Origin of the sequence: Ulvibacter antarcticus (assembly GCF_003688405.1) — a bacterium.
Taxonomy (GTDB): domain Bacteria; phylum Bacteroidota; class Bacteroidia; order Flavobacteriales; family Flavobacteriaceae; genus Ulvibacter; species Ulvibacter antarcticus.
Genome location: NZ_REFC01000013.1, coordinates 576,714 through 672,990 on the forward strand (window position 1 = coordinate 576,714; position 96,277 = coordinate 672,990).

The window sequence follows — 96,277 nt, forward strand, 5'->3', positions numbered from 1 at the left end:
CATCCTTTCTCCATACCTTCTTGCAATCTCATCAATATTATCTAAACGAGCTTTTAGGCTGCTTTTAATGGCTTCGGAAGCTTCGTCTTGCACTTCTTTGGGGAGTCTGTTAAATGCTTCTTCTATCACTTCATCGGTAATTTGATTCTGAAGTAAAACTGCTTCTTCAACCCAAACAGAAGGATCATACTCGTTTAAAAGTGCTCTATCGAGATTATTTCCTTCTCCATTGAACCATTTTACATCTTTAATTTCAGGTCCATAAGACTGCCAGAATCGAACATCGGGGAGAATTAGTTTAATTATGGGAATTGCTATTCCGTCGAATTTAGAAAAGGCCGCATCACGATCCCTTGGGATAGGAATAAATCGGATATCGTCGTCACTTACTTTATATTCTGCCCAGCGCCACTGGTCTGCGTGTCTGTCCCAATCACCAATAAGCATATCGAAAATACGTGCGCGAATCCATGCTCTTTGGTCAATTGAATATTTCTCATCTTCGTTTAGTTTTTCCAGAACATCTGTGGTACTTTCAAATTGTTCTATTTTTCCATCTACTTCCGGATTGGCTCTGTTATAACCCTCGTAATCTTTTTGTTCATCATTCGGGCGTTCTTCAATAAAGTAAAGTTGGTCACCATAATCTTCACCTAAAAGTCCGAAGCCGGGTTGCTTAGGAAGATAATAAAGGCTTGTGTTTGCATGATTAATTCCTGCTGATTTTGCGAGCGGATTGATCACCAATTGCATATAAGGGTGTGTGGTACTAAAGAAATCATACACCGCTTCTTCTGCAAATGTTCCTTTATATTCATCTTCTGTATACGCAATACCTTTAACCTTATATCGAAGAAATTTTAATGCATTTTTCTCGAGTCCACGCATAGCATATTCTTTCCCCTCACCATCTACCAATCGGGCAGAAAAAGATTGGTGACCACCGCCTGGTTTTTCAATTGTTAAGCCTGAATAAAGGGTGTCTAGAATTGCAATATCTGCTGTTACTGGTTGCCCGAAATAAGATCGATATCTCTTTCCCCAAATAAAATTGTAAAAGCCAGATTTGTTTATTTTTTTATCATCTGAAGTAATTGGAAGTGTTTTAGTTTTTTCTTTAAAGGTTGGAATAGGGTATTCTTCTTTTTCCTTCGGAAATTTATCATGCACTTGATAGGCATGTTCAGTTTCCGAAGTGATAAAACGAACCTTCGAAGATCCGTCCTTATAATAATCTAAAATAGCGAACCCTTCTGCTCCGTAAGTAAAATTCCCTTCAAAAGGTAAAGAGCCACCAATGGTTGTTATTTTCGCTCGATCAATTTTAGTTCCAGTTCTGGCACCTAAAGAACCACTAATAATTTGATGCATTCCTTTACCAGTTAAATATTGCAGGCTTTCTTCATGACCGGAAACAAAAGTCACCCGATCCGATTCTAATGCAAGAGCACTAACCATATCTCTTAGATAATCGTAGCGTAAATTATTTAAATTTTCGGTGCTGAAACTAGCAAGATCTTCTAATTCATAATAAATAGAGCCAATAATTGGCAATGGAGTAATACTTTCCATAAAAGTGTTTCGACCAGCTCGTTTTCCATTGCTGAAAATTGGGTGATGCATAACAATCATCAAATTTTTACCTCTGGAATCTTTGATATAACCTTCCAATTCTTCTAAAAATCGTCTTTTTGTATTGATGTCCGGGCATTTCTTGTTAATATATTCGATACCATCCCAATTGGAGCTAAACCATTCAGAATCTAGCAAGATCATATCTAATTCGTCATTGACAACAATATATTCGAGCGGACAAACATTGTTGGGTTCCACTTCCATATTCTTAATCTTATTGTCCTTGAGATAATCCTCGACCCATTCAATTTCTTTAGTGTTTCTGCTGCTCCATTCGTTTTCACCAGGCGTAAAGTATGTTTTACCTTTAAAATCTTTAGCCAATTCAATATGGTTTTTCAGCAAAGTTTTATTAAGCTCTTTATGGTCCTTATTTGCCATATAATCTCCTACGATCAATAAGGTACTTTGAGAGCTAGCCTTGTCCAGATGTGATTTAAGAAGCTTTTCTATTGAAGGATTGGAACCACCCTTAGCATTTCCTAAGCCTCCAGCTATATAGAAGCTGTGAATTGGTTTTTCATCATCAAATGTAACTTCATCTACTTCAGATTGAGGTTTGTAGGTAGCACAGGAAGCAATCGCGAAAGCGAGAATCGAAGTAAATAATTTGGTTGTGAAGTTGTGTTTAGTAATTTTTATCATATAATTGAATCTACGTCTTTATTGAAGGTCTAATATCATTTAAATTTACAGAAGCGTTTTAACTTCTATGTAGTCTTTGGCAATATTTTAAGTGTTTTTAAAGTAAAAAGTAATTATAGGTCGAGTTTTAATTCATACAGATTCCCACCATAAGCCCCATTTCTTTCATCTGCGATATATAGTGTATTGGAATCTTTAAATCCGATGCTTTCTTTTTGAGAAGTATGTTCAAGTTTGATCTTTTTAATCTTTCCATTTAGGAAATCCTCATCTTTGTAGTCGTCAATTATAAAAACCTTGTTGTACGTAAGAAGTGCTATTCTTCCTGATGAAAAATCGATAGTGGCTGCTGTAACTTCACAGTCTTTTCTATCATTGCAAGTTTTGAAGGTGCCTATTAATTTTGCTTCGAAATTTCCTGATTGGGCAGGCACACGATACACTTTCGATACGCCATCAAAATTATTGCTTCTGTTACGCGTAAAAAGGTAGAAGTTTTCATTCAAATAAAAGAAGGCTTCAATGTCATAATTGCGATCTTTTTTCTTGATTTTGAAAGAATTCTGATCCTCTAAAGTAAAATTGGTAATAGCAACTTCACTCTTTGTTTCGGTTATTTCTGAAACATTTCTAAGAGTGTAAATAGCCAGGTTTTTCCTGCTGTTGTGATTGTTACCAAAATCACCAATATAAAGATTACCATCCCTATCCTTCGCCAGATCCTCCCAATCATGATTTACAACATTAGTTAGGGTAATAACTTTATCAAAAGACTCTTTCTTTGGATTAAACCCGTAAACCGCCGGCTCGCTACCCGAATCCCCAAGTACCCATATTAATGGACTTCCTTCTATTGTTTCTAAACCACTAACCTCTTTCATCGAATTTGGAAAAGAGGCAACAATGGAAAGTTTTCCGAAGTCTTGACAACTAGCAGTAGAAAATGATATGAGAAGTAAAATAATGATATTTTTCATAAGGTATTTTAAACGTAATCTCCATCCAATTTGTCAAATCGGATTTTAGTTAGAGTGATTCTGGTCGGCAGCTATTCGAAACACAATTAAGCTTCAGGATAAGTATCACTGGACTTCATAGTCCAAGCGTCTAACATCCAGCTTACTTTTTCAATATTTCCGATATATGCTCCTATAAGATCTATGGTACCTTCATCATCTGCTTCTGTTGCTTTATCTATAACGAGTCGCATTTGCTTTAAAAGCTTACCATGATCTTCCAACAGAATTTTAACCATATCAAGATCTTTCGTATTCGAAGAAGATTCTTTCAAATTAGACATTTTTAAATAGTCGGTAAAATTACTGGTGGGCTGATAGCGGAGTGTTAAGATACGCTCTGCGATTTCATCAATTTTTAGCTTGGCATCATCATACATTTCCTCAAATTTGATATGTAAATCGAAGAAATGCTTCCCAACCACATTCCAATGAAAATTTCTAAGTTTTTGATAGTACAAATGATAATCTGAAAGCAGAATATCAAGTTCTTTAACCGTTTTTAAGGTTTCTTCTTTGTTTAAATTAAGATAATTCAAATTAATAAATTTTTATGTTAGACAATGATAAAATTAACAGTTAGCACAGAGCTTGACAATTAAATACAGTTGTTTAGTTTTTAATTAACTTAGAATTACCATTATTTAAGAAATCAGAGCAGTGGAAATTTCTTTTAGACCATTGACCTTCTAAGCTTTTGCCATAATTATTGTATCTTTGCAAATTCTTATTTTGATCCCTTATCTCATGATAAATAACCTATCAATTGCTATTGAAGCTGCCATAAAAGCTGGACATGCAATTTTAAAAGTTTACTCGACCGATTTTAACGTTGAAATTAAAGGTGACGACTCTCCATTAACCTTAGCCGATAAGAATGCAAATGATATTATTAACGAATATCTCGTCACTACTCAAATACCGATCATTAGCGAAGAAAATAAACAATTAGACTATTCCAAACGCAAGAATTGGGAGCGTTGTTGGATTGTAGACCCATTAGATGGAACTAAGGAGTTTATTAAGAGAAATGGAGAATTTACAGTCAATATTGCGCTAGTTGAAAATGGAATTCCAACGTTAGGAGTGATTTATGTACCCGTTTCGAAGACTATTTATTTTACTGCTTCGGATGCTTCAGCTGCTTATAAAATGATGCTGTCTGATGATGAGATTAATGTAGCTTCTATAATTTCTAAAGCTTCGGAAATACACCCGGCTTCAGAAAATGCTTCGGTTATAAAAATTGTGGGGAGTAGATCCCATTTAAATGAAGACACCGAAAATTTCATTTCAGAAATAAAAAAAGAAAATGATGTAGAGATCGTATCGAAAGGTAGTTCTCTAAAATTTTGCCTTGTGGCAGAAGGTGAGGCACATTTGTATCCAAGATATGCGCCTACTATGGAGTGGGATACAGCTGCAGGGCAGGCTATTTGCCAAGCAGCAGGAGTAAAGGTTATCGACAATAACACCAAGAGGCCTTTGCTTTACAACAAAGAAAATTTATTAAATCCTTATTTTTTGGTTTCCAAATAGTATGTCAATATACAAGCAGGAATCGCATATAAGAAGTATTTTAAAGGGGGTTTCCTGGCGCGTCATTGCTACTACTGATACTATTTTAATTGTCGTTTTAGTGACTTGTTTAGCTGGACAATGCAGTCTTGAAAATGCTCTTAAAATTGGTGCAGCCGAATTTTTGATTAAATTGTTTGTGTATTATCTGCACGAAAGAATTTGGCAAAATTTTAAAAAAGGGGTAGAAATATCAAGCAAACATACGCTTTACAAGACAATAAGTTGGAGAGCAATAGCAACAACTGCAACTTTTCTAATTTCGGGTGCAATACTGAATAGTTTTGATGAAATAGCAATTTTTATCGCTGTACTCGAGTTAATTACTAAATTTGCACTTTATTATTTTCACGAACGATTATGGCTGCGATTGCCTTTAGGAAAAGTTCGAAATTATTTTTTAAAACTCAAGAACTGAAATGGGTATGCAGAAAAATGTAATACCACATAATTATAATGTATCCAGAACGGATAGATCTATGTTAAATCAGCATGGGTCATTCTTACTATGGTTCACCGGCTTGTCTGGATCCGGTAAATCAACCATTGCCAATGCTGTTGAAAAGGCATTGTTCGAAAAAGGGATTCATACGTATTCTTTAGATGGAGATAATGTGCGTAAAGGTTTAAATAATAATTTGACTTTTTCGCCTGAAGATCGGAAGGAAAACATTAGACGTATTGCTGAAGTGGCAAATTTAATGTTAGATGCGGGTCTTGTAGTTTTAGCAGCTTTTGTATCTCCTTATGCAAAGGACAGAGCTAATATTAAAGAGATCGTTGGAGGAGACAACTTCGTGGAGATTTTTGTCAATACTCCAATTGAAGAATGTGAACGACGTGATGTTAAAGGACTTTATGCAAAAGCAAAGGCAGGTGAGATACTTAATTTTACAGGGATTAACGCGCCTTATGAAGCACCCGTAAACCCTGATATTGAAATCGATACAACGACAACCACAGTTGAAGAGGCGGTTGCGACAATTATAAAACAATTAGAGACTAAAATAGTAGGATAAATGAGTAAGTACTATTTAAATTATTTGGATGAGTTAGAGTCTGAAGCCATTTTTATCCTTCGGGAAGTTTGGGCACAATTTGAGAACCCGGTAATTCTTTTTTCAGGAGGGAAGGACTCTATTTTGGTGACTCACCTGGCGAAAAAGGCATTTTATCCATCAAAAATTCCATTTCCTTTAATGCATGTTGATACCGGACATAATTTTCCGGAAACCATTCAATTTAGGGATGATCTCATCAACGAATTTGGTGCACAGTTAATTGTTGGTTCAGTACAAGAGTCGATTGATGAAGGAAGAGTTTCCGAAGAGAAAGGAAAGAACGCAACAAGAAATGCGTTGCAGATTACTACCTTATTAGATGCCATTGAGTCGAACAAGGTGGATTGTGCCATTGGAGGTGGTAGGAGAGATGAAGAAAAGGCGAGAGCTAAGGAACGTTTCTTTTCACACCGTGATGATTTTGGACAATGGGACCCAAAAAACCAGCGCCCGGAATTATGGAATATCCTAAACGGTAAATATTTTGAAGGGGAGCATTTTAGAGCCTTTCCTATTAGTAATTGGACCGAAATGGACGTATGGAATTATATCATGCGGGAAAATATTCAAATTCCGTCGCTTTATTTTGCACATCAGCGCGATGTTGTTTGGAGAAGTAATTCCTGGATTCCGGTATCTGAATATTTAAAATTGGAGGATGGAGAGAAAATTGAATCTAAGAAAATTCGTTTCCGAACCCTAGGAGATATCACAATTACAGGCGGTATGGAATCGGATGCAGATACGCTTGAGAAAATTGTGGCTGAGGTTTCGACAATGAAACAAACAGAACGTGGTAACCGAACTGATGATAAGAGAAGCGAATCTGCAATGGAAGATCGTAAGCGTCAGGGGTATTTTTAATTGTATTGAGACATGGAAACGATGAAAATAGATAACAATCAGCTACTTCGATTTACTACAGCAGGAAGTGTCGATGATGGAAAAAGCACTTTAATAGGTCGTTTATTATACGATAGTAAAGCCATTTTTGAGGATCAGTTGGAGGCAGTCGAAATTACTAGTAAAAGAAAAGGGCATGAAGGCGTAGATCTGGCCTTGTTCACAGATGGATTAAAAGATGAGAGAGAGCAGGGAATTACAATTGATGTTGCTTATCGCTACTTTACAACTCCAAAGAGGAAATTTATAATTGCAGATACACCCGGACATATCCAATATACCAGAAATATGGTGACTGGTGCTTCTACTGCAAATGCAGCTTTGATTTTGATAGATGCGCGTCATGGAGTTATTGAGCAAACCAAGAGACACGCATTTATCGCGTCTCTTTTACAAATACCGCATATTATTGTTTGTATCAATAAAATGGATCTTGTTGATTATTCGGAAGAAATTTATGACAATATAATACAGCAATTCGAAGAATTTTCGTCAAAGTTGTATGTAAAAGACATACGTTTTTTACCTATTAGCGCGCTTGATGGAGATAATGTTGTAAATCGATCCGAAAATATGGAATGGTTTCAAGGAGCTCCATTGCTCAACACTTTAGAAAATATGCATATTAGTAGTGATATTAATAAAATAGACGCTCGATTTCCAGTGCAAACCGTTTTGCGTCCACAAAGTAAGGAATTTGTCGATTATCGTGGCTACGCCGGGAGAGTTGCAAGTGGGATTTTTAGACCGGGTGACGATGTTGTTGTATTACCGTCTGGTTTTACATCTAAGATTAAAACTATAGATACATTCGAAGCATCTCTAATGGAAGCATATGCTCCTATGTCTGTTTCTATAACATTGGAAGACGATATTGATGTGAGTCGGGGAGATATGATTGTAAAAGCTAACAACAAACCTACAGCTACTCAAGAATTTGACGCCATGATTTGTTGGTTACATAAAGATAGTGCGCGTCCAAGGGCAAAATATACCATTGTTCATACTTCAAATGAGCAAAAAGCAATGATAAAAGAAGTGGTTTATAAAATAGACATTAACACTTATGGAAGGGAAGAGGACGATAAATCTCTTAATATGAACGATATATCACGTATTAAGTTAAGAACAACTCGTCCAATGATGATAGACGAATATCGTGATAATCGTATAACAGGAAGTTTTATTTTAATAGATGATGCAACGCACGAAACAGTTGCTGCCGGAATGATCGTTTAATCTTTTAAAAAGAAACTTGATTGCCATCTATTTTGTAATCAGAATGCAATAGAGTATAATTTGAATGCTCATTTTTATAACCATTAGTGCCCAATGAAAAAAATCCTTATTGTTTTTGGAACTCGCCCGGAAGCTATTAAAATGGCTCCTTTAGTGAAAGAATTTCAGAAATTTGATGCTGTATTTGAGACGAGAGTCTGTGTTACTGCTCAGCATAGGGAAATGTTGGATCAGGTGTTGGACTTTTTCGAGATCACTCCCGATTACGATTTGGATCTAATGAAACCTAATCAGAATTTATACGGACTTACCGGAGATATTATCATAGCAATGAAAGCTGTTATGGAAGATTTTAATCCGGACTATGTTTTTGTCCATGGTGATACTACCACGACTATGTCCACAAGTTTAGCGGCGTATTATAATCAGAGTAAGTTATGCCATGTGGAAGCCGGTCTTCGAACTCACAATAAATGGTCGCCTTTTCCTGAAGAAATGAATCGACAAATCACAGGAAGGTTAGCGGATTATCACTTTGCACCTACGGCAACTTCAAAAGAAAACCTATTAAAAGAGAATTGCTCTGAAGCTTCCATTCTGATTACTGGAAACACTGTGATTGACGCATTGTTTCAGAGTTTGGATAAAGTGACAAGCAGACCAAGTTCATTTATTCAGAATTTTTCCGAAGCATTAGGAGAAAGAGAAATGATATTAGTTACCGGGCATAGAAGGGAAAACCACGGCGCCGGATTTATTCGAATATGTGAAGCGCTAAAGACAATTGCGCAACAACAACCGCACGTAACTATAGTTTATCCTGTACATCTAAATCCGAAGGTACTGAAACCTGTGAATGCTATACTAGGAAAAATTGATAACATCAAGTTGATTGAACCATTGGCTTATCAGGATTTTATTTGGATGATGCATCGATCTAAACTGATTATAACAGATAGTGGAGGTGTTCAGGAAGAGGCTCCTAGTCTTGGGAAACCGGTATTGGTGATGAGAGATACAACCGAACGCCCTGAAGCTGTGGATGCGGGTACGGTTATTCTAGTTGGTACTGATGTCCAAAAAATTGTTGATGAAACGATGCGACTCTTAACAGATTCCGAGCAGTATGATAGAATGAGTGCATTGCACAATCCGTACGGTGATGGAAATGCGTGTAAAAGAATTGTAGAATTTATTGAGAAAACTAAAGGGAAATGATGGAAATGTTATCTTGATTGGATTTTACTATTTTGCTTAACCAAGGATTATTAATAATTTGAAGTCAGTATTTGTTGGTTGTATAAAATTAACCAGTCTTCTGGAGAGAAAGCTACCTTAATACACACTTCGTTGGTCTAAAAAGTAATGAAAATGGAGATTTTATAAAATCGGAATAAACCGCTCATAGAGGTAAATAGAGGCAAAACACATGATTGAGCAGTTGCTGGTGGACTGAATGTTTATTTTGTCGCAAGTATAAGAAAATTCAATCAATATAAGTTCTTTTGAATAAAAAGACGAAATTTGCCGCCTGAAGATACTATAGAGATAAAAATTATGAAAACCAAAATATTTGCACACCCTACTGCAGTGATTGATAAAGGATGCACTATCGGTGAAAACGTAAAGATCTGGCATTTTTCACACATTATGCCCGATTGTATCATAGGCGATCGTTGTAATATTGGACAGAATGTCGTAGTATCACCTTTGGTTGTACTTGGGGTGAATGTAAAGGTGCAGAACAATGTTTCGATATACACCGGAGTGATTTGTGAAGACGACGTGTTTTTAGGACCCTCCATGGTTTTTACCAATGTAATAAATCCTAGAAGTGCCGTTAATAGAAAAAACGAGTACACCAGAACCCTTGTTAAAAAAGGAGCTTCAATTGGTGCAAATGCCACAATCATTTGTGGTAATGAAATTGGAAAATATGCCCTTATTGGTGCAGGTGCAGTGATAACTAAACCAGTGCCCGATTATGCGTTACTCGTTGGAAATCCGGCGAAACAGATTGGTTGGGTAAGCGAATATGGTCATAGGTTGCAGTTCGATGATAATGGCTTCGGAAAATGTAGCGAAACCAACGAAAAATATCAATTAAAGAATAATAAAGTAACTAAAGTAACCGAATAGATTCTTTGAAATTACTTTCAGAATAAAATAAACAAACCCTAATGAAAAATTTTGCACTTATTGGAGCCGCCGGATATATTGCTCCCCGCCATATGAAGGCCATTAAAGAAACCGGAAGTAATTTGATCGCTGCCCTCGATACATTCGATAGTGTTGGTGTAATTGACAGCTATTTTCCAAATGCCGACTTTTTTGTAGAGTTCGAGCGTTTCGATCGACATATTTCAAAGCTGCAGTTTGAAAATAAGGTCCAACTGGACTATGTAAGTATATGTACCCCAAATTATTTACACGATTCCCACATTCGATTTGCGTTACGACAAGGAGCCGATGCTATTTGTGAAAAACCGCTGGTGCTTAATCCATGGAACATTGATTCTTTAAAGCAAATTGAGAAGGAAACAGGAAACCGAATCTGGAATATTCTTCAGCTACGGGTACACCCTAGTATTATAGCGCTGAAAGATAAAATAGCCAATGGACCTAAGGATAAGATCTACGATGTTGATCTAACATATTTAACCTCCAGAGGGCATTGGTATTATACTTCTTGGAAAGGAGATAACACTAAGTCGGGAGGGATTGCAACCAATATCGGGGTGCATTTTTACGACATGTTATCTTGGATCTTTGGAGATGTGAAAGAAAATGTAATACACCTGCATACGCACGATAGAGCTTCCGGTTATTTAGAGCTTGAAAGAGCAAGGGTTCGTTGGTTTCTGTCAATAAATGATGAGGTATTGCCAAAAGAAATTGTTGGAAAGGGACAGCGAACATATCGTTCTATTACTATTGAAGGTGAAGAGCTTGAATTTAGTGAAGGTTTTGGAGACCTCCATACAACAAGTTACGAGGAAATCTTAAAAGGTAATGGTTATGGTATTGAAGATGCCAGACAAGCAATTGAAATAGTTCACAACATTCGAAATTCAGAACCTATTGGATTGAAAGGAGATTATCATCCATTTGCAAAAAAAGCACTTTCTGCCCATCCTTTTCAAAAGAAAAATTAAATGAAGATAGTTACAATTATTGGCGCTAGACCACAATTTATTAAGTCAGCTGCAGTAAGCCAGGCTATCATTGACTTTAATACTGAAAATTTAGGAGAAACGGTAGAAGAGATCATTGTACATACAGGGCAGCATTATGACTCGAATATGAGTGATGTGTTTTTCGATCAAATGAATATTCCAAAACCTAAATATCATTTGGATATCAACGGACTTTCACATGGCGCCATGACCGGACAAATGCTGGAAGAGATTGAAAAAGTATTACAAACTGAAACCCCGGATTGGGTTCTAATTTATGGGGACACAAATTCTACATTGGCAGGGGCTTTGGCAGCTTCAAAACTCCATATAAAGGTGGCTCATGTTGAAGCAGGACTGCGTTCTTTTAATATGAACATGCCCGAAGAAGTAAATAGAATCTTAACAGACAGAGTAAGCACTATTCTTTTTTGTCCAACTGATTCGGCCATCGAAAATTTAGAAAAAGAAGGTTATAAAAATCTGGACATTACCATTGTTAAAAACGGGGATGTAATGTTGGATGCCAGTATGTTGTTCTCAGCTTTTGCGAAGGCTCCTTCGGAAAAATTGCCGAATTCTTTTTTATTGGCAACCATCCACAGAGCAGAGAATACTGATGATCCTAATAGATTGAAGGGCATATTTAAAGCGCTGAATACTATTTCCGAAGAAAAACCGATCGTGTTACCCTTACACCCAAGGACTAAAAAATATATTGAAAAATACAATATTCAATTGTCCCCCAATTTGTTTTGTATAGATCCGGTGGGATATCTGGAAATGTTATTTCTACTTCAAAATTGTGACATGGTATTAACAGATAGTGGTGGATTACAAAAAGAAGCGTTCTTTTTTGAAAAATTCTGTCTAACACTTCGTGATGAAACCGAATGGGTGGAACTTATCGAAAATGGTTTTAATGTATTAGTTGGTGCTGATTATAACACCATTGTAGACGCATACAATGAGAAGAGTAGATCGACCCCGAATTTTTCTATGGATCTATATGGCAATGGGGCAGCTTCCAGGATTATAATTGAGAATTTATTGAAATTCACCATTTAAGTAGTTTTGATACAACGGCTAAAAGGACTTTTAAATAGATATGGAGTTGGTGGAATTAAAAAGTCGCTGCATCTTGCTATATCACAAAGTTTCGTTGCGGTTCTATTTATACTTATAGATTATGTTTTTTCTAAACAGCTATCTATTTATGAATTTGGTGCATGGAAAGAAATATTCTTCCTATTCAATTTGGGGATACCCCTAGTAGCATTTGGTCTTCCAGAAGGTTATAAGTACTTTATTGCAAAAGATTCAAGATTCGAATATTTTTTCAACAATGTACTCACGATTCTGTTAATAATATCAGTTGGTATTTTCATGATAATTGGACTAACCAATATTATGCATTTTTCAGGTCTAATTAATTTGAAACAATATTATCTATATTCATTATTATTTCCACTTCCTTTAGTGGGCTTTTTATTGAATAAAACCTTACGTTACACATACATTAACCTAGACCAAGCCGAAAAACTGACTAAGCTGTCTGCTTATGGGGCAATTGGAAGTGTTATTGTAATATTGATAGGCGCCTATTTTGTAAGTCAAAGCAAGAGCCTAGTTATTCTAGTTGCGATTTTGATTTATTTTTCAATCTTTTTTATACCATCGATTTTCTACCTAATTGCATTGCCTGGTATAAAATTGAAATTTGGAATGAACAAAATAGCTGCTAGACAGATGTTAGTTTATGGCTTCCCTCTTTATTTAGCTACATTTGCCGGGATACTAAGTAACTATCTTGACAAATTAATTGTGAATGTTACCAGTGATGAAGCGACATTTGCAATTTTCGCTGTAGGTGCTTTTGAAATACCGATATTCGCTATGCTAAGTGCTGCTTTTTCTCAACAGATTTTTCCTAAAATGGTGCGTTACGTTGAAGACGGTCAAGAAGACAAGGCGAAGGATATTTGGATTGACACAACAAGGAAGGTTTCATTAATTACCTATCCGATAATTCTAGTTGTGATGTTTTTTGCCGAAGAAATTATTTTTCTTATTTATAACAAAAATTATGCGGCATCAGTTATATTATTTAAAACATATTTATTAGTCGCACTATTCAGAAATAATAGTTATGGGATACTGCTTACGGCGAAAGGTGAAACTAAAATAATTACCAAAGTATCATTGCTCATTTTAACTCTAAATTTAATTGTTTCACTTACACTTTATTATTTCTTTGACTTAATTGGAATCGTTTTTGGAACGTTAATCTCAACATTTTGTATGTGGTTCTTTTACTTATATAGAGAAAGTCTATTTAAAGCTTACTTTAAAGCTGTTATATTGAACAAAGCATTGTTAGTATTTACAATATTAATTATAATTCTATATTTTCTATGATTCGGTTTTTAAAGATCTTTAGTTTCATCCCTTTTATAAAAAGATTAGTTTATAGAAAATATTATGCAACAGGTCTTGGAACGTACATAGTTAATTCGTTTTACAAAGTGATCTTGAGAATTAATGCTCCTGCAGATTTTTTGTGTCATTTTACTTCCAGAGTTAATTCCCCTAAAAAAATAAAATTTATAGGAAGCGATTTAAGTTCACAATATTTAAGTATGGCTACGTCCGGTGGCTGCTATTACCAAGCATTGAATGGAATTGTGATAGGTGAAGGTACGATCTGGTCATATAATTGTTGTTTTGTTAGTGCTAATCACTCATTCTTGAACCTTACTAAACACACAGAAACAGAACCTATTAGAATTGGTGAAAGAGTGTGGTTGGGTGCAAATTGTGTTGTGTTACCTTCTGTGTCAATAGGTGATTATTCAATAATTGGCGCTTCATCATTAGTTAGTAAGGATATCCCTGAATATACAATAGCTGTTGGAAATCCGGCAAGAGTTATTGCCAAACGATGCAAAATTTGTCTGTCTAAAATAAAACTTGAAGAAAACTGTCCTAACTGTTCATAATGAAAAACGTACTAATAATATCATATTCTTATCCGCCCTCTAATGCGCCGGCAGCGCAAAGACCTTTTTCGCTTGCAAAATTTCTAGATAAATCTAAATATAACGTTACGGTAATTACTTGTAGAAATGCCGATAGCTCCATAGGGTTTGACCTCTCTTTTAATGAAAATATAGAAGATGTTTCACTTATTAAAATTAATAGCCTAGTAGGATCAAACATTGGAAGTTATCGTAGCGCTGGTATGGTCTCAACAGCAAGTAAGACTAGTATAAAGGCAAAATTAAAGAAAAAATTATTTACTACTTTTTCTACCATGATTTTACCCGATAAAGCTATTTTCTGGTATCCCAAAGTAATCTCTTATTTAAAGAAGAATAACACCTATATAGATAAAACTGATATCTTATTCACTACTTCTCCTTTATTTACTAATCATTTAATAGGAAATTATATTAAAAAGCGAAACTCAAACATAAAATGGTTAGCAGATTTCAGGGATTTTCATTATGTTGAAAACTGGTCTCGGAAAAGTTCTCTAAAATCTATGTATCATAAGAGATTAGAACAAAAAGTGATCCGTCGTGCCAATATAATTACATTTATATCGGCAGCAATGCAAGAAGTGTATGAAAAATATTACCTGAAAGAGAAACACAAAATGCATTATGTTTATAATGGTTTTGATATGGATGATTTTAAAGGACTTAGTATTGATACGCTCCAAAATTCTAGATTGACAATTTTTTATGCGGGCAGCTTTTATAAGGGAGTTCGGTCCCCTTTTCCTTTATTATCAATTCTAGATAGCTGTTTTGAGAAGAAATATCTCACGCCTAATGAGATTGTGATTAAGATAGCTGGTAATTTTGAGCAGGATTTGCTTGAGGAAGCAAAAAACTACAAATCATTTTCGTGTATTGAATTCCTGGGAAGAATTCCAAGAAGTGAAGTTTTAAACCATCTCACAAAATCAGACCTTTTGTGGTTAATTGTAGGCAATGAAATTACGCATTATACAGGAGTGCCTATAAAATTTTATGAATACCTCGCTTCGAGAAGACCTATCATTAACTTTGCACCCCAAAACTCTGAGCCTACAAAAATTATTAAGGAGTTTGAGTTAGGGGTTAGTTTTGATTCTGAAAATACTAGTTCAGAAAAAGATCATAATCTTTTTAATACGTTGATTGAAAAGTACAGAAGTGGAAAAATGAATGCGCCTTTGGATGCAAAATTAATAGAAGTTTTTACTCGCGATAAGCAGGCTAAAATATTTGAAGAATTATTTGAAGAATGAAAAAGATATTTTTTACAATTTTTATTTTCCTCTCCTTTATTACGCAAACCATTGCAGAACCGGGTACGAATGCAATTTTATCAAGACTAACTTTTTCAGATACTTTTGACGATAAGGCGGATAGAATGGAATTGCAGATAGCACGTTTTGAAAAAATCGTTGCCGCATTCAACCAAGGTTCTTTACAAAAACCATTATCGATAAATTCCTTGAAAAAAATTAATAGAGAACAGCAAGCTGAGAGGATTGCTTCATTAGTTTCTGAATGAAAAAGACCTTTATCTTAATATTTATTTTTCTTAGTTTTATTACACAAACTATAGCAGAACCAGGGACGCATCCTATTTTTTCTCGTCTCACGGTATCCGATTTCTTTGGGGCTTTGGCATTACTTTTTGGAATACAAACTTTACTAAAAGGTTTTATGCTTTCCGGGGTGTTTACAAAGACCTTTCAAATGGGTTTTATATTAGTAATGTGTTTCTTCCTTCCAATTATGTTCTCTTTGGATATACAAGCTTCAATAATTGAATGTTTTATCGTTTTGTTCTTGTTATTACTATCAATCATTATATTTCAGAATTATAAAGATAATCTACTCACACATCTATTTCCATTAATATTTTACACCGTTAGTGCAGCAGCTATACTGGGGTTTTACGATCTATTTGCAAGTATATCGGGGCTTCCCAGATTGTTTCCAGGGAGAACAGATGGAGAAGCACTTTCGGGTTTTAGAAATGCAGGACAGGCAGGAGCCTATTTTTTAGTTATGCTCACCATTCTGGTCCCCTTAAAGTACTCTTCTCTTAATGATTTATTATCTTCAAAAAACAAGAAGTTATTAAATATATCCTTAATACTATCTCTAATATTTATTTTTTTAACCGGAAAAATAGCTGCTTATATTGGGCTGGTTTTTGGAGTTATTTTCTTTCTTTTTTACAGAAGAAATGCAAAAGCTATTATTTCGGTATTCGTAGGCGTCTTAGCACTTTCAATATTGTGGGGTAATATGGAAACTCTTATGCCCGATACCTATAACCGAATAAACTCAAAATATAAATCACGCGTTGTTCAAAACTTAAATACTGAAAGTGATAATGACAATGATTTTATACAGCGTAATTTTGGATTAGCACTCGAAGCTTTTGAAGACAGGCCACTTATTGGAACAGGAATCGGGGCTTTTTACGGAAGCTACTCAAGACATGAAGTACACAGCACGTATCTAAAAATGCTGGGAGAAACCGGTGTTATAGGCACTATAGGTTATATACTTTTCATACTTGCCTTTTTAAGTCTATTTAGGATACGAAAACTTAAACAAACAAATCCTTATGCAGATTACATGGCAACAATGCTTCCTTTTTTATTAGGATGTTTTATTAGTTGGTCCTATACCTATCACCTTCGGAAAAGAGAATTTTGGATATTGCTTAGTTTAGTGGTCATTTGCAATTATGCAGCGCGACAATACAGTTTGAATCAACAAAAAGGTATCGGTGATGAGCTATCAGAAAATTTACAATAATGCCCCGTTGTTTGTTCAACAGACTTTAATTTCCATATTTAATTATCTGGCATACAAAAAACGTTATGGCGCGAAGTATGAAGAAAAACGGAAGGAATATCTGGCGAACAGAGGAGTCTCACTTCCGGAGTTGAAGAAAATTCAACAACAAAAATTTGACACCTTTATCGCACTCACTTTTGCAAATTCACCTTATTATAAAAAGGAATATGCAGATCGATTTAAGGGTATTAAACTGCCGCAGCTAACCACCATGCCCATTTTAGAGAAAAATACACTCAAAGAAAGGGTTACGGAGTTTTATTCTACCTCCGTCGCAGAGGGTGTTCTTTCTAAGACAGGAGGGACTACAGGGAAATCTCTTGAAGTTATTTTCACTAAGGACGACATGAACGATCGTTTTGCAATGCTGGATGATTTTAGAGCCAGATTTGGGTATAAATTAGGCAAGAAAACGGCATGGTTATCGGGTAAATCAATTTTGACCCCAAAAGATGTTAAGAACAATCGTTTTTGGAAAACCGATAATCTTTATAAAGTACGTTATTACTCCACGTTTCACATTAAAGATGATTTTTTAGGCCACTATTTAGACAACCTGATGCAATATAAACCTGAATATATTTCCGGTTTCCCAACTGCAGTTATGGCTATTGCTTCTTACGGCCTGCAACATGGTATTGACTACCCTTCATCTATTAAAGCTATTTTCACCACTTCGGAAACCTTAACACCTACAATGCGTGCTGCAATTCAGGAATTTTTTAAAGCGCCTGTATATAATCAGTATTCCGCTTCAGAAGGAGCTCCATTTATTTTTGAATGTAAAAACCATAAGCTACACATGGAATTGCAATCGGGTATTTTTGAAGTATTAGATGGAAATGATCAACCCACTCAAGAAGGCAGGTTAGTAGTTACTTCCTTTACATCTAATGGGACACCTTTAGTTAGATACGATATTGGCGATGCGATTAAATTGAGTTCAGAGACTTGTACCTGTGGTAATAACAATCCGTTAGTGGAGGAAATTTTGGGTCGGACAGATGATTTTATTTATTCTCCGGAAAACGGAAAAATTCACCTTACCAATGTCGCCAACTCTATTAAGGACGTAAAAGGGATAGGAAAAATGCAAATTATTCAGAATCATGTAAACGAAATACTGTTTTTAGTGGTTGACGACGGAGGATTTGATGCTGCTTCCAGAAAAAAAATGGAAAGTAATTGGCGCGAACGGGTAGGAGATAAGATGAAGATTGAAATAAAAATAGTGCCGGAAATTAAATCAGAAAAAAGCGGAAAATTTAGAATAATAAAGAACACTATATATCATTTAGTCCCATAAATTAAACGAGTGATTTAGTTTCGGCAGTTTGCATTGATAGGTACAAATCGCTGCAATCGATATTATTTTAGAACGTTAAATACAGTTTTGAAGCAATTAATGTCTTACAAAAATTCACTACTGCCAAATAATTGTATTTTTGCAGCTGTAAACACAAACCTATGCTAAATTGGAAACCCCAAAATAAAAAAGCCGCGATATGCTTTACGATTGATGATATTCATCCAGCAAAAAGCACAGATGCTTATGAAGCTGGTGGCGATTTAGATAAGGGCGTATTGGGCTTGGTCATGGAGTTGTTAGAGAGGCATCCAAAGTTAAAAGTTACTTTGTTTACGACAGCAAGCTGGAGAGAGATTTCACCGGTTCCTACGCGTAAGGTTTTAGCTTCTATCCCTTCTATTAGAGACAAGTATTTTTTGGCAAAACGATGGCCGAAAGATAAGATGAATCTTGAGAACCATTCGGATTTCGTCAATTTTTTAAATACAATGGAACGTGCCGAAATTGCCTACCACGGGTTGTATCATGTACATAAAGGTTTGAAAATTCCTGTAGAGTTTCAAAATCAGACGAAAGAGGAATTCCAATTTATTGTTGCCGAGATGGTTCGTATTTTCGAACATGCCGGAGTAAATGCCGTTAAGGGAATTTGCCCTCCGGGATGGAATGCCCCACCTCAATTCTTAGAAGTACTAAAAGAACATAATTTCGATTTTGTTGCATCGGCACGCGACATTTTTACACCCATCACAGTAGATGCTGTAAATAAAATGAGTGGTATTTTGGATGTTCCACTTTTATATCCATGCAAGGTGGCAGATATAGGAATTACACATATCCCTTCAAATTTTCAGGCAAACTCTAAGATTGAACGAGCGAGAGCCATTCTTGATAATGGAGGATTACTCTCCATAAAAGCCCATATAATTAAAAATGCCATGGGCCACATTGCCCTAGACGGTGTGGATGAAATTTACATGAATTACCTCGACACTCTTTTAACTATTTTGGAGAACGAGTATGGAGATGATATCTGGTGGACTTCAATGGGTGAAATATCTAATCACATAAAACAAAACAACTAATGGAACACATTGAGTATAATCCAAAGGGATATAAGCAGAAGTATATCGCTCATCTTAACGAGTGTTTCGGGGCCTGGGGTGGTGACAAAGAGTATAATTGGGTATTCGAACAACAACGAGGACCTTTCGTTAGCGATCTGATGGTAATACATCATGATGAGTTAGGAGTTTTAGCGGGATCCGGTGTCACTTATAGAAGTTTAAAAAACAAGTCAACAGGTCAACAGATCAATACAGGAATAATGACAGGCTCCTGGACGCTGCCTGCAGCTAGGAGAAGAGGTTGCTTCAGTAAGATTATTCAGGAATCCAGAATGCTTTGTAAGTCACATGAGGTTCCGCATCTTACCGCATTTGTAACAGAAACTAATGCTAGCGCAGGTAGATTAGCCTCAGCAGGATCATTATTAGTACCTAGTTATCACTTATTTTCTCCTTCGGAAGTGTATAAAGGAGATTTCCCCAAAGCTAAATTATGCACCGCTTCCGAAGCAATTAAAAAACAAATCTTTAAAGCCTTTACTGAAACTGAAGTCGATGCCTTAAAATTCGAATATTCTTACGAAACTTTTGTTGGTCAGTACGTTGATAGAATTAAAGAGAATACGATCCTTAAAATAGGGGAGAACTTCGCCATTTTAGAAGCCGGAACCAATGAGATGAAAGTTCTATTAATGACTTATAAAAATCTGGACGAAGCTAAAATCGTACTACAGTGTTTAACGAATTACTGCATTGAAAACCTGAATAAAAAATCCTTTTTGTATAGCACACAGGAGGCATTTTATGAAATGTCGTTGGCATTGGGGTTTGAGTCACTACCAGGATATTTTACAGTATTGGATGCTTCGGAAGCTAAGGTGAATAACGCTGAAGTATATGAGAACTTGCATATACAAATGGGAGACAAAATGTAATATGAAATATAAATTAATACGTATTACTACGGTTCCTATTTCATTAGAAAAACTAATTGAGGGGCAACTCAATTTTATGCAGGATTATTTTGAGGTTACTGCGATAGCTTCGGAAAAAGAGGCATTAGAAAAATTAGGTAAACAGTTGAAGGTTCGAACGCACTTTGTGGATATGACGCGTAAGATCACTCCCTTCAAAGATCTTAAATCTGTGTATAACCTCTATAAATTCTTTAAAAAAGAAAGACCCAAAATTGTGCATACGCATACCCCGAAGGCAGGAGTTGCAGGAATGTTGGCAGCAAGATTAGCAGGGGTTCCAATCAGGTTGCATACCGTCGCGGGGCTACCCTTGTTAGAAACCATTGGTTTAAAAAGAAAAATTCTGGAGTTGGTGGAAATACTCACGTTTGCCTGTGCAACTAAGGTATATCCTAATTCTAAACGAATTGCTGAAATTTTAGTTGAAAATAAGTATGTTTCAGCAAAGAAGGTCCATGTTATAAAAAATGGAAGTTCAAATGGTATCGACACCTCTTTTTTTGATCCTTCAGTTATTTCAGAAGATGAAAAAACAGCATTACGAGCTTCGTTGGAAATTCCGAAGGAAGCTTTTGTATTTATATTCGTAGGTCGGTTAGTTGGGGATAAGGGAATTAACGAGTTGATAGAAGCTCATATAAAATTAAATAATTCTAATGCATACTTGCTATTAGTAGGTCCATTAGAAACAGAGCTAGATCCATTGTTGGAATGTACCATTTCAGAAATTAAAGAAAACAAAACAATTATTTCAGTTGGATACCAAGGGGATGTACGCCCTTATTTTGCAATCAGTGACGCCCTTGCTTTTCCGAGTTATCGAGAGGGATTTCCCAATGTGGTAATGCAGGCGGGAGCAATGGGCTTACCGGCTATCGTGAGTAATATAAATGGTTGCAATGAAATTATTGAAGAAGGAACTAACGGGACTATCATTGAGGTTAAAAGCGTAGATGCCTTATATACTGCAATGCATACAATGTTGGAAAAGGTCACAGAACGAGTGAAACTGAAAGAAAATAGCCGAATGTCTATTGTAGAAAGATATCAGCGTAAGGCGATGTGGGAAGCGATCTTGGATGAATATAGAAAACAACTGAAGCGTTGTGGATTCGAAGATCTAGAAACTACTCAATAAGATTATAATGACTATTTTTGCCATTGGAAAATTTCAAGTCAAATAACACCCCATGTATTTAAATTTAATCAAACCTTTTTTTGACTTTTTAGCCTCGGCAATTTTTTTAATAGTAATCTCTCCAGTATTGCTAATTATTACTGTCCTGCTATACATAGCAAATGACGGCAAACCTTTTTTCTTTCAGAAAAGACCTGGAAAAGGTGAGCGGATTTTTAGTATAATTAAGTTCAAAACAATGAACGATAGAAAGGATGCTTCAGGAGCTTTGCTGCCCGATGAGGATAGATTGACCAAGGTAGGTGGTTTTATTCGTAAAACATCTTTAGATGAGCTTCCTCAATTTGTCAATGTGGTAAAGGGAGATATGAGCATCGTAGGGCCAAGACCCTTGCTTCCGGAGTATTTATCATTGTATACAGATTTTCAGAAACAACGGCATAATGTACGACCAGGAATAACAGGTTGGACACAAGTAAACGGAAGGAATGAAAATAGTTGGGAGCGCAAATTGGAACTTGATATTCATTATGTGGAGCATCAAAATTTTTGGTTTGATTTCAAAATTATCTTGGCGACTTTTAAAAAAGTAATTATTCGAGAAGGGATATATAATACAGAAGAGATTAAAGAACCTAATACTTCATCGACGAAGAAATGAAGGAAATCACATTATATGGAGCAGGAGGACATGCTTTTGCAGCTGTCGAATTAATCCGATCACTAGGAGCATTTAAACCGGTTCAAATTCTCGATGATGCCCCTTCTGTCGCTTCAATACTCAATGTGGATGTTAAAAATTCGCAAGGTGTTTCAATTGCTTCTATTGAAAATATATGTATTACTATTGGTAATAACCTCATCCGAAAAACTATCGCGTCGAAATTAAAAGCGAATTTCCCCAGTTTTATGCATAAATCCGCTGTCTTATATCCTTCAGTAACTTTAGGGGAAGGAGTGATGGTGCACCCAAATGTTACACTGGACGCAGACGTTCGAGTGGGAGACTTTTGTATCATCAACAATAATGCGTCAATAGCCCATAACGTCATTGTTGGCAGTTTTTCGCATGTCGCAATTCAAACGGCTATTGCAGGAGGAGTAACTATTGGCGAAGGGGCATTTATTGCAGCCGGAAGCGTGGTACTACCTAATATTAAGATAGGTAAATGGGCAACTGTGGGAGCCGGAGCAGTGGTGACTAAGGATGTCCCGGACCATGCCGTTGTATTCGGGAGCCCAGCCAGAATAGTAAGGTTTAATAATAAATTATGAAAGATAAAATTTACTTATCCTCTCCCCATATGGGAGGAACTGAACGTGAATTCGTGAATGAAGCATTCGATACTAATTGGGTAGCTCCATTAGGCCCTAATGTTAACGGTTTCGAGCAGGACCTACAGAAATATTTGAAAGAAGGAGTAAACGTAGCCGCTTTAAGCTCGGGTACTGCTGCTTTGCATTTGGCTTTAATATTATTAGACGTTAAAAGTGGTGATGAGGTTATTTGTCAAAGCATGACATTTTCGGCTTCCGCAAATCCAATTGTTTATCAAGGGGCCACACCAATCTTTGTCGATAGCGAATCAGATACCTGGAATATCTGTCCGAAGTATCTTGAAGCTGCTATAAAAGACAGAATTGCGCTGGGGAAAAAACCAAAGGCGATTATCGCAGTACATCTTTATGGTATGCCTTATAAATGGGATGAAATAGCAGCAATTTCAAAAAAATATGATATTCCTGTGATTGAAGATAGTGCCGAAGCTTTGGGGAGCAGTTATAAGGGTAAGAAATGTGGAACCTTAGGTAATATTTCAATCCTTTCGTTTAATGGGAATAAAATTATTACTACTTCTGGTGGTGGCGCATTGGTGGCAAATGATGAAAAAACAAAACAAAAGGCAATTTTTTATGCAACTCAGGCTAGAGATGAGGCTCCACATTACCAACATTCTCAAATAGGTTATAATTACCGGATGAGTAATATTTGTGCGGGAATTGGAAGAGGGCAGATGGAAGTGTTAGACAAGCACGTTGGATATCGTCGTGATATGAATTTCTTTTATCAGGATATTTTTAAAGACGTGTCCGGAGTAACTGTGTTTACTGAACCTACTTCGGAAGTATTTTCGAATCATTGGTTATCCTGTATTATTGTTGATGAGGCTAAAGCTGGATTTTCTGCTGAAACAATTCGATTAGCTTTGGAGAAAGAAAATATTGAATCGCGGCCATTGTGGAAACCTATGCATTTACAGCCTGTATTTGAAAATGCACCCTATTATGGTGGTAAGATTTCTGAAGATCTTTTTCACAACGGAATCTGTTTACCATCCGGGTCTAACCTCAATGCTATCGATAAAAGTAGGATTTTATCTGTTTTAAGGGGTTTTAACTAAAGAATAACTAAATTGCGGCAAGTTTATAAAATTGAAAATAACAAGAAAAATAATTAATAAGATCTTCACTGGAGATAATCGACTTAGCATATTAGATAAGAGATACTTACCTCGATGGTCTGTAGTATTCTTGGATAGTATATTTTGTGTGATCTCATGGTATTTGGTGTTTTTTATATTGAAGGAAACCCCTTTAATATTCCCGGAGACTTTCTCATTTACAAGTCAGATACTCTTGATCTTAGGAGTTAATATATTCTTCTTCTTCCTTTTTAAAACCTATTCTGGTATCATAAGACATTCAACTTTTACTGATATTTTAAAACTAGCGTTTTCCACCTTCTTAGCGACGGTAAGCTTAGGATTGATTAGTTATCTGTATTTTGGCACCTTTGGCACTAAATTATTCTTAAACACTTCTTTGGTGTTGTTATTGCTCATTTCTTTTACATTTATGTTATTCTTCCGAATTGTAGTAAAGGAGGTATATCAGTTATTAAAAAATACTGCTACAAATAGTTTTAAGAAGCATGTTGCTATAGTTGGTGTTGATGATCATACCATTTCTTTGGCGAAAGCACTAACTACCGAGTCTAATTTGCCTTTCCGATTGGTCGGGTTTATTACTGAAAATTTTGATTCTAAGCGTTATAAAATTCTAGGAAAACCTGTTATACCTTTAAAAGATAATCTGGCCGAGATAGTAGAGAAGTATGAGATCGAAGGTGTACTTATTATAAGTGAATCACTCACAGGAAAAGAGAAGAACCAAATAGTGGAAGCTTGTTTAGCTCAAAATGTAGAAATCTTTAATGTGCCTCTGTTAGAAACATGGAACCGTAAAGAGGATATTAAGAATCAAATCAAGCCGATACAGATTGAGGATCTTTTAGAACGTGACCCAATCGCAATAGAAAACGATTCCATTGCAAAAGATCTCGAAGGGAAGAGAATTCTGGTTACGGGGGGTGCAGGATCCATAGGGAGTGAAATCGTGCGTCAAATTGCAGAATTCAATCCGAAGCTCATTGTTATTTTAGATCAAGCAGAATCTGCACTACATGAATTGGAGATCTATCTCGATCAACATTATCCAAATTTGAACTTTATTATTGAGTTGGCCAATATTAGCAATATGTATCGGTTAGAAATGTTGTTCACAAAGTATGAATTCGAGATGGTGTATCATGCAGCGGCATATAAACATGTCCCCTTAATAGAACGTAATCCGCACGAAGCAATTTATGTAAATATTTTAGGTACGGTGAATCTTTCGGTGTTGTCTGTTAATCATAACGTTAAACGATTTGTTATGGTTTCAACCGATAAGGCAGTAAACCCTACCAATGTAATGGGAGCATCTAAACGCGCTGCCGAAATGTATGTGCAATCACTTCAGAATAGTAAAGAACTCGAAACCAAATTCATTACCACCAGATTTGGTAATGTATTGGGTTCAAATGGATCGGTAATTCCACATTTCAGAAAACAAATTGCGGAAGGTGGACCAGTTACCGTTACTCACAAAGATATTATTAGATATTTCATGACAATTCCAGAAGCTTGCCAATTAGTATTGCAAGCAGGAACAATGGGCGTTGGCGGAGAGGTTTTCGTCTTTGACATGGGGAAACCCATTCGGATTTTGGATATGGCCGAACGAATGATTCGATTGTCCGGATTGGAGCCTTATGAGGATATTGAAATTAAAATTACCGGTTTACGTCCCGGTGAGAAATTGTATGAAGAATTATTAAATGATACTTCTACTTCTTTACCCACGCATCACCCTAAAATCATGATTTCGAAAGTGCCAGTGGCCCAATTCGATGAAATAAACCAAAAAATTAAAAAGATTATAAAAACGGCTACGCGTCATAAGGATAAAGAGGTTGTTATTTTATTGAAAGACCTTGTACCTGAATACAAAAGTGAGAATTCTGAATTTGAAGCTTTGGATTTTCTAAAATAGACGTCTTTAATTTAATCATTAAAAGACAAAGTTTTTAATAAGTGAAGTTTTCTTTGTGGAAGACCTTATATTTGCACGAATTTAAAAAAATTGAATGAAAAAAGTAATTATTCTATCTGGTATCCTGCTATTGTTGCTTTCTTGTGCTTCAAAAAAGGAAATTATATATTTTCAGGACATAGAAAAATTGGACCTTCAAAATATCGAACATAATTTTGAGCCGATAATTGAGCCAAATGATATTCTTTATATTTCCATTTCAGCTATTAATGAAGAAGTTGTAAGGCCATTTTTGGGAAATTCTGAAGCGACTTCAACCACTGTCACCAATACTAATCCTGGTCTTAGAGGATATTTGGTTACTGCAGAAGGATATATCAGATTTCCGGTGTTAGGAGATATAATAGTTTCAGGAAATACCAGAGGGGAAGTGGTTGATAAACTTAAAGCGGATCTTTCAGTTTATATAAAAGATGTAGTTGTCGATGTGCGTATAATGAATTTTACGGTGACTGTCCTTGGCGAAGTATTAAATCCAGGCGTTTTTAACGTGAATGATGAGCGAATATCTCTTCCGGAAGCCATTGCCTTGGCTGGTGATTTTACAGAAGATGGAAAACGTAAAGACGTACTTATAATTAGAGAACAGAACGGAAAGAGACGTGTAGCTAGAATTGATTTTACAACCTCAGATCTATTTAATAGCCCTTATTACTTTCTAAAGCAGAATGATGTTGTATATGTAGAACCATCCTTACGAGGAGTTAAAAAATCTGGTTTTATTCCAGATATTCCGGCACTTTTGTCGGTGGTAACTATCATATTAAGTTCTGTGATTTTGTTGACAAGATAATTTAAATTGAATGAATAATAGCCCTACTAATATTTCAGAAATTAAAGAACAATCCATTAAGGAATTACTTAAACAGTATGTTCGTTATTGGTATTTGTTTCTCTTCGGAATACTAATTGCATTAACAGGCGCCTACATATATCTAAGATATGCGACCAAAACTTATGCAACTAGTAGTACAATTATTATTAAGGATGAAAAGAAAGGAGGAGGAGCAGCCGAACTTGCGGCTTTTTCAGACCTATCACTTTTTTCTAATGCATTTTCTGATAATATTGCCAATGAATTAGTCATTCTACGCTCTAAGAGTCTTATCGGAAAAACTGTAGAATCACTTAATTTGAACGTTCAATATTTTTATGAAGGATCAATTAAGACCAGTGAATTGTATGTTTACAAGCCTTTTAAGGTAAATTACTTAAGCGTTTCAGACAAGACGCAGTTAACTATACCTCAATTGGTAATTATCATGCATTCCGACGCAGAATTTACTATAGAAGACATTAATAAGACCTTTAGTAAGAAATATAGTTTTGGTGATAAAATAGACTTACCATTTGGGGATTTGGTTGTAGTTCCAAACACCGAAAACATAGATAAATTTAATAACTACCTTGAGAAACCAATACATGTGGTGTATCATTCTGTAGAAAATGTTGCTGCGCATTTTCAAGGCCTATTAAATCTGGTACACGATGGCAAAAATGGGGAAGTTGTATCTCTAAAATTAACTTCATCGTTACCGGTAAAAGCGGAGGATTTTTTAAATGAATTGGTATATCAGTACAATCAGGATGCAATAAATGATCGTAGCCAGATCGCACAAAAAACCTCAAACTTTATAGATTCACGTTTGGAGATTATTACGCGCGAATTGGATTCTGTAGAGAACAATAAGGAGCGCTTTAAAAGTACCAATCGTCTTACCGATATAGAAGCTGAAGCAAATCTTATACTCGAGAATGCCAGCGATTATAATAAAAGACAGGTCGATACATCTACACAACTAGAATTGATAGACTCCATGATTAGCTATATGGATTCCACATCATCGATCGATTTGTTACCGTCGAATATAGGGATAGATAATGGCGAAATACAGTCATCTGTAGGCACGTATAATCAGTTGGTGCTGGAGAAAAACAGGTTATTAAAAAATTCAACTTCGAAGAATCCGGTAATAATAAATTTGGATTCTCAAATTGAACAATTAAAAAGCAGCATTAGTGGTAGTTTAAAAAATCAGCAACGCTTCTATCAAGTTGCAATTAAAGATCTTAATAACCAAGAAAATATATTCAACGCTAAACTTTCTCAAGTGCCCGAAAAGGAAAAATTGTTTAGAGGCATTGTAAGACAACAGAATATAAAGGAACAATTGTATTTATTTTTACTGCAACAACGAGAGGAGACTTCTATTTCGTTAGCGGTGACTTCCTCTAAAGCAAAGGTGGTAGATGCGGCATACAGTGGTAAAGGACAAGAGTCACCAAAGCCTTCCCTTATTTACTTATTATCCTTTATATTAGGACTCTTAGTACCTTTCTTACTGATTTATATATATTATTTATTTAACACCAAAGTATCGAATCGAAGTGACGTAGAGCGCGTACACAGAACAACACCGTTGATTGGCGAAATACCAAAGTTAAGCCGAGGTGAGGAAGAGCTCATAAAACATAATGACCGAAGTATATTAGCCGAATCTTTCAGAATATTAAGAACTAATCTTCAATATCTTCTTGCCGGTAAAACAACCGTAGACGGCGGTCTTCCGAAGAAAATATTTGTCACTTCAACAATTAAAGGTGAAGGTAAAACTTTTGTAGCTTTTAACTTAGCATTGTCCCTGGCACAAACTGGTAAAAAGGTGGTGTTGGTTGGTGCTGATATTAGAAATCCGCAGTTACATCGATATCTTCCGGGACAACAAAAAGATAAAAAAGGATTAACAGAATATATCATAGACCATACGATAGCTGCTGCTGATCTTGCGAGTCAAAGTGAGTACAATGAAAATTTAAGTATAATCATGTCTGGCGTAATTCCTCCAAATCCTGCCGAATTACTTATGCAACCCAGAACGAATATTTTCTTTGAGGAAATTAAAGACTTATACGATTTTATTATTGTGGATACCGCCCCATCTATGTTAGTAACCGATACCATCCTAATTAATAAAATTGCCGATGTCACTTTATACGTGATCCGAGCGAATTTTACTGACAAAAAATTAATGGAATTTCCGAAGGACGCCATTGAAGAAGGAAGATTGGCGAACATTGCCCTTGTATTAAACAGTGTTACTATGAGTAACTTTGGATATGGTAATAAGTACGGGTACACGTATAGTGAAGAAAAGAAGACCTTTTTTCAAAGGTTGTTTAACCGTTAGGCAGCGTGCCGGTCAAAAAGTAAATCCTTTCCATACAATGAAACGAACTCTAATATTATTGTGTTTAATAAGTCCGCTTGGGGTTTTTGCTCAAAAAGTTTCAGTAACGGGGTCGCTTTCGGCAACCGGAATATTTTCTTCAGAAGAGAACATCCCATTTTGGTTTTACACAAATACAAATACTTCCAAAGGGGCTTTTACCAACTTCTCGGGAGTTGGAGAAGTTAAAGGTGTCTACCCAATTTCAAACGCAACTTTAGAAGCGGGAACCGCTCTCTTTTACAGAGACGGAGTTAATGATGAATTTCAACGTCGGGATTTGTACTTAAAATTTGAGAATAATTGGCTAAAGGTGACTGCAGGTTCCAAAAAACAGGACGAAAATTTAAACGGGCTTTCGTCCACGAATCAGAATTTTTTGTTGTCTTCTAATGCCAGACCATTACCTGGAATAATAATTGAAGCCAACAATCCTCTAAAAGTTTTTAAATCCTTCGGTATAGATTGGGGGATTGCTCATTATCTTTTAAATGATGATCGTTTTGTAGATAATGCTAAAGTACACTATAAGCGCTTTGGTATTCATTGGAAGATAAACGAGAATAACAGAATTTACGGAAGAATCCAACATTATGCATTATGGGGTGGCAATTCTGAATTAGGGGAGCAAGCCGAAAGTTTTGGAGATTTTCTTGATATTTTCGTAGCCAAACAAACTGGAGATCGTGTAAATGCACTTGGCAACCATTTAGGAAGCTACTTACTTGAATACAGCACCAAAAGTAATATTGGAGAATTTAAAATATACCACGATCATCCATTCGAGGATGGTTCGGGTACACGTTTGGCTAATTTTCCGGATGGGGTATGGGGTGTATTTTTTGAACCGGCTGATGATTCCTGGATTACCTCGGTTCTATACGAATATATAGATACAACAGATCAGAGTTATTATCGAGGTGGCTCTGGGTACGATAGTTACTTTAATCATAGATTCTACAGAAGTGGCTGGACCTATGAGAGTAATACCATTGGACTGCCATTTATTGTTCCACCTGGCAATAACAGGATTAGGGCGCACCAATTTGGAATTACCAGTAAGATTAAAAAGGTAGAGTTACTTTTTAAAGCAACTTTCCTTAACAATTTTGGTCATTATGCTTTTCCCATTGATCCGAGTCAGAAAGCTTTTTATTCCTTCGGAAAAGCTTCGTATTCAATAGAAAAATACGGTAAATTTTCGGTATTTTTTGGATACGATTACAAAGATACTTTCAAAGATATTGTTGCGGGAGGTTTCAGTTACCAGTACTTTTTCTAGAGAGATTCCTTCCAAATAATACAATAAATCTAAAATTTTAATAGGAAAATACGCAAACGGACGTTCTTTAGACGATGCTCGTCGATAATATGTGTTGTTTCAGCGAAAAATGTGTTTGTTGTTATTTATTTTTTAGAATAGGTTTAGGATAATTTTAACTTTGTAATAGAAACTGTCTTCTACATGGATCAAAAGATTAACTGCGTATTATTAATTGATGACGATCGAGCTACTAATTTTTTTAATAAAATGGTAGTAAATAGACATGGTAGATTTAATACGATAGTTACCTCACAAAGTGGAACTGAAGCACTCGAATACCTCAAAGGAGTGCAGAAGGAACATAATATAAAACCCGACCTTATTTTTCTGGATATTAACATGCCGGCTATGAATGGATGGGAGTTTTTAACAGAGTTCGAAAAGTTTGATGAAAATTTCATCTTAGATATTAAAGTTATTCTTTTGTCCACCTCCTCAGATCCTAAAGATGTGAAGAAATCAAGAGAAAAACATCCGGTTGACGATTTTATCAACAAACCGCTCTCTTTCCCACTACTGAATGAAGTATTAAAATCTCATTTCGATTATAAGGCCGAAACAAGCTATTAAATAATGAACTAAAATACAGAACAGTGTTTAATCATTAGCACCAGAAACTTTTAACCTACCCCAATTCCCCATATTAATTGATAAGTCCTACTAAATTTTCATTCTCAACCATTAAACTTAAGGTTCAACCTTTCCTGCTCTTTATTGCCTTAATACTTGGACTTTCCAATGCATTTGGCCAATCCAGAGCGACAATCACTGGAAACGTTTCAGATCAATTTGGAAGTCTTCCGGGAGCAAGAGTGAGTGTTGAAGGTAATTCAACTACGGCAACAACAGATGTTAAAGGAAATTTTATAATTTCAGTCGATGAAGGCGAGTACGTCTTAAAGGCTGATTTTGTTATGTATACGGCACAATTTAAATCGATAATTGTAAAGGTAGGAGAAACAGGAGTTGTCGATTTTGAGCTAAAAACGGGATTTTCAATGGATCAACCTGTATCCTTGGGTTCTAGAGCTACACCGGAATCTAGTTTTTTAACTTCAGCGCCTGTAGATATTATTTCACCACAGGATATTTCAAATGCATCTAGAACTGAATTAAGCACTGTATTACATTATTTAGCACCATCTTTTCATTCAACTCAACAAACGATAGCTGATGGAACAGACCATATCGATCCTGCCACGCTTCGCGGATTAGGCCCTGATCAAGTTCTTGTTCTTATTAATGGGAAAAGAAGACACAACAGCGCTTTGTTAAATGTAAATGGAACTGTGGGTAGAGGTAGCGTAGGAACCGATTTTAATGCGATTCCGCTCGCGACAATAGAACGAATTGAAATACTAAGAGAGGGTGCAACCTCCCAGTATGGCTCTGATGCAATCGCCGGAGTAGTAAATATAATCCTTAAAAAACAGGTAGAAGTAATAGACATTGATAATAGAATTTTAATTAATTCTGAAGGTGACGGATTCGAAAATTACTCTTCGGGTAACTTCGGATTAAAAATTGGAAACACCGGGTTTTTAAATGTAACCGCGGAGTACCGAAATAGAAATGCAACCAACAGAGCTGGGGATTATCAAGGAGCTGTATATTCGAATGACCCGGCAACCGATAACTTGCTTATCGGGCAAAATGATTTCTATGGACAAACGGGTTTCGATAATATGCGGGTAATGGAAATTGGTAATGCTGAAACTCAAAACCTGGCACTTTATTTTAATGGAGAATTTCAATTATCTCCAACTGCCGCAATATACCTACATGGAGGACGTAATTACAGAGAGGGAAAATCACATGGATTTTATAGATTTCCGAAGGATAAAGATAGGGTAGTGCTCGAATTATATCCAAATGGATTCTCCCCGGGGATTCTCACTGATATCCAGGATGATGCTGTAGTTATGGGAATTAAAGGGGTGAAAAACAAATTCAATATAGATTTTAGTCATTCCATTGGAGGAAATAGAATAGATTATACTGTCAACAACTCAAATAATGCTTCATTGGGTATTACCTCCCCTCGTACATTTTACTCGGGAGGTTTCTTGTATGATCAGAATACTACGAACCTCGATATTTCAAGAGCATTCGACTATTTCTCCGGATTAAACCTGGCGTTCGGTGCCGAATTAAGGGTTGAGAATTTTCAGATCATTGCGGGTGAAGAAGCATCATTTATTAATGGTGGCAGTACTTATTTCGATGAAGACGGGAACGAAAAACCGCGCATCGCCGGCGCACAGATTTTTCCTGGGATACAACCCGAAAACGAATTAAATCGTTTCAGAACAAATACAGCCGGATATATGGATTGGGAGATAAATCCCAACAATAATTTGTTGTTAAAAGTAGGAGGTAGATACGAATCATCGAATGATTTTGGAAGTCAGGGAGTTTATAAATTCTCCGGGCGTTACAGAATCAACGACAAATTAAGTTTGCGTAGTTCTTATTCAAAAGGATTTCGGGCGCCATCGTTGCATCAGGTGTTCTTTCAGAACATTAGTAGTCAGTTTATTGACGGAGATATTGTACAAGTTGGAACCTTCAATAACGAAAGTGCAGTTGCAACCGAAGCATTTGGCATAAATGGCTTAAGAGCCGAAACATCCAGACACTTTGCCGCAGGATTGAATGGTAAAATCAGTGATAATATCACATTTTCTTTGGATTACTATTATATCGATATAAATGACCGCATAGTATTGTCGGGGCAATTTGCCGAGGGTTATGAAGAGATACTGGCACCATTCAATGTAAGCGCTGCCCAGTTTTTCACCAACGCTATCGATTCCAAAACCTTTGGCGGTGACGCTTCGATTCATTATAAAACTTCATTGGGAACAGGAGAGTTCAATGCATCCATTGCAGCGAATTATACCAAAACCAAGGTCGTTGGGCCTATTAAGGTACCAAAATCTCTAATCGGCCAGGAAGATGTGTTATTTAACCGTGAAGAGATTGCCAGAGTGGAAAAGGCGCAACCTAATTTTAAAATAAATTCGAGAGTTTCTTACGAGTTTAGTAAATACCATCTACAATTAGGTAATACCTTGTTTGGAGAAGTAGCATATATACATCCTGAAGATGGTGATACTTCAAATTGGGTGCTTAATGAATTTACTGGCAATGTTGAAACTAGAGATCAAACCTTTGCGCCAAAATTGCTTACTGATATGGCAGTATCGTATCAGTTTAGTGACAATATTCGAGCTACACTTGGTGGAAACAATATCTTTAATGTTTACCCCGATGCTCATACTCACTCAGCAAACACAAGTGATGGTAATTTTATTTATAGTAGAAGAGTTCAGCAATTTGGTGTTCGTGGGGCAAACTACTATCTTAGGGTTTTGCTAAGACTATGATAGTGAAACAAATTCTCCCCGCTAAAGTTGTTACCTTTATACAAGGTTGTTTATTTATCTTTTTTTTCTTCGGTTCAACAGGCTTTTCCACATTATTTGGCCAGGACACAACTAATGAAGAGGTCAAGCGGCTTCAACGGGCTATATTCATCAATAATTTTGCGCAACAGATAATTTGGTCAGATCTTGGTGAATCTGAAACCTTTAAAATAGGTGTGCTTGGATCAGATCGTACCGTTATAGACTTACAGGCCTTGTCGCAAAAACGTCGAATTTTCAATAAGCCGGTGGAAGTAAAACGATTCGAGCTCGTAAAAGATATAGACGATATACACTTACTTTATGTAAATAATAAGTATAACTATGATATCGATTATATTTTAAATAAGATAAAAGGCAAAGAGATACTGTTGGTTACAGAAGACTATAAGTACAATTCGTCCATGATTAACATGGTAAATGTTGGAAATACTTTTGAGTATGAGATTAATGAAGATCTAATAAAAAATCAGAACTTTATCGTTTCATCTTCATTAAAGGATTATTCTATTAGTTCTGCAGAAAAGTGGAAGCAGCTTTATCGGGATTCTCAAAACGCTCTGAAAATAGTTTCCGAAGAAAAAACACAACAACAGAAAAAAATTAAAGAAAAAGATCGTCAAGTTGATTCTCAAAATCAGAAGATTGAGAGTCAGGAGAAGAAATTGGAAGAAAGAGAAACGGCTATAAGAGAGCGTAATCAACGCTTAGCAGAACTTTCTTTGGAAAGTGATTTACATCAAAAAAATTATGAAGAAAAAGCTGCCATCGAACAGGAGCTTGAAACGAATATCAGAGAACAACTCGTTTTTATTAATGATCTGAGCCTTAAGATTGACAGTAGTACTTCAGCCATAACGGAGCAAAAAGATGTACTGCGGCAACAAAACTCAGATATTGCAGAAAAGGAGACGATATTGGCAGCAACGAATTCAGAATTAAAAACTCAAAAAACCGTTAACCTTTTATTGATAGTACTTGCTTCAGTGCTATTGTTAGGGAGCTTACTTATCTATCGGAATTATAGAAACAAAAAGCGATTGAATAACGAATTAGCGGAAAAAAATCAAGCTATACGTGAGCAGGCCGTTGAATTAGAGCGAAAAAATAAGGAACTTGAACAGTTTGCCTATATCGCGAGTCATGATTTAAAGGAGCCTCTAAATAGTATTTCGAGTCTAATCGATATGTTAAGAGAGGATTACGAAGACAAATTCGATGAATCAGGAAAGGAGAGTATTCATTTTATCAAAAACTCCAGCGACAGGATGAAATACCTTATCGAAGGGCTATTAGAATACTCCAGATTAGGAAAAGAAGTTTCGTATAAGAGCATTGATTGCAATAAATTAATGATCGATCTAAAGCTAGATTTAAAACATGCAATTGATAGAACGGGAGCGGCAATAAAAGTGAAAGACCTCCCGGTAATTCAAGGTTCAGACTTCGAAATTCGCATGTTATTTCAGAATTTGATCAGTAATGCAATGAAGTTTGTAGAGACCGATGTACATCCCAAAATCGAAATTTCATGTGAAAAGCAAACTGCAGACTCTGAAACGGAAAAGTCGTATTGGAAATTTTCGATTATGGACAACGGCATTGGAATTCCTGAAATGTATCAGGAACGGATTTTCTCTATATTTCAACGCCTGCATTCCAGAGAAATTTACGAAGGCACTGGTATCGGGCTTGCACACTGTAAAAAGATAGTTGAAACCCACGGCGGACAAATTTGGTTAGATTCTGAAGTAGGAAAGGGAAGTACGTTCTATGTTACTATTCCTGTTTAGTATGATGTCTCATTAAGGGCTGTCGAAACATTTTATGACAAAGTGTAAGCATATCTTCTGAAACCATCTTATTGTATTCTTTTTTGTAGATTTTTAATTGTATCAGTGTTGAAGTGCGCACAAACACATCTACCCCTTATTTCAAGAGAAGTTGCCGTAGGCGGAGGAGTCTTCAGAAGCCATTATATAACTTTATGACCTTCTATTCTACAAAATAAAGTTAAAATTGTTTAAGAAATAATTAAAATAGTTAAACATTCTGTATTTTTAAAGAATTGAGTGATTCACAATTTCTCGATTATTCAATTGTGAAGAATTAGGAAAAATTATAAAGCAAAGCTATGTTTGGATTATTTAAGAAAAAATCAGAAAAAGATAAACTTTATGAACAGTATCAAAAGTTGCTTAAGGAAGCACACAGTCTTTCTACAACAAATCGTAAGTTAAGTGATCAGAAAGTTTACGAGGCCGAAGAAACTATGAAAAAGATAGACGCTCTCCCTAAAACATAAAATAGTTGTTTATGAGTACTAATAAAATCCCGGACAATGTTGTTATTAATTCTGAAGAAGGAACGTATACCGCATCTTTGAAGCCATACGGAACCAATGTGGGTGCTCCTTCTATAACGGCTATAGATACCATATCTTGGAAGCACCGAAACATTCACAAAGTAAATAAGCAATTTAAAACTAAATTCTTAGAGCTAAAGGCTGTTCACGATCAGTTAATGGCATCCTATGAATATAACAATCTTGTTTATAAAGCGAAGTTTAATTTCGAGCCCATTGTAGGAGAAAAATATCATTTATACAGAGATAAAAATTCTAATATGTTCTTGTCGGTCATAGCACCGGAGGAATGTAATTTCGATTTTGTTGGCAGTTTTTATTTAAATGCGGATCTCATGTGGCAGAAAAACTAAGGTATTTATCAAGTTACATGGAAACAAAACCAAAATTTAACGATAGAGAACTCGATAGAATTATCGAAATGGCATGGGAAGATCGTACCCCATTCGAAGCAATTGAATATCAATTCGGTCTTCCTGAAAAAGAAGTGATAAAAGTAATGCGCACTAACTTAAAGGAAAGTAGTTTTAAGCGATGGCGAAAGCGAGTAAATAGTGGTGTTAGTACAAAACATTTAAAAAAAAGGAATTCAGATATAACTAGATTCAAGAGTTCTAGTCAAAAAGCTATTTCGGGAAATAGAATAAGCAAACGCTAACATCTGGTAGGAATGAAATCAATCAAGTATCTTTGATTCCTATGAGTACACTAATCCAAATTTCTATTTTACCACGTCAGCAAGAGGATGCTGACTACATTCTGGATGTAGCTTTAGAAAAGGCAAAGCTTCGGAAAGACGATATTTCAGATTGGCGTATTAGAAAACGATCCATAGACGCACGACGCGAACCTATAAAGCTAAATCTTCAGGTTGAGTTTTGGCTTCGGAATGAAAAAAGAGAAAAAATCCCGCCTTTTGTACCAAAGAATGTTTCCGAAGCACCCAAAATAGCCATTATTGGCTCAGGACCAGCTGGATTATATGCTGCCTTACGAGCTATTGAAGCAGGTTTAAAACCAATTGTATTTGAAAGAGGAAAGGACGTTAGGGAACGAAGAAGAGATCTCGCATTAATTAATAAAGAGCAGACTGTCAATCCCGAATCGAATTATTGTTTCGGAGAAGGAGGAGCTGGAACATATTCTGATGGAAAGCTGTATACGCGTTCCAAAAAAAGAGGAAATGTCTTAAAAGCGATGGAATGGTTTGTTCATTTTGGCGCAGACCCAGATATTCTTGTAGATGCGCATCCACATATTGGGACAAACAAGCTACCAAAGATTATCACTGCGATGCGGGAGGCAATTTTAGAAAATGGAGGCGAAGTTCACTTCAATTCGAAACTGACAGATCTTAAAATTGAAGATGGCCAAATAACCGCTATCGAGATTAATTCGGACCATTGGATGGAATTTAAGGATGTTGTTTTGGCTACAGGTCATTCTGCACGCGATATTTTCTATCTACTTCATGAAAAAAACATAAAAATTGAAGCCAAACCCTTTGCATTGGGAGTTCGTGTAGAACATCAACAGCAATTGATCGATAGAATTCAGTACCACGGTGACGACGAGAATCCTTACTTGCCACCTGCATCTTATGCCTTGGTTGAACAGGTAGAAGGGCTAGGGGTTTATTCTTTTTGTATGTGTCCCGGCGGAATTATTGCTCCATGTGCGACCGCTCAGGAAGAAGTCGTAACAAATGGTTGGAGCCCTAGTAAACGTAACAATCCCTATGCAAATTCCGGCGTAGTGGTGAGTGTAGAACCTAAAGATCTGCCAAATTATAAGATAGACGACCCCTTTGTGTGTTTAGATTTTCAAAAACAGGTGGAGCAGCGTTGTTGGGAGGCGGCCGGTAAAACACAACGTGTTCCGGCACAGCGAATGATCGATTTTATTGAAGGAAAACTATCTTCAGATTTCCCAAAGACATCTTACCAACCTGGAATTGTTTCTGCCGATTTAAATGAAGTGCTACCACCACTTATCGCCACTCGACTTAAGAAGGCTTTTGTTTCCTTCGGAAAAAAAATGAAAGGCTATTACACTAATAGTGCTGTTTTACACGCTCCCGAGAGCCGAACATCATCTCCGGTTTCAATACCACGAAATCCTGAAACTCTTGAACATGTAGAAGTAAAAGGATTATACCCATGTGGCGAAGGTGCTGGATATGCCGGCGGAATTATTTCTGCAGCAATCGACGGTATAAACTGTGTAGATGCCATTGTGAAAAAGCTAAATTCCAACAAATAGTAAGGATCATACTTAAATATCCCAAGAAATAAATAAGGATATAAGTATCACTTCGGAAAACTAAGTTGTCACGATTTGAAACTCTGGTGTTAGTCTGAAGTTAGGGATTCGATTATTATTACTTCATGTTATTATCACTGTTAAATACGCTATCTTTAATAGGTAATTTCTCCACCATGCGTAGGATTCTTATATATCTCTTTTTTTTCTGCATGGCTGTTAACTATGCTCAAACTAAGATAGATAGTCTTCAATTGGTTTATAATAATGCTCTTGAAGATTCAGTAAAAATTAAAACACTACACCAACTCCATAATGTTTATAAGGATATTGATTCTGAAAAAGCCAAAGAAACCATTCTCAAATCCATTGAATTATCAAAACCTGGGATCAATAAGAAACTAAGTCTTAAGAGTTATAGTACGTATGGTGATTTTTTATACAGTCAATCTGCATACGATTCGGCGATTGTAATCCACAAGATTGGATTAGAAATTGCAAAAAACATAAATGATGCTAAAGGACAATCATCTTCACTTTTAGATCTTGGGGATTGTTATCTCCGTAAAGGAAATTTTGAAAAAGCATTGGATTACCAAAAAGAAAACCTTTCCATTGCCGAGAAGACAGGAGATACTAAGGCCATAGCTTATTCGTACAATAGCATGGGGTTAATAAAGAGTCAACAAGGAGAATACACCAAAGCAATGGAGTATTACATAAATGCCTCGCAACTATTACTGCAATTGGGCCTTACTTCAGATTACGCAAAAACACTCCTTAATGTTGCGGTTATTCAAAGATCATTAGGAAATTATGAAAGTGCTAAAGGATATCTTCTAAAGACCGATACTATTTTTAAACAGTTGAACGCTCCAAGGATGAGAGCGTTTATAATGCAGGAACTTACCACCATTTACAAAGAGACCGGCGAATTAGACAAAGCAATAAAGTACAATAAGAATGCGCAAGCGGCTTATGAAGAACTAGGTGATAAGAGAAATATGGCAAGAGTTACTTCTGCCTTAGGGGATATATATGTTGAAGGTAAAAATTACGCTCAAGCAGTTGAACCATATAATAAGGCTATTCAAGTATTTGCAGAATTACAAGATTCGATCAATTTAGCATATACCGCCACCGACCTTGGTATTGCATATTTCCAATTAAATGATAATAAAAATGCAAAGAATAATTTAAATCGAGCTTTAACAATTTCTAAAACAATCGATTTAGATTTAATAACGATGAGTTCAAATGAGTTCCTTGCTAAAATATATGCTTCGGAAGGGAATTTTGCAAAAGCCTATGAAAGCCAATCAGAGTATGCAATTTTAAAAGACAGCCTCTACACCAAGGAAAAACGAGACCTGGCAAGTGAAATAGAAGCTAAATATCAAAACGAAGAAAAAGCCAAAGAAAACGCCTTATTAGCAAAGGATAATGATTTACAAGCTCTCAAGTTAACCCAGCGTGTAAACGAACGAAACGTCCTTATTGCTTTTGCATTGGTCGCATTAATTGTCGGACTCCTTATATATAATCAGTTCAGAATAAAACAAAAGGCGAACAAAAAACTGCAGGAATTGGACAGATTAAAATCTAACTTCTTCACTAATATTTCGCATGAATTTAGAACACCGCTTACCTTGATCAAAGGGCCTATAGAGCAATTGGAGCAAAACCCCGAAGAACAACTTAGTACAGAAAACGTAAAAATGATACGTCGTAATGCTAATAGATTACTTAAACTCGTTAATCAGTTGCTAGAACTTTCCAAATCTGATGAGGGCAGCTTAAAACTTGAACCTACCGAAGGCGATATTTATAAATGTCTTAGAGCAGTGACTTCCTCTTTTAATTCTCACGCGGCGCAACGACATATTGATTACAGGGTTACCATTCCCCAATCGGTACTTTGGACCTCCTTCGACAGAGATAAGATTGAAAAAATAGTCTATAATTTATTGAGCAATGCCTTTAAATTTAGCGAGGATGGTGCTGTAATTCGATGTGATGTACAATACAATACTCCTAATTTTTCTATCGAGGTATCCGATTCTGGTGCTGGAATTCCAAAAGAGAAGCTTCCTCTTATCTTCGATCGATTTTATCAGTTAGATCATACTTACTCCAAAGGATATGAAGGATCGGGGATTGGGCTTTCGATCGCCAAGGCCTATGTGGATATTATGGATGGTACCATTACAGTTTCTTCTGAAGTGAATAAAGGAACTTATTTTAACGTTCAGATATCGCTTCAGGAAATAAAGACCAGAACCGAGCCGATTGAAGATATTATTTTAATCCCTGCGGAAAAGCTTCAGAAAAAGCCGTATCAGCTTTCAGAAATTGATAAAAGGAAACTTCCTGTTATTTTATTAATTGAAGACAATGAAGACATGCGGCATTTTATTAGAGAACAACTAATTGCAACTTACAGAATAAATGAAGCTGTAAATGGGCAGGAGGGACTTTCCGAAGCGATTGCAAATCCACCAGACCTTATTATTACCGATTTAATGATGCCAAAGATGGATGGAATGGAAGTGTGTAAAAAACTTAAAACCACCTTGGCAACCAGCCATATCCCCGTGATCATGTTGACAGCTAAGGCAGGACTCGACAATAAATTGGAAGGTTTAGAAACAGGGGCTGATGATTATCTTACAAAACCATTTAATGCTAACGAGTTACTTGTCCGCACTAAGAATCTTATAGAACAAAGACAAAAGCTACGTGAATTATTTACAAGTACAGACCTACAGATGGATCCGAAGAAAATAACGGTCACTTCTATAGATCAAAAATTTATACAAGATATTTTATCAATTCTAGAGAGTGAGTATTCTGATTCCGATTTTGGGGTACAACAAATACAACAAGAACTCGCCATGAGTAAGGCGCAACTCCATCGTAAAATAAAAGCGCTAACCAACGAAGCTCCCGGAGAACTACTTCGTAATTTCAGGTTAAAACGTGCTGCGCAGCTTTTACGTCAGGAAGCCGATAGTGTAACACAAATCGCTTTTATGGTTGGGTTTAATAACCTCTCTTATTTCGCCAAATGCTTTAAAGAACTTTATGGTGTAACTCCTTCCGCATACCTTCAATCATTGCCATAATTTTATCATTCTTTACTACTCCAGTCTCCATTTTACATTTTTGTTACTATAGTGTTATAATTCGCTACTTCTCTGTTAGCGTACTAGTTATGATGTGAATAGATTTGTCTTGCTACTTGATACTCCTCACTTTAATTGCATATTTTTTATTAACAACTAAAGTTTAAAATCATGAAAAAATGGCTCTTTATCACATTGTTATTTATTGTTAATCTTAATGCACAAGTTACAGACGTAATAACGGGACTGGAACAACCTGCTGCCATACTCTTAAATGGAAACGACCTTTATATTAGTGAAGTAATAAATACCAGAATCGGAAAAATTGACATTACACAACCTAATCCCGTTTTTGAGGAGGTGGTAAATGGATTAAATGGAACGGCTGCCCTATTACTAAATGGAAATGATCTTTACATCGCAGAAGGTAATGGAGATAAAATTTCAAAAATTGATATTTCCAACCCTTCACCCGTTTTAATCGATGTTATTACAGGGATTACAAGAGTGTCGGGATTGGCTCTAATCGGCAATTCCCTCTATTGTAGCAGTTTTGAACCGGGTAGTATTTATAGTATTGATATTAGCGTAAATCCTCCAATTGCGGAGACCTATACTTATGGATTGGACTTGCCTGCCAATATGTTGTTTATTGGCAACGAACTTTATATATCAGAATTTGGAGCAGATAAAATTATAAAATTCGATACCACTGACCCAAATCCAGTTCCCGTGGATGTGGTGGGTGGGCTAGTCGGCCCTTTTAATCTTATAAGGGAAGGTAATTATATTTATGTTGCCAATTTTTCTGGAGGAAGTATTTCAAGATTCAACTTTACTTTAACGAATCCAACACTGCAACAAGTAACAACAGATGTTATAAGTCCCTACGGACTTGCCATTGATGGAAATGATCTTTATATATCCGAGCTAACACCTGGCAAGATTTCAAAATTCGATCTTTCTACTTTAGACATCCCTGTTTTTAATGCTTCGGAAGAAATTGTGCTTTATCCGAACCCTTCAGAAGATGGGTTTCAGCTGACAGGAATTACAGAAGAAACTGCCTACACGATTGTATCTATTTCAGGACAGATCGTTGCCTCAGGTAAAGTGCTTTCCGAAGAAAAAATTATCACAGAAAATTTAAGCAGCGGACTCTATTTCATCAAACTGGAAGATGGTCAGGTGCTTCGATTCCTAGAAAAATAGATTTAAAAAACTTCCCGGTTTGTTTTGTATAAAAATGTAAAACTAAAAACTAAATTGACATGAAAGCAACAATAAAAATTATGACAATGCTACTGATTGTAAGCGCATTAGGTAGCTGTAAGAAAAGTGATGATTCACCCAGCGAATTCGTGAACGCATTAAGTGCGACTTATAATTTTACAAATGGATTAAATAATTGCACCAATCCGAACGGGACAGGATCTGTGCTTTTTCTGAAGGTAAATTATGAAGTATCAGATGGTCTCGAAATTAAAAAAGTACTTACTCACATTGAGCTTTCGGGAGGAGAGTCGGATGATTTTGAAGACTTGACTTTTGATGACGACGGTAATCAAATTGAAAGAGCGGATTGCTTCCGATTTGGCAATAATACTTGGGTAGATTATGAAATTAGACTCGAATCTATAAACGGAATTATAAGCAATCCCAGGACTGTGAGAGTCGATAAGCCCACCGGCGCCAGTTAAATATGTGAATTTATGAGATCAGAGAAATATTTAATAGAACAAAAAAACTATTTCGCTGAAGATAGGTTCTTCGGAATTGATACCGAGATACGTTATACTAAAGAGTTCAGATTACGCTGGGCGGCTACTCAATTAAATTTGTTTGTGAGTATTGGCACTACTGAAGCACTTATCGATAAAAAAATGATGGAGCAATTTTCGAATGAGACGTTTTCGTATGCCATAGTAAACAGCAAAGGCTGGCCAAGAGGTTTTCAATCGACCATAGCTTCCATTGCAATTCTTAAAGGTAATCATGTAGATATTACGGCTATTGGGTATTGCGAACAAACGTCGAAAAAGCATTTTGCTGCATTTGAAATCCCAATAGTTTATGATCTGGAAAACAAAAAAGGGACACGATTCAAAAGTTCTCCCGTATGGGGCGGATTGTACTATCCTCATTTCAGTAAGATTATCGATGAGCTTTTTAAGGAGTTTAATAATCAATAAAGACTAGAAATAATGAAAAATATAGATCAGTTAATAAAATTTTGGAGCAATAGGATTGGATTACTAAGTTTAATTCTGTTTATAAATGCACCAATTATAAGTGCTCAGGCACCTATTATACAATGGGAACGATCATTTGGAGGTAACCATAGCGAGTATGTTAGAAGTGTTGCTGTAACCAATGACGGGGGTTATATTGTCGCAGGCGCTTCCGAATCGGACAGTGGCGACGTTACCGGTAATCACGGTGCTCTTGATTTTTGGGTTACTAAAATAAGTAGCAGTGGTTCTTTACAATGGCAAAAGTCTCTCGGAGGTCCTCATGTTGACTTTTGTGAGGATATAAAGCAAACTTCCGACGGAGGCTATATTATGCTTGGGAGATCATTCCAAAATGGAGGAGATGTTACAGGAAATCATGGGTTAATGGACTATTGGGTCGTGAAAATAAGCAGCACAGGAGTGTTGGAATGGCAACGATCATTGGGAGGAGTCTCTAACGATCAGGGTTACAGTATTTCACAAACCGCAGACGGTGGCTATATTTTAGCAGGGGGTGCAGAATCGAGTGATGGAGATGTTGGTGACGCTATTGATGCTGGCGACTATTGGGTTGTTAAATTAAGTTCAAGTGGAAATATTCAATGGGAGAAATCATTAGGTGGAGGTGATAATGACGTTGCCTATGATATCGTTCAAACGCCGGAAGGAGGTTATATCCTAACGGGAAGTTCCAGATCTAATAATATAATGGTAACCGGAAATCATGGTGGACAGGATCTTTGGATAGCTAAGATAAGCAGCACAGGGATTTTGGAATGGCAAAAGTCTTATGGAGGCACCAGTGACGAAGGAGGCTACAGTATAATAAATACAGCTGATGGGGGATATGCAGCCGCCGGCTATACTCATTCGAATGATGGCGACGTTAGTGGAAACCATGGCAGTTATGATTTCTGGATAATCAAAATCAACAATTCCGGAACTTTACAATGGCAAAAAACACTAGGAGGTACTTCTCTAGATATCGCGTATGATATGATTCAGCAAAGTGATGGGGGATATGTTGTGATAGGAGAGACAAGTTCGAACAATGGAGATGTTAGTGGTAACAATGGCATGAGCGATGTATGGCTTGCGCGATTAAGTGCATCAGGAACATTACTTTGGAGAGAAGCTTTTGGTGGTAGTGATAATGAAGAGGGATATAGCCTTCAAAAAACTAATGATGGCGGATTTATTTTTGTGGCTTCTTCTCAGTCCAGCAATGGCGATGTTAGTTTCAATAACGGACAAGAAGATTTTTGGGTTGTGAAGTTAGCGCCCGATCCTTTGAGAATAGAGGATTTCTCCGAATCAAAGTTAATACTCTATCCAAATCCGGTGAAAGATATCCTTCACATTAGTAGTCAAGAAATAATAGAAAGTGTTGAAATTTATAATTCAGTTGGCCAACGCATCGGTGATTACTTTTTCACCGAGAAGGATGCAACTATAGATACTTCAACTTTGGCAAATGGACTCTATATTGTCATTATAAAGGATGCAAATTCATCGAGTCAAATAAAAATAATTAAATAAGAATCTTTAATTACAATCAAAATATGTTGAAACTATTAATATAAAATAAAAATTTAGAGACATCTTTTTTTAATTGATATTTACTTTTTAATAGTCATTGTTTCTCTCAATTTATAAATTAGGATAGTATTTACGATAAAAATTCTCCATATTGCTTTAGGTGCCTATTTCGTTTCCTTTATGAAAAAACTATCTAACAATATAAGTCTCGTTATAACAATCATGTTGGTCCTGGGGTGTTTCTCTGTTTCAGGGCAAAACAAGGCCGATGCTCAAAACCCAAAGTACGAGGAATTAAAAAAATATATAAAATGGTCCACAAATTACGGAAGGGAAAAGCGGTTCGATAGTGCAACTAAATACGATAAGAAAGCCTTAAAATTAGTTTCAGAGGTAAAAAATATTGATGTAATTGCCTATACTCATTTAAATCATGCCAGAATTAGCTTTTGGAAAACTGACATTCAGGAGGCGAAAAAATATCTTGAAATTATTCGTAATAAGGGAGGCGTAAATGACAGTATAAAGTTTAGATCCAATATGCTTTTTAGTCAGATTTCCTCCTATGAACAGAATCACACAGCTGCTTTAAGAACTGCAATAAATGCAGAGTCCATATTGGAAATCAATGGATTACATACTGAAAAAGACAGTATAAATAGGGTGAATGTAAAAGTGATGATGGGCGAAATTCATAAAACATTGGGTAATTATTCTAAAGCCAATGAGATGTATGATGATGCCTTAAAGTATGTTGACGATGAGGGATATGCCAGTTATGTCCTTTTTTATATGTCTGAAGTATATAATGAGGAACAGAAAATGGAAATGGCCATTGAATATACGCTTGAAGCCTTGGAATTGGCCAAGCAAGCGAAAGCGAAAGTATACCTGCCGACCTATTACTTAGCATTGAGCGAATACTATCTAAAATTAAAAATGGCAGATAGTGCTAATTATTACGCGAGAACCGGCTTGGTCGATAATCAAGATTGCCACCTGGATGGCTTAAGAACTAATGTTGGAAAAGCTGAAATCTTGCGGGGTAATTTTAATGAAGCGCTACATTTTTTCAATGATGCTCTTCAAGTTGAACAAGTAGAAATTCCTCAATCTGAAATTCATAAAAATCTCCGTGAAACTTATATAAAATTAGGGCAATATGAAAAAGCGATCGCACACAACGAGATTTATCTTCATTTGAAGGATTCTACAGATGCACTTAGAATGAAACAAGAAGTTCTCGAGATTACCGAGAAGTATGAGTCTGATAAAAAGGAGCTTGAAATTGAAATGTTAAGTACAAAAAATGATCTCAATAAGGTGGTTATTGGAAAACAACGTAATCAAATTTTATTCACTGGTATTTTACTTGTCTTAGCAATTGGATGTATAGGATTAATTGGCTGGTTTCTTCAGAAGCAAAAAAAACAAAAGCAGTTACTCTATAACAAAAATGTACTATTAGCAAGACGTTTACAGGAAAGTAGCACAGATTTTTCCGAAGAATTGAATGGAGATAGCGATAAAAATGAATCCTTAGATATAGACGATTCAAAAAAAAAGGAAATAGTTATAGAAATTAAAAGATTAATTGAATCCGAATTTTATTTAGACCAGTCAATGTCATTAGCTAAGATGGCCAAATTGATGAACACAAATACAACCTACTTATCAAAAGTGGTTAATAGTACTTATAAAAAGAACTTCACAAATTTTCTAAACGATTATCGTATTTCATATACACTGAAGAAATTAGAAGTCAATCCTGCATTTAAAAATCTTACTATCGAGCATATAGCCGAAAAGGCAGGATTTGCGTCCAGTTCTGCATTCTACAGTTCATTTAAAAAATACACCGGATTAACACCGTCGTACTACATTAAGCAAAAATCACTTCAACTACACTAGGAGAGAGGTCTAATAGATTTTAGTTCTTGCAATTTATAAATTGCGAGAAACTCCTTTTTTTCTTCCCATAGTTCTTAAATAGATTTGAACAAAGGAGCATTTTTAATTGTTAAGATTTGAAATGCTGCTCACAGAATACTCATTTAAATTTTTGAATTATGATAAAATATATACTTTTCTTTTTCTTCGGAAACTGCCTTTTTGCACAAACTGTTTCTACTTATTTTTCAGACCCAACAATGGATGTCACCGATGCCATGGCATTCGATAGCAGCGGAAACCTTTACGGTTCCGATTTTGGCGGTACGACCGTATATCAAATTTCACCGGCAGGCGTTGCCACTCCATTTATCACCGGATTGGCAAATCCTAATGGTATGGCATTCGACTCGAATGGAGATTTTTACTTAGCTGAATACAGCGCGGGAACTATTAATAAATACGACAGCAGCGGCACACTAATAACTAGCTTTACTGTTGGCGGAATTGCTTCCGGACTTATAAAGGACTTCGATACAGATGCTATGATTTTTACCAATGTGGTAAATAACAGCGTGAATAGACTTAATATAGACGGTACTATTACCGAATTATTCCAAGGTACGCCAATGGATGCTCCTGTAGGTCTCGCCTTCGATTCAACCGGTAATCTATTCGTAGCAAATTTTACAGGAAATAAGATATATAGATTAGACGGTACACCTCAATATGTTGCCACAGTTCCGGATGGAGGCGCCACCGGAGGTACTGACGCGGTTGGTTTTATTGCTTATGCTGAAGGAAATCTATATGCTACCAATTTTGGAGGACATCAAATTTACAAAGTGAATCCAGCTGCAGTTGATGACGTTTCACTTTATGCGGGAGATCAACAAGGAAATGATGATGGACCATTAGCCGATGCAACATTCGATTTTCCCAATGGAATTATATATAATTCTTCTCAAAATGCCATTTATGTATCTGAATATAGCAGTAGCGGTAACGTTAGAAAGATCTCGGATGCAGTTTTGGGTGTAGCTAATAATTCTAACAATATCAACCTCATTGTTGCACCAAATCCAACAACGGAAATTTTAACTATTTCCGGGACCTTGAATATTGAGACGAGTGAGTTAGCGTTGTTTGTATATAATTCGTTGGGACAGTTGCTTATAGAAAAAACGATTGAGGTTCAAAATGAAATGATAAATCAAGAAATACCAGTGGCAAAATTAGCTACAGGACTTTACCATATTAGAATTCAGGCTTCTAATGGAACTATTTTTTCTGAATCGTTCATAAAGAAATAATAATGAGTCTATTACTCTGAATTTGTACAATTTTTATGAATTAAAATTCGTTACTTATTGCTTTGTGGAGTACTTTTGCAGTCCTCAAAATATAATGAACTTTGATACAGGAAATTATTGTTACTATTTTATGGAGTATTTCTCCCTTTGGTGAAGCCAAGGTGGGTATTCCATATGGTATGCTCAATGATGTAAATATCTACCTTGTATTTGCCATTGCTTTTGGGGCTAATATTCTTGTATTTCCCTTAATGATGTTTTTTCTTGATAAGATTAATACATCTTTTTTGCGGTGGAATTTTTACAAAAGAGGAGCTATTTGGGTCGCGCGTAGAGCAAAGACAGGGTCTGGATCTAAGATTCAGAAATATGGATTCTGGGGACTTATCCTTTTTGTCATGATTCCTTTGCCCGGCACAGGAGTGTACGCGGGGAGTATCGCCACTTACTTATTCAAAATCGAGAGGAGTAAAGCATTTGCAGCCAACGTTATAGGAATCTTTTTCTCTTCAGTGATAGTCTGGGTTACTACCTTACTTACTATGAATGGTATGTCTTAAGGTTTTTCTTCGGAAGAATACTTTTAACAAATAATATTCGACTTTTTCTTATGTGTATTTTAGCAACATTTCTATTTTTATAGAAAAGTAAGCTATGGATATCAATATCATTTTGGTATTTGTCATTATCGGTCTAACAATTTTATTGTTTGTCACCGAGTTCTTCCCAATAGACAAGATTTCCTTTTTTATTATTCTTGCTTTAGTAGTCTTAGGTCTCACTACACCTGAAGAAGCCGTAAGTGGTTTTTCAAATGCTGCAACTATTACGGTGTTAATGCTAATGATCCTCGCCATAGGATTGGAAGAGAATGGAGTTATTGCCTTATTAACGTCAGGTATTAAGAAACTTGGGTTTTTACCTCTAATCTTAATCGCACCGGTGTTTATGGTGATTTCGGCTACTATTTCTTCATTTATCAGCACTACGGCGGTAGTTATAATTTTTATAAAAATCATCTCACAGTTATCAGATACGTACAAGTTTTCGATCCCTAAACTATTAATGCCGATATCATTTGCAGGCATTTTGGGAGGAAGCTGCACCTTAATGGGAACTTCAACGAATTTGTTGGTGAATTCTATTGCAGCCGATATGGGTGTGGAAACTTTCAGTTTTTTCGAATTTTCACTTTATGGGCTCGTATTATTAGGCACAGGAATACTGTTTATGACTTTTGCGAGTCGTTGGCTTCCTAAAGCTTCAGAAGAAAAATTAAGCAATTATAATGCAGAGACGAATTTCTTATTCACACTAAAAATCAATGCTGAGTCTAAACTTGTTGGGAAAGCTTTGTCCAGTGTAAAATTGTATAAAAACCCGGACATACATGTTCTAAAACTAGTACGAGATGATGTGGTGAATGCCGATCCTGGGCCTAATACGACGCTGAGAATCAATGACGAATTGGTTGTGCTTAGTGATGTAAAGAACTATGCTACAATATCTGATAAGAATTTTGAACTCACTTCAGATGCCGACATGTCATTAGCGATAGATGAAACCAAAGAAAAAACAACTAAAGAATCATTCAGTTATATCGAAGTATTGGTTTTGCCTGGTTCAGACTTTATTGGGAAAAGCTTTCAGAAAATAAAAAAAATACTAGATAAGACGGCGGTTCCTTTAGGTATTCAGAAAAAGAAAATGCTATCATCAAATAAACACTTCTATCTTCCAAAAGCAATAATTAAACTAAATGTTAGGGCGGGGGATCGCTTATTATTGAAAGCAGATAACGAACAACTTGAGAAATTATATGAATTGGACAATGTTGTTATTTTGAGGCACCATGAAGAGGACTATCATGTAAATAGTTATAAGAGGAGTTGGACCTTAATTACACTTTTAACGGTAATAGGACTAGCGGCTACCAGCGTATTTTCTATTTTAGCCAGTGCTATTATTGGAGTTGGTATGTTGCTTGTTGGAAACTGCATTAGTCTGAACAATATTTATAAGAAGGTAAATTGGCAGATTATTTTTTTACTTGCAGGTATGATTCCCTTGGGAGTCGCGATGAGTAATACAGGAACAGACGATTGGATTTCGAATCAGTTACTTGAACTACTATCAGGACAGGCAAACGTTATTATTCTTGGCGCACTATTCTCAATTACTATGTTGTTAAGTGGTTTTATTTCTAATAATGCCACTGCAGTTATAATGACTCCGATTGCAATTGCACTAGCCTCCGGCTTAGCATTACCCGTAAAACCGTTTATACTAGCAGTAATGTTTGCTGCAAATTTTAGCTTTTTCACCCCTATGGGCTATCAAACCAACTCTCTTATTTACGGAACGGGCGCTTATAAATTCAAGCATTTTTTAATCGTAGGGGGCTTACTCTCAATAATTTTATTAATAGTAGGGACACTCTTATTATCCACCATGTTGCCGAACTAGTTCTCTTAAGTTTAATCCTAACAAATGTTTTCGCTAAACCAGTATATACAAAGCACTAGATTTTTTGAAAAGGATACTAGCTGCGGTCTAGATACCTATTTTTATTAAAAGAGATAAATAAAAAAAAATTAGTTAAATAGAATCATAATAATTTTATTAAACGTAACTTTCTAAAAACCAAAATTATAAAATGATTAAAGAAATAACGAAGTCTCAAGAACTCCTAGACCGGAGAAAAGAGGCAGTAGCCAATGGTGTAGGCGTTTTTAATACAGCCACAGTAAAAGAAGCAAAAGGGGCTATAATAATTGATGCAGATGGAAACGAACTCATTGATTTTGCAGGCGGTATTGGAGTTGTAAATGCAGGCCATTGTCCGGAACCGGTTGTTGCGGCGATAAGAGAACAGGCAGGAAAATATTTACACACAAGTTTTAATGTAGTTACATATGAACCATACATAAAGTTATGTGAAGAACTTGTTGAAATTCTCCCGCATGGTAAAAAAACTAAGGCAATGCTTGTTAGTACAGGTGCCGAAGCCGTGGAGAACGCTATAAAAATTGCGAGACAAGCTACAAAACGGCCTGCAGTAATCTGTTATACTGGCGCTTACCATGGACGGACTATGATGGCAATGACATTGACTAGTAAAGTGAGCTATAAACATGATTGTGGCCCATTTGCACCAGAAGTCTACAGACTTCCGTTTCCAAACTTCTATCGTTATCGAGGCACTCGTGATGAAGCAACATTTGTAAAAGATGAACTTAAAAGACTTCATGAAAGTGCCCTTAATTTAGTGGATGTTAAAAGTGTTGCCGCTGTTATTTTAGAACCTATTCAAGGCGAAGGCGGATTCAACCCAATTCCTCAAAAATATCTGGAAGGACTAAGAGCATTCTGTGATGAACATGGAATTATGCTTATTATGGATGAAGTACAAAGCGGTTTCTGTAGAACAGGACATTGGGCTAGTTGGCAGCATTATGGAGTGCAGCCAGACATAAGTACTTATGCAAAATCTATGGGGTCTGGTCTACCTATTGCGGCTGTAGTGGGACGAGCTGAAGTAATGGATGCTGCAGCTATTGGTTCAATTGGGGGTACATACATTGGAAGTCCGATTTGCTGTGTAGCTGCATCTGCGACGATCAAGTATATGAAAGATATTGATCTAAGCAAAAAGGCGATCAAAATAGGGAATGTTATCATGAATCGAATTCAAAATTTAATGAAACTACACCCTGAAATTGGAGATGTAAGAGGTATTGGTGCAATGATTGGGATTGAATTTGTATTAAATGGAGACCCTAGACAACCTAATACTGAAATATGCTCTAAAATAGTGAAAGGCTGTGCAGAAAATGGCTTAGTGCTAATTAGCGCAGGGACGTATAAAAATGTAATTCGCATTCTTTCACCTTTAGTGATTACAGACGAACAATTAGAAAAAGGGTTGACCATTTTGGAAAATGAAATTAAAAAAGCAATAAAAAAATAACTATGAAACCATTTGCAATTGCAGGAATACAAATGAAGGTGTCTGCGATCACTTCCAATGTGGAAATGATGAAGCTTAAAATTGATATTACAATGAATTTATATCCCTGGATAGAAATGATTGTGTTTAGTGAATTATGTGCCTTTGGTCCATTGACCCATGCTGCCCAATTTATTCCAAATAACTTTGAGGCAGAAATGCAGGCAAAGGCAAAAAAATATGGAATTTGGTTGCTGCCAGGTTCTATCTTCGAAAAAAGCGAGGAAAAAATATATAATACCGCAAGTGTAATCAATCCTCAAGGAGAAATTGTGACGCGTTATAGAAAGATGTTTCCTTTCTATCCATATGAAGCTGGAGTAAGTGCAGGAGAAGAGTATTGCGTTTTTGATGTGCCAGATGTTGCAAGATTTGGAGTGTCAATATGCTATGATATGTGGTTCCCGGAAACCATTAGAACGCTTGCGGCAAAGGGAGCCGAAGTAATTTTGCATCCTACCATGACAGGTACTATAGACAGAGAGATCGAATTATCGATTGTTAGAGCAATGGCTTCGATCAACCAATGTTATTTATTTGATGTCAATGGTTTGGATACAGGAGGTTGTGGGCGTTCAATAGTCTGTGGACCGGACGGACGTATCTTACACCAGTCTGAAGGTACCGAGGAAATCATACCGCTTGAATTAAATATTGAGAGGGCAAAAAGAAGTCGTGAATTGGGAATATTGAGACTGGGACAACCTCTAAAAAGTTTTAGAGATCGTATTAATAGTAAAGTCTTTGACATCTATAAATCTGAAGTTGTCACGCCTTATTTAGACTCGTTAGGACCACTTATTAAGCCTACGCGATTGGATACAATTGCAGAACTAAAAATTAAAGAAAACCAACTTGAACAACTAGCATCGACCACTCACTATAAAGGGGACGATAAACTATAAAAAAAAATAAAATATGGGTGGATCATCATCGAGAAAAAAGAAATTAAAAACTAAAAATTATATAAGCTGGTTTGAAATACCCGCCTTGGATTTTCAACAGGCTGTGAATTTTTACAATGAAATTTTTGATATTGAAATGACACAAAATAGTACAGATATCAATGCAATGGCTTTTTTTCCTGAAACTTCAGGAATTGGAGGGGCCGTAATTGCAGGACCTGGGTCCATCCCTGCTAGTATTGGACCCTTACTATATTTAAACGCAGGTGATGATTTAAACAATGTGCTTAATAAAGTGGAAGCAGCAGGCGGACGTATTATAATGACCAAAACACTTATTAGTGCAGAAGAAGGTTATTTTGCCATTTTTATAGATTCTCAAGGAAACAAATTAGCATTACATTCAAACAATTAATACATGATAAAAAACAACACAAAGAGTGCACCTTATTTTAATATCGGGCAATTGCGCGTTGATTTTTGGAATAAATTAAAAATCGAGACTTCTGAACTTACACGTTGTAATAAAGGATCTGCGAATGAAAAAGAACACAAAGACAAAATTAAAGAGCTCATTACAGACTTAAAAGGTGTAGAATGTTTTTTTGCTTCTCCAGGAAAAGAAAGACTAAATAGACTGGAAAAAGCATTTGCAAATCACGAATATGCTTCCTTGTCTCATTTGGTACTGGAAACAACAAAGCAACTTGTTGGAGATAGTTATAAAAGTAATCCAGACTTTCTTGATTTTGATGAGGACAGCATGGATTCGGTAGAAGACCATGAGCAACTAAATGGTGTCCGAAAAAATCATTTTGAGGTATTGTTTGTTGATAACATTTCAGAAAAAGAAGAAAATAAATTAAAACAAACTTTAAAGAATTTACAGACTCCAAATGATAAATTTAGTTATGGTGTTGTGGTACAACGTTCTTTTCAAGATGCACTTATCTCTTTACTTTTTAATCATAATATTCAAGCAGTTGTAGTTCGTTATGCGCCACCCTATCGCTCAAAAATTATTAGTCCGTTAATCAAGCCATATATTCAAGAAATTAAAAAATTTGACTTTTCTTCAAAACCTGAAACTGATCTTGGTCCTCTCATTGGAGAATTAATCAAGCGGCTTAGACCTGAATTAGACACGTACTATGTTACTGATACTTCATTGGGTCATTTAAAAGATAGCACTATTAAAGGATTTAGGCGCATATTTTATCAGACGGAAGATATACAAGAGATGCATTTAACAATTATGCGAGGAATTCAAGAACGCTATAACACACCGTTCTTTTCTGCCCTTGTGGAATACAGTAAAAAACCAACAGGAGTATTTCATGCAATGCCTATTTCTAGAGGAAATTCGGTCTTCAAATCAAGGTGGATAAATGACTTTGGCGAATTTTATGGTCGTAATATGTTTTTAGCTGAAACATCTTCTACCACTGGTGGGCTAGATTCCTTATTACAACCTACTGGACCCATTAAAAAAGCTCAAGAAATGGCACGTGATGCCTATGTTTCTTTAAACACTTATTTTGTTACTAACGGAACATCTACAGCCAACAAGATTGTAATGCAAGGCTTGGTTAAGCCAAATGATGTTGTTCTAATTGATAGAGATTGTCATAAATCTCATCATTATGGTTTGGTGTTAGCAGGTGCGTATCCAGTGTATTTAGATTCGTATCCTATCGAAGAATATTCGATGTATGGAGCAGTGCCGTTGGAGCAAATCAAAACGAAAATGTTGCAACTTAAAGAAGCTGGAAGGCTTCACAAAGTTAAAATGCTGCTCTTAACCAATTGTACATTTGACGGGCTGGTATACAATGTTGAGCGGGTTATGGAAGAAGTACTCGCCATAAAACCCGATATGATATTTTTATGGGATGAAGCTTGGTTTGCCTTTGCAGGATTTGCATATAATTATAAGCAACGTACTGGCATGTTTACTGCTAAAAAACTTCATAATAAATATAATAGTGCAAGTTATCAAAAACAATACAAAGAATATATTAAGGGACTCAAAGAGGGCGATCAATCACTATTGCCAGATCCCAATAAAGTTAGAATCCGTGTTTATGCAACGCAGAGTACACATAAAACATTGAGCAGTTTTAGACAAGGTTCAATGATACATATTTGGGATGAAGATTTCCGCAGAAAAACGGAGAATACGTTTCTTGAAGCGTATATGACCCACACTTCTACTTCGCCAAATTACCAAATGTTAGCATCTTTAGACGTTGGAAGACGACAAGTACAACTCGAAGGATTCGAATTGGTGGAAAAGAGCATCGAAATGGCCATGGTGCTTAGAGCCAAAATAACTGACAATCCTCAATTGAGTAAGTATTTTGACGTATTATCAGTTGGTGATTTTATTCCAAATGAATATCGTCAAACTGGACTCCAAGAATATTATACCCAAAAAGAAGGCTGGAATAGAATGGATGAGGCTTGGGAAAAGGATGAATTCGTTTTAGATCCCACAAAAATAACTTTGTATATTGGAAAGACCGGTGTTGATGGAGATACATTCAAGAATAAATATTTGATGGATAAATTCAATATCCAGATAAATAAAACCTCACGAAATACGGTTTTGTTTATGACTAATATAGGTACTACCAGAGGAAGTGTAACCTACCTTATCAATGCGCTTTTAAAAATTTCAGATGAACTGGATGATGAGTTTAAGGCGTTGAACGATAAAGAAAGGGAAATACGGGATAAAAAGATCTATTCCTTGACTAAAGAAGTTCCACCTTTACCTGATTTCAGTTATTTTCATAATTCATTTCGAGCGGTACCAGGAGTTCCAGGAGGAAATTTAAGAGAAGCTTTTTTCTTAGCATATGATGAAGAGAACTATGAATATGTTCCTTTAAACGAATGTTTACCTACCATTGAAAAAGGCAGAACGCTGGTTGCATCTACCTTCGTTATTCCATATCCACCAGGATTTCCTGTACTTGTTCCGGGACAGGTAATTAGTGAAGAAATTATCAATTTTATGACGGCGTTAGACGTAAGTGAAATTCATGGATACCGTTCAGATCTTGGAATTAGAGTATTCACAGAAAAAGTGCTTGATCGTCATAAAGTCGTTACATCCATGGGCGGAATGTCAATGGGTAAACGGAGACAAAATTGAAAAAAAGCAAAAAGAAAGCAAGGCTTCTTGGGCAGTATTCCAAATAAAATTCACCATTAACTTAATTATATAAAATAAATAAAATGGCAACAAAAAAAACGACAACTACAAAGAAAGATACTAAGGCTACTACTAAGAAAGCTACGGCGAAAAAAGTAACTGATAAAAAAGTCGTTCCTAAAAAGGCAACTCCTAAGAAAGCTACTGTTAAGAAGTCAACATCCACCAAAGTAACTGCTAAAAAACCCGCAGCTAAAAAATCTGCACCCAAAAAGAAGGCAGCAATTGCAGAAGTGCTTAGCGGAGTGCCTGATATTAGACGTTTTTTCTACAAAAATGAAACGCCATTATATTTTATAAGTGCAACCAATTTCAATATGCTAGGTGCCGATGAATGGATTAAGGGTTTCAAATTTATTTGCCATATAGAATGTTTCGATGGTTTACATCCCAATGTTTTTTCACCAAAAAATGAAATTCCACACGATGAATTTACTGGCATAGAGGATATTAATAATTACCTCCTTCAGCATCCTGAAGTCCAAGAGTATATTGATTCAAGAAGAAATGGTAAAGACGCAGGAAAAGCGATGTTTTTAATGTTTGATGAAAACACAGAAAAACTTGCTAAAAAATTAGGTCTTGAAATTATGTTTCCACCTGCAAAGATGAGAACATTGATGGACAATAAAGTGAATACAAACCGCATCGCTGAAAAAGCTGGTGTTGCTTGTGTGCCTTATGTGCTTTCTCAAGTTAAGGATTATGCTCATTTGAATAAAGTTTCAAAAAAATTGGGTACAGATTTAGTTATTCAAACTCCTTTTGGAGATTCAGGTCACACAACTTTTTTCATCTCAAACGAAGCGGAATATAAAAAACATGCAGAAGAAATTGAAAAGGAAAAAGAGGTTAAAGTTATGAAGCGTATCAATTGCAAAGGATCTGCAATTGAGGCGTGCGTGACAAGACATGGTACAATCGTAGCTCCATTAATGACGGAGCTCGTTGGGTTTAAAGAAATGACACCATATAAAGGTGGATGGTGTGGAAACGAAATTTATCCAAATGCATTTAGTCCAGATATAAGAAATAAGGCAGCAAAATATACGCAGCTTTTTGGGGATCAACTTAAAAAAGAAGGATATAAAGGTTATTTTGAATTAGACTTTTTAATAGATCAAGATAATGGAGAAATTTATCTAGGAGAACTCAATCCAAGAGTAACGGGTGCAAGTTCAATTACCAACCATGCTGTTTTTGCCTTGGCAGATGCGCCTCTTTTTGTATTCCATATACTAGAATGGATGGGCGTAGATTACAAGCTAAACGTCAAGGAATTAAATGCTCGATGGGCTAGACAAGAAAATATAGATGGATGGAGTCAATTAATCATTAAGCATACAGAAGATACTATTGAATATGTATCTGAAGCTCCAATGTCAGGAATTTGGAAAATGTTTGATAATGGCCATATTCAATATGATAGAATGGACAGTCATAGAAGAGCTGTTGAAACAGAAAATGAAGCATTCTTTTTGCACATCTCTAAAAAAGGCGACTACTTATATGAAGGTGCAGATATGGGGATTTTAGTGTCAAGAGGTAGAATGATGACAGATGATTTCAAATTAAATGAGCGTGCTCAAAATTGGATCAAAGCAATCCGTGGTCAATATGTTTCACAACTTGTAGAAGATAAAAGAAAGAAAATTGTGCTTACAGGTACTTTAACCAAATAGTAGTCCAATTTGTAACATTTTAAAACAAAATAAATTAATGCAATTACAATTTAATACAGTTTCAGAGCCTACTATTGCTGGCCCTAAATGGAACGTTTTATTTAATAAATTCTGGCCTAATTATAAGACTTGGTTTTTATCAAACAATACTTCATTAACTCCAGATCTAAAGACTTCGCAGGAAGCACTGAAAAAATATATGCCCAAAATGTGGCCAACATACGTGCACTTGTGTAACATAACGAATGCTGATACCGATCTTGCTCGGTTCTTGACAGGTTTTCAACCACCTGCTTATATTAGTGCTTGTGCTCAGGCGGTAATTGATACAGATGAAATCCAGCTCGTACGCAATTATGATTATCATCCAAATTTGCTTGAAGGGACATTACTATTAAGTAAATGGAATGACCATAAAGTGATGGGCACATCAGATTGTTTAATAGGCATTGTAGACGGGATGAATGACGCTGGTCTTTGTGTATCGCTCACTTTTGGAGGTCGTAAGGAAGTTGGTGTTGGTTTCGGTATTCCTTTCATTTTGAGATATGTATTAGAGTTTTGTTCTACAACGATTGAAGCCGTAAAAATTTTAAAAGGTATTCCATCACATATGTCTTACAACGTGACTGTGGTTGATAAAAAAGGCGTGATTAAAACGGTGATGTTAGCTCCTGATAAAAAACCATTAGTTACCTCTACGGCATTTGCTACTAATCATCAAGGCGAGGTGGATTGGCCAGAAAATGCGCAGTTTAATCAAACAGTGAAACGCTATAATTTTATTAAGAATTATTTAAAATCTAAAAATGTAAGTTCTGCGGAATTAGCCAAGGCTTTCCTACATCCACCTTTATATAATACAAAATTTACGGAAGGATTTGGCACACTTTACACCTCTGTATATCAGCCAGAAAAAATGAGAATGCAACTCCTATGGCCTAATGTGGCTATAGAACGAAGTTTTGATACTTTTGAGGAAGAGCAGATCATGATTCACTATCATGAAACGGTTCAAACTGCACCAGCAGCATATATTCCAACAAATGAGGTTTATGTGAACTCATCTTACAGATGGCAAGATGCCGTTGTTGATTCATTAGTAAAAAGTATGGTTGGTAAAGAATCGAAAGCAACACAAAAAGCACTTCATGACAAATTAATGCCAAATGGTGAGGTAGCTTGGGAAGCGATTGCAGATTTTTGGAATCAGACAGTTACAAAATAATTTTAGAAAACTATGAAATTCAAAAGCACCAACCCTTACAATGGTCAAACTGTAGGTCATTATACCGGACTTACGGAAAAGGAATTGAGTGATAAACTTGCTAAAAGTCAAGAAGCATTTGAATCTTGGCGAAAAGTATCTCTTTCGGAACGTTGCGATTTATTAAAAAAAGCTGGTCAAGTGTTGAGAGATAATGTAGAAGAATATGCAAAAATGATCACTTTGGAAATGGGCAAACCTATAAAAGAATCCAGAGCGGAAGTGAATAAATGCGCATTGGTCTGTGATTATTATGCCGATAATGCTGAAGCTTTTCTAAAGAATGAAACAATCTCAACGGAAGCTTTTAAAAGCTTTGTAAGTCATGATCCTATTGGAAGCGTCTTAGCAATAATGCCATGGAATTTTCCTTTTTGGCAAGTTTTTAGGTATGCGGCACCGACCTTGACTGCAGGTAATACGGGCTTATTGAAACATGCGCCAAACGTATTTGGTTGTGCCAAACAAATTGAAGAAGTGTTCACAAAAGCTGGGTATCCTCCAAATGTATTCCAAAACTTAATCGTACATCATGATCAAACAGAGAAAATTATTTCTCACGAAACTGTAAAAGCAATTACCCTTACAGGAAGTGAAAGAGCAGGTTCGGCTGTTGCGGAAATTGCAGGACGTCATATTAAAAAAACGGTACTTGAACTTGGAGGCAACAATGCTTTTATTGTTTGGGAAGATGCTGACATTGATCAATCAGTAAAAATAGCACTTACGGCGCGTATGTTAAATTGCGGACAAAGTTGTATTGCAGCGAAGCGCTTTATCCTTATGGAGGGTATTTACGACGAGTTTGTTTCAAAATTCACCAAAGCTGTCAGCGAACTAAAAGCAGGAGACCCGATGGATGAAAACACAGGTATTGGTCCGCTTGCAAGAATAGATCTTGCCGACCAGTTACATGAGCAGGTTACTGAATCTATTAAACAAGGTGCAAAACTATTGTTGGGCGGTAAACAAAATGATTGTTATCACGAACCCACAATATTGGGAGATGTGGTACCAGGTATGGCAGCTTTCGATCAGGAAACTTTTGGACCTTTAGCTGCTATGATCAAAGCTAAGGATATAGATCATGCATTTGCCCTTTCTGAAGAATCGAAGTATGGGCTAGGGGTAACTGTATGTACCAAAGATATCGAAAAGGCAATAAAGCATTCCAATAGAGTTAGTGATGGGGCCTATTTTGTTAACGAATTAGTGAAGTCGGATCCTCGATTGCCATTTGGAGGCACCAAGAAATCTGGCTATGGTCGTGAACTTTCAAAGGATGGTATGATGGAATTTGTAAATCGGAAAACCGTTTATGTTAAGAAATAAAATACAATTTATTAAGGATTTAATAATGAGATTTACGGATAATCTAAAACAAATATAAGGTTTTGAAATTCCCCTCTGGGGCGATTATAATATGCAAATGCATTGTTCCCTTAGTAAAGTAGTTGCTCATCTCCGGTATCTGGAAAGTATTCTTTTTAAAATTAATCCTTATTTATTATTCGCTAAAAATTATCAGGAAGTACCCAATTGGCATAGTTTCTCGAAGCATCGTCGTCATTAAGTATGTTTTGGCCTGAACTAAAAATACAATCAATAATTGTAACACCAATATGTAGTTTGCTTATATGAATCAGCGAATCTCTTCTTTCAGGTGTTGCTGAACCTGGAACCCAGCAATTCAAAAATCGGGTTTGACGTCCGCTCTCTAATAGAATCATTATCCAGGGATGTGAGTGTTGTGTATCAACAAAGGCTCCTTCAAGACGACAATCTATAAATGAGGTGCCATGTGCCCCATCAATCACAATTGCATGTTGATTGGAATGTTCAAAATTACAGGCATAGAAGGCATTGTTCGCGGCTGTAAGTCCGGGAGCTGCTTCAGAATTTGGAAAATACAGAGAAGCATATCCAGTTGCCCCGACAAACCTACAATTCCAGAACTTATTGTCATTACACCTTTTAGTGCCATCGTAAACCTCAATTTTTGCATTAATTTCATTATCCTTGAATAGGCAATCTGAAAACGTATTTGAGATACCTCCATTCAATTGAAGGCCTACCTGAAAGCCCGTTACGGTTATACTTTCCAATCTGGAATGTGCAATCCTTGTAAGATTGAGACCTATTTGTCCGTTGCCGGTTATTTTTATGTTCTTTATCTCTGCCGGTGTAAAATTTCCTTCCTTACCTATTTCAAGTGCATTTCCCTCTCGTCCGGTGAATTTAAAATGACCGTTTTGAAGAATAAATCCTTCATCATTCGGAGCCTTTGGAACTATTTTAAGTATATCGCTAAAAGCATAGGTTCGATGCCCTAGATCTATAGGTAAGTGGTTTGCTAAACCATATGCAATTGTTTCGCGCAATGCTATAGTATCATCAGTTTCTCCATCTCCGACGGCTCCAAAATTCAGAGGGTTCGCTACTGTTATCGTCGGTGTGTGATCTTCGATTCCGATCGGCCCGATTAAAAAACGATCCCGAAAATCGCGAATGTTGACTAATAGTGCTAAAAAGAACCCCTCTTCTGAATAGAATACGGGCAAACTCTTCGAAATAGTAAGACCGGGATTTACGTGTGGGTCATTGCAGGTAGCTATCGTAAGGTCTCTGCAAGGGTCAGGTGCCTTTACCCGGGGAATCGTGCAAAATCCATAGCTTTCGCTGTTCAGACAGATATCTTCCTCATAGAGTATAGTGGGTTGTTTTAATGGTGCTGTCATTTTTAAAATAGCGACTTTTGAGATGGTGCTTCTGCAGTCTGTAGGCCATCTTTTGTATTGATATCCTAAACGGATGAAATTGAATCGAACAGTATTCAAGTTTACATAAACCCATTGAGCTGTGTTGTTTGCATTAGCTCCAACTACGACAGCATTGCTCACATCTTCGGCAAATTGTTGGGTTTGTGAGCCTTCATTTTCCAGCATTACTTTGTGTAAGTTGATCCATTTCGTTTCCATAGTCTAGAATTTTTTAATAAGATTAATAGTATCGAGAAATACTATCCAATTGGATGCAACAATAGGTTGTATGTCGATTCTGTTTTGCATTCTAATTTTTAGTCCAAGCGTGGTTTATATCAAGAGACTTAATATTTTCCATTTATTTTGAATATTCTGAAAGACCATTAAATCATAATTATACTGGACTTCTTTTAATTCAATTTTACAACATTAAAATTGCTTAATGCGTTTGTTATCAGTTAAATATACTAAAAATTTAGATTGAGCCTGCCATGTAGTGATAGTGAAAAACAGAGTGTTGGAGATTTTAATAAGCCGCTATAATTTTTTTTGAATCGTTGTATAATCAAAGCTTTCTTGTAAATTGTTTCTCTAATCATACTAAACAATCAATAATTATGTCTAAAACAACTCTAAAAGTAAATAACAACGGTTCTCTGCGTATTACAGGAGACTTTGAAATAGTAGACAAGGATGGTAAGGCATACGATCTGGGTGGGCGAGAAGCTATTTCATTGTGCAGATGCGGACTTTCAGAAAATAAACCATTTTGCGATGGTTCCCATAGAAATCATTTTGAGCACGATGCCGTAGCCTTTGCATTACCCCCGAAACAATAAATGTCAAATAGTAACTTTTATTTATTGCACGGCATTTTTGGTTTACTTCCCAATACAGAAATTAGCAAATATATTCCCTAACAAATCATCGTTGGTGATTTCGCCGGTTATCTCGCCAAAGTAATAAAGTGCCTGCCTAATATCTATGGCCATAAGGTCGCCACTAAGCCCGGAATCGATGCCTTCTTGCACCTTTATAATTTCCTCTAATGCTTTAAGTAAAGCATCGTAATGCCTTGTATTTGTAATTATTGTATCGTTATTTCGTAAAGCACCGGTATTTACAAATTCGAGTAGGGTAGTCTTCAATTCTTCGATACCTAATCCCGTTTTTGCAGAAAGCAAATGTAGGTTTGAGACTTGAGATTTTAGACTCGATATTTCCTCTTCGGATAACTTATCGACCTTATTCGCGATTACCACTAATTGCTTCTGAGGGAAACGATTGCGAATCTTCTCAATCTCGTTGTTAATTATAACCGTTTTCTCTCCCTCTGGGAGAGATGTCCGAAGGACAGTGAGGGCATCAAACAAGTAGACCACCACCTGCGCCTGTTCAATTTTCTCGAAAGTCTTTTTAATCCCAAGACCTTCAATCACATCTTTAGTTTCTCTAATTCCGGCGGTATCAATAAATCTGAAGGCAATTCCGCCGATTGAAAGTTCATCTTCAATGGTATCTCGGGTGGTACCCGCAATGTCGCTAACAATGGCACGCTCCTCATTTAAGAGTGCATTCAAAAGCGTTGATTTTCCTACATTGGGTTCCCCAACGATGGCTACCGGAATTCCATTCTTTAATACATTTCCAGTGGCGAAGGAGTCAATAAGTCGTTTAAGAACTAAGGTTATTTTTGATATTAATTTCTGAAAGTCATCCCTATTGGCGAACTCCACGTCTTCTTCAGCAAAATCCAACTCTAATTCAATAAGGGAGGCAAAATTTAATAGTTCCTCCCGAAGCTTTTTGATTTCCGAAGAAAATCCACCACGCATCTGTTGTATCGCCAATTGATGCGACGCTTCCGAATCACTTGCTATAAGATCGGCCACAGCTTCCGCCTGACTCAAATCCATTTTACCATTTAAGAAGGCTCGTAATGTAAATTCCCCGGCTGTTGCCATTCTACATCCCTTCCGAAGACATAATTGTATAATTTCCTGCTGAATATAATTACTCCCATGACATGAAAACTCAATTACATCCTCGCCTGTATAACTATTCGGATTCTTAAAAAGGGTTGCAAGTACTTCATCAATCACGCGATTCCCATCTTTTATATGACCTAAATGAACAGTATGTGTCTTCTGCTCCACTAATTTTTTATTAGAAACAGACGCAAATAGTTCCGAAGCAATAGAAAAAGCACTTTGACCAGAAAGCCTAATAACCGCAATAGCCCCTGCACCTGCGGGTGTTGCTAAAGCTACAATAGTGTCGTTGTAAATCATATTCAATGCAAAAATAGCAATATTGTAAGCTCATACACAGCCTTAAACGTTTTAAATGAAAGATGAATGGTGTAACTTGCAATTTCACTCATGGGTTGTAACAATTTTAGATAAACTACTACTTATACATTAAACTATATATACTATGGAACCTGAACAAAAGCCATCAAACAACAGCAATAAAAATCTAATAAAACCACTTCTTATATTTGTTGGAGTTTCGATCGCTGCATTTTTAATCGCATCCTGGGTAATTAGTTTATTTTAATCTAGTACTCACTTAAATCAATCAAAATGGAAGTCATCACCCAACCACAGTACGCTAAGCGAACCGACACTCAATTATTGGTTCTTACGCATTTATCACAATTACTGACCTATATCACCGGATTTGGTGGTTTAATTGTTCCGCTTATTATTTGGCTGACAAAGAAAGATGAAGTTAACCATATGGATGAACATGGTAAATCCATTATTAATTTTCAACTTAGCATGATCCTGTTTGCTGTATTAAGTATTCCGGCGATCTTTTTGCTGGGATTGGGAATTCTGACCTTAATACTTGTAGGAATCGTCTCTTTTGTCGTGCCTATTGTAAATGCTGTAAAAGCAAGTAATGGAGAAGCTCCTAGTTACTTTATGACTATACGATTTATATCCTAAATCAAATTCATTAGGGGTCTAGTACTGTATTCAACCCCTATTTTTGTTGGTAATTTAAAATTTAGTTGCAAGTTTGTGTTGTACTAATAATTAAATTCAAATCACAATGAACAATACCATGATATTAAAACCTAGCACACAAAATACGCTGACTTTTCGTAATCTTTTCTTTATGATTTGCTTACTAATTGGAGCCGGAGCTTTTGCTCAAGATACAGTTACTTCAGAAAAAGGTGTTTTCCAGTTTGAAACAGATGTAATCGACTATGGTACTATTGCGCAGAATGCGGACGGTGTTCGTGCTTTCAAATTTACAAATGTTGGTAATGCTCCGATCGTTATTACTAAAGCAAAGGGAAGTTGTGGTTGTACGGTACCAACTAAGCCTAACGGTCCAGTGATGCCAGGCGAAAGTGCTGAAATTGGCGTGAAGTATGACACTAAAAGAATTGGATCTTTTTCTAAAACCATAACCTTAACTTCCAATGCAAGTGAAGGAGTAAAAGTAATTAAGATAAAAGGAAAGATTTTGGCTCCTACAGTTGCTGAAACTTCCGAAACTCATGCAGGTGAAAAAGAATAATTATTTATTTGAATTGCCACTCAAAGAACCCGCCAATTGGCGGGTTCTTTATTTTATATTGTAATAGCACAACATTCGAGCTAAGGTTTTAATGACAATATTTAATCTTTTTCGGTTAAGCCATTTATGATTATAATAAACTCTTTGTTACATTCAGTTACCTTATCGTTCAATAGCGATTCATCTTTATTTTCAGCCTGGAGCATACTTCTGCTTTCCATTAAAAGTTCAGTAAGAGGGTCGGCTTCTATGTAATATAAAGACATGGTACTTTTATGAATAAGATCCGAAATCATTTTTATATCATTTTTAACTATGGCTTTATTATAATCCTTTTGATAGCTTATAAGTGCATCGAGCGTACTTAGCTTGAATTTTTTGAGGTACTCAGGTTTATTATTGGCCATTTTTATATAGCGATCCAACTTAAAACTCACTTTTGGAGTATTTAGCTTTGGATTACTTTTTTTCATTGATTTCTTCAACGATTTCTTCGGAATGGAAGAAAGTTGACCTTGACTTTGCGGATTGACATTTTGATGTCGTAGCAGAATTTCATATAGTTGTTTTGGCTGAAATGGTTTCGGAAGATGATCATCTATTCCAGCCTCCATAAGTTGCTCATTAACTTCACCCTTAGTAGAAGCAGAGAAAGCAATTATTACCGGCTTCATATTGAGTTTTAGGTCTCTTATATTTTTAGCAGTTTCATAACCGTCCATTTTGGGCATCTGCAAGTCGAGCAATATTAGATCTACCTTGTGTTTTGTTATCATAGATAAGGCCTTCTTCCCACTTTCGGCGGATAAGTATGATATATTCCATTGCTCAAGATATTGTTCTGCGATGAAAATATTTGCTGGATTATCGTCTACTAATAAAACCATCAAATCACCAAAATCGTGCTTTTCAGATTCTAAGATTGAGAGATCTTTTTTAGCTAAGACTTTATCAGATTTTTTGTAGCAAATACGAAACTTAAATTTTGAACCTACATTTAATTTACTGCTAACCGATAATTTACTGCCGTGGAGTTCCAATAACTTTTTACTAATTGTTAGCCCTAGCCCTGTTCCTCCAAATTCTACGTTCACATCGTAACTGGCTTGAGAAAATTCTTGGAAAATAGACTCTAATTTTTCAGAAGGTATCCCAATACCTGTGTCGGCAACCTTAAAATCTAGATACACTTCTTGTTTACTCATTTTTGCGACAGATATAGATAATGTCACCGAGCCAATTTTAGTGAACTTTATAGCATTTCCTACAAGGTTTGTCAATATCTGATTGAGTTTAACCGGATCTCCAATAAGATAACGAGGTACGTCTGTATCTAAATCTACGCGCATCTCTATGCCTTTCTCCTTCGCTCTAACAGAAAATGTTTGCTCTAGAATTTTAGATAAATCAAAAACATCAAAATCGACATGCTCAAGCTCAAATTTTCTTGCTTCAATTTTACTTAGATCCAAAAGGTTATTCACGAGACTTAGGAGATGCTCAGACGAATGGAGTAGGAGACGAGCATAGTCTTTCTGATTTTTATTTAAAGGTGTTTTATGAAGAAGATTTCCTATCCCTAGAATAGCATTCAACGGTGTTCTAATCTCATGACTAATTGTTGAAAGGAAATCTGCTTTTGCTTTAGAATCGGATTCAGCTTGCTGTTTAGCCTTTAGCAGTTCTGCTTCAAAATGCCATCGATCCGACATGTCCAATACGGTCGCTTGATAGGTTAATGGCGCATCGTCCTGCGCAGGGATTTCTCTCACATTTATTAGACCGTGTAAGACACTTTTGTCTTTTCTTACTACATCGAAATAAACTTCCTTAATAAAACCTTGAAGCTTGATCAAAGGGAAAAAGTGAGTTTCGAAAAAGATTTGCCCACCAATTTTAAAAAGACTTGGCAAGGTTCGCTTATTAATGATCTCCTCTTTTGTAAATCCGAGCCATACGGCTAAGGTGTTGTTAATATCGAAAATGAGACCATCGTTATGAAAACAAATAGAGCCACAGGGAGCATTATCATATAAATCCAAAGCGGCTTTTAATCTATGTAAATCTTGACCTTTGGTAGATTGTTTTTTATTCACAGTTCCTAAGTTTGCAAAAATTCTTTTATGGCTTCTGAAGTTTCTTGTGGTGCACTTAAATTTGGACAATGACCGGTTGCTTCTAGAATCTTCAATGAACTGTTTTTTATAGATTTTGCTGTATATTGACCAACTTCTAATGGTGCAATTATATCTTTTCTACATTGTAAAATGAGGCAAGGAACATCTAGCAGTTTCAAATCTTTTCTATTATCAGAAAGAAAAGTAACTCTGGCAAAATTCTTTGCAATTTCAGGGTCGGTAGTACAAAAACTATTGCTTAGCTCTTCACCTAGTTCAGGACGGTCTTCATTGCCCATAATTACCGGTGCCATTGCCTTTGACCACCCGAGATAATTACTGTCAAGCGTATGTAAGAGTTCCTGGATGTCTGATTCTTCAAAACCACCTTTATAATCCTTGTCATTTATATACCTAGGAGAGGGCCCAATTAAAACCATCTTGGAAAACAACGAAGGTTCTTTGTTAATAGCTAACACACCAATCATAGAACTCACTGAATGGCCAACGAAAATAGCATCTTTGAGGTTTAAGTGAGCGCAAATCTTGATGATATCATCAGCGTAGCCTTGGAGGGAGTCATATTTTGTTTTTGAATAAGCAGAAAGATCCGACTTTCCCGCTCCGATATAATCAAATAAGATGATCTTATAATTTTCTTCAAAATGAGGATAAACAAAACGCCACATGTTCTGGTCGCAGCCGTATCCATGTGCAAATAATACAGGTTGGGTGCCACTTCCTAGAATTTTAATATTGAATAATTTCTCAATATTTGAGTCGGAATTTTTCATAGTTAATTGTTAGTAAGTGTTAAAATACTCAAAAAACGTCACTTATTATAATGGAATTGGACATTTAAAGGCTAAACGTCATTACAAATAGAAACCCACTATTTAGTGGGTTTTTTATTTTATTATAGTTAAAATTATTTGAAACTAATCATTTCCTCCCCTTCGAAGGAGATGATTTAATTGTTAAGCATTACAGGCATTACCAGCATGGTCACATTTTCACCATCATCAAGTCCGTCTACCGGAGTTAAGATCCCTGCACGATTGGGAAGTGACATCTCTAATGAAACTTCATCACTCGTGAGGTTATTAAGCATTTCAGTAAGGAAACGTGAGTTAAATCCAATTTGCATATCGTCTCCCTGATAATCACAGGTTAAACGCTCCTCAGCCTTGTTACTATAATCGATATCTTCGGCCGATATGTTTAATTCGGCTCCTGCAATTTTCAAACGTATTTGATGCGTTGTTTTATTAGAGAAAATAGAAACACGGCGTACACTATTTAAAAACTGATTGCGATCGATGCTTAATTTATTCGGATTCTCTTTTGGTATTACAGCTTCATAATTCGGATACTTTCCATCGATTAATCGACAGATCATTTCAGTATTATCGAAGGTAAATTTTGCATTACTCTCGTTGTATTCAATAGTCACTTGATCTTCACTTCCTGCTAAAATAGACTTCAGTAAATTAAGTGGTTTCTTCGGCATAATAAATTCTGCCACTTGCGAAGCCTGCACGTCTTCACGAGTGTACTTTACCAATTTGTGTGCATCGGTCGCAACAAACGTTAAGCTTTCCGTAGAAAACTGAAAGAATACTCCGCTCATTACAGGTCTTAGATCATCATTTCCACTCGCAAAAATAGTTTTACTAATGGCAGTGGCTAAAATGTCTCCTTGAATTTTGGTAGAAGATGGATCTTTCAATTCTACTGATGTTGGAAATTCCTCACCATCTGCATACGCAAGTGCATATTTACCGTGATTTGAACTTATTTCAACAGTATTGTTATCTTCAATTGTAAACGTTAGTGGTTGCTCCGGAAAAGTTTTCAAAGTATCCAATAGCAAACGCGCAGGTATACAAACCTTGCCATTCTCACTACTTTCTACCTCCAATTGAGAAGAAATGGTCGTTTCCAAATCGGATGCTGAAACGGTTAAGGATTTATTATCTAAATCGAATAAAAAATTGTCTAATATGGGTAAAGTGTTGTTGGAATTAATGATACCTCCCAGAACTTGTAATTGCTTTAATAAATACGAACTCGATACGATGAACTTCATGTAAGGTTATTTTTAGAAATAGCTTCTATTTATAATGAATTGCACTAAAAATTACGTGCGAAATAGGTTAATACTTACCTAAATTGCCGTCTTACAAATATATTTTAATTGAGTTGTATCCTAAAACAAACTTATTAACAACTAACGGGTGTATTTTCGTTTGCGGAAGTAATTAAAGAGTAGGCCGAATATCGCCAGTAATCCCAACGGTAACAGGAGATTAATCAGTTGCCATTTGGTGCGCTCGTCTGCAACTTTTTGTGTATCGAGAAAAGGAACGGCAATTTCTTTAGTTCTAATGTTTATAAGTCCGCTATCGTCGAGTAGATAATTCACTGTATTTAGCAAAAATTCCTTGTTGCCATAGAACGCCTGCGTCATTTTATCGAAGCCTAATTCTAATGGACGGTTTCCTTGAAATTGATTCTTTATTATATCACCATCACTAATCACAACCATCTTAGAATCAACGCCTTCTGTTTTATCTTCGGAAGCTTTAAAAGGTTTTATTCTGTTTTTGAACGCGGAAGTAAATTTCCCTTCCAATAACACTGCCAATGGGATTTTACCTACTCTGAAGTCATTCGGATCCGGTCCCTCATTCACTACATTTATGTTTCTTGGAATGTCTATGTCAAAATTTATTTCACGAGGCAGACCAACAATTTTTGAAATTTGCGAACTCCCTAACAAAACTGTCTTCTTTATCGCATTAGGTAAAGTGTCAATTGAACTTGCATATTCAAATTTTACAGCTTCAATGTTAGTGATTATTGGATGATTATTTTCACTTGCTGTAAGCGGAAAATAAAACCACGGATACCGACTGTATTGAGAATCATTTTCATTTCCGGAAGCCAACATTATAGGTGCCGAAATTACGTCTTCCACCAGATTTTTATTAATCCGAAGTCCATATTTAAAAAACAAATCGTTTAAATTAAGATCACGGGCAACTACAAATGTTTTTTGAGAGGTCTCATCAAGCTGTTCTAAAGTTTCATCTATTAGCCACAAGGAAGCACCTCCATTCATCACGTATTGATCAAGGATGTAGTTCTCCGTTTCTGAAAAAGCTTCAGAAGGTTGTGCTATCACGATTAAATCAAATTCATTTAAATCCTGAAGCGTTTTTTGTGGAGCAACAGCAGCCGAATCTAAAGTAAATGGGGCGATGTAATAATATTCTTTAAGGGTAGTGAAGAAATCGGCAACGTAGCGATCATCCAGCTCTCCATTACCTTTTAAAACGGCTACTTTTCTTTTCTTCGGAAAAACAAGCTTACTAAATGCATCTGCAAAGGCATATTCAAGATTTTGAATGGAGTTATTGACACGTTCTTCGGAAGTGGTCCCTAACTGATTTTTCAATAACGGAATACGAACCGTTTTTTCGTTATAGGTCGCCAATGCCCAAGGATACACAAATTCTGTGCTAACTTTACCATTCTCTCGTACTTCAACTTGTGCAGTTGTGAGTCCCATTTGCTGAAACTGCTGTCTTACGGCTTCCGGATTTTCTGAATCTTCCAACGGATTAATAAATTCGTATTTAACATTGGGGTTATAGGCAGAAAACTCTTCTAATAATTGCTTAGTCTCCATCTGAAGTCGTTTAAATTCGGGCGGAAAATTACCTTCCAAAAACACATCAATCAGTATCGGAGAATCTACCGCTGCAACTGTGCCTTTGGCCGCTTCAGACAATGTATACCGCTGATCTTGTGTAAGATCGAATCGCTTATAGAAATAGCTTCCGAAGAGATTTATCAGAACGACTGCAATTAGCAGTAATACAAGTTTGGTGATATGTTTATTTCTTTTTTTCAAATTGCATTTTTCAAACAAAGCACTTCGACAGGCTCAGTGTGACAATGATTTACCTATTATGATTAGTATGCTAATGTCAGTCTGAGCCTGTCGAAGACCCATGCTGAGTATAATTTTTGGATAGATTTGGTAGATCTCCCCAACGATTTTCAATAATCGCAATTTTCTTCTTTCTACTCCATCCTTTTATTTTCTTTTCAACTTCTATTGCCTGTTGTGGTTCAGAAAATTGTTCATACCATTTTAATTCAACAGGTCTTCTCATGTATGTAAATGCATCAGAATGCTTTCCCGAATTATGTTCCATTATTCTTTTCTCAAGGTCGCTAGTAAATCCGGTATAAAATAACCCATCGCCACACTGCACTATATATACATGATATAATTTCACGACTCTTTGCGAAGTTTTAAAACTGTGAAACCTAAAAAGAGAAACGATATACTGATAAAATACAAGATATCCCTTGTATCGAGAACACCGCGAGCCACGCTATCAAAATGTGCTTTCATTCCAAATTTTTGCAATGTTGTTCCTAAGTCACTCATTTCGGAAAGCCCTTCAAATCCGTAATAAAGCGCAAAGCATAAAAAGACAGCAATAATAAACGCCACGATTTGATTTTTGGATAGGGTAGATGCAAATATTCCAATAGAGGTGTAGGCGGTTACTAAAAAAAGCAAGCCAATATAAGAGCCAATGGTGCTTCCAACGTCCCAGTTACCTGAAGGATTACCTAATGCAGAAATTGTATTTACATATAGGAAAGTAGGTAGCAAAGCGATACAAATAAGCAATACTGCGCCAAAGTATTTCCCAAGAACTAATTGATTTAACGTGATTGGTTTGGTGAGTAATAACTCCAGCGTTCCCATTTTCATTTCATCACTAAAAGCACGCATGGTAACAGCGGGAATAAGGAAAAGTAGCACCCAAGGGGCAAGTTCAAAAAATGCAGAAAGATCAGCAAATCCAGCCTCGAAAATATTGTAATTTCCTTTAAACACCCATAAAAACAGTCCGTTGATAACTAGAAACAAGCCGATCACCAAATACCCAATGGTACTGGCAAAAAACGAGTTGATTTCTTTTCTAATTATCGCAATCATTTATTCAATTATTTTTATTTTCTTTCAACTCTTCTCGATACTCCCGAAGCATCGGGATTAATTCCCTATCGGTCATTTAATATCACTCGAAGTGACAAATTAATGCTAATTTACTTCTCAAATCTCAAATCTCAAATCTCAAATCTCAAATCTTACATCTTACATCTTACATCAAAGAATGCAACGTATCCACACTCCAGGCTTGCGCTTTAGAACGGAACATTGGTTTTGTTGTTGCCCAAACACCTCTAAACAGTTCACTTCCTCTATAATTTTCTAACGATTCTTCTTTGTCCCATTTGCTGTAAGTAAAGAAAATAGTGTCATTATTTTTATCACGATATAATTCTAAAAACAGACAGCCCGGAAAGCTCCTGATCTTCTCTTTTATGGCTTCAAAATTATCCAAAAAAGCAGGAATCTCCTCGCTTCTGAACTCCATCTTGACTATTCTTGTAAACATCTTGCTCAATTATTATTTATCTAGCTCCCAGCTCCCAGCTTCCAACAATCCAATCTACTTCTCAAAATTCACCGTAATCGTATCCCGAAAACCTAGTCCGAACAATGTGGATGCACTTCCTACGGTACTAGGATTACTTTTATAAATAGCGATTTCCAGATATCCAGAAGAATTCCAAAGTGCCAGTTTTTTACCGTCTTCTTCCCTTTTATCGGAAGGCAGTTCAAAATTAATGGCGTCGCTATAATGTGTGTGAATTTTGGTGAAACTAGCCGTTCGTGCGGTGATTTTATAGTCACGTCCTTTTCCTATTTCTTCAAAGAGTGACTTGGTGATATTACAGATTACATTTCCGTAGTTATCGATATAAATGACGTTTCCAATAATCTGACTTGAATCTACATTCACCACTGGTTTTATACCGGTAAGCTCTTTAATTTCTGAAATTGATTTTCCAATAACATCCAAAGTTCCGCCTCTGGCAATATGGCAAGCCACTTTCACGAAGACATCCAAAACAGGAAAATTACTTGTTATTCTATCGTGAATATTTATTTCGACAATCTTATCAGGATTAATTTCATTAGTTAGCATCGAAATTATCCCATTATTAGCACATATAAAGTAATGTCCGTCGAGCGAAACTGCAATGTGCTTATTTTCAGGATTTAACTCGCTGTCAATACCAATTATATGGATTGTTCCTGGAGGAAAACTGCGATATGCATTTTGGATAATATAGGCCGCTTCGGTAAGGTGAAAAGGTGAAATAGTATGAGAGATATCAACAATTCGTACATTTTCCAATTCGGTGTAAATCGCTCCTTTTACCGCACCTGCAAAGTGATCCTTTTCACCAAAATCGGTTGTAAGTGTAATGATTGGCATAAATGAATTGTTGATATTTAGTTTTTACTATTACCACAAAAATAGGTTACTTTTGTGAGTAGCAAAACTATTTTTAGTATTGTATGAATAATTCTTAAATACAAGGCTTTTGAACGAAATTATCATCGAACTTACAGAGATCAATCCGGTTGATTTCTTCGGAATAAAAAATGCAAACATTGACATTTTAAAAAAACACTTTCCTAAACTTAAAATAGTAGCCAGAGGTACCCGAATAAAGGCTTATGGCGATGAAGAAGAGTTGGCCGAATTCGATAGGCGGATGAATATGTTGCTAGAACATTTTGTGAAGTATAATAAGCTAGATGAAAATGTGATCGAACGTGTATTGCAAAGCCGTAGCAAAGATGACTATGAGACTTCTGCCAGTAGCGGAGAAGTATTGGTCCACGGAGTTAGCGGAAAATTAATTAAAGCAATAACCGCCAATCAGCGAAAATTAGTTGAGCTGATGGGTAAAAATGATATGGTGTTTGCCGTTGGCCCGGCCGGAACCGGTAAAACATATACAGGCGTTGCTTTGGCAGTTAAAGCCCTAAAAGAAAAGCAGGTAAAACGCATCATATTAACTAGACCTGCTGTAGAAGCAGGCGAAAATCTAGGATTTCTTCCAGGTGATTTAAAGGAAAAATTGGATCCGTATATGCAACCTTTGTACGACGCACTTCGTGATATGATTCCGTATGAAAAATTGGATGCCTATATTGAAAAAGGAGTGATTCAAATTGCACCTTTAGCTTTTATGCGGGGAAGAACATTGGACAATGCATTTGTGATATTGGATGAAGCACAAAATACAACACACGCCCAAATGAAAATGTTCTTAACAAGAATGGGTAAAAGTGCCAAATTTATGATCACCGGCGATCCTGGCCAGATCGATTTACCAAGACGTGTAACTTCAGGACTTAAAGAAGCATTACTCGTACTAAAAGATGTTAAAGGTGTTGGAATGGTTTATTTGGATGACAAAGACGTGATTCGCCACAGATTGGTGAAAGAAGTGATTGCTGCTTATAAAAGCATTGAAAATATAGATTAAATCGCATAACATGAGTAACACCATAGTCGCAACGGATTTTAATTTTCCCGGACAGAAGAAAGTTTACCACGGAAAAGTTCGCGAAGTCTATACCTTAGAAAACGATATTTTGCTAATGGTCTCTACGGATAGGCTAAGCGCTTTTGATGTCGTTATGCCAAAAGGGATACCTTATAAAGGACAGATCCTGAATCAGATTGCTACCAAGATGATGAAGGATACTGAAGATTTGGTGCCAAACTGGTTAACGGCAGTTCCAGATCCTAATGTAGCGATAGGAGTAGCTTGCGATCCTTTTAAAGTTGAAATGGTAATCCGTGGCTATATGAGTGGTCATGCAGCTCGTGAGTATAAAGCTGGAAAACGCATTTTATGTGGCGTTGCAATGCCTGAAGGGATGAAGGAGAACGATAAATTCCCAGAACCTATTATTACTCCGGCTACCAAAGCTGAAATGGGCGATCACGACGAGGATATTTCCAGAGAAGATATTATTGCAAGAGGGATTGTTTCTGAAAACGATTATCTTCAGTTGGAAGATTACACAAGAAAATTGTTTCAGCGTGGAAGCGAAATCGCTTCTAAAAGAGGCCTTATTTTGGTCGATACGAAATATGAATTCGGAAAAACAAAAGAAGGAAAGATCGTTTTAATAGATGAAATCCATACTCCGGATTCGTCACGTTATTTTTACGCAGAAGGCTATTCAGAAAGACAGCAAAAAGGAGAAGCTCAAAAGCAACTTTCAAAAGAATTTGTTCGTCAATGGTTAATTCAAAACGGATTTCAAGGCCTAGAAGGGCAGAAAGTTCCAACCATGAGTGATGAATATATAGAAACTGTTTCAGAAAGATATATTGAACTCTACGAGAATATAACTGGTGAGAAATTCATGAAGGCGGATGTTTCAAATATTCATATACGAATTGAAAAAAACGTACTTTCATATTTAAAGTAACTTTTTATTACATTATAAATATCTACTCAAGGTTTCTTTTAATTAAGGAACCTTTTTTCTTTGGAACAATCAGTAAAATGTACTTAGAGAAACTTTAACATATCATTTAGAAACCACTTGCTTTTTTTCTGCGTAGGTATACCTGATAGATGATTATAAAATGTCATTCCTTCAAAACCAACTGAATATATATGATAATAAGATTACAGATTTTCTACTAAATTTATCAAAAACGAATCGCTGATTATTTACAGTGGCCTCGTTTTTTTTTGTTTTATGAAGGTTCTATTATCTCATTTATGGAGTTGGGAATAATTAATTTAAAACTCAAATTATGAAAAAGACCGTTACTCGAAACTTCCTAATGGTTGTTTCAATTTTACTAACAACGACTTTGTCTTACGGACAATATGTCGTTATAAACAATGCCGATAGTGGCCCTGGTTCGCTTAGAGCCGCCGTGGGTTTAGCGAATGCAGCAGCGGGAGCAAATACTATAACATTTAATGCTAACTATACTATCAACCTTACTTCAGGGCAAATAGGTATCACCGATGATTTAACCATCACTGGTAATGGCATTGGAAACACCATAATTGATGCCAGTGGAAACGCTGCCAGAATATTCGGTGCGCTAAATTTCAATATGCTAACGATCGATGGAATAACCTTCCGTAATGCTTTAGCAACTGGAGATGCAGGTGCGGTAGGAATTAGAAACGTAGCCAACGCCTCGGTTCTTAATTCTGAATTTGCAGGTAATACAACAAATGGATTGAACGGAGCGGGTGCTCTTGGGATCGATAATGGGAATTTGTTAATAGATACATGTATTTTCACAAATAACAAAGCTACTAATACAACTTCTAGTAGTGGAGGTGCTGTAGGAAATATTACTTCAGGAACCTTTACTGTTTCAAATTCAACATTTACAAATAACATTACAAATCGTGCCGGTGGTGCGATCGAGATTAAATCTCCAGGTCTTGTTACGATTACAAATTCTAATTTTTCAAGTAACAGTGCAATCGGAAGTGTTTCATCCCCAGGAAATGGTGGTGTGTTGCATATAACCGGAGGCGCTAATTCCATAATCACGGGAGGAACAATGATGAATAACAGTGCAGCCCTCGAGGGAGGCGCTCTTTGGAATGGAAGTGGAACTATGACGGTTGATGGAGTTATAATAAGTGGAAACACCGTTACAACTACACTTGGTGCCGATGATGGTGGTGGAGGAATCTTCAATAACACAGGAACTTTAAATGTTCAGAATGCATCTTCAATAACAGGAAACTCTGTCGTTGGAACAGCAGCTTCTGGTGGAGGGATCTTAAATTTAATGGGTTCGTTAACGGTTTCAGATTCAGAAATAAGCGGTAACTCGGCAGTTAGAGCTGGTGGAGGTATCGAAGACAATAATGGATTAGTATTGAATCTAACAAATGTAGACCTTTCAACAAATACAGTAACAGGACCTCCTGGAAATGGGGGTGGACTTCATATTACCGGATCTGTTAATTCCAATATTACCGGCGGAATGGTAAATGGAAATATCGCTGCACTTGAAGGTGGTGGATTATGGAACGGAAGTGGAACAATGACAATAACCGACACGCAAATCGATGGTAACGATGCTCAAGGTGGCGCAGCTGCAGATGATGGTGGTGGAGGAATTTTTAATAATACTGGTGCACTTATAGTTGGAGGAACAACTACGATCACTAATAATACGGCCTCAGGAACTTTAGGTTCTGGTGGTGGAATCTTAGCGTTACAAGGGACTTTAACCATAGACGGAATTACAATTGCTAATAATACAGCCAATAGAGCTGGTGGTGGATTAGAGATCAACGGCTTCGCAGGAGCGGGATACATCTTTAATAATGTAACCTTTGACAACAATAGCATCGCAACACCTAACCCAGGTAATGGAGGTGGTTTTCATGCTACTGGCGCAATAAATACTTTCTTTAATAATTGTATTATAACTAATAATTCAGCCAACGAAGGTGGGGGCTTATGGAATAACAACGGAACTATGGATATTAATGGTTCTACCATTACTGGAAATAGTGCATTAGGTTCGAACACTGGTGGTGGAGGGATCTTCAACCTTGGTGGCGGAACTGTTGATATCGATGCTGCAACATTGTTAACTCAAAACATAGCCGATGGAACATTAATCGGTGGACGTGGTGGAGCAATCTTCAATAATACTGGTGGAACACTAATCATTGAGTCGGGATCTACAATAAATGGTAACTATGCTAGTAGAGCTGGTGGAGCCATAGAAGATAATTCAGGTGGAACTTTAATGTTGAGTGGTGTTACCTTACAAGGAAATGCGGCCGGTGTTGATATAGGACTTGGTAATCCAATTAATCCAAACCCTGGAAACGGAGGAGCGATTCACCTTTCAGGAACAACCAACGCGACTTTAGATTTCTTTTGTAATGTTTCAAATAACCTTGCTGCCTCTGAAGGTGGTGGTTTATGGAATAATACAGGAACCTTAGCAGTTAACTTTCCAATTATGGATGGAAATATGGCCAGCGGTGATGATCCTGACCATGGTGGTGGTGCCGTTTATAATAATGGTGGAACCCTTGTTCTTAATGGTGGGGCTTACTCAAATAATGTAGCCAATGGAGTTTTAGGATCTGGTGGTGCTGTTTTAAGCACCAATGGTAATGTTACCATGACCGATGTATTAATGGCTTTCAATTCTTCAAATCGTGCCGGTGGTGCTATTGAAGTTATTGACGGAACACTATTAATGGGAGGAAACTTCAATTTAAACCAAAATAATGCAGGTGCGAATCCAGGAAATGGAGGAGCAGTGCATATAACAGGAACTGCGAATTCTACATTTAATGGAGGTACTGTTGGAAATAATATTGCAGGTCGTGAAGGTGGTGGACTATGGAATAGTACCGGAACCATGACTGTTAATGGAACAACATTAAACGCGAATATAGCAAGCGGTGCTGCCGCCCATGATGGTGGTGGAGGAATCTTCAATAACGGAGGAACGCTTACAGTGAATGCAGGTACTACAATAGGAAATAATTTAGCTAATGGGGCCTCTGGTTCTGGAGGTGGAATATTTAGTACTGCCGGTGCCGTAACTGTTACAGGAACTAACATTCAGTTTAACGGTGCAAACCGCGCTGGGGGTGGAGTTGAAATTGTAGATGGAACCGCAGACTTTACAGATACAAATCTTATTAATAATGACGTAGATGGAACTGCTACCGGTGGAACTCCAGCACCTGGTAATGGAGGTGGGTTGCATGTAACTGGTGGGGCAACTACTGTTACATATACTAACGGATCTGTCTTCGGAAATGTGGCTGCTTCGGAAGGAGGCGGACTCTGGAACAACGGTGGAACAATGACCGTGTCAGGAACGACTTTAGTTTCGGCAAATGGCGCAAGCGGTGACGCATCAGACAATGGTGGTGGAGGTCTCTTTAATAATGGAGGTACCATGAATGTAAACGCAGGTGTTTCCATAACCGATAATTATGCTGATGGAACTGCAGGTTCCGGAGGTGGAATTTTTAGTACCGGTGGGACACTTACAATAGATGGCGCAATCATAACTGGTAATGAGGCTAATAGAGCTGGTGGTGGAATTGAAATTGCAGGAGGTGCTTTAGTATTAACCAATACGAATTTAGATACAAATAACGCTGGTGTTGCTCCTGCGGTAGCTGCTCCCGGAAACGGTGGTGGACTTCACGTTGGTGGAACTGCAACGGCAAGTATTATAGGAGGTACTGTCGATTCAAACATAGCTGCTGCCGAAGGTGGTGGACTATGGAATGGTGGCGGAACTATGATTGTAGATGGTACTCCGGTAACAAATAACATCGCAAGTGGACCGAACGCCGATAATGGTGGTGGAGGTCTTTATAATGATGGAGGGACATTGAATGTATTAGCTGGAACATCAATTACAAATAACATTGCCGATGGAACCGCTGGTTCTGGTGGTGGTATTCTAAGTACTGGTGGAGTTGTTAACGCAACAAGCGTAATAATAACCGACAACCGAGCTAATAGAGCTGGTGGAGGAATTGAAATCGCCGGTGGTAATTTGAATCTTACAGATTCTACCTTAGATACAAATAATGTTGGTGTTGCTCCCGCGGTAGCTGCACCCGGAAACGGTGGTGGTCTTCACTTAGGAGGAACTGCAACTGCTACCATAACAGGTGGAACAGTTAATGCGAACATAGCTGCTGCTGAAGGTGGTGGACTATGGAATGGTGCTGGAACGATGACAATAAATGGTACTCCTGTAACAAATAATATCGCTAGTGGACCAAATGCCGATAATGGTGGTGGTGGTTTATATAACGATGGAGGTACGCTTGATATCCTTACAGGAACTGTAGTCCAAGGAAATATAGCAAACGGAACTTCTGGTTCTGGTGGTGGTATCTTATCTACAGCTGGAACTGTGAATATTGCCGACATTACGATCTTTCAAAACTATGCGAATCGTGCCGGTGGTGGAATCGAAGTAATTGATGGTGCATTAAATCTTACAGGGACTACTGTTGCATTAAACGATGTAAATGGAACTGCTGGTACTCCTAATCCGGGTAACGGAGGAGGAATTCATATTTCTGGTGTAACTGCTACCAATATTAATAACGCAACAATTTCAGCAAACAATGCCTTCAATCAAGGTGGTGGACTTTGGAATCAAGCCGGAAGTGTTATGAACCTTAATAATACTATGGTCAATTTAAACAACGCCGTAAGTGGACAAGGTGGTGGAGGTATCTATAATAACGGTGGAAACATGGGACTTATAGATGTAACAGCACAGAGTAACAATGCGACTGGTGTTTCAGGTTCTGGTGGTGGAATACTATCGACCGATGGAAATATTACAATCATTGGCGGAATGATCGATGCCAACGCTGCAAATCGCGCAGGGGGTGGTGTAGAAATTATCAACGGGATCTTTAATATGACCAATGGTTCTATGATAGGTAATAATGTTGATGGAACCGCTGGTACTCCTGCTCCTGGAAATGGTGGAGGAATGCATATTACAGCTATAGCAACGGTTATGATTTCTGCAAGTACGATTACTAATAATCAGGCTGCCTCTGAAGGTGGTGGATTATGGAATCAAGTAGGAAGTACGATGACTGTAGATAGTTCATTATTGGATGCTAATGAAGCAGATGGAGATGATGCTACCAATGGTGGTGGTGGAATTTTCAACAATGGAGGTACATTAATGGTACAAAACCTAACAACTATTTCGAATAATAACGCAACGGGAACATCAGGTTCTGGTGGTGGAATTCAAAATGTTGATGGTGGTAGTGTTACAGTAAACAATTCTGCAATCACTAATAACTTCGCAAGAAGAGCAGGTGGTGGTATTGAAGATAATTCGACTGCTGGAGCAGGAACTATTACTATGTTTAATGTAAATCTTGATAATAATCAAGCGTCAATGGCTCCGGGTAATGGAGGTGGATTACATATCACAGGTCCTGGTAATGCAACAATTACTAGTGGTACCGTAAATGGAAATTCAGCTTCTTCGGAAGGTGGAGGTCTATGGAGTGGTAGTGGTTCGATGACTGTTGATTCAGTTGTAATAGATGGAAATACAGCAAGTGGAGCCGATGCCGATCAAGGTGGTGGTGGAATCTTCAACGAAGGTGGAACACTAGTGGTTTCTAATGCGACGATTTCAAATAATATAGCTAATGGAGCTTCTGGTTCTGGTGGTGGTATCTTGAATAATCTTGGAACATTGTCTGTAACCGATTCAGACTTAAGTGGAAACACTTCAATGAGAGCCGGTGGTGCAATTGAAGAGAAATCAGTGGCCGGAAGTGTACTAACACTTACAAATGCTAATATGATGAACAACAGCACTGCATCTGCTCCTGGTAACGGAGGTGGATTACATATTTCAGGTGCTGGAGATTCGAATATTACAGGTGGTACTTCAACTGGAAATACTGCTTCTGCCGAAGGTGGAGCTTACTGGAATGGTGGTGGAACAATGACCATGGATGGAACAACAGTAGATGGAAACACAGCAAGTGGAGCTGATGCCGATCAAGGTGGAGGTGGAATCTTCAACGAAGGAGGAACACTTTCAGTAATGAACTCAACTATTTCAAACAATATAGCTGATGGAGCTTCTGGTTCTGGTGGTGGTATTTTGAATAATCTTGGAGCATTAACTGTTACCGATTCAGACTTAAGTGGAAACGTTTCAATGCGAGCTGGTGGTGCGATTGAAGAGAAATCGGTGGCCGGAAGTGTACTAACACTTACAAATGCTAATATGATGAACAACAGCACTGCATCTGCTCCTGGTAACGGAGGTGGATTACATATTTCAGGTGCTGGAGATTCGAATATTACAGGTGGTACTTCAACTGGAAACACTGCTTCTGCCGAAGGTGGAGCTTATTGGAATGGTGGAGGAACCATGACCATGGATGGAACAACAGTAGATGGAAATACAGCAAGTGGAGCCGATGCCGATCAAGGTGGAGGTGGAATCTTCAATGAAGGTGGAACACTAAATGTTTCAAATGCTACGATTTCAAATAATATTGCCGACGGGGCCTCTGGTTCTGGTGGTGGTATCTTGAATAATCAAGGTAGTCTGAATGTTTCAAATTCAGAATTAAATAGCAATATAGCGAGCAGAGCTGGTGGTGGAATCGAAGAAAATAGTATTGCAGGAAACATGATTAATCTTATTGACGTGGTTTTGACAAACAATACAGCTTCAGCAGCACCCGGAAACGGAGGTGGACTGCATATTACTGGAATGGGAGATGCTACTATTACAGGTGGATCTGCAACTGGAAATATAGCAGCTTCCGAAGGTGGAGCTCTTTGGAATAGTCTAGGAACAATGACAATTGATGGAATGACCATTGATGGAAATACTGCTCAAGGTGCAGCTGCCGACAATGGTGGAGGTGGTGTATTTAATAATGGTGGTACACTTGATATTGTTAATGGAACTACTATTTCTAATAATCTAGCAACAGGAGCTTCAGGTTCAGGTGGTGGTTTGCTTAGTACAGCAGGTAATGTGACTGTTACCGCTGCAACTTTTGAAGGAAATGCAGCGAATCGTGCTGGTGGTGCTATAGAATTAATAGATGGTACGTTGACGTTCGTTTCTTCGGAAATGATGAATAACGATGTAAACGGAACTGCAGGAACTCCAGCTCCAGGTAATGGTGGTGGACTCCATATTACAGGAACAACTGGAACGATTAATATATCATTGAGTTCTATATCAGGAAATGCTGCGGCAAATCAGGGTGGGGGACTTTGGAATCAGAATGGAACTACAATGAATATTGTAGATTCTACCGTAGATACAAACTCGGCTGCTGAAGGTGGTGGTGTTTATAACAACACTGGTGGTATTGCATTTGCAACGACGAGTACGATTTCCGGTAACACCGCAACTTCAAATGGTGGTGGTATAGCCAATGATGGTGCGAGTTTCGATTTAAATGCAGTAACGGTAGCGATGAATTCTTCTGCTGGAAACGGTGGTGGAATTGATAGTGAAACAACAACTTCATTAAAAAACACGATTGTGGCTACAAATACAGCTGCTTCTGGTATGGATGTGAATGGTACATTTGTTTCAAACGATTACAATCTAATTGGAACCGATGATGCCAATGCATTCCCAGCACAGGCAAATGATTTGGAAGAAGCTGATGCGATGTTAGGACCTCTTCAGAATAATGGAGGAACAACTCAAACACATGAATTATTAGTTGGATCTTTAGCTTATAATGCTGGTGACCCGGCAGATGCTTTCGATGATCAGATTGGACAAGCGGTATTTGATACAGTTCGTGATATGGGAGCTTTTGAAGCTCAGGATATTTTACTTTCTATTGAAGATATTTCTTTGAATGGATCTGGAATAACTGTTTATCCGAACCCATCAAAAGGATATGCTACTGTTGATATTCCTAATGAGATTGGAGCTGAGGTACAGATCACAATTATTGAAATGGCTTCCGGTAGAATGGTGAAGAATTTCCCATCGAATAGCGGAGCTAATGAAATAGACTTTAATGCTTTCGCAGATGGAATTTATATAATCAATGTGGTTTCTGAAAACGTAATATCAACACATAGATTGATTTTAGCTAAATAGTACTTAAATTAGCTTATGCATTTAAACCCTCTTCTTATTTGAAGGGGGTTTATTTTTGTTTAAAATTGAAACTGTGAACATACCCAATGCATACTTCAGAAAAATCTGCCTGTCCTAGGTTAGCGTTGAGGTTGGCGCCAATAAACAAGTTGTTTTTAGGTTGAGATCTTGTGCCGATTATATAATATTTAAGCCCAAGTCGGGAAGCAATACGATTCTTCTTTTTATAGCTCGAATCGAACTCACCTAACATCCAGGTTAATGGTATATCTCTTGGTGTATTTTTCCATCCTTGATTTATTCTCCAATCAAATTGATAAGCGGGCTTGTGAATATTTACCCCTATCTGAAGATCGATTCCAAAATGATTAAGTAAAACCTCTCCATTGAGGCTAATCCCAATATTAGAAGCATTCCACCGCGGATTCTCTTTAAAATGCTCAAATTCTCTACCGTCCTGAACTAAAGATTCATTATTTACGATATAATCATAATAGTGTTGATAATAACGATAATACAATCCAATTCCCAACTTATAGGTATTGTTATAAACCCTCCCATACACTCCAGAAATAGTGTACACATCTTTCTTATCGTTAAAATCGCCTGCCTCACCAAGAACGTTAATTCCGTAACCTGTACGAATAGATAGAAAACTATATACTGAATTTGAAAGCGGGGATAATGAAGGTGTCTCCATTTTATTTTCTTCGGAAGATGGTTTAATATCGGCAGAAAGACTTACTAAGAATGAATTATAACCTTGATTTAGCAATTTTGTATGCCCGTTCGAATGATGAAAAAAACCTCCTCCGAGACGCCAATCAAGTCTAGGTCCCGAAAGTATTTTATAATGCATTATAACTCTGAATGACCAAGTAAGATCTGTTGTTACGGCGAGATTATTCGGATTCTTAAGAGCATCGTATTTTTTTGTAAAATAAGAACCTCCCATTCCCACTAGAAGCTTTAAGTTTTTTCTTCCGAAGGCATTAAATTCAATAAATGGCATAGCTACAATAGCATAACCAAGACTATCTCTGTTTCCAAAATCTGCCAACCCGAAGGCAATTCCTGTTCTGGGGCCTTTTAGTCGTCGCGCCCACTCCTGAGAATTAGTATCATGCTCCCATCCTAAACCAATCATGAACTGTTTGTGAAAATCGTGTTCCGGAAAGTTTGAATTTGGTTCTGCAGTAACTCCACCCATAATTTCAGGAGTGAAAATAACGCCTTTTTTTACGGTTGGAATTTCAATATCCTGAGCAAAAAGGCTAAGTGAACAAAACAGTAGTATAAAAAGAGTAAAATTTTTCATTTAGCGATGCAAGTAACAATAACTCGTTTAATTTTAAAAATTAAAGTTTACTTTCGTCAGAAATAATTGCATTCTATGATCGATACTTTGAAGAATATTATCCAGGAAATGGCGAATATCGCATGGGGGCTCCCATTGCTAATTCTGTTGATCGGCGGTGGATTGTATCTTATTTTTCGAATTGAATTTTTACCTTTTCGCTATTTAGGACATGCAATTGCTGTTCTTAGAGGGAAGTACGATAATAAATTGGATGTTGGTGAAATTTCACATTTTCAGGCGCTCACAACTGCACTTTCTGCAACTATAGGGATGGGAAATATCTCTGGGGTGGCGCTCGCCATTTTTATTGGTGGTCCCGGAGCTGTATTTTGGATGTGGGTAAGTGCCGTGATTGGGATGTCGACAAAGTTCTTTACAGCCTCTCTAGCGATAATGTTTCGCGGAAAAGATTCCAATGGAGATATGCAAGGAGGGCCAATGTATTTTATTACAGAAGGTTTGGGGAAAAAATGGAAACCTTTGGCGGTACTTTTTAGTGTTGCGGGTTTGGTAGGCGCGTTGCCAGTTTTTAATGTAAATCAGTTAACCCAAGCGATTAACGACCTTTTATTGAAACCTGCCGGATTGTATTACGGATTTCAAAGCAATGTTATTATAGGAGTAGTTTTATCCATAATTACTTCAATTGTTATTCTAGGCGGCCTGTCCCGAATTAGTAAAACGGCTTCTAAGTTGGTCCCTGCAATGGTGGTGATTTATTTTATTATGGTTATGATCATATTAGGAATTCACATTGATCAAGTCCCAAAATATTTTTTATTAATTTTTACTGAAGCTTTTTCAGCTTCATTGTACAATGGTGATGCTTTTCTAGGCGGTGCAATAGGAGGATTAATACTATTAGGAATTAGAAGAGGAGCATTTTCAAATGAAGCCGGAATTGGTACGGCACCTATGGCTCACGGTGCAGCCAAAACAAATGAGCCTATACGTGAAGGGTTGGTAGCGATGTTAGGACCTGCTATTGATACATTAGTAATATGCACATTAACGGCATTGGCGATCCTGGTAACAGGCGTATGGGAATCCAGTGATGCTAATGGTGTAAGTTTAACGGCAAAAGCATTTACGGAAACAATTCCTGTTTTTGGAAAGTATGCTCTTTTACTCTGTATTGTAGTATTTAGTATTTCTTCACTCTTCTCATATTCTTATTATGGTACGAAGTGCATGTCATTCCTATTTGGTGCTAAACACAAACACATTTACAACTATTTTTATATTGCTAGCATTATGATGGGGGCGACAACAACATTGTTAATGATGGTTAATTTAATAGATACTTTTTTTGCGATAATGGCAATTCCAACTATGTTAAGCACCATTTTACTTGCACCTAAGGTAGTAAAGGAGGCACGAAGGTATTTTCAGAAATTAAAAGAAAGCTAATTATTGAATTCTCTATTGATAAGTAAGTTGAGGGCTTTGGAAAATTTCTCTGCCCCTTTAGGGTTTAAATGATTCTGATTTATAAAATCTGAGGCACTAAAGTTAACAGTGTCGGTTTCTTTGTTGAATAGGCGAAGATTATCATATTTAACGGAAATAATCTGTAAAATACTATCTCTGCGTCTCAGAATATCAGGATTTCTCTTTTTCAAATAGGTTTTATAAAGTGGCATAGTACAAACCACCACATTTAATTTTTCAGATTTACAGTAGTCCAACATCTCAAATAGAAATTGAGTGTTCTTAGTAAATAAATCAATATCAGTTGTTGTATTTATTCTGAAGTTATGAATTTTGGAGATGGAGGTTTCATTGTAATCCAGACTTTTAAAGGAGCCTTCAAAATCAGATTCGTTAAATCCGTATTTATTGTAATTGGGTTCCTTTATTCCTATAAAATAGTGATCAATTAGCTTTTTGGAGTAAATATCCGGGTTTGACAAATAAATAAGCTTATCCTTAAAATAAGTATTTCTTCCGAAGGCATTCACATTATAATACTTTAAATAAACAGCATTCTTCCAGAAATTATCACTGTTATGAGGTAATTCAAGATGACTATACGAGAGTTCGAGAATTACATATTTTAAATTGGGTAAACGATCTCTTGTTTGTTTAAGAATATTGAAATCCAGTCCATGATGCTGAGCTGTCGAAGCTAAGCTAATTGCGGGGTTGCTTAAGTATTTAGGATTTATCGCACTATTTGTCTGTGAAGGTCCTAAAGCGAGAATCTCTATCTCGTCGTGATGATTCTTAAAATAATCACTCGTAATTGTATAATTGAAAGGAATTTGTAAAATCATTAATTCTGCTAAGGCGAATATGAGCAACACCGGTACAAAGAATACCAGTGCTTGTTTGAAGAAGCCGAAGGGGCCATTCTTAAAACTGAAAATAGATGAACTGCTCTTTTGGTCCTGCATATCTTATGAGTGCAAATATAATTGTATAATAAAGTAGCCATCGAAGTGGTCTAGCTATTTTTTTCTCTAATCCTTCTAGCGGATATGCTTTAAATCGCGTACTCACCTCGGTTATAATTAAAATTGGAATGATGAGAATTTTCATACCAATAACGAAGGAGAAATTTTCACTTGGTATAAAAGACAAAATACGTTTTATAATGGCAATTGCTGTTCCAATCGAATCTGATCTAAAAAAGATACAAGACGTCATTATTAATGTAAAACTATAAATAATGGTGAGCGATAAGGGTATCTTTGACAGGTATGTAATTAGACTGAATTGCCTATTTCCATATCGAATAGGTATTCGTTCTATGGAAATAGTAACTGCCTGAAAGACACCAAAGGCAACAAATGTCCAATTCGCACCGTGCCAGAGACCAATTAGTGTCATAGTAACGAATAACGCCAGCGTTTTAATTAAATAGTTTCGTTTACTATTTTTTATAAGGGGTCCATAAACGTAATCAGTAAACCATTTTGTAAGTGTAATATGCCATCTTTGCCAAAATTCGGAAACAGTACGAGATAAATACGGAATATTGAAGTTCTTACTTAATCTGAATCCAAACAATTTCGCCGTCCCTATTGCGATATCGCTATACCCGGAAAAATCACAATAGATTTGAAAAAAGAATAGCGCTGAAGCATACAAAAGCGATAAACTTCCATAATCTTCAGGTGAAGCATAGATTGCATTAACAACGACTGCAACGTTGTCTGCCACAAGCATTTTTTTGAATAATCCCCATAAGATCTGTCGTAAGCCTTCTTTGGAATTTTGTACATCAAATTTACGTACTTTTTGAAACTGTGGGAGCAATTTGCCCGCTCTTTCAATAGGGCCTGCTACAAGCTGCGGAAAGAAACTGACGAAGCATAAAAACTCCACCAGATTATTGGTTGCCTTTATACGCTTCCGATAGACATCTATCGTATAGCTCATTGTCTGAAAGGTATAAAAGCTCAAACCAACGGGAATAATTACATCCCAAATCATAAAGCCTTCCGAAGAAGAAGGTAGAGAGAATAATTCTGTAAAACTATCTACGAAAAAATTATAGTATTTAAAGACAATAAGAACTCCAAGATTAAAGAGAATACTAATCCATAAAAATAACTTTCGTTTATGACCATTGTTGCTATTGAATATAGCTTTAGCAGCGGAAAAATCGATCAATGAACTTGCCACAATTAATGAAAGAAAACGCCAATCCCAAAGCCCGTAGAAAACGTAGCTCGCAATAAGTAGAATGACATTCTGTGCAGTTCTTCGGCTAACGCCTACACTCCAATATAGGAGATAGACAATAATAAGAAAGACACCGAAATCAAAGGAATTGAATAGCACTTAGGGAAAATTAATTTGATGCTAAAGATAAAAAAAGGCTACCATAACAGTAGCCTTTCTCTAAAAATATATAAGTTAAGCTAATTAGTAAGCTTGAACAATGATTTGATCGAATGCAAACTCATCTCTAGCTCCAGCTCCTAAAGCATCATCACCGTTTATACGTAAGTATAGGAAATCACCCGCATTAAGAGTTATTGGAAATGTTCTGTTGAAATATCCAAATTTTAATTGAAAACCTAAGGCATCCTGCACTTCAGTGGTTGTAAATTCACTTGCCGTGATAGTGTTATAAGTAACCCCATCATTAGAATAAGTCAAGGAATAGGTGTTACCTCTATCCTCATCATTATTGACATAAATATTTGAGCTAAAAATGACGTTCGTAAAATTCATTCCTGTTGTATTCTCAATCTTAAAGTCGAAAGTACCGGGTGTAAAATCTGAACCTCCAGGTTGAACTCCCAAAGCTATATTTCCAGAACCAATATCGAATGCATAAATACCGCCAGTTGTGACACCTCCTGCGCTAGATCCTCTTGCAAAGTCACCGGATGTTTGAGTTCCGCCATATGTTAATGTACCAGAAAACCCGGATGCAATAATTATATCAGAATCCAATTGTCCTGCAGTTGGAGTTGGTGCAAATCCTGCTCCTGTAAATGTTTGAAAATCCTCAGTGTACAAAGTGGTTAAACAAGTGTTGTCACTAACTAAAGAACCAGTTATGGTTCCGTAACTAAAAGTCTCCCAATGCCAAACTCCACCAACACTAGAACAGTCGTTCGCTCCGCTTGGTTGGTTGTCAAATAAATGATATGCATCCCATGTTATTGGTGCACCTCCAGCAGTAAATGAACCGTCGATATTACAATCTGTATAAGTCCCGTTTACAACGCAAGTGTCTTGATTTCCTGTACCGTTAAATACAGTTGATCCAAGTACTGCCTGTGTTGTTACAGTACCAACCCCGTCTGGAACAGAAAATACCATGTTGAAAGTCTGAGTCGAAGTATTATTAAGACTTGGGTGATCATTACATGCTACACATACATAAGTACCTGTAATTGGAGTTATTGGAGCTCTGCTTGAGTGTTTTGCAATTAAAATAGCACTCTCTAAATCGCGAAAAACTACATTGCTAACCACCGGATTTGAACCATCTGCATTTACAACAAATGTAAACGATAGGTCTTCAGAAATAAATTCTAAATTGGTAATGTCCAGCCCATTTTCTACTCTCGCAGTGGCCTTAGCAACAAAGGTTTCTCCTGTATTTAATGTAATACTAGCAATTGGATAAACGCTTGTAGCTTGTTTAGACAATTGAGTCAAAGGAAGGTTGATATCAACGATCGCTCTGTACTCAGAGTTGTTCGTTGTAAAGACACCTTTGTAGGACCCTAGATTTGAATTTTCAGTGGCTAATTCGTACTTAAGATTTTCTTGTTTGTCGAGCATTTCATTGTTATCGACACTACACGAAATAAAAAGTGAGGTTGCAATAAATAAGTAAATAATTTTTTTCATTCTAGTTCAGTTTTTTTTTGATTGACAAAAGTAATAATTTAGCTCTAAACACCTAGTTCTACTTGAGTTAATTTTGAGATCATTCAAATGGTCAAAAACACCTAATTGTTTCAAGAAATTTATTCTAAATACTATTATCCTATTTATTTAGTATAGGGGAAATCAATTCTGTGTTTTTCTTAAGATTTTCTATAGAAATAGTATAACTTCAGAAAATACAATAGGCTACCAAAATGGTAGCCTATTGTAAAAATTTATAGAAATAAAAGATTAGATCCCTTGCACTCGAACATTGTCGATAGCAATTTCATCTCTTGAACCACTTCCTGCAACATCATCACTTGAAAACCTTAGATAGATATAACTACCTGCTGCCACAGTCGCGTTAACTGTCGTTGACCTCTTGGTTTTAACAAATCCAAGTCCATCTGCTGTCACTGGAGATGTATAGTTTAGTGCAGCAACCGGAGTATAGCTAACACCATCAGTTGAATACGAAAAATTCAGTGAATTTGACCTATTTTGGTCGTTATTCACAAAAATAGTGTAGGAAAAAAAGAATTCGTTTACTGTCATCCCTGTATTATTTACAATTCTGAAATCTATATCACCAGGTGTAAAATCACTACCTCCAGGTTGTACTCCAAAAGCGTAATTTCCATTTCCTGTATTGAAAGCATAAATCCCTCCCGTACTAACACCGCCGGTACTCAAACCTCTGGCAAAATCACCCGATAATTTAGTGTCTCCCCAAGCCATCGCACCATCGCTCATGCCATTAACTTTAATTATGTTTGAATTTAATTTTCCATTAGCTCCGTTTGGTTCAAAACCCAATCCACGGAAAGCTTGGAATCTTCTATTGTATAGTCGTTTGTAACAAGGCGCATCACTATCAAAAGTTCCTGCTAGTATACCGTAACTGGTTGTTTGGTAGTTCCAAGTACCAAATGCTCCCGAACAATCGTTAGGATTTGTGGCATTTTTATTATACCTGTGTGTACCTTCCCACTTTACAGCACCACCAAGAACTGTGAATCCTACATCTGTACCTGCGTCACCACTTGCCACCTGGCACGTGTCAAAATTGCCAAAAGTAGAGCAAGTATCTTGTTTACCTATTCCGTTCCATGATTGCCCTCCTAATACAACTTGTGTTGTCATAGTCGTGGTACCACTTCCGGCCCCTGTGTATATCATATTGAAGGTCTGGGTTTCTCCAATATTCATTCCGGGAAAATCATTACAAACCGTACACTCATACGTTCCTGTAATAGGCACTACCGGAGCTTTGCTCGAGTGTTTCGCAATTAAGATAGCACTTTCTAAATCAAGAAAAACAACATTGTTTACAACCGGATTTGTTCCGTCTGAATTTACAGAAAATGTAAATGAAAGATCTTTAGAAGAAAATTCTAGATTTGTAATGTCTAAGCCATTTTCTACTCTAGTAGTAGATCTAGCAATAAAAGTATCTCCTGTATTTAAAGTAATACTCGCAATCGGATAAACGTTTGTAGCTTGTTTCGTTATTTGATCCAATGGAAGATTGATATTTACGATAGCTCGGTATTCAGAGTTATTAGTTGTAAATACACCTTTATAAGTTCCTAGATTAGAATCTTCCGTGGCTAATTCGTACTTCAGATTTTCCTGACTTGAAGTTTCTTCAAGCTTATCCACACTACAAGAAGATATAAGCACGGCGGTAAGAAGTAAATAGATAAATTTTTTCATAAGTAATTTTATTGAATTTGGAAATTTGAAAAGCAAAAATATGTTTTTAATCGGAATTAAACGCTATTAAACGATTTAATTCCAATTAATAAAATGGCAGAAATATGTTTGATTCAGTTAGTTTTATGACTAACAAGCATTTAGCCTTGGATGAAGATTTAAAGCTATTGTTCGATACTACTCGAAATAGCTAAAAGTTTCACCATTTTTCATTTTCAATAAAGTCTCGTAAATTAGTTTTATTACATTTTCTACATCATCTCTGTGAACCATTTCAACAGTGGTATGCATATAGCGAAGTGGTAACGAAATAAGCGCACTGGCGACCCCACTATTGCTATAAGCAAATGCATCAGTGTCGGTACCTGTGGCACGGGATAGAGCCGCACGCTGAAAAGGAATTTTTTTCTGCTCGGCAGTTGTAGTGATTAGATCTCTCAGCTTTTGTTGCACTGCAGGTGCGTATGCAATAACAGGACCCGCTCCGAGTTCGACCGAACCTTGTTTTTTCTTGTCTATCATTGGGGTAGTGGTGTCATGAGTTACATCAGTAACAATGGCAACATCCGGCTTAATTCTTTCTGCAATCATTTGTGCTCCCCTTAAACCAATTTCCTCTTGTACAGAATTGGTAATATAAAGACCAAAAGGAAGTTTCTTTTTATTTTCATGCAAGAGGCGAGCGACTTCAGCAATCATAAAACCACCCATGCGATTGTCTAAGGCTCTACAAACAAATTTATCTCCATTTAAAATATGAAAAGTATCTGGATAGGTGATTACACAGCCAACATGGATTCCCATCTTTTCAACTTCTTCTTTGTCTTTGGCTCCCACATCAATAAAAATATTGTCAGGTTTTGGAGCTTCTTCTTTTGATTTATTTCGGGTATGAATAGCTGGCCAACCAAATACTCCTTTTATTATTCCGTCTTTGGTATGAATGTTTACGATCTTCGATGGTGCGATCTGATGGTCACTTCCTCCATTTCTAATAACATAGAGCAAGCCATTATCACTTATATAATTAACATACCATGAAATTTCATCGGCATGTCCTTCAATAACAACCTTAAATTTGGCTTTCGGATTAATAACCGCAACAGCCGTACCATAAGTATCGGTAAAGAACTCATCAACATAAGGCTTCAGATAATCCATCCACAGTTTCTGTCCGTCCCATTCATATCCTGTAGGAGCTGCATTATTAAGATAGTTTTCTAAAAAAGTGAGTGATTTTTTATTTAATATAGATTTTGCCATAGTAGAGTTTCAATTGGTTTTATAATCAACGGATTCAAAATTAGCAATTAATTGATTATAGAGCCCAGCAAATTGTTTATTTTTGGAATGATTTTAGTACAAAGTCTCTAAAAGTAAAAAATCCATGAAATTCTGTGCACACATATACATAAGTGTTCTCATGCTCGCTACATCTTCTATTGCTCAAACGGAAAAGGAATACAAAGAAAAGAAAAGCGATAGTATCGACGTTCCTTATTATATCGTAGATGGAGATACCATTTCCCGGGAATTTATTAATCTGGATGAGGTTGTTCTGCTTAATAAATTATCTTTTAATTCAAAAGAAGACCGTAGAAGGTATTTAATCCTAAGGCGTAAAACCAGAAAGGTGTACCCTTATGCTAAATTAGCATCCGAAAGGTTAACTACCATGACCGAACGATTAAATTCTATAGAGTCTAATCGGGATCGTAGGCGATATACAAAGAGAGTGCAAAAATATATTGAAGAAGAGTTTTCCGAAAAACTTAAAAACCTCACCCGTACCGAAGGACAGATTCTTGTAAAACTTATACATAGGCAAACAGGACGTACGGCATTCGACTTGGTGAAAGAATTACGTTCAGGCTGGAGGGCATTTTGGTATAATACTACAGCAAACATTTTTGAAATATCGATAAAGGAAGTGTACGAGCCATATGGTAATAAAGAGGACTACCTTATTGAAGATATACTGGAGCGATCTTTTCAGGCCAATATTTTGGAACGGCAGCAGCCAGCATTTGAAATTGACTATTTGGACTTAAGTAGTCATTGGAATAAAAAGACATCTTCAAATTAACACACACTTTTCTTGTGCAAGAATTTTATTTCTAGTACTTTAGTAATTCGCCCATATTTTAACGAGTATTGGGTATTAAGTTCTTTTTTGAGATATTCTATTGAATTTGTTAAGGTTTTGGGTGTTTCCCTCCCTTAAACTTCATCATCCAATCATCTTTGGGAATAGTGTTACTGGATTCAAAGTTAGAGACTTCTGTTTATTAAGCAGCGGGAGGGTCGGGCTTTTCGTTATATCCCCATAGTAGTCGCGAAGTGAGCTTCGCTCTACTTCATCGGCACTAAAGGGGATGTCACTGCAATCCCTAACACAGATTTTGGTTAAATTAATAGACTTCAGGATATTAAAAATAAATCGAAAAATACTTTGATTTTAATTAGGTGGAAACGGAAAAGAGGTTGTATTTTTGCACCCGCTTACAGAAACAGCTACGGTTGTTAAAGCAAAGCAAAAACAACGGTCTGAAATTTTCTTAAAATAGTTTTCAAAAAAGATTGCAGGAATTAAAAACTGTAGTATATTTGCACCCGCCAAAAGAAGCAGTAATTGTTTCTCGAAGCAACGCAGAACAACAGTCTAAAATTTTTTTGAAATTATATTTAAAAAACCATTGCAGGATTAAAAAACTGTTGTAAGTTTGCACCCGCTTAGAGAAACAGCGGAATTGAAAAAACGGCGAAAAGGATTGTAAATAGTGGTTCGACTCCATTACGTCACCAAATAAAGCGCTCCTATAGAGATAGGATTTTTTTTCACTTAGGTGGAGAGATGTTCTAAGGACAAGGAGGGCATGTTCATTGAGATATTGAAATTGACAGCGTAGGTTATGATTCGAAAGGATTGTAATCGACAAAGAAAAACTAAACTAAGTTAAATACCTGAGAATTTTTTTGAGGTTGAATAATTCGGAGTATAAAATTATT

General features: G+C 36.6%; 76 protein-coding genes (1 of these 76 running past the window's edge). 57 read left to right on the plus strand and 19 right to left on the minus strand.

Annotation, left to right across the window (positions count from 1 at the left end):
• The 3 genes from BXY75_RS11375 to BXY75_RS11385 form a co-directional block, all read right to left on the minus strand.
• Positions 1-2,280: the 5' portion of a BamA/TamA family outer membrane protein gene (locus tag BXY75_RS11375; RefSeq protein ID WP_121907874.1), read on the minus strand. The gene continues 1,425 nt to the left of window position 1, outside the view; only the first 2,280 of its 3,705 coding nucleotides appear in the window; it begins with the start codon at positions 2,278-2,280; its stop codon lies off the left edge, out of view.
• A gap of 113 nt (positions 2,281-2,393) precedes the next feature.
• Positions 2,394-3,257: a hypothetical protein gene (locus BXY75_RS11380; RefSeq protein WP_121907875.1), complete on the minus strand. Its 864-nt coding sequence runs from the start codon at positions 3,255-3,257 to the stop codon at positions 2,394-2,396.
• 86 nt (positions 3,258-3,343) lie between these two features.
• Complete coding sequence (locus BXY75_RS11385) at positions 3,344-3,835, minus strand: Dps family protein (RefSeq protein ID WP_121907876.1); 492 nt, start codon at positions 3,833-3,835, stop codon at positions 3,344-3,346.
• A 208-nt stretch (positions 3,836-4,043) separates the two neighbouring features.
• Here BXY75_RS11385 and cysQ point away from each other — a divergent pair, with 208 nt between their 5' ends.
• From cysQ to BXY75_RS11625, 48 genes are all read left to right on the plus strand, one after another.
• Positions 4,044-4,835, plus strand: coding sequence for a 3'(2'),5'-bisphosphate nucleotidase CysQ (gene cysQ, locus BXY75_RS11390; protein ID WP_121907877.1), 792 nt, complete (start codon positions 4,044-4,046; stop codon positions 4,833-4,835).
• A 1-nt stretch (position 4,836) separates the two neighbouring features.
• Entirely contained in the window at positions 4,837-5,292 is a 456-nt protein-coding gene (locus BXY75_RS11395) for a DUF2061 domain-containing protein (RefSeq protein WP_121907878.1), read from the plus strand.
• A 7-nt stretch (positions 5,293-5,299) separates the two neighbouring features.
• A complete protein-coding gene (gene cysC, locus BXY75_RS11400; protein WP_121907960.1) occupies positions 5,300-5,893 on the plus strand; it encodes an adenylyl-sulfate kinase in 594 nt (197 codons plus the stop codon).
• Positions 5,894-6,799, plus strand: coding sequence for a sulfate adenylyltransferase subunit CysD (gene cysD / locus BXY75_RS11405; protein WP_121907879.1), 906 nt, complete (start codon positions 5,894-5,896; stop codon positions 6,797-6,799). It begins immediately after the preceding gene.
• 21 nt (positions 6,800-6,820) lie between these two features.
• Positions 6,821-8,077 carry a sulfate adenylyltransferase subunit 1 gene (locus BXY75_RS11410; RefSeq protein ID WP_121907880.1) on the plus strand — a complete coding sequence of 419 codons (1,257 nt, stop codon included), beginning with the start codon at positions 6,821-6,823 and terminating at the stop codon, positions 8,075-8,077.
• 93 nt (positions 8,078-8,170) lie between these two features.
• Positions 8,171-9,295, plus strand: a complete 1,125-nt coding sequence (gene wecB, locus BXY75_RS11415; protein ID WP_121907881.1) for a non-hydrolyzing UDP-N-acetylglucosamine 2-epimerase — start codon at positions 8,171-8,173, stop codon at positions 9,293-9,295.
• Positions 9,296-9,634: 339 nt separating this feature from the next.
• The gene (locus tag BXY75_RS11420; RefSeq protein ID WP_121907882.1) at positions 9,635-10,216 is read left to right on the plus strand and encodes an acyltransferase; all 582 of its coding nucleotides are present in this window, start codon (positions 9,635-9,637) and stop codon (positions 10,214-10,216) included.
• Between the two features lie 41 nt (positions 10,217-10,257).
• On the plus strand, positions 10,258-11,232 hold the full coding sequence (locus BXY75_RS11425; protein ID WP_121907883.1) for a Gfo/Idh/MocA family protein: 975 nt from the start codon (positions 10,258-10,260) through the stop codon (positions 11,230-11,232).
• On the plus strand, positions 11,233-12,321 hold the full coding sequence (gene wecB / locus BXY75_RS11430; protein WP_121907884.1) for a non-hydrolyzing UDP-N-acetylglucosamine 2-epimerase: 1,089 nt from the start codon (positions 11,233-11,235) through the stop codon (positions 12,319-12,321). It abuts the gene before it with no gap.
• 6 nt (positions 12,322-12,327) lie between these two features.
• Positions 12,328-13,671, plus strand: a complete 1,344-nt coding sequence (locus BXY75_RS11435; RefSeq protein WP_121907885.1) for a lipopolysaccharide biosynthesis protein — start codon at positions 12,328-12,330, stop codon at positions 13,669-13,671.
• A complete protein-coding gene (locus tag BXY75_RS11440) occupies positions 13,668-14,252 on the plus strand; it encodes an acyltransferase (protein WP_121907886.1) in 585 nt (194 codons plus the stop codon). The genes BXY75_RS11435 and BXY75_RS11440 overlap by 4 nt, the downstream gene beginning before the upstream one ends.
• Positions 14,252-15,550: a glycosyltransferase family protein gene (locus BXY75_RS11445; protein ID WP_121907887.1), complete on the plus strand. Its 1,299-nt coding sequence runs from the start codon at positions 14,252-14,254 to the stop codon at positions 15,548-15,550. Before BXY75_RS11440 ends, BXY75_RS11445 begins: the two co-directional genes overlap by 1 nt.
• Positions 15,547-15,819 carry a hypothetical protein gene (locus BXY75_RS11450; protein ID WP_121907888.1) on the plus strand — a complete coding sequence of 91 codons (273 nt, stop codon included), beginning with the start codon at positions 15,547-15,549 and terminating at the stop codon, positions 15,817-15,819. The genes BXY75_RS11445 and BXY75_RS11450 overlap by 4 nt, the downstream gene beginning before the upstream one ends.
• A complete protein-coding gene (locus tag BXY75_RS11455) occupies positions 15,816-17,084 on the plus strand; it encodes an O-antigen ligase family protein (RefSeq protein ID WP_121907889.1) in 1,269 nt (422 codons plus the stop codon). Before BXY75_RS11450 ends, BXY75_RS11455 begins: the two co-directional genes overlap by 4 nt.
• On the plus strand, positions 17,059-18,432 hold the full coding sequence (locus BXY75_RS11460; protein ID WP_121907890.1) for a phenylacetate--CoA ligase family protein: 1,374 nt from the start codon (positions 17,059-17,061) through the stop codon (positions 18,430-18,432). Before BXY75_RS11455 ends, BXY75_RS11460 begins: the two co-directional genes overlap by 26 nt.
• A gap of 161 nt (positions 18,433-18,593) precedes the next feature.
• Complete coding sequence (locus BXY75_RS11465; RefSeq protein WP_121907891.1) at positions 18,594-19,520, plus strand: DUF2334 domain-containing protein; 927 nt, start codon at positions 18,594-18,596, stop codon at positions 19,518-19,520.
• Positions 19,520-20,437, plus strand: a complete 918-nt coding sequence (locus BXY75_RS11470; RefSeq protein WP_121907892.1) for a hypothetical protein — start codon at positions 19,520-19,522, stop codon at positions 20,435-20,437. The genes BXY75_RS11465 and BXY75_RS11470 overlap by 1 nt, the downstream gene beginning before the upstream one ends.
• A gap of 1 nt (position 20,438) precedes the next feature.
• Positions 20,439-21,617 (plus strand): glycosyltransferase family 4 protein, encoded by a 1,179-nt coding sequence (locus BXY75_RS11475; protein ID WP_121907893.1) that lies wholly within the window; start codon positions 20,439-20,441, stop codon positions 21,615-21,617.
• 52 nt (positions 21,618-21,669) lie between these two features.
• Positions 21,670-22,278, plus strand: a complete 609-nt coding sequence (locus tag BXY75_RS11480; protein WP_121907894.1) for a sugar transferase — start codon at positions 21,670-21,672, stop codon at positions 22,276-22,278.
• Positions 22,275-22,892, plus strand: coding sequence for an acetyltransferase (locus BXY75_RS11485; RefSeq protein ID WP_121907895.1), 618 nt, complete (start codon positions 22,275-22,277; stop codon positions 22,890-22,892). The genes BXY75_RS11480 and BXY75_RS11485 overlap by 4 nt, the downstream gene beginning before the upstream one ends.
• Positions 22,889-24,019, plus strand: coding sequence for a DegT/DnrJ/EryC1/StrS family aminotransferase (locus BXY75_RS11490; RefSeq protein ID WP_121907896.1), 1,131 nt, complete (start codon positions 22,889-22,891; stop codon positions 24,017-24,019). Before BXY75_RS11485 ends, BXY75_RS11490 begins: the two co-directional genes overlap by 4 nt.
• 31 nt (positions 24,020-24,050) lie before the next feature.
• Positions 24,051-25,991, plus strand: coding sequence for a polysaccharide biosynthesis protein (locus BXY75_RS11495; RefSeq protein ID WP_121907897.1), 1,941 nt, complete (start codon positions 24,051-24,053; stop codon positions 25,989-25,991).
• Between the two features lie 94 nt (positions 25,992-26,085).
• Positions 26,086-26,844: a polysaccharide biosynthesis/export family protein gene (locus BXY75_RS11500; protein ID WP_121907898.1), complete on the plus strand. Its 759-nt coding sequence runs from the start codon at positions 26,086-26,088 to the stop codon at positions 26,842-26,844.
• Between the two features lie 10 nt (positions 26,845-26,854).
• Positions 26,855-29,239: a GumC family protein gene (locus tag BXY75_RS11505; protein ID WP_121907899.1), complete on the plus strand. Its 2,385-nt coding sequence runs from the start codon at positions 26,855-26,857 to the stop codon at positions 29,237-29,239.
• A 37-nt stretch (positions 29,240-29,276) separates the two neighbouring features.
• Positions 29,277-30,560 (plus strand): capsule assembly Wzi family protein, encoded by a 1,284-nt coding sequence (locus BXY75_RS11510; protein ID WP_170152883.1) that lies wholly within the window; start codon positions 29,277-29,279, stop codon positions 30,558-30,560.
• A gap of 183 nt (positions 30,561-30,743) precedes the next feature.
• Positions 30,744-31,172 carry a response regulator gene (locus BXY75_RS11515; protein WP_121907901.1) on the plus strand — a complete coding sequence of 143 codons (429 nt, stop codon included), beginning with the start codon at positions 30,744-30,746 and terminating at the stop codon, positions 31,170-31,172.
• Positions 31,173-31,249: 77 nt separating this feature from the next.
• On the plus strand, positions 31,250-33,991 hold the full coding sequence (locus BXY75_RS11520; protein ID WP_245962961.1) for a TonB-dependent receptor: 2,742 nt from the start codon (positions 31,250-31,252) through the stop codon (positions 33,989-33,991).
• 2 nt (positions 33,992-33,993) lie between these two features.
• Positions 33,994-35,823, plus strand: a complete 1,830-nt coding sequence (locus BXY75_RS11525) for a YfiR/HmsC family protein (RefSeq protein WP_211331818.1) — start codon at positions 33,994-33,996, stop codon at positions 35,821-35,823.
• 341 nt (positions 35,824-36,164) lie between these two features.
• The gene (locus tag BXY75_RS11530; RefSeq protein WP_121907903.1) at positions 36,165-36,335 is read left to right on the plus strand and encodes a Lacal_2735 family protein; all 171 of its coding nucleotides are present in this window, start codon (positions 36,165-36,167) and stop codon (positions 36,333-36,335) included.
• Between the two features lie 11 nt (positions 36,336-36,346).
• A complete protein-coding gene (locus BXY75_RS11535; RefSeq protein ID WP_121907904.1) occupies positions 36,347-36,748 on the plus strand; it encodes a DUF2452 domain-containing protein in 402 nt (133 codons plus the stop codon).
• Between the two features lie 17 nt (positions 36,749-36,765).
• On the plus strand, positions 36,766-37,053 hold the full coding sequence (locus BXY75_RS11540; protein ID WP_121907905.1) for a TIGR03643 family protein: 288 nt from the start codon (positions 36,766-36,768) through the stop codon (positions 37,051-37,053).
• Positions 37,054-37,094: 41 nt separating this feature from the next.
• Positions 37,095-38,657 (plus strand): NAD(P)/FAD-dependent oxidoreductase, encoded by a 1,563-nt coding sequence (locus BXY75_RS11545; RefSeq protein WP_121907906.1) that lies wholly within the window; start codon positions 37,095-37,097, stop codon positions 38,655-38,657.
• A gap of 176 nt (positions 38,658-38,833) precedes the next feature.
• Positions 38,834-41,782: a tetratricopeptide repeat protein gene (locus tag BXY75_RS11550; protein ID WP_211331819.1), complete on the plus strand. Its 2,949-nt coding sequence runs from the start codon at positions 38,834-38,836 to the stop codon at positions 41,780-41,782.
• Positions 41,783-41,953: 171 nt separating this feature from the next.
• Positions 41,954-42,994 (plus strand): T9SS type A sorting domain-containing protein, encoded by a 1,041-nt coding sequence (locus BXY75_RS11555; protein WP_121907908.1) that lies wholly within the window; start codon positions 41,954-41,956, stop codon positions 42,992-42,994.
• Positions 42,995-43,053: 59 nt separating this feature from the next.
• The gene (locus tag BXY75_RS11560) at positions 43,054-43,482 is read left to right on the plus strand and encodes a hypothetical protein (protein ID WP_121907909.1); all 429 of its coding nucleotides are present in this window, start codon (positions 43,054-43,056) and stop codon (positions 43,480-43,482) included.
• A gap of 12 nt (positions 43,483-43,494) precedes the next feature.
• Positions 43,495-43,974 (plus strand): hypothetical protein, encoded by a 480-nt coding sequence (locus BXY75_RS11565; RefSeq protein ID WP_121907910.1) that lies wholly within the window; start codon positions 43,495-43,497, stop codon positions 43,972-43,974.
• A 12-nt stretch (positions 43,975-43,986) separates the two neighbouring features.
• Positions 43,987-45,555: a T9SS type A sorting domain-containing protein gene (locus BXY75_RS11570; RefSeq protein ID WP_121907911.1), complete on the plus strand. Its 1,569-nt coding sequence runs from the start codon at positions 43,987-43,989 to the stop codon at positions 45,553-45,555.
• 180 nt (positions 45,556-45,735) lie between these two features.
• Positions 45,736-47,466: a helix-turn-helix domain-containing protein gene (locus BXY75_RS11575; RefSeq protein ID WP_121907912.1), complete on the plus strand. Its 1,731-nt coding sequence runs from the start codon at positions 45,736-45,738 to the stop codon at positions 47,464-47,466.
• 158 nt (positions 47,467-47,624) lie between these two features.
• Complete coding sequence (locus tag BXY75_RS11580) at positions 47,625-48,758, plus strand: T9SS type A sorting domain-containing protein (protein WP_121907913.1); 1,134 nt, start codon at positions 47,625-47,627, stop codon at positions 48,756-48,758.
• Between the two features lie 101 nt (positions 48,759-48,859).
• Complete coding sequence (locus BXY75_RS11585) at positions 48,860-49,318, plus strand: COG2426 family protein (RefSeq protein WP_121907914.1); 459 nt, start codon at positions 48,860-48,862, stop codon at positions 49,316-49,318.
• 94 nt (positions 49,319-49,412) lie between these two features.
• Positions 49,413-51,224 (plus strand): SLC13 family permease, encoded by a 1,812-nt coding sequence (locus BXY75_RS11590; RefSeq protein WP_121907915.1) that lies wholly within the window; start codon positions 49,413-49,415, stop codon positions 51,222-51,224.
• A gap of 190 nt (positions 51,225-51,414) precedes the next feature.
• Positions 51,415-52,728 carry an aspartate aminotransferase family protein gene (locus tag BXY75_RS11595; RefSeq protein ID WP_121907916.1) on the plus strand — a complete coding sequence of 438 codons (1,314 nt, stop codon included), beginning with the start codon at positions 51,415-51,417 and terminating at the stop codon, positions 52,726-52,728.
• A 2-nt stretch (positions 52,729-52,730) separates the two neighbouring features.
• A complete protein-coding gene (locus BXY75_RS11600; RefSeq protein ID WP_121907917.1) occupies positions 52,731-53,672 on the plus strand; it encodes a carbon-nitrogen hydrolase family protein in 942 nt (313 codons plus the stop codon).
• Between the two features lie 13 nt (positions 53,673-53,685).
• The gene (locus BXY75_RS11605) at positions 53,686-54,087 is read left to right on the plus strand and encodes a VOC family protein (RefSeq protein WP_121907918.1); all 402 of its coding nucleotides are present in this window, start codon (positions 53,686-53,688) and stop codon (positions 54,085-54,087) included.
• Positions 54,088-54,090: 3 nt separating this feature from the next.
• A complete protein-coding gene (locus BXY75_RS11610; RefSeq protein ID WP_121907919.1) occupies positions 54,091-56,832 on the plus strand; it encodes an aminotransferase class I/II-fold pyridoxal phosphate-dependent enzyme in 2,742 nt (913 codons plus the stop codon).
• 83 nt (positions 56,833-56,915) lie between these two features.
• Positions 56,916-58,574, plus strand: a complete 1,659-nt coding sequence (locus BXY75_RS11615; RefSeq protein WP_121907920.1) for a biotin carboxylase — start codon at positions 56,916-56,918, stop codon at positions 58,572-58,574.
• Positions 58,575-58,611: 37 nt separating this feature from the next.
• Positions 58,612-59,802: a C45 family autoproteolytic acyltransferase/hydolase gene (locus BXY75_RS11620; protein ID WP_121907921.1), complete on the plus strand. Its 1,191-nt coding sequence runs from the start codon at positions 58,612-58,614 to the stop codon at positions 59,800-59,802.
• 12 nt (positions 59,803-59,814) lie between these two features.
• Positions 59,815-61,173 (plus strand): NAD-dependent succinate-semialdehyde dehydrogenase, encoded by a 1,359-nt coding sequence (locus BXY75_RS11625; protein ID WP_121907922.1) that lies wholly within the window; start codon positions 59,815-59,817, stop codon positions 61,171-61,173.
• A 182-nt stretch (positions 61,174-61,355) separates the two neighbouring features.
• Here the strand turns inward: BXY75_RS11625 and BXY75_RS11630 are convergent, their stop codons facing one another.
• Positions 61,356-62,819 carry a right-handed parallel beta-helix repeat-containing protein gene (locus BXY75_RS11630; RefSeq protein WP_121907923.1) on the minus strand — a complete coding sequence of 488 codons (1,464 nt, stop codon included), beginning with the start codon at positions 62,817-62,819 and terminating at the stop codon, positions 61,356-61,358.
• Positions 62,820-63,220: 401 nt separating this feature from the next.
• Here BXY75_RS11630 and BXY75_RS11635 point away from each other — a divergent pair, with 401 nt between their 5' ends.
• Positions 63,221-63,442 (plus strand): CDGSH iron-sulfur domain-containing protein, encoded by a 222-nt coding sequence (locus BXY75_RS11635; RefSeq protein ID WP_121907962.1) that lies wholly within the window; start codon positions 63,221-63,223, stop codon positions 63,440-63,442.
• 42 nt (positions 63,443-63,484) lie between these two features.
• Here BXY75_RS11635 and mnmE read toward each other — a convergent pair whose 3' ends face one another.
• Positions 63,485-64,894, minus strand: a complete 1,410-nt coding sequence (mnmE, locus tag BXY75_RS11640; protein ID WP_121907924.1) for a tRNA uridine-5-carboxymethylaminomethyl(34) synthesis GTPase MnmE — start codon at positions 64,892-64,894, stop codon at positions 63,485-63,487.
• Positions 64,895-65,039: 145 nt separating this feature from the next.
• Between mnmE and BXY75_RS17325 the strand changes: the two genes are divergently transcribed.
• From BXY75_RS17325 to BXY75_RS11650, 3 genes are all read left to right on the plus strand, one after another.
• The gene (locus BXY75_RS17325; RefSeq protein ID WP_262697287.1) at positions 65,040-65,162 is read left to right on the plus strand and encodes a hypothetical protein; all 123 of its coding nucleotides are present in this window, start codon (positions 65,040-65,042) and stop codon (positions 65,160-65,162) included.
• Positions 65,163-65,188: 26 nt separating this feature from the next.
• A complete protein-coding gene (locus BXY75_RS11645; RefSeq protein ID WP_121907925.1) occupies positions 65,189-65,557 on the plus strand; it encodes a DUF4870 domain-containing protein in 369 nt (122 codons plus the stop codon).
• A 172-nt stretch (positions 65,558-65,729) separates the two neighbouring features.
• Entirely contained in the window at positions 65,730-66,140 is a 411-nt protein-coding gene (locus BXY75_RS11650; protein WP_245962962.1) for a DUF1573 domain-containing protein, read from the plus strand.
• Positions 66,141-66,241: 101 nt separating this feature from the next.
• Here BXY75_RS11650 and BXY75_RS11655 read toward each other — a convergent pair whose 3' ends face one another.
• From BXY75_RS11655 to BXY75_RS11690, 8 genes are all read right to left on the minus strand, one after another.
• On the minus strand, positions 66,242-68,236 hold the full coding sequence (locus BXY75_RS11655; RefSeq protein ID WP_121907926.1) for a PAS domain-containing hybrid sensor histidine kinase/response regulator: 1,995 nt from the start codon (positions 68,234-68,236) through the stop codon (positions 66,242-66,244).
• Positions 68,237-68,241: 5 nt separating this feature from the next.
• Positions 68,242-69,051: an alpha/beta fold hydrolase gene (locus tag BXY75_RS11660; RefSeq protein WP_121907927.1), complete on the minus strand. Its 810-nt coding sequence runs from the start codon at positions 69,049-69,051 to the stop codon at positions 68,242-68,244.
• 176 nt (positions 69,052-69,227) lie between these two features.
• Positions 69,228-70,346: a DNA polymerase III subunit beta gene (dnaN, locus tag BXY75_RS11665; RefSeq protein ID WP_121907928.1), complete on the minus strand. Its 1,119-nt coding sequence runs from the start codon at positions 70,344-70,346 to the stop codon at positions 69,228-69,230.
• A gap of 141 nt (positions 70,347-70,487) precedes the next feature.
• Positions 70,488-72,176: a gliding motility-associated ABC transporter substrate-binding protein GldG gene (gene gldG, locus BXY75_RS11670; protein ID WP_121907929.1), complete on the minus strand. Its 1,689-nt coding sequence runs from the start codon at positions 72,174-72,176 to the stop codon at positions 70,488-70,490.
• 76 nt (positions 72,177-72,252) lie between these two features.
• Complete coding sequence (locus BXY75_RS11675) at positions 72,253-72,567, minus strand: GIY-YIG nuclease family protein (RefSeq protein WP_121907930.1); 315 nt, start codon at positions 72,565-72,567, stop codon at positions 72,253-72,255.
• Complete coding sequence (gldF, locus tag BXY75_RS11680; protein WP_121907931.1) at positions 72,564-73,283, minus strand: gliding motility-associated ABC transporter permease subunit GldF; 720 nt, start codon at positions 73,281-73,283, stop codon at positions 72,564-72,566. Before gldF ends, BXY75_RS11675 begins: the two co-directional genes overlap by 4 nt.
• Positions 73,284-73,449: 166 nt before the next feature.
• A complete protein-coding gene (locus BXY75_RS11685) occupies positions 73,450-73,746 on the minus strand; it encodes a putative quinol monooxygenase (protein WP_121907932.1) in 297 nt (98 codons plus the stop codon).
• 54 nt (positions 73,747-73,800) lie between these two features.
• Positions 73,801-74,634 (minus strand): SAM hydrolase/SAM-dependent halogenase family protein, encoded by an 834-nt coding sequence (locus BXY75_RS11690; RefSeq protein ID WP_121907933.1) that lies wholly within the window; start codon positions 74,632-74,634, stop codon positions 73,801-73,803.
• Between the two features lie 109 nt (positions 74,635-74,743).
• Here BXY75_RS11690 and BXY75_RS11695 point away from each other — a divergent pair, with 109 nt between their 5' ends.
• The 3 genes from BXY75_RS11695 to BXY75_RS11705 all read left to right on the plus strand — a co-directional run bounded on the left by BXY75_RS11695 (position 74,744) and on the right by BXY75_RS11705 (position 84,852).
• A complete protein-coding gene (locus BXY75_RS11695; RefSeq protein WP_121907934.1) occupies positions 74,744-75,697 on the plus strand; it encodes a PhoH family protein in 954 nt (317 codons plus the stop codon).
• A gap of 10 nt (positions 75,698-75,707) precedes the next feature.
• Positions 75,708-76,655, plus strand: a complete 948-nt coding sequence (locus tag BXY75_RS11700) for a phosphoribosylaminoimidazolesuccinocarboxamide synthase (protein ID WP_121907935.1) — start codon at positions 75,708-75,710, stop codon at positions 76,653-76,655.
• 334 nt (positions 76,656-76,989) lie between these two features.
• Entirely contained in the window at positions 76,990-84,852 is a 7,863-nt protein-coding gene (locus tag BXY75_RS11705; RefSeq protein ID WP_121907936.1) for a beta strand repeat-containing protein, read from the plus strand.
• A gap of 49 nt (positions 84,853-84,901) precedes the next feature.
• On the opposite strand, the gene BXY75_RS11710 is transcribed toward BXY75_RS11705, so the two are convergent.
• Positions 84,902-86,170: an acyloxyacyl hydrolase gene (locus BXY75_RS11710; RefSeq protein ID WP_121907937.1), complete on the minus strand. Its 1,269-nt coding sequence runs from the start codon at positions 86,168-86,170 to the stop codon at positions 84,902-84,904.
• Positions 86,171-86,245: 75 nt separating this feature from the next.
• Here BXY75_RS11710 and BXY75_RS11715 point away from each other — a divergent pair, with 75 nt between their 5' ends.
• Positions 86,246-87,622, plus strand: coding sequence for an alanine/glycine:cation symporter family protein (locus tag BXY75_RS11715; protein WP_121907938.1), 1,377 nt, complete (start codon positions 86,246-86,248; stop codon positions 87,620-87,622).
• On the opposite strand, the gene BXY75_RS11720 is transcribed toward BXY75_RS11715, so the two are convergent.
• From BXY75_RS11720 to BXY75_RS11740, 5 genes are all read right to left on the minus strand, one after another.
• Positions 87,619-88,608, minus strand: a complete 990-nt coding sequence (locus BXY75_RS11720) for a hypothetical protein (RefSeq protein WP_121907939.1) — start codon at positions 88,606-88,608, stop codon at positions 87,619-87,621. The genes BXY75_RS11715 and BXY75_RS11720 overlap by 4 nt on opposite strands.
• Complete coding sequence (locus BXY75_RS11725) at positions 88,568-90,001, minus strand: MBOAT family O-acyltransferase (protein WP_121907940.1); 1,434 nt, start codon at positions 89,999-90,001, stop codon at positions 88,568-88,570. Before BXY75_RS11725 ends, BXY75_RS11720 begins: the two co-directional genes overlap by 41 nt.
• Before the next feature lie 84 nt (positions 90,002-90,085).
• Positions 90,086-91,531 carry a hypothetical protein gene (locus BXY75_RS11730; protein WP_121907941.1) on the minus strand — a complete coding sequence of 482 codons (1,446 nt, stop codon included), beginning with the start codon at positions 91,529-91,531 and terminating at the stop codon, positions 90,086-90,088.
• Positions 91,532-91,801: 270 nt separating this feature from the next.
• A complete protein-coding gene (locus BXY75_RS11735) occupies positions 91,802-93,268 on the minus strand; it encodes a hypothetical protein (RefSeq protein WP_121907942.1) in 1,467 nt (488 codons plus the stop codon).
• Positions 93,269-93,445: 177 nt separating this feature from the next.
• Positions 93,446-94,531, minus strand: a complete 1,086-nt coding sequence (locus BXY75_RS11740) for a M42 family metallopeptidase (protein ID WP_121907943.1) — start codon at positions 94,529-94,531, stop codon at positions 93,446-93,448.
• 124 nt (positions 94,532-94,655) lie between these two features.
• Here BXY75_RS11740 and BXY75_RS11745 point away from each other — a divergent pair, with 124 nt between their 5' ends.
• On the plus strand, positions 94,656-95,354 hold the full coding sequence (locus BXY75_RS11745) for a DUF4294 domain-containing protein (protein ID WP_121907944.1): 699 nt from the start codon (positions 94,656-94,658) through the stop codon (positions 95,352-95,354).
• Positions 95,355-96,277: the final 923 nt, after the last annotated feature.

What these genes read in the sequence shown, in the direction of transcription:
- BXY75_RS11380 (WP_121907875.1), bottom strand. Translation starts at nt 3,257, where the DNA reads ATGAAAAATATCATTATTTTACTTCTCATATCATTTTCTACTGCTAGT.
- cysQ (WP_121907877.1), top strand. Translation starts at nt 4,044, where the DNA reads ATGATAAATAACCTATCAATTGCTATTGAAGCTGCCATAAAAGCTGGA.
- BXY75_RS11395 (WP_121907878.1), top strand. Translation starts at nt 4,837, where the DNA reads ATGTCAATATACAAGCAGGAATCGCATATAAGAAGTATTTTAAAGGGG.
- cysC (WP_121907960.1), top strand. Translation starts at nt 5,300, where the DNA reads ATGCAGAAAAATGTAATACCACATAATTATAATGTATCCAGAACGGAT.
- cysD (WP_121907879.1), top strand. Translation starts at nt 5,894, where the DNA reads ATGAGTAAGTACTATTTAAATTATTTGGATGAGTTAGAGTCTGAAGCC.
- BXY75_RS11410 (WP_121907880.1), top strand. Translation starts at nt 6,821, where the DNA reads ATGAAAATAGATAACAATCAGCTACTTCGATTTACTACAGCAGGAAGT.
- wecB (WP_121907881.1), top strand. Translation starts at nt 8,171, where the DNA reads ATGAAAAAAATCCTTATTGTTTTTGGAACTCGCCCGGAAGCTATTAAA.
- BXY75_RS11420 (WP_121907882.1), top strand. Translation starts at nt 9,635, where the DNA reads ATGAAAACCAAAATATTTGCACACCCTACTGCAGTGATTGATAAAGGA.
- BXY75_RS11425 (WP_121907883.1), top strand. Translation starts at nt 10,258, where the DNA reads ATGAAAAATTTTGCACTTATTGGAGCCGCCGGATATATTGCTCCCCGC.
- wecB (WP_121907884.1), top strand. Translation starts at nt 11,233, where the DNA reads ATGAAGATAGTTACAATTATTGGCGCTAGACCACAATTTATTAAGTCA.
- BXY75_RS11440 (WP_121907886.1), top strand. Translation starts at nt 13,668, where the DNA reads ATGATTCGGTTTTTAAAGATCTTTAGTTTCATCCCTTTTATAAAAAGA.
- BXY75_RS11445 (WP_121907887.1), top strand. Translation starts at nt 14,252, where the DNA reads ATGAAAAACGTACTAATAATATCATATTCTTATCCGCCCTCTAATGCG.
- BXY75_RS11450 (WP_121907888.1), top strand. Translation starts at nt 15,547, where the DNA reads ATGAAAAAGATATTTTTTACAATTTTTATTTTCCTCTCCTTTATTACG.
- BXY75_RS11455 (WP_121907889.1), top strand. Translation starts at nt 15,816, where the DNA reads ATGAAAAAGACCTTTATCTTAATATTTATTTTTCTTAGTTTTATTACA.
- BXY75_RS11460 (WP_121907890.1), top strand. Translation starts at nt 17,059, where the DNA reads ATGAGCTATCAGAAAATTTACAATAATGCCCCGTTGTTTGTTCAACAG.
- BXY75_RS11465 (WP_121907891.1), top strand. Translation starts at nt 18,594, where the DNA reads ATGCTAAATTGGAAACCCCAAAATAAAAAAGCCGCGATATGCTTTACG.
- BXY75_RS11470 (WP_121907892.1), top strand. Translation starts at nt 19,520, where the DNA reads ATGGAACACATTGAGTATAATCCAAAGGGATATAAGCAGAAGTATATC.
- BXY75_RS11475 (WP_121907893.1), top strand. Translation starts at nt 20,439, where the DNA reads ATGAAATATAAATTAATACGTATTACTACGGTTCCTATTTCATTAGAA.
- BXY75_RS11480 (WP_121907894.1), top strand. Translation starts at nt 21,670, where the DNA reads ATGTATTTAAATTTAATCAAACCTTTTTTTGACTTTTTAGCCTCGGCA.
- BXY75_RS11485 (WP_121907895.1), top strand. Translation starts at nt 22,275, where the DNA reads ATGAAGGAAATCACATTATATGGAGCAGGAGGACATGCTTTTGCAGCT.
- BXY75_RS11490 (WP_121907896.1), top strand. Translation starts at nt 22,889, where the DNA reads ATGAAAGATAAAATTTACTTATCCTCTCCCCATATGGGAGGAACTGAA.
- BXY75_RS11500 (WP_121907898.1), top strand. Translation starts at nt 26,086, where the DNA reads ATGAAAAAAGTAATTATTCTATCTGGTATCCTGCTATTGTTGCTTTCT.
- BXY75_RS11505 (WP_121907899.1), top strand. Translation starts at nt 26,855, where the DNA reads ATGAATAATAGCCCTACTAATATTTCAGAAATTAAAGAACAATCCATT.
- BXY75_RS11510 (WP_170152883.1), top strand. Translation starts at nt 29,277, where the DNA reads ATGAAACGAACTCTAATATTATTGTGTTTAATAAGTCCGCTTGGGGTT.
- BXY75_RS11515 (WP_121907901.1), top strand. Translation starts at nt 30,744, where the DNA reads ATGGATCAAAAGATTAACTGCGTATTATTAATTGATGACGATCGAGCT.
- BXY75_RS11530 (WP_121907903.1), top strand. Translation starts at nt 36,165, where the DNA reads ATGTTTGGATTATTTAAGAAAAAATCAGAAAAAGATAAACTTTATGAA.
- BXY75_RS11535 (WP_121907904.1), top strand. Translation starts at nt 36,347, where the DNA reads ATGAGTACTAATAAAATCCCGGACAATGTTGTTATTAATTCTGAAGAA.
- BXY75_RS11540 (WP_121907905.1), top strand. Translation starts at nt 36,766, where the DNA reads ATGGAAACAAAACCAAAATTTAACGATAGAGAACTCGATAGAATTATC.
- BXY75_RS11545 (WP_121907906.1), top strand. Translation starts at nt 37,095, where the DNA reads ATGAGTACACTAATCCAAATTTCTATTTTACCACGTCAGCAAGAGGAT.
- BXY75_RS11550 (WP_211331819.1), top strand. Translation starts at nt 38,834, where the DNA reads ATGCGTAGGATTCTTATATATCTCTTTTTTTTCTGCATGGCTGTTAAC.
- BXY75_RS11555 (WP_121907908.1), top strand. Translation starts at nt 41,954, where the DNA reads ATGAAAAAATGGCTCTTTATCACATTGTTATTTATTGTTAATCTTAAT.
- BXY75_RS11560 (WP_121907909.1), top strand. Translation starts at nt 43,054, where the DNA reads ATGAAAGCAACAATAAAAATTATGACAATGCTACTGATTGTAAGCGCA.
- BXY75_RS11565 (WP_121907910.1), top strand. Translation starts at nt 43,495, where the DNA reads ATGAGATCAGAGAAATATTTAATAGAACAAAAAAACTATTTCGCTGAA.
- BXY75_RS11570 (WP_121907911.1), top strand. Translation starts at nt 43,987, where the DNA reads ATGAAAAATATAGATCAGTTAATAAAATTTTGGAGCAATAGGATTGGA.
- BXY75_RS11575 (WP_121907912.1), top strand. Translation starts at nt 45,736, where the DNA reads ATGAAAAAACTATCTAACAATATAAGTCTCGTTATAACAATCATGTTG.
- BXY75_RS11580 (WP_121907913.1), top strand. Translation starts at nt 47,625, where the DNA reads ATGATAAAATATATACTTTTCTTTTTCTTCGGAAACTGCCTTTTTGCA.
- BXY75_RS11590 (WP_121907915.1), top strand. Translation starts at nt 49,413, where the DNA reads ATGGATATCAATATCATTTTGGTATTTGTCATTATCGGTCTAACAATT.
- BXY75_RS11595 (WP_121907916.1), top strand. Translation starts at nt 51,415, where the DNA reads ATGATTAAAGAAATAACGAAGTCTCAAGAACTCCTAGACCGGAGAAAA.
- BXY75_RS11600 (WP_121907917.1), top strand. Translation starts at nt 52,731, where the DNA reads ATGAAACCATTTGCAATTGCAGGAATACAAATGAAGGTGTCTGCGATC.
- BXY75_RS11605 (WP_121907918.1), top strand. Translation starts at nt 53,686, where the DNA reads ATGGGTGGATCATCATCGAGAAAAAAGAAATTAAAAACTAAAAATTAT.
- BXY75_RS11610 (WP_121907919.1), top strand. Translation starts at nt 54,091, where the DNA reads ATGATAAAAAACAACACAAAGAGTGCACCTTATTTTAATATCGGGCAA.
- BXY75_RS11615 (WP_121907920.1), top strand. Translation starts at nt 56,916, where the DNA reads ATGGCAACAAAAAAAACGACAACTACAAAGAAAGATACTAAGGCTACT.
- BXY75_RS11620 (WP_121907921.1), top strand. Translation starts at nt 58,612, where the DNA reads ATGCAATTACAATTTAATACAGTTTCAGAGCCTACTATTGCTGGCCCT.
- BXY75_RS11625 (WP_121907922.1), top strand. Translation starts at nt 59,815, where the DNA reads ATGAAATTCAAAAGCACCAACCCTTACAATGGTCAAACTGTAGGTCAT.
- BXY75_RS11630 (WP_121907923.1), bottom strand. Translation starts at nt 62,819, where the DNA reads ATGGAAACGAAATGGATCAACTTACACAAAGTAATGCTGGAAAATGAA.
- BXY75_RS11635 (WP_121907962.1), top strand. Translation starts at nt 63,221, where the DNA reads ATGTCTAAAACAACTCTAAAAGTAAATAACAACGGTTCTCTGCGTATT.
- mnmE (WP_121907924.1), bottom strand. Translation starts at nt 64,894, where the DNA reads ATGATTTACAACGACACTATTGTAGCTTTAGCAACACCCGCAGGTGCA.
- BXY75_RS17325 (WP_262697287.1), top strand. Translation starts at nt 65,040, where the DNA reads ATGGAACCTGAACAAAAGCCATCAAACAACAGCAATAAAAATCTAATA.
- BXY75_RS11645 (WP_121907925.1), top strand. Translation starts at nt 65,189, where the DNA reads ATGGAAGTCATCACCCAACCACAGTACGCTAAGCGAACCGACACTCAA.
- BXY75_RS11650 (WP_245962962.1), top strand. Translation starts at nt 65,730, where the DNA reads ATGATTTGCTTACTAATTGGAGCCGGAGCTTTTGCTCAAGATACAGTT.
- BXY75_RS11660 (WP_121907927.1), bottom strand. Translation starts at nt 69,051, where the DNA reads ATGAAAAATTCCGACTCAAATATTGAGAAATTATTCAATATTAAAATT.
- dnaN (WP_121907928.1), bottom strand. Translation starts at nt 70,346, where the DNA reads ATGAAGTTCATCGTATCGAGTTCGTATTTATTAAAGCAATTACAAGTT.
- gldF (WP_121907931.1), bottom strand. Translation starts at nt 73,283, where the DNA reads ATGATTGCGATAATTAGAAAAGAAATCAACTCGTTTTTTGCCAGTACC.
- BXY75_RS11685 (WP_121907932.1), bottom strand. Translation starts at nt 73,746, where the DNA reads ATGTTTACAAGAATAGTCAAGATGGAGTTCAGAAGCGAGGAGATTCCT.
- BXY75_RS11690 (WP_121907933.1), bottom strand. Translation starts at nt 74,634, where the DNA reads ATGCCAATCATTACACTTACAACCGATTTTGGTGAAAAGGATCACTTT.
- BXY75_RS11700 (WP_121907935.1), top strand. Translation starts at nt 75,708, where the DNA reads ATGAGTAACACCATAGTCGCAACGGATTTTAATTTTCCCGGACAGAAG.
- BXY75_RS11705 (WP_121907936.1), top strand. Translation starts at nt 76,990, where the DNA reads ATGAAAAAGACCGTTACTCGAAACTTCCTAATGGTTGTTTCAATTTTA.
- BXY75_RS11710 (WP_121907937.1), bottom strand. Translation starts at nt 86,170, where the DNA reads ATGAAAAATTTTACTCTTTTTATACTACTGTTTTGTTCACTTAGCCTT.
- BXY75_RS11715 (WP_121907938.1), top strand. Translation starts at nt 86,246, where the DNA reads ATGATCGATACTTTGAAGAATATTATCCAGGAAATGGCGAATATCGCA.
- BXY75_RS11720 (WP_121907939.1), bottom strand. Translation starts at nt 88,608, where the DNA reads ATGCAGGACCAAAAGAGCAGTTCATCTATTTTCAGTTTTAAGAATGGC.
- BXY75_RS11730 (WP_121907941.1), bottom strand. Translation starts at nt 91,531, where the DNA reads ATGAAAAAAATTATTTACTTATTTATTGCAACCTCACTTTTTATTTCG.
- BXY75_RS11735 (WP_121907942.1), bottom strand. Translation starts at nt 93,268, where the DNA reads ATGAAAAAATTTATCTATTTACTTCTTACCGCCGTGCTTATATCTTCT.
- BXY75_RS11740 (WP_121907943.1), bottom strand. Translation starts at nt 94,531, where the DNA reads ATGGCAAAATCTATATTAAATAAAAAATCACTCACTTTTTTAGAAAAC.
- BXY75_RS11745 (WP_121907944.1), top strand. Translation starts at nt 94,656, where the DNA reads ATGAAATTCTGTGCACACATATACATAAGTGTTCTCATGCTCGCTACA.